General features: G+C 62.0%; 82 protein-coding genes, 1 pseudogene and 2 riboswitches. Of the genes and pseudogenes, 39 read left to right on the top strand and 44 right to left on the bottom strand.

The window, feature by feature from the left end; translation table 11 throughout:
• The 7 genes from B7Y49_RS03180 to B7Y49_RS03150 form a co-directional block, all read right to left on the bottom strand.
• The coding region (locus tag B7Y49_RS03180; RefSeq protein ID WP_374126119.1) for a helix-turn-helix domain-containing protein at positions 1-282 on the bottom strand (282 nt) is incomplete at its 3' end.
• Between the two features lie 267 nt (positions 283-549).
• On the bottom strand, positions 550-993 hold the full coding sequence (locus B7Y49_RS03175) for an ABA4-like family protein (protein ID WP_374126118.1): 444 nt from the start codon (positions 991-993) through the stop codon (positions 550-552).
• 1 nt (position 994) lies between these two features.
• On the bottom strand, positions 995-2566 hold the full coding sequence (gcvPB, locus tag B7Y49_RS03170) for a glycine dehydrogenase subunit 2 (protein ID WP_374126117.1): 1572 nt from the start codon (positions 2564-2566) through the stop codon (positions 995-997).
• Positions 2563-3921 carry a glycine dehydrogenase gene (gene gcvPA / locus B7Y49_RS03165; RefSeq protein WP_374126116.1) on the bottom strand — a complete coding sequence of 453 codons (1359 nt, stop codon included), beginning with the start codon at positions 3919-3921 and terminating at the stop codon, positions 2563-2565. Before gcvPA ends, gcvPB begins: the two co-directional genes overlap by 4 nt.
• A gap of 115 nt (positions 3922-4036) precedes the next feature.
• On the bottom strand, positions 4037-4408 hold the full coding sequence (gcvH, locus tag B7Y49_RS03160; protein ID WP_374126115.1) for a glycine cleavage system H protein: 372 nt from the start codon (positions 4406-4408) through the stop codon (positions 4037-4039).
• Positions 4409-4420: 12 nt separating this feature from the next.
• Positions 4421-5566 carry a glycine cleavage system aminomethyltransferase GcvT gene (gene gcvT / locus B7Y49_RS03155; protein WP_374126114.1) on the bottom strand — a complete coding sequence of 382 codons (1146 nt, stop codon included), beginning with the start codon at positions 5564-5566 and terminating at the stop codon, positions 4421-4423.
• A gap of 62 nt (positions 5567-5628) precedes the next feature.
• Positions 5629-5743, bottom strand: a riboswitch (glycine riboswitch).
• A riboswitch (glycine riboswitch) is annotated at positions 5744-5849 on the bottom strand.
• 67 nt (positions 5850-5916) lie between these two features.
• Positions 5917-6555 carry a hypothetical protein gene (locus B7Y49_RS03150; protein ID WP_374126113.1) on the bottom strand — a complete coding sequence of 213 codons (639 nt, stop codon included), beginning with the start codon at positions 6553-6555 and terminating at the stop codon, positions 5917-5919.
• Between the two features lie 120 nt (positions 6556-6675).
• On the opposite strand from B7Y49_RS03150, the gene ispH reads away from it, so the two are divergent.
• From ispH to rnhA, 3 genes are read left to right on the top strand one after another with little or no spacing between them, the layout of a single operon-like run.
• Positions 6676-7632, top strand: coding sequence for a 4-hydroxy-3-methylbut-2-enyl diphosphate reductase (gene ispH, locus B7Y49_RS03145; protein ID WP_374126112.1), 957 nt, complete (start codon positions 6676-6678; stop codon positions 7630-7632).
• 18 nt (positions 7633-7650) lie between these two features.
• Positions 7651-8610, top strand: coding sequence for a homoserine kinase (thrB, locus tag B7Y49_RS03140; protein ID WP_374126111.1), 960 nt, complete (start codon positions 7651-7653; stop codon positions 8608-8610).
• A complete protein-coding gene (gene rnhA, locus B7Y49_RS03135; RefSeq protein ID WP_374126110.1) occupies positions 8607-9074 on the top strand; it encodes a ribonuclease HI in 468 nt (155 codons plus the stop codon). Before thrB ends, rnhA begins: the two co-directional genes overlap by 4 nt.
• 167 nt (positions 9075-9241) lie before the next feature.
• On the opposite strand, the gene B7Y49_RS03130 is transcribed toward rnhA, so the two are convergent.
• Genes B7Y49_RS03130 through B7Y49_RS03120 form a run of 3 tightly spaced genes read right to left on the bottom strand, consistent with a single transcriptional unit; the run spans position 9242 to position 11542 of the window.
• Complete coding sequence (locus B7Y49_RS03130; RefSeq protein WP_374126109.1) at positions 9242-9421, bottom strand: YegP family protein; 180 nt, start codon at positions 9419-9421, stop codon at positions 9242-9244.
• A gap of 43 nt (positions 9422-9464) precedes the next feature.
• Positions 9465-10586 carry an FAD-binding oxidoreductase gene (locus B7Y49_RS03125; RefSeq protein WP_374126108.1) on the bottom strand — a complete coding sequence of 374 codons (1122 nt, stop codon included), beginning with the start codon at positions 10584-10586 and terminating at the stop codon, positions 9465-9467.
• 11 nt (positions 10587-10597) lie between these two features.
• Positions 10598-11542, bottom strand: a complete 945-nt coding sequence (locus B7Y49_RS03120) for an alpha/beta fold hydrolase (protein ID WP_374126107.1) — start codon at positions 11540-11542, stop codon at positions 10598-10600.
• Positions 11543-11590: 48 nt separating this feature from the next.
• Here B7Y49_RS03120 and B7Y49_RS03115 point away from each other — a divergent pair, with 48 nt between their 5' ends.
• The 8 genes and pseudogenes from B7Y49_RS03115 to B7Y49_RS03080 all read left to right on the top strand — a co-directional run bounded on the left by B7Y49_RS03115 (position 11591) and on the right by B7Y49_RS03080 (position 19836).
• On the top strand, positions 11591-12064 hold the full coding sequence (locus B7Y49_RS03115) for a prepilin peptidase (protein ID WP_374126106.1): 474 nt from the start codon (positions 11591-11593) through the stop codon (positions 12062-12064).
• A gap of 50 nt (positions 12065-12114) precedes the next feature.
• Positions 12115-13137, top strand: a complete 1023-nt coding sequence (gene cpaB, locus B7Y49_RS03110; RefSeq protein ID WP_374126105.1) for a Flp pilus assembly protein CpaB — start codon at positions 12115-12117, stop codon at positions 13135-13137.
• Between the two features lies 1 nt (position 13138).
• Entirely contained in the window at positions 13139-14740 is a 1602-nt protein-coding gene (locus tag B7Y49_RS03105; protein WP_374126104.1) for a type II and III secretion system protein family protein, read from the top strand.
• A 26-nt stretch (positions 14741-14766) separates the two neighbouring features.
• On the top strand, positions 14767-15462 hold the full coding sequence (locus tag B7Y49_RS03100; RefSeq protein WP_374126103.1) for a CpaD family pilus assembly protein: 696 nt from the start codon (positions 14767-14769) through the stop codon (positions 15460-15462).
• Positions 15462-16767: pseudogene (locus B7Y49_RS03095) on the top strand (CpaE family protein). Before B7Y49_RS03100 ends, B7Y49_RS03095 begins: the two are co-directional and overlap by 1 nt.
• 51 nt (positions 16768-16818) lie before the next feature.
• Complete coding sequence (locus tag B7Y49_RS03090; protein ID WP_374126102.1) at positions 16819-17793, top strand: type II secretion system F family protein; 975 nt, start codon at positions 16819-16821, stop codon at positions 17791-17793.
• Between the two features lie 15 nt (positions 17794-17808).
• Complete coding sequence (locus tag B7Y49_RS03085) at positions 17809-18816, top strand: type II secretion system F family protein (RefSeq protein WP_374126101.1); 1008 nt, start codon at positions 17809-17811, stop codon at positions 18814-18816.
• 81 nt (positions 18817-18897) lie between these two features.
• On the top strand, positions 18898-19836 hold the full coding sequence (locus tag B7Y49_RS03080; protein ID WP_374126100.1) for a hypothetical protein: 939 nt from the start codon (positions 18898-18900) through the stop codon (positions 19834-19836).
• Positions 19837-19840: 4 nt separating this feature from the next.
• Here the strand turns inward: B7Y49_RS03080 and B7Y49_RS03075 are convergent, their stop codons facing one another.
• The 6 genes from B7Y49_RS03075 to B7Y49_RS03050 form a co-directional block, all read right to left on the bottom strand.
• Complete coding sequence (locus tag B7Y49_RS03075) at positions 19841-20365, bottom strand: DUF1254 domain-containing protein (protein ID WP_374126099.1); 525 nt, start codon at positions 20363-20365, stop codon at positions 19841-19843.
• Complete coding sequence (locus B7Y49_RS03070; RefSeq protein ID WP_374126098.1) at positions 20362-20937, bottom strand: DUF1214 domain-containing protein; 576 nt, start codon at positions 20935-20937, stop codon at positions 20362-20364. The genes B7Y49_RS03075 and B7Y49_RS03070 overlap by 4 nt, the downstream gene beginning before the upstream one ends.
• A gap of 173 nt (positions 20938-21110) precedes the next feature.
• On the bottom strand, positions 21111-23777 hold the full coding sequence (ppdK, locus tag B7Y49_RS03065; protein ID WP_374126097.1) for a pyruvate, phosphate dikinase: 2667 nt from the start codon (positions 23775-23777) through the stop codon (positions 21111-21113).
• 79 nt (positions 23778-23856) lie between these two features.
• On the bottom strand, positions 23857-26277 hold the full coding sequence (glyS, locus tag B7Y49_RS03060) for a glycine--tRNA ligase subunit beta (protein ID WP_374126096.1): 2421 nt from the start codon (positions 26275-26277) through the stop codon (positions 23857-23859).
• Complete coding sequence (locus B7Y49_RS03055; RefSeq protein WP_374126095.1) at positions 26274-26636, bottom strand: endonuclease domain-containing protein; 363 nt, start codon at positions 26634-26636, stop codon at positions 26274-26276. Before B7Y49_RS03055 ends, glyS begins: the two co-directional genes overlap by 4 nt.
• 113 nt (positions 26637-26749) lie before the next feature.
• Positions 26750-27619 (bottom strand): glycine--tRNA ligase subunit alpha, encoded by an 870-nt coding sequence (locus B7Y49_RS03050; RefSeq protein ID WP_374126094.1) that lies wholly within the window; start codon positions 27617-27619, stop codon positions 26750-26752.
• Positions 27620-27744: 125 nt separating this feature from the next.
• Between B7Y49_RS03050 and B7Y49_RS03045 the strand changes: the two genes are divergently transcribed.
• The 9 genes from B7Y49_RS03045 to B7Y49_RS03005 all read left to right on the top strand — a co-directional run bounded on the left by B7Y49_RS03045 (position 27745) and on the right by B7Y49_RS03005 (position 34187).
• A complete protein-coding gene (locus tag B7Y49_RS03045; RefSeq protein ID WP_374126093.1) occupies positions 27745-28851 on the top strand; it encodes a TraB/GumN family protein in 1107 nt (368 codons plus the stop codon).
• A gap of 162 nt (positions 28852-29013) precedes the next feature.
• The gene (locus B7Y49_RS03040) at positions 29014-29226 is read left to right on the top strand and encodes a helix-turn-helix transcriptional regulator (protein WP_374126122.1); all 213 of its coding nucleotides are present in this window, start codon (positions 29014-29016) and stop codon (positions 29224-29226) included.
• Between the two features lies 1 nt (position 29227).
• Positions 29228-29668 carry a hypothetical protein gene (locus B7Y49_RS03035; protein ID WP_374126092.1) on the top strand — a complete coding sequence of 147 codons (441 nt, stop codon included), beginning with the start codon at positions 29228-29230 and terminating at the stop codon, positions 29666-29668.
• Positions 29669-29672: 4 nt separating this feature from the next.
• Complete coding sequence (locus B7Y49_RS03030) at positions 29673-30110, top strand: hypothetical protein (protein ID WP_374126091.1); 438 nt, start codon at positions 29673-29675, stop codon at positions 30108-30110.
• Between the two features lie 37 nt (positions 30111-30147).
• The gene (locus B7Y49_RS03025; RefSeq protein WP_374126090.1) at positions 30148-31065 is read left to right on the top strand and encodes a TraB/GumN family protein; all 918 of its coding nucleotides are present in this window, start codon (positions 30148-30150) and stop codon (positions 31063-31065) included.
• Between the two features lie 34 nt (positions 31066-31099).
• Positions 31100-31957 carry a TraB/GumN family protein gene (locus B7Y49_RS03020; protein WP_374126089.1) on the top strand — a complete coding sequence of 286 codons (858 nt, stop codon included), beginning with the start codon at positions 31100-31102 and terminating at the stop codon, positions 31955-31957.
• A 132-nt stretch (positions 31958-32089) separates the two neighbouring features.
• Entirely contained in the window at positions 32090-32701 is a 612-nt protein-coding gene (locus tag B7Y49_RS03015; protein WP_374126088.1) for a 50S ribosomal protein L25/general stress protein Ctc, read from the top strand.
• 302 nt (positions 32702-33003) lie between these two features.
• Positions 33004-33573 (top strand): aminoacyl-tRNA hydrolase, encoded by a 570-nt coding sequence (gene pth / locus B7Y49_RS03010; RefSeq protein WP_374126087.1) that lies wholly within the window; start codon positions 33004-33006, stop codon positions 33571-33573.
• On the top strand, positions 33570-34187 hold the full coding sequence (locus B7Y49_RS03005; RefSeq protein WP_374126086.1) for a TIGR02466 family protein: 618 nt from the start codon (positions 33570-33572) through the stop codon (positions 34185-34187). The genes pth and B7Y49_RS03005 overlap by 4 nt, the downstream gene beginning before the upstream one ends.
• Positions 34188-34193: 6 nt before the next feature.
• Here the strand turns inward: B7Y49_RS03005 and B7Y49_RS03000 are convergent, their stop codons facing one another.
• The gene (locus B7Y49_RS03000) at positions 34194-34817 is read right to left on the bottom strand and encodes a Crp/Fnr family transcriptional regulator (RefSeq protein WP_374126085.1); all 624 of its coding nucleotides are present in this window, start codon (positions 34815-34817) and stop codon (positions 34194-34196) included.
• Here B7Y49_RS03000 and B7Y49_RS02995 point away from each other — a divergent pair.
• The 4 genes from B7Y49_RS02995 (at position 34782) to B7Y49_RS02980 (ending at position 38727) form a co-directional block, all read left to right on the top strand.
• Entirely contained in the window at positions 34782-35426 is a 645-nt protein-coding gene (locus B7Y49_RS02995) for a hypothetical protein (protein ID WP_374126084.1), read from the top strand. The genes B7Y49_RS03000 and B7Y49_RS02995 overlap by 36 nt on opposite strands.
• 410 nt (positions 35427-35836) lie before the next feature.
• Positions 35837-36937, top strand: coding sequence for a redox-regulated ATPase YchF (gene ychF / locus B7Y49_RS02990; RefSeq protein ID WP_374126083.1), 1101 nt, complete (start codon positions 35837-35839; stop codon positions 36935-36937).
• A gap of 48 nt (positions 36938-36985) precedes the next feature.
• Entirely contained in the window at positions 36986-38239 is a 1254-nt protein-coding gene (locus B7Y49_RS02985) for an ectonucleotide pyrophosphatase/phosphodiesterase (RefSeq protein ID WP_374126082.1), read from the top strand.
• Between the two features lie 38 nt (positions 38240-38277).
• Positions 38278-38727 carry a MaoC family dehydratase gene (locus B7Y49_RS02980; protein ID WP_374126081.1) on the top strand — a complete coding sequence of 150 codons (450 nt, stop codon included), beginning with the start codon at positions 38278-38280 and terminating at the stop codon, positions 38725-38727.
• A gap of 130 nt (positions 38728-38857) precedes the next feature.
• On the opposite strand, the gene B7Y49_RS02975 is transcribed toward B7Y49_RS02980, so the two are convergent.
• From B7Y49_RS02975 to petA, 4 genes are read right to left on the bottom strand one after another with little or no spacing between them, the layout of a single operon-like run.
• The gene (locus B7Y49_RS02975; RefSeq protein ID WP_374126121.1) at positions 38858-39400 is read right to left on the bottom strand and encodes a purine phosphoribosyltransferase family protein; all 543 of its coding nucleotides are present in this window, start codon (positions 39398-39400) and stop codon (positions 38858-38860) included.
• Positions 39401-39402: 2 nt separating this feature from the next.
• Entirely contained in the window at positions 39403-40218 is an 816-nt protein-coding gene (locus B7Y49_RS02970) for a cytochrome c1 (protein WP_374126080.1), read from the bottom strand.
• Positions 40219-40233: 15 nt separating this feature from the next.
• Complete coding sequence (locus B7Y49_RS02965; RefSeq protein WP_374126079.1) at positions 40234-41529, bottom strand: cytochrome bc complex cytochrome b subunit; 1296 nt, start codon at positions 41527-41529, stop codon at positions 40234-40236.
• A 10-nt stretch (positions 41530-41539) separates the two neighbouring features.
• Positions 41540-42118, bottom strand: coding sequence for a ubiquinol-cytochrome c reductase iron-sulfur subunit (gene petA, locus B7Y49_RS02960; protein WP_374126078.1), 579 nt, complete (start codon positions 42116-42118; stop codon positions 41540-41542).
• Between the two features lie 169 nt (positions 42119-42287).
• Between petA and B7Y49_RS02955 the strand changes: the two genes are divergently transcribed.
• From B7Y49_RS02955 to B7Y49_RS02945, 3 genes are read left to right on the top strand one after another with little or no spacing between them, the layout of a single operon-like run.
• On the top strand, positions 42288-42785 hold the full coding sequence (locus B7Y49_RS02955) for a tRNA (cytidine(34)-2'-O)-methyltransferase (protein ID WP_374126077.1): 498 nt from the start codon (positions 42288-42290) through the stop codon (positions 42783-42785).
• 42 nt (positions 42786-42827) lie between these two features.
• Positions 42828-43670, top strand: coding sequence for an oxygen-dependent coproporphyrinogen-III oxidase (hemF, locus tag B7Y49_RS02950; protein WP_374126076.1), 843 nt, complete (start codon positions 42828-42830; stop codon positions 43668-43670).
• Positions 43671-43685: 15 nt separating this feature from the next.
• Positions 43686-44276, top strand: coding sequence for a GNAT family N-acetyltransferase (locus tag B7Y49_RS02945; RefSeq protein ID WP_374126075.1), 591 nt, complete (start codon positions 43686-43688; stop codon positions 44274-44276).
• Here the strand turns inward: B7Y49_RS02945 and B7Y49_RS02940 are convergent.
• Positions 44249-44998, bottom strand: a complete 750-nt coding sequence (locus tag B7Y49_RS02940; RefSeq protein WP_374126074.1) for a hypothetical protein — start codon at positions 44996-44998, stop codon at positions 44249-44251. The two genes, B7Y49_RS02945 and B7Y49_RS02940, sit on opposite strands and share 28 nt — an antisense overlap.
• Positions 44995-45831 carry a hypothetical protein gene (locus tag B7Y49_RS02935; RefSeq protein WP_374126073.1) on the bottom strand — a complete coding sequence of 279 codons (837 nt, stop codon included), beginning with the start codon at positions 45829-45831 and terminating at the stop codon, positions 44995-44997. Before B7Y49_RS02935 ends, B7Y49_RS02940 begins: the two co-directional genes overlap by 4 nt.
• 193 nt (positions 45832-46024) lie before the next feature.
• Between B7Y49_RS02935 and lipB the strand changes: the two genes are divergently transcribed.
• The 3 genes from lipB (at position 46025) to B7Y49_RS02920 (ending at position 47989) form a co-directional block, all read left to right on the top strand.
• Complete coding sequence (lipB, locus tag B7Y49_RS02930) at positions 46025-46681, top strand: lipoyl(octanoyl) transferase LipB (protein ID WP_374126072.1); 657 nt, start codon at positions 46025-46027, stop codon at positions 46679-46681.
• Positions 46682-46805: 124 nt separating this feature from the next.
• Entirely contained in the window at positions 46806-47024 is a 219-nt protein-coding gene (locus B7Y49_RS02925; protein ID WP_374126071.1) for a hypothetical protein, read from the top strand.
• 308 nt (positions 47025-47332) lie between these two features.
• Complete coding sequence (locus B7Y49_RS02920; RefSeq protein WP_374126070.1) at positions 47333-47989, top strand: hypothetical protein; 657 nt, start codon at positions 47333-47335, stop codon at positions 47987-47989.
• A 22-nt stretch (positions 47990-48011) separates the two neighbouring features.
• Here B7Y49_RS02920 and queE read toward each other — a convergent pair whose 3' ends face one another.
• From queE to B7Y49_RS02875, 9 genes are all read right to left on the bottom strand, one after another.
• A complete protein-coding gene (gene queE, locus B7Y49_RS02915; protein ID WP_374126069.1) occupies positions 48012-48644 on the bottom strand; it encodes a 7-carboxy-7-deazaguanine synthase in 633 nt (210 codons plus the stop codon).
• Entirely contained in the window at positions 48641-49330 is a 690-nt protein-coding gene (gene queC / locus B7Y49_RS02910) for a 7-cyano-7-deazaguanine synthase (RefSeq protein ID WP_374126068.1), read from the bottom strand. Before queC ends, queE begins: the two co-directional genes overlap by 4 nt.
• Positions 49331-49488: 158 nt before the next feature.
• Positions 49489-49926 carry a DUF3617 domain-containing protein gene (locus B7Y49_RS02905; RefSeq protein ID WP_374126067.1) on the bottom strand — a complete coding sequence of 146 codons (438 nt, stop codon included), beginning with the start codon at positions 49924-49926 and terminating at the stop codon, positions 49489-49491.
• A gap of 95 nt (positions 49927-50021) precedes the next feature.
• Entirely contained in the window at positions 50022-50933 is a 912-nt protein-coding gene (locus tag B7Y49_RS02900; protein ID WP_374126066.1) for an Hsp33 family molecular chaperone HslO, read from the bottom strand.
• 115 nt (positions 50934-51048) lie between these two features.
• Complete coding sequence (argF, locus tag B7Y49_RS02895; protein WP_374126065.1) at positions 51049-51969, bottom strand: ornithine carbamoyltransferase; 921 nt, start codon at positions 51967-51969, stop codon at positions 51049-51051.
• On the bottom strand, positions 51966-53162 hold the full coding sequence (locus tag B7Y49_RS02890) for an aspartate aminotransferase family protein (protein WP_374126064.1): 1197 nt from the start codon (positions 53160-53162) through the stop codon (positions 51966-51968). The genes argF and B7Y49_RS02890 overlap by 4 nt, the downstream gene beginning before the upstream one ends.
• Before the next feature lie 55 nt (positions 53163-53217).
• On the bottom strand, positions 53218-56307 hold the full coding sequence (locus B7Y49_RS02885) for an efflux RND transporter permease subunit (protein ID WP_374126063.1): 3090 nt from the start codon (positions 56305-56307) through the stop codon (positions 53218-53220).
• A complete protein-coding gene (locus B7Y49_RS02880; protein WP_374126062.1) occupies positions 56304-57359 on the bottom strand; it encodes an efflux RND transporter periplasmic adaptor subunit in 1056 nt (351 codons plus the stop codon). The genes B7Y49_RS02885 and B7Y49_RS02880 overlap by 4 nt, the downstream gene beginning before the upstream one ends.
• Positions 57360-57444: 85 nt before the next feature.
• On the bottom strand, positions 57445-58296 hold the full coding sequence (locus tag B7Y49_RS02875; RefSeq protein ID WP_374126061.1) for an ABC transporter permease: 852 nt from the start codon (positions 58294-58296) through the stop codon (positions 57445-57447).
• A 63-nt stretch (positions 58297-58359) separates the two neighbouring features.
• Here B7Y49_RS02875 and B7Y49_RS02870 point away from each other — a divergent pair, with 63 nt between their 5' ends.
• The gene (locus B7Y49_RS02870; RefSeq protein WP_374126060.1) at positions 58360-59052 is read left to right on the top strand and encodes a GcrA family cell cycle regulator; all 693 of its coding nucleotides are present in this window, start codon (positions 58360-58362) and stop codon (positions 59050-59052) included.
• 146 nt (positions 59053-59198) lie between these two features.
• On the opposite strand, the gene B7Y49_RS02865 is transcribed toward B7Y49_RS02870, so the two are convergent.
• Positions 59199-60032: an outer membrane protein gene (locus B7Y49_RS02865; protein ID WP_374126059.1), complete on the bottom strand. Its 834-nt coding sequence runs from the start codon at positions 60030-60032 to the stop codon at positions 59199-59201.
• A gap of 161 nt (positions 60033-60193) precedes the next feature.
• Here B7Y49_RS02865 and parE point away from each other — a divergent pair, with 161 nt between their 5' ends.
• The 6 genes from parE (at position 60194) to B7Y49_RS02835 (ending at position 68976) form a co-directional block, all read left to right on the top strand.
• Positions 60194-62176 carry a DNA topoisomerase IV subunit B gene (parE, locus tag B7Y49_RS02860; RefSeq protein ID WP_374126058.1) on the top strand — a complete coding sequence of 661 codons (1983 nt, stop codon included), beginning with the start codon at positions 60194-60196 and terminating at the stop codon, positions 62174-62176.
• Positions 62177-62245: 69 nt separating this feature from the next.
• Positions 62246-63595, top strand: a complete 1350-nt coding sequence (locus tag B7Y49_RS02855) for a serine hydrolase (protein ID WP_374126057.1) — start codon at positions 62246-62248, stop codon at positions 63593-63595.
• Positions 63596-63731: 136 nt separating this feature from the next.
• Positions 63732-64958: a hypothetical protein gene (locus B7Y49_RS02850; protein WP_374126056.1), complete on the top strand. Its 1227-nt coding sequence runs from the start codon at positions 63732-63734 to the stop codon at positions 64956-64958.
• Between the two features lie 165 nt (positions 64959-65123).
• Complete coding sequence (locus B7Y49_RS02845; protein WP_374126055.1) at positions 65124-66395, top strand: hypothetical protein; 1272 nt, start codon at positions 65124-65126, stop codon at positions 66393-66395.
• A 50-nt stretch (positions 66396-66445) separates the two neighbouring features.
• Complete coding sequence (locus B7Y49_RS02840) at positions 66446-67702, top strand: hypothetical protein (RefSeq protein ID WP_374126054.1); 1257 nt, start codon at positions 66446-66448, stop codon at positions 67700-67702.
• 50 nt (positions 67703-67752) lie between these two features.
• The gene (locus B7Y49_RS02835; RefSeq protein WP_374126053.1) at positions 67753-68976 is read left to right on the top strand and encodes a hypothetical protein; all 1224 of its coding nucleotides are present in this window, start codon (positions 67753-67755) and stop codon (positions 68974-68976) included.
• 5 nt (positions 68977-68981) lie between these two features.
• Here B7Y49_RS02835 and B7Y49_RS02830 read toward each other — a convergent pair whose 3' ends face one another.
• Genes B7Y49_RS02830 through B7Y49_RS02810 form a run of 5 tightly spaced genes read right to left on the bottom strand, consistent with a single transcriptional unit; the run spans position 68982 to position 72463 of the window.
• Positions 68982-69446, bottom strand: coding sequence for a YkgB family protein (locus B7Y49_RS02830; RefSeq protein ID WP_374126052.1), 465 nt, complete (start codon positions 69444-69446; stop codon positions 68982-68984).
• 58 nt (positions 69447-69504) lie between these two features.
• On the bottom strand, positions 69505-70044 hold the full coding sequence (locus B7Y49_RS02825) for a GNAT family N-acetyltransferase (protein WP_374126051.1): 540 nt from the start codon (positions 70042-70044) through the stop codon (positions 69505-69507).
• Positions 70041-70832: a LysR family transcriptional regulator gene (locus B7Y49_RS02820; protein WP_374126050.1), complete on the bottom strand. Its 792-nt coding sequence runs from the start codon at positions 70830-70832 to the stop codon at positions 70041-70043. Before B7Y49_RS02820 ends, B7Y49_RS02825 begins: the two co-directional genes overlap by 4 nt.
• Positions 70829-71227 carry a Co(2+)/Mg(2+) efflux protein ApaG gene (gene apaG, locus B7Y49_RS02815; RefSeq protein WP_374126120.1) on the bottom strand — a complete coding sequence of 133 codons (399 nt, stop codon included), beginning with the start codon at positions 71225-71227 and terminating at the stop codon, positions 70829-70831. Before apaG ends, B7Y49_RS02820 begins: the two co-directional genes overlap by 4 nt.
• A gap of 27 nt (positions 71228-71254) precedes the next feature.
• A complete protein-coding gene (locus B7Y49_RS02810; protein WP_374126049.1) occupies positions 71255-72463 on the bottom strand; it encodes a PLP-dependent aspartate aminotransferase family protein in 1209 nt (402 codons plus the stop codon).
• 96 nt (positions 72464-72559) lie between these two features.
• Between B7Y49_RS02810 and B7Y49_RS02805 the strand changes: the two genes are divergently transcribed.
• Positions 72560-73813 carry a phospholipid carrier-dependent glycosyltransferase gene (locus B7Y49_RS02805; RefSeq protein ID WP_374126048.1) on the top strand — a complete coding sequence of 418 codons (1254 nt, stop codon included), beginning with the start codon at positions 72560-72562 and terminating at the stop codon, positions 73811-73813.
• On the opposite strand, the gene B7Y49_RS02800 is transcribed toward B7Y49_RS02805, so the two are convergent.
• The 5 genes from B7Y49_RS02800 to uvrC all read right to left on the bottom strand — a co-directional run bounded on the left by B7Y49_RS02800 (position 73810) and on the right by uvrC (position 79598).
• Positions 73810-74916 (bottom strand): glycosyltransferase family 2 protein, encoded by a 1107-nt coding sequence (locus B7Y49_RS02800; protein WP_374126047.1) that lies wholly within the window; start codon positions 74914-74916, stop codon positions 73810-73812. The two genes, B7Y49_RS02805 and B7Y49_RS02800, sit on opposite strands and share 4 nt — an antisense overlap.
• A 51-nt stretch (positions 74917-74967) precedes the next feature.
• A complete protein-coding gene (gene recO / locus B7Y49_RS02795) occupies positions 74968-75699 on the bottom strand; it encodes a DNA repair protein RecO (RefSeq protein WP_374126046.1) in 732 nt (243 codons plus the stop codon).
• A gap of 36 nt (positions 75700-75735) precedes the next feature.
• Positions 75736-76647: a GNAT family N-acetyltransferase gene (locus B7Y49_RS02790; protein ID WP_374126045.1), complete on the bottom strand. Its 912-nt coding sequence runs from the start codon at positions 76645-76647 to the stop codon at positions 75736-75738.
• Positions 76644-77600, bottom strand: a complete 957-nt coding sequence (locus tag B7Y49_RS02785) for a polysaccharide deacetylase (RefSeq protein WP_374126044.1) — start codon at positions 77598-77600, stop codon at positions 76644-76646. Before B7Y49_RS02785 ends, B7Y49_RS02790 begins: the two co-directional genes overlap by 4 nt.
• Positions 77601-77675: 75 nt before the next feature.
• Positions 77676-79598: an excinuclease ABC subunit UvrC gene (uvrC, locus tag B7Y49_RS02780; RefSeq protein ID WP_374126043.1), complete on the bottom strand. Its 1923-nt coding sequence runs from the start codon at positions 79596-79598 to the stop codon at positions 77676-77678.
• Positions 79599-79666: 68 nt separating this feature from the next.
• Here uvrC and B7Y49_RS02775 point away from each other — a divergent pair, with 68 nt between their 5' ends.
• Positions 79667-80386 carry an SDR family oxidoreductase gene (locus tag B7Y49_RS02775; RefSeq protein ID WP_374126042.1) on the top strand — a complete coding sequence of 240 codons (720 nt, stop codon included), beginning with the start codon at positions 79667-79669 and terminating at the stop codon, positions 80384-80386.
• Between the two features lie 34 nt (positions 80387-80420).
• On the opposite strand, the gene lepA is transcribed toward B7Y49_RS02775, so the two are convergent.
• Entirely contained in the window at positions 80421-82241 is a 1821-nt protein-coding gene (gene lepA, locus B7Y49_RS02770; protein ID WP_374126041.1) for a translation elongation factor 4, read from the bottom strand.
• Between the last annotated feature and the right edge of the window lie 457 nt (positions 82242-82698).

Genomic DNA, 82698 nt, shown 5'->3' with positions numbered 1-82698 from the left:
GCCGCCGATGCCAAGGATCAGCCAGTCCATCGACAGATTAAGTTGATTGCAAATCGCCATTGCATGCGAAATGCTCATACTCTTTCCAGAAATCCACCGGGTAACAGCGCTTTGATCAACGGCTATCAGATCGGCGAGCAGATATTGTTTGGGAATACCTCGCGCTTTCATCGCGATCAGCAAACGTTTGCCGATGTCGTGCATATCTTGCGCTCCGCACACTAAAATCATCGCAATCGCCGACATTGGTGATGACCACGTCGCGATCGGCGGTCTTTTCATCATAGTTTCGATGCGTTGGCGCGCTTCCTCCAATCGATTTTGGAGCAATCACATCGCGGTCATTCCCGCATCGTCGGCGGTTACCGTAATCATTGGCGAAATCGTCCGATGATGGACCAAACATCGCCGGTGATTCGGTGGCGCATCATCAACACAAGTCAGCAGCGACGGCGGATGCGGCACCCGGGCGCACCATATCGCCGCAATAAAACTCATATCCAATTTGGATGAGGAAACCGCCCCCGGCAGAACCAGCGGAGGAGGCGATCAGACGACTCGGCGGGGAAACAACAGTCGTGATACGGCCAGATACAGAAATAACCCCGCAGGCCCGGCCAGAAACGTCAGTGCCAGGATTGGCGCCTGCAACACCCGGCCCATCCCGCGCCGATCGGCATCCTCGGCGATCCACAGTCCGGTGAACAGATCGAGCGCCAGATAATGCGTCCAGCCGGTCACCACGCCGCCATCGGTGGCGAAGATCGCGCGGATGCCGGCGATGGTCGTGAAGTCAGGCGCCGGGCCGCCGCTGTCGCCAAACCCGACGGTCAAAGCCGTGGTGATCAGCACGACATAGAACAGGCTAAGCCCACCCGCCCCCGCAATCCGCAATTGATCAATCCCTCCCCGCCAGCGCGGCGCGAGGATCAACACCAGCCACAGGACGAGTGCGGCTGTGTTGACGATCTGGAACAGGACGGGCCAGTTCATGCTATTCCGCCGCCTCTGCCAATGGCGCGTCCTTCCACACCAGCACCGGTTTGCGCGCCGCTAGCGTTTCGTCGAGCCGCGCGCGGGGGGCGAAGTGCGGGGCGGATTTCAGCGCCGGGTCGCCCGCCTTGGCGCGCCCTGCCACGTGGCGCAGCGCGCCGATGAACTGGTCCATCGCCGCCTTGCTCTCGGTCTCGGTCGGCTCGACGAGCATCGCGCCGTGGACGACGAGCGGGAAATAGACCGTCATCGGGTGGAACCCTTCGTCGATCAGCCCCTTGGCGATATCGAGCGTGGTGAAGCCTTCGGCCATCCCGTTATCGCTGAACAATGCTTCGTGCATACACGGGCCGCTATGCGCGAACGGCGCATCGAGCACATCCTCCAGGCTGCGCAGCACATAATTGGCGTTGAGCACCGCATCTTCGGCGACTTGCCGCAGGCCATCCGCGCCGTGGCTCATGATGTAGCTGAGCGCGCGCGTAAACATGCCCATCTGGCCATGAAACGCCACCATCCGCCCAAAGGTGTGGGGATGGTCGTCGCCGGCCGTTTCTTCCTCGATCAGGGCGATATGCCCATCGGCGTAGCGTGCCGTGAAGGGCAGCGGCCCGAACGGGCTCAGCGCCTCGGAGAGCACGACCGGACCAGAGCCCGGCCCGCCGCCGCCATGCGGGGTCGAGAAGGTCTTGTGCAGATTGATGTGCATCGCATCGACGCCGAGATCACCCGGCCGCACCCGGCCAACAATCGCGTTGAAGTTTGCGCCATCGCAATAAACGTACCCGCCGACCGCATGAACCGCGTCCGAAATTTCCTTCAGGTCGCGTTCGAACAGCCCGCAGGTATTGGGGTTGGTGATCATTACCCCGGCCACATCCGGCCCAAGGCGTGCTTTGAGCGCAGCCGTATCGACACGGCCTTCGGGCGTCGCGGGGATATCCTCGACCGAATAGCCCGCGAACGCGGCCGTCGCCGGGTTCGTGCCATGCGCTGATTCGGGCACGAGGATGACGTTGCGGTGCCCCTCTCCCCGTGCTTCGAGTGCCGCCTTGATGCACAGGATGCCGCACAATTCGCCATGCGCGCCCGCCTTGGGGCTCATTGCGACGCCGTGCATGCCGGTGAGCTTGATCAGCCACACCGCGAGCTCGTTAATGACGCCCAGCGCGCCCTGCACCGTATCGACTGGCTGAAGCGGGTGGATGTCGGCGAATCCGGGCAGCCGCGCCATTTTCTCGTTTAGGCGCGGGTTGTGCTTCATCGTGCAGCTACCGAGCGGGAAAAAGCCGAGGTCGATCCCGTAATTCTGGCGGCTGAGGCGGGTATAGTGGCGGACGGTTTCAGGCTCGGAAAGGCCGGGCAACCCGATCGTCCGTTCGCGCGCCAATCCGCCGAGGCGGCTAGTAGCTGGAGCCATATCGGCAATGTCGACCCCCGTCGTCTCGCTGTCACCAATCTCAAAGATCAGCGCTTCTTCGAGCATCAGCCCCCGGTTGCCCGTAAAAGTTGCGGGGCCATCGGTCTTGCTGCTGCCCAATTCCGGACGCCAGCCGCTTGCGTTGATTGTCATGCCAGCACCTCTTCGAGCGCAGTTGCGAGGGTTTCGATATCTTCGAGCGTCGTCGTTTCGGTCACTGCAACGACTAGGCCGTGGTCGAGTTCGACAACGCCGGGATAAAGCCGCCCGAGCGAGACCCCTGCGAGGATCTGGCGATCGGCCAGTTGCCGCACGATCGGGCGCGCGGTTTTCGGTAACACCAGCGTGAATTCGTTGAAGAAGCTGTCATTGACGAGGCTGACCCCCGGCACCTGCGCCAACCGATCCGCTGCCGTCACCGCCAGCGCGTGGTTGACGCTCGCCAGCTTGCGCAGGCCAGCCTCGCCCAGCAGCGTCATGTGGATCGAGAACGCCAGCGCGCACAGGCCGGAGTTGGTGCAGATGTTGCTCGTCGCCTTTTCGCGGCGGATATGCTGTTCGCGCGTGCTGAGCGTCAGCACAAAACCACGCTTGCCGGTCGCATCCACCGTCTCGCCACACAGCCGCCCGGGCATCTGGCGGAGATATTTCTCCTTGCAGCCGAACAGCCCGACATAGGGGCCGCCGAATTGCAGGCCGACGCCGATCGACTGGCCTTCGCCGACGACGATATCGGCATCCATTTCGCCGGGCGACTTGATCGCGCCGAGCGCTACCGGCTCGGTGACGACCGCGATGAGCAGCGCCTTATTGGCGTGGCACGCATCGGCGAGCGGCTGCAAATCGGCGATCCGACCGAGAATGTCGGGATATTGCACGACCACGCAGGACGTATCGCTGTCGATCGCGGCGATCAGCGCGTCGATATCGGTTTCGGCGGTGAGGGTCGGCAGCGAGGTTTCGAGCAAATCGCCGGTATATTTCGCCATCGTCTTGGCGACCGACACATAATGCGGGTGGAGCCCCGACGAGAGGATCGCCTTGCCGCGCTTGGTGATCCGGCGCGCCATGCCGATCGCCTCCCAGCACGCGGTCGAGCCGTCATACATCGATGCGTTCGCCACATCGGTGCCGAGCAGCCGCGCAACCTGCGACTGGAACTCGAACAGCATCTGCAGCGTGCCCTGCGCGATTTCCGGCTGATAGGGTGTGTAGGCCGTCAGGAACTCGCCGCGCTGGATCAGATGATCAACGCTCGCCGGCACATGATGCTTGTACGCGCCGCAGCCGAGGAAGAACGGCACGTCGCCCGCGACGGTGTTTTTCCGCGCCAGCGCCCGCATGTGCCGCTCCACCGCCATTTCGCTGGCATGCATCGGCAGATCATGGATCGGCCCATCGAGGCGTGCGGCTTCGGGCACATCGACGAAGAGATCATCGATCGATGCGGCACCGATGGTGGCGAGCATCGCCGTCCGGTCAGCGGGGGTAAGCGGCAGGTAACGCATGATAATGTTCCTGAAAATCGTCACCCCAGCGAAAGCTGGGGCCTTCATGGGGCCGGCGGCACACGCGCCCCGCAAAGATGCCAGCCTCCGCTGGCATGACGCGTTTTGGTGCGGGTTAAAGCTTGCTCACGAACGCTTCATAGGCGACTTCGTCCATCATGCCTTCGACCTCGCTCGGGTCGGACAAGGTCAGCTTGAAGAACCAGCCATCGCCTTCAGGGTCTTCGTTGACCAGGCCGGGCGTGTCATCGAGCGCGCTGTTGCCCTCGATCACCGTGCCTGAGACGGGCGAGTAAACGTCCGACGCGGCCTTCACCGATTCGACTACGGCGGCTTCGTCGCCCTTGGTCACGTCCTTGCCCTCTTCGGGCACATCAACGAACACGATGTCGCCAAGCTGTTCCTGCGCATAGTTGGTGATGCCGACCGTGCCGATATCGCCGTCAAGCTCAACCCATTCATGATCTTCGGTGAAATAGCGGCTCATGCGGTGCCTCCTTTAGCGAACGTAACGATGAGGAATGAACGGCATCGCAGTGACGATGCCGGTATGGATTTTGCCGCGCTGGGCAATACGGACGTGGGTACCGGGTGCGGCCATGTCGGCGGGCACATAGGCCATTGCAATCGGCGCACCGACGCTCGGCGCGAACCCGCCAGAGGTGATCCTGCCGACCGGCGCATCGTCATCGCCAATCACTTCCGCCCCTTCGCGCACGGGCTGTTTGCCCTCAACGAGCAGCCCAACCCGCTTCGTCGCTGGACCGCTGGCGCGCTCCGCAAGGATGCGCTCGGCACCCGGAAATCCGCCCTCCTCGCGCCGCCGCTTCGACAGCGCAAAGCCAAGATCGGCCATGATCGGGGTCGTCTCAGGATCAAGATCATGCCCATAGAGCGGCAACCCCGCCTCCAGCCGCAGCGAATCGCGCGCACCTAGCCCGATCGACTTCACCTCAGGCTGCGCACACAGCGCCTCCGCCAGCGCCTCGACCGCGTCGGCGGGCACCGAAATCTCGAATCCATCCTCGCCGGTATAGCCCGACCGGCTGATCCAGAGCGGCGTGCCGTTCCAGTCGAACGCCGCCGCGGTCATGAACACCAGCGCCTCCACCCCTGGCACGATCCGCGCCAAAGCATTGACCGCCTTAGGCCCCTGCAGCGCGAGCAATGCCTGTTCGTCTAGGTGGTTCAGCCGCACGTCATCGGGCAGATGCTCGACAAAATGGGCGATGTCATCCGCCTTCACTGCGCCGTTGACGACCATGTAATATGCAGCGTCGAACGCTGACCCATCGGGCAGCCGCGTCACCATCAGATCGTCGAGAATGCCACCATTGTCGGCGAGCAGCAGCGAATAACGCATCTTCCCCGCCGCCAGTGCCTTGATATCGCCCGGCAACAACGCTTCAAGCGCGGCGGCGACATCCGCCCTTTCGCCATCGGCGCTGAACAGCAGCTGCCCCATATGGCTCACATCAAACAGGCCGGCATTTTCGCGGGTCCACAGATGTTCGGCCATGATGCCATCATATTGGATTGGCATGTAATATTCGGCGAATTCGACCATGCGCGCGCCACGCGCGCGGTGCCAAGCGTCAAGCGGCAGGTTCTCGATCGTATCGATGAACTCGATCTGGTCGCTCATCACAGGCCTTCCGCAGCATGGGGTTACGGCCTGCCGCGCACGGGAACTCCCGCGATCGACCCGCCGCCCCCTCTGTCACGGAACCTGAGAGCTTTCGCCGCCTGCGTTGTGCCAGGCCGGCTTACCCCTTCGGTGGGCACCGCGAACGCCGCGCTGCCGCTTTCCAGAGTGTCGTTTCAGGTCAGCGCGGTCCCGATTGCCTGAGAGATTCCGGGGCGGTTGCTCCTTCGGCGGTTCCGGCCAACCTTTGGGGTTACCCGAAACGCTCTCCCGCGCTTACCCATGCCGGTTGCCCGGCATCGACCGCTAATCTGTGCCGCGCCGCAGCAACCGAGTCAATCGCGCGCGGCCTAGCGCGTCGCGTTAAATTTCAGCTGCGCGTCGGTGAGCTGGAAGCCGACCAGCGCTTCGAAGCTGGCGCGCTGCACCGCCTGGCGGATTTCGGGGCGTGAGAGCGGATCAACCGCCGCATCTTCGGCGCCCGCCTTGCGAATCCGGGTGAGTGATTTGCGAATTTCGGGCGACAGGGTGGCCGCCGACCGCAGCACATTGGCGGTCGCCTGGCCACTGACCGATCCGCGCGCTTGACCGTCATCGAAATGGACCGAGACCCGGCCGATTCGCTTGGCGACCACGGCCGTGCCGCCCTGCACGACAGTGATGAAATAGGGTAAAGTCACGTCGCGCGCGCCTTGCGTGCTGGTGCGGCGCGCGCGGATGTCAAAAGTCACCACCGTCTGCACATTCTCGCCCACATCGCTGCAGGTGGAACGAACATTCGTCATCAGCGCGCTCACGTCGAGCGCAGATTGCTCCTGGCTCGATGCCGGGTTGAACAGCGTGACGTCTCCCGTTGCAGCAGGCACCGCGACAGCGGGGCAAGCGGTGCGGATGGCGGTGATGCCGCCCAGCGTAACTTCGCCGGTCTTGGCGCATCCCGCTGTCAACAGGATCGGGGCGACGAGGATAGCGATTTTCCGGGCTGTCACAGGCGTACGCACCTTTTGAACGAGAAGGGGGCCGCCGCCATTACCGCGCGCCGACCCCTGAACAGCCTATAGCATAGGAACCGGCTTTCGCCCGCGCAAGCAATCGCGTAGACATAGTCTATGGCTACTGCACTCAAACCTCGCCTCGACCTTCTCATCGCCGCCCCACGTGGCTTTTGCGCAGGGGTCGATCGGGCGATCCACATCGTCGAACTCGCAATCGAGAAATATGGCGCGCCGGTCTATGTCCGCCATGAAATTGTGCACAACAAATATGTTGTCGACACATTGCGCGAAAAGGGCGCGATCTTCGTCGAGGAGCTCGATGAGGTGCCGGACGGCGTTCCGGTCGTCTTTTCCGCGCACGGCGTGCCCAAATCAGTGCCTGCCGAGGCTGAAGATCGCGGCCTTGCCTATCTCGATGCGACCTGCCCGCTCGTTTCCAAGGTGCACCGGCAGGCCGAACGGCTCGTTGATGCCGGCCGCCACATCATCTTTGTCGGCCATGCCGGCCATCCTGAGGTGATCGGCACCTTCGGCCAAGTGCCACCTGGCGCGATGACGCTGATCGAAACGGTGGAAGATGCGATCGCCTTCGAACCCGTCGATCCCAACAATCTCTCGTTCCTGACGCAGACGACGCTATCGGTTGACGATACAGCCGATATCGTCGCCAAGTTGATCGAGCGTTTTCCGGGCATCAAGGCGCCGCGTGGCGAGGATATTTGCTACGCCACGTCGAATCGGCAGGCTGCAGTCAAGGCAATTGCCGCGCAGTGCGATGCAATGCTGGTGATCGGTGCGACCAATTCGTCCAACTCGCTCCGGCTGGTCGAAGTCGCCGAACGGCATGGCATTCCCGCCAAGCTGATCCCGCGCGCTGAGGATCTCGATTTCGCGTGGCTCGAAGGCGTTAAGACACTCGGCATTTCGGCGGGCGCCTCGGCACCTGAAGTGCTGGTGCGCGAACTCGTGGCCCGGCTCGCCGAGGTATATGAGATCACCGAGCGTGAGGAGGAAACCACGCGCGAAACGATCTCTTTCAAACTGCCCCGCGGCCTCGAAGTCCCCGCCTGAGTCGAAAGAACTGATCTCGTGGCGGTTTACACCCATGTGTCCGCCGAGGCGCTGGCCGATTTCCTGTGCCGCTATGACGTAGGCGAACTGGTGTCCGCCAAGGGCATTGCGGAGGGTGTGGAAAACACCAACTATCTGGTCGATACGACCGGCGGGCGCTTCATCCTGACGCTATACGAAAAGCGCGTGGCAGCGGAAGATTTGCCGTTCTTCATGGCGCTGCTCGATCACCTCGATGCCAAGGGGCTGCCCGTGCCGCCGGCAATCAAGGATCGGAATGGCGAAGAGATTCAGGAACTGGAAGGCCGTGCCGCGTGCCTGATCAAATTCCTGCCCGGCGTATCGCTATCACATCCGCGTCCAGCACAGGCGCTGTCCGCCGGTCGGGCGCTCGCCGCGATGCATGACGCAGTGGCGGATTTTGCACCCACCCGCCCTAATTCGATGGGCGTTGAGACCTGGCAGCCTTTGCTCGAGCGTTGCGGCCCGAACCTTAATGAGATCTCCCCCCGGCTGTACGATGATCTTTCCTTTGCCACGGACAAGATCGTTGGCCGATGGCAGGGCGATGCGTTCGATCATGTCGCCATCCATGCCGATCTGTTTCCAGACAATGTGCTGATGCGCGGCGATGCCGTGACAGGACTGATCGATTTCTACTTTTCGTGCACCGACGTTCGCGTTTTCGATCTGGCCATCACCCACAGTGCCTGGTCGTTCGATGCGAGCGGCGCACAGTTCGATGCTGCGATCGGGCAGGCGCTCGTGAAGGGCTATGAAGAACGCTTCCCGCTCTCCCCGGCTGAAAACGCCGCCTTTGCCACACTTGCCAGCGGCGCCTGTATCCGCTTTGCGCTGTCTCGCGCCTGGGACTGGCTCAATACACCTGCCGATGCCCTCGTCACCCGCAAGGATCCGATCGCCTATATGCGCCGTCTGAACCATTATGATCCGACCCTGGCGAGCCGCGTCGCATGACCGAGTTGCCGCAAGTCGAGATTTTCACTGATGGCGCATGCAAGGGCAATCCTGGTCCCGGCGGCTGGGGGGCGTTGCTGCGGATGGGCGGTGTTGAGAAGGAAGTTTCTGGCGGCGAGCCGATGACGACCAACAACCGGATGGAAATGATGGCGGTGATCGAGGCGCTTGGGGCGCTCAAACGGCCTTGCCGGGTCACACTCTCAACCGACAGCCGCTATGTGATGGATGGCCTGACCAAATGGATTCACGGCTGGCAGAAAAATGGCTGGCGAACCGCTGACAAGAAGCCGGTCAAAAACGCCGATCTATGGCAAGCGCTGCTCGCGGCGGCCAAGCCGCACCGGATCGATTGGCAATGGGTGAAGGGCCATGCCGGCCACCCCGAAAACGAACGTGCCGATGCATTGGCGAGCGCCGCTGCCATGGCGGCGGGGCGGAAGCGGGCGAGCGTCGAAGCCTGAGCTTACCGCTACTCGGGCTAAGCCAATGGCTTAAGGTTTATTGATCCCAACCCCCGTTCGGGCTGAGCGAAGTCGAAGCCCAAGCGTTGCGCTTGCCTTTCGACTTCGCTCAAGGCGAACGGAGTTGTAGTGATATCAACCAGGCGCCATCCCGCTCTTGAAACCGATCAGTCCAAGTGTTCCTCTGTCGGCGCCTCGACACCATTTTTCTTGATCGATTCGATCGCGTTCACCGCCGCGGCCTTGCTCGAATAGCCCTCGGTCCAGAACATCACTTCGCTGTTATATTTGAACTTCGCGACGAACTCGCCGGCCTTGTTCTTCTCGATCACGAATTTGTGGGCCATGATGCACCTCCCGCTTGAGTGAGATCACAGCCTAACGCGGCGGCTATCGTTGCGCCAGCGCTACAAAGCGATCGGGCGCATAGGGTGCAGGGTCGATCGCAGCGACGGCGTCGGGCATCGGTTGCCCCAGGAGCAGCGCCGCCCCGAGCATCGCGGCGGCAGGCGCGGTCTGGATGCCGATGCCGCCCTGCCCCGCAAACCAGAAAAAGCCGTCAACCACTGGATCAAAACCATAAACCGGTAGCCGATCAGGCGCGAAGCTGCGCAAGCCCGCCCATTTGCGCTCCACCGCCGCGACTTTCCAGTCGGTGACAGTCTCGAACCGGTCAATCGCGATGGCGACATCGATTTCTTCCGGCGCGGCATCGCCCGCTTCGACGGGAGTCTCGTCATGCGGGCACAACCACAGCCGGTTGGGGCCTTCCGGCCTGAAATAATAGCTGCCGGCGATATCGATGACGAGCGGGAGGTGGTCCGGCACATCGTCGGTCGTCACGCGCACCTGCGCGATGGTGCGGCGCATCGGCTGGATGCCGAGCGGCTTGGCGCCCGCCATCGCTGCCAGGCCATCGGCCCATGCCCCGGCAGCGTTGACGATAATCGGGGCGGATGTGTGCCAGTCGCCTGCTTGGACGTGCCATACACCGTCAATGCGCTCGACCCGATCGATCCGTCGCCCGGTCTCGAGCATGCCGCCCGCCCGCCGGAACGCAGCGAGCACGCTGCCGTGCAGCCCGGCCACGTCGATATCGGCGCCCGTCGATTCGAGCATCCCGCCAACGAGGATGGGCCGGGCGCGCGGCACCCATTGGCGGATGCCGTCATGATCGAGCCGGGCCAGCCCCACCCCCGTGCCGGCAAATTCGCTCGCCAGCTTGTCGAGCAGCGGCAAACCGTTAATCTCCGCGACCTCAAGCGAGGCGCGCGGTTTCAGGAAGCCGCCGGCCTCAAGGACCGGATAAGACGCGCGCGTCAGCGGTTGCACCAGCGGGCCGCCTAATGTCTCATGCCAGAACGCCGCCGACCGGCCGGTCGAATGATAGCCCGGCATGTCCTCCGCCTCTATCAGCACGACGCGGGCATGGGGTGCGAGTTCGGCGGCCAGGCTTGCCCCGGCGATGCCTGCACCAATAACGAGAATATCGGCGGCGATGTCAGCCGTCATGGTGCGACCGATCAGGCCCGCTGTGCGCGAGAAGCGAGGAAGATGTCGATCTCGCCAATCGCACGGTTGCGAACACTGTCCGTCTCGCGCAGCACCTCATGCGCGGATTCCTTGCCGAACCGCAGCACCCGGCAATCGGGCAACTTTGCCGCAACACCAACCGCCGCTTTGGCATCAACCAGCTGGTCTGCCATCGGCACCAGCATCAGGGTCGGGACGCGCATCGCCTTCAGCGCAGGCGACTGACGCAATTCGCGGGTGGAGACAAAGGCCTCGATCACCCATTTCCAGCTCGGGGGGCCAGTGACGATATCGGGATGCGTTTCCTGCCAAAAAATTTCATCGGCATAGCGTTCCGGATCATGCGTCAGCAGCGCCTGGCGCGTTTCGAGCCCACCGGGCTTTTCGTTCGCCTTCCACGCCGCCCGCGCCGAATTGCCGAGCCCGCCAATCATTTTCGCCACGCGTTCGCCGAGCCCCGCGCCAAGCGCATTGCGCAAGCCCAGCATCGGCGCGACGAGCACCAGCGCATCGGGATCGGCCACCCGCTCAACCGCGGCGCGCAACACCAGATGCCCGCCCATCGAATGCCCCATCAGCACACGCGGGCCCATTGCGTGCGCAACCCATTCGGCATAGAATTCGGCGAAGTCATTCACATAAATAGCAAAATTCGAAATATGACCGACATTCGGATCGGGCGTCAACCGCCCCGATCCGCCCTGCCCGCGCCAATCGAGCCAGGTCACGCCCCAGCCCTGGCTATGCCAATGCGCGAACAGCTCAAGATATTTTTCGAAAATGTCACCGCGCCCGCCGCAGAACAAGATACTGCCACGTGGCTCGGTTTCAGCTGGCCAGTCGAACCGGCGCAGCGGCCAGCCGTCGCTCGCTATCCAGCGGGTGATCCGGGCCGCTGCTGGAATTGCCCGGCGATATAAAAGAGATGAAGTCATTGCCGCTGGTTACTTTTTAGAAAGCCGTTCCGTCTAGGAACGAGATTGATGAACTGGGGCTATCTCATCGCCGTGATGCCGGTGCTGCTGGCACTTCTCCTTGTTTCGGCAGGGATAGAGGATGCACGCCTGCGCACAATCGCCAATTGGAAAAATGCGCTGATCGCCTTGATGGCAATACCGTGGTGGTGGGTCAACGGCATGACGATCTGGCCCGATATCGCGATTCAGATCGGCGTGGCGCTCGCCATTTTCGCCTTTTTTTGCGGCGCGTTCGCGCTCGGCCAGATGGGTGGCGGCGATGTGAAACTGATCGGCGCGCTCGCGCTCTGGTTCCCGGTGGAGCCAATGATCTGGCTGCTGATCGTCATGTCGCTGGTAGGCGGCGGCGTCACGCTGGTGATGATGATCGACAGGTGGCGACGACAGGACCAGTCCCCGGTCGAGATTCCGTACGGCGTGGCGATTGCCATCGCCGGACTTTTGGCGGTGCGCGAACCACTTTTTAACCAATTTACTTGAATGCTTAACGGCGGATCAACTGATCCGCGTCCGAAAAGGCCAGAGGCGTCATGGATAGTAGGAAGATCATTCTGTTGGTTGCTGCGCTCTTTGTGGCGGGGCTTACCGCTTTCATGGCGCGATCGCTGATTGCCGGCTCCAGCGCGCCGGTCGCGGCAGCAGCAGTGCAGCCCGTACAACCGGTGGATGGTCCCGAAGTACTCGTGGCAACGCGCGCACTGCCCATCGGCACGATCCTCGACGCGACCGCGCTGAAGTTTCAGCCTTGGCCAAAAGAACTCGTCGACAACGCCTATTTCTTGAAAAAGGAAACCGATCTGCGGTCGCTGCAGGGCACTGTTGTCCGCAACGCCATCACCGCTGGTCAGCCCGTCACGCAGGGTGCGCTGGTAAAGCCCGGCGATCGCGGCTTCCTGGCAGCGGCGCTCGGGCCGGGCATGCGGGCCGTGACGGTGCCGGTGCAGGCGAATGCCGCCGTGGCCGGCTTCGTATTTCCCGGTGACCGGATCGATCTGATGCTGACGCAGACGGTATCGGGTGGCGGCGATGGCCCACCGCTCAAGGTATCGGAAACCGTGCTGCGCAACCTGCGCGTTCTGGCGACCGATCAGCGCACCGACAACACGGTGGGCGAAGATGGCAAGACCGTTGTTCGCACCTTTTCCAGCATCACCGTTGAAGCAACACCCAAGCTGGCCGAACAGTTGGCGGTAGCGCAGACGCTCGGGTCGCTGTCGCTCGCGCTGCGGTCGATCGCCGATAACTCCGCCGAGCTTGAAGAAGCGATCGCGTCGGGCGCGGTGTCGGTGCCCGATGGCAACGATCCCAAAGCCGAAAAGGCGATGATCATGAAAGTTGCCGCCCGTCCAACGGCCGGTGGCTCCACTTTTGCCACCGGTGCCGATGTATCGCGGTTTCAGCGCAGCACGGTGCCCGGCAAACCCGCAGGACAGGTCGATGGCGCCAATGGTGCGCCGGGTGCTTTCCCCGGCGGCGCTGCCCCCAAGGGGCCAACGGTCCGCATCGCACGCGGCAACAACGTGACCGAAGTTCCGGTCGGGGGGAAGAATTAGGATGCGTAGCCCTGCAAAGTCGATCGGCTGGCCGCTCGCGGTCGCCCTCGCCGCCACTGCGGTAGGCAACACCGCGCCCACCGGCGCGCAAACCGTTGCCGCCTCGCCGACCTCGCTGGTCGAAGTCGCGATCGGTCGTGGCCGTCTGGTCACGCTCGCGCGGCCGATGAGCGATTTGTTCGTCGCCGACGATAAAATCGCCGACGTCCAGGTCCGCTCGCCTACCCAACTGTACATTTTCGGCAAGCAATCAGGCACGACCACGCTCTATGCGACCGCGAAGAACGGCAGCGTCGTCTATTCGACGTCGATCCGCGTTGGCACCAACATCGATTCGGTCAGCCAAATGCTCACGCTCGCGATGCCCGATGCGCAGATTGTTGCCACGCCAATGAACGGTCTGGTGCTGCTGACCGGCACCGTCGCACAGCCCGACGATATCGCCGAAGCGCAGCGGCTGGTGGAGGCCTATGTCGGTGATTCGACCAAGGTACTTGTCCGCCTGAAAACGGCCACCCCGCTGCAGGTGAACCTGCAGGTGAAATTTGCCGAGGTCAGCCGCAGCTTCATCAAGAATATCGGCGTCAACCTGACCAACCGGGATAACAGCGGCAACAACTTCCTGTTCGGTATCGCCCAGGGTCGCGCGGGCACGATCACCAGCATTCCCGAGGTTGCAGCTGGCACGCCGGTAACACGCGATGCCAATGGATTGCTCCCCGGTTCCACCTTGTTCCAGTTCCCAACCAGCCCGACGATCGGCACCGCGCTTGGCGTGGCGGGCCGTTATTTCGGCACCGATCTGCTCGCCTCGCTCGATTTGGGGGAGCGCAAGGGCCTGGTCTCGACGCTTGCCAACCCCAATCTGACTGCACTGTCAGGTGAAACCGGGACGTTTCTGGCGGGCGGGGAAATTCCGATTCCGATCAGCCAGGGGCTCGGCGCAGTCTCGGTCGAATACAAACAGTACGGGATCAGCCTGGTTTACACCCCAACCGTGCTGTCGGACGGCCGCATCTCGCTGCGTGTCCGCCCGGAAGTATCGCAGTTGACATCGGCTGGCGCGGTCACGATCGGCGGCACCACCATCCCCGCGCTCACCACGCGCCGGGCAGAGACGACGGTAGAACTCGGTTCCGGCCAGAGCTTCATGATCGCCGGGCTGCTGCAGAACAACCACAACAATTCGATCACGCAGGCCCCTGGCCTGGGCGACGTGCCGGTGCTTGGCGCGCTATTCCGGTCGAACGGCTTTCAGCGCGACGAAACCGAGCTGGTCATCGTCATCACGCCGTATCTTGTGAAGCCCGTTAATGCGAACGAGATCGTCCTTCCAACCGATGGGTACAAGGCGCCGTCGGATCTCGACCGGGTGTTCCTCGGCACGCTTTCGCGCGGCGCGGACAATGCCGATCGGCCCAAGCCAAGCGTCGCGCCTTCGTCCAGCCAGCCGGCCATCGGCGCGGTCAGCCCGTTGCCGCTGGGGCCTGCGCAGGCCCCCGCCCCAATGCAATCGGGTCGCGATGAGGTGAAGGCCGTCGTTCCCGCCCCGCGCAAGGGCAAAGCGAGCAGCAGCGCCACACCAGGGTTCAGCTTCAAATGATCGCGCATCGCCGCAGGGAGAGTGTCATGCTCAAGCGCCTAACGATTATCGCCATCGCCGCACCGGCCCTGCTTCTGGCAGGCTGTGCGGGGTCGACGGCGGAAAATCGCGGACTCGAATCGGTCCATCAGCCGGTCGTCAGCCGTACCGATTACATCTTTGACATGAACACCGATAATGGTCGGCCCTCGGCGGGTGAGGTTCAGCGGCTCGCGGGCTGGCTGGCGTCGCTGCGGCTCGGTTACGGCGACCGCGTTGCGCTTGATGATCCCACCGGTGCCAACAGCGCGGCGCGGGCAGATGTTGGCGCGACGATTGCGCGTTATGGCCTGTTCCTGGGCGATGCGGTGCCCGTTTCGGCAACCCAACCCAACCCGGGCACGGTCCGCGTGATTGTCAGCCGCACCACGGCATCGGTGCCGAGCTGCCCCAACAATCGCGATACCGGCAACGGCAATTTCAACGCCCATACCTCGTCCAACCATGGCTGTGCGGTCAATTCTAACCTGGCGGCGATGATCGCCCAGCCCGAAGATCTTGTGCGCGGGCAAACCGGATCGGCAACGTCTGATCCGGCAACGGGCACGCGCGCCATTCAGCAACTCCGTAAGGGCACCGGATCGGGTGGCACCGGCGCGACCAGCGGCGCCGCCGGCGCAAGCGGCGGTGCCAGCGGTAGCAGCGGCTCCAGCGGTGGTTCGTCGGGTGGGGGGGACAGCTAATGAACGCACCATTTAATCCCGGCCGTTCGGGCACGCGTGAACCCTTTGTCGCGTTCGTCTGCGATGAAACCACAGCGGAATCGCTCCGCCCGATTGCCGTCGAGCTCGGCTGGGCACCCGAAAAGGTCAACAAAGGCGGCCTGCGCAATGCCGTGCAGACATTGTCGGTATCGGCCAGCCCGCACATCCTGTTTGTCGATCTTTCGGAAAGCGGTGATCCGCTGAACGACATCAACGCGCTTGCCGAAGTCTGCGAACCCGGCACGGTCGTGATCGCGGCCGGGCAGGTCAACGACGTGCGGTTGTACCGCGATCTCGTCGCCAGCGGCATCCAGGATTATCTGCTGAAACCGCTAAACCCCGATATGCTCCGCGATGCCTTTGCAACCGCACAGGCATTGTTGAACGCACCCAAGGTCACCGACGCCTCGCTGGAACGCCCGCACTGCTCGGCAGCGGTAATCGGCACGCGTGGTGGCGTCGGTGCATCATCGATCGCGACATCGCTTGCCTGGTGGATCAGCGAAAAGGAAAGCCGCACGACCGCGCTGCTCGATCTCGACGTCCATTTCGGCACCGGCGCGCTCGCGCTCGATCTGGAACCTGGTCGCGGGCTGACCGATGCGATCGAAAACCCCAGCCGTATCGATGGGCTGTTCATCGAACGCGCCATGGTGCGCGCCAGCGAAAAGCTCGCCATTCTGTCCGCCGAAGCGCCAATCAGCGCACCGATCATGAGCGACGGTTCTGCCTTCTACCAGTTGCAGGAAGAAATGCGGGCGGCGTTCGAATGCACGATCACCGAATCTGCCGCGCGCGATGCTGGTCAATCACCCGCACCTGATCAGCGATGTACAGCTGGCGGTAGTGGTGACCGAACTAACCCTCGCGGCGGCGCGCGATTCGATCCGTATCCTGTCGTGGCTGAAATCGAACGCGCCACAGACTCAGGTGTTCGTTGTCGCCAACAAGGTGCACCAGAACGGCCAGCTAGAGATCAGCCGCAAAGACTTCGAGGGATCGATTGAGCGCAAGATCGATTTCGTCATCGGGTTCGATCAGAAAACAGCCGCACAAGCCGCCAAACTGGGCAAGGCGCTGGTCGAAGTTGGCAAGTCATCAAAGGCGATCTCCCCGATTGCCGATCTGGGGAAGCGCCTGCTGATCGCCGCCGATGGATCGGCGGATGATGTGTCGGCCAAGGGCGGCAAAAGTGCCAAGCCACAATCCGCCGGCAGCTCGCTGATGGGCAAATTCGGTAATTTGAAGGGTCTGATTCCGAAACGCGCCGCCAAGGCGAGCTGAACGAAATACCCCGCGCAAGGCATTTAGCGGGGTTTGATAAAGGCACGGTGAATGGATTTGATGCCCCTCATGATGATGTGCCTCGGCGCGCTGGTCGTGCTGGGGCTCATTGCGTTCGCTTTTTCCGGGCCATCGCCTGATCGCGCCAAGGTCCGCCGCCTGCGCTCGCTCACCAACCGGCACAATGGATCGTCGGGGGCGGTTGCCGAGGCGCATCTGCGCCGAATCACGCAAAGCCGTAACAGCCGCATGGATGCAGCCGCGATGCGCCTGCTGCCAAATCCCGCTCTGCTGAAAAAGCGGCTTTCGATGACGGGCAAGCCATGGACGCTCGGCCAGTATGTCAGTGCGACGCTGGGCATTTTTGTCGTCATGTCCGCACTGCTGATCTTTCAGGGTTTGCCGATCCTGCTGGCAATGATGGTGGGGATCATCATTGGTGCCGGGCTGCCGCATATGGTGGTCGGGTTCTTCATCAAGCGCCGCATCGCCCAGTTCACCGCCAAATTCCCGGACGCGATCGAATTGCTCGTTCGCGGCCTGCGGTCTGGCTTGCCGATTGGTGAGACGATGGGCGTAGTCGGGGCGGAGATTGATGGCCCCGTCGGCGTCGAATTCCGATCGATCACCGACAAAATGAAAATCGGCCGAACGATGGATGTGGCACTGCAGGAAACCGCCGACCGGCTCGGCACGCCCGAATTCCAGTTCTTCGTCATCACCATCGCCATCCAGCGCGAGACCGGCGGCAACCTGGCCGAAACCCTTGCCAACCTGGCGACAGTGCTGCGCATGCGCGGCCAGATGAAGCTGAAAATCAAGGCGATGTCATCTGAATCCAAGGCTTCCGCCTACATCGTCGGATCACTGCCGTTCATCGTGTTCGGCATGATCTGGATGATCAACGGGTCATACATGCAGGGCTTTTTCATCGACCAGCGGCTGATGGTCGCGGGCGGTGGCGGCCTGCTGTGGATGGGGATCGGCGTGTTCATCATGAGCAAAATGGTCAACTTCGAAATTTAGCGACGGGAAAACAGCGTGCAATTCCAGGGTGCCAGTGCCGGTCCGACGATCCTCGGCGTCGATGTCATCAGCGTCGCGACGCTGCTGGCTGGGGTGTGCGCGTTCATGGTGCTCGTCGCGATCTATGCCGTCACCACGGTAAACGACCCGATGGCGAAACGCGTCAAGGCACTGAACGATCGCCGCGAACAGCTAAAGGCCGGGATTACCGCGTCGACCGCCAAACGCCGCGCCAAGCTCGTCAAACAAAACCTGACGACCGACCGGATCAGGGATTTCCTGCAATCGCTGAAGGTGCTGCAAGACAGCCAGGTCAAGACCGCACAGGTCAAGCTGATGCAAGCCGGTATCCGATCAAAGGAATATGCCGTCGCGGTCATCTTTGCGCGGATGGTGATGCCGGTCGTGATTGGCGGCATGATGCTGTACCTGGTCTATGGCACTGATATGTTTTCAGATTGGTCACCGCTCAAGGCTTACGGCCTGGTCGCGGTGAGCTTTCTGCTGTCGTACAAGGCCCCCGATCTGTATCTCGACAACAAGATCAGCAAGCGTTCTGACGGTATCCGCAAGGGCCTTCCCGATGCGCTCGATCTGCTGGTGATCTGTGCCGAAGCCGGATTGACCGTGGATGCCGCCTTCCAGCGGGTGGCGCGCGAACTGGGCCGTGCCTATCCCGAACTTGGCGATGAATTCACCCTGACCGCGATCGAGCTTGGCTTCCTGTCCGAACGGCGCCAGGCCTTCGAAAATCTGGCGATGCGCGTGAAGCTTGATGCGGTGAAGGGCGTTGTGACCACGATGATCCAGACCGAGAAATACGGGACCCCGCTGGCATCGGCATTGCGCGTGCTTTCAGCCGAGTTCCGCAACGAACGCATGATGCGCGCCGAGGAAAAGGCAGCGCGCTTGCCCGCGATCATGACGATCCCGCTGATCCTGTTCATCCTGCCGACGCTGTTCGTGGTCATCCTCGGCCCGGCGGCCTGTTCGATCTCTGACGCTTTCTCCGGTGGCATTTAATCGGGGTAATCAGCGAACACCGGGGCGAACGCTGGCGCTTGATTGAACCCGTGGCACACGGCACACTGGCGTCCGACAAAAATGTCGTGGGGCCAAGCCATGTTACCGCAATCGCCACTTGAATATGCCGTGTGGGGCGGCCTGATCCTGATCGGGTGGCTGTTCGGCTATTTCAGCTCGACTTTTGAGGGCAAATGGCGTCGTCGCTTCCATGATGAGCGGCGTTTTTATGCCCAGTATCGCGACGAAACCGATCGGCTCAACATCGAGAAGACGCGCCGCATTACCGAACTAGAAGCCCAGAAAAGTGCGCTATCGCAAGAAGTTGTGCGGCTACGTAGTGATGTTGCGGCATTGGCATCGCCCTCCCCGCTGCCGCCAGTCGCACCCGTCGCGCAAACCGCTGCGCCCGAGCCTGTCGCCGAGACACCGGCACCAGCCTTACCAGATGCCACCTCCGAAACCGCGGCCGAACCGGTGATCGAACCTGTGTCAGCCGCCGAATCGCCTGCCGTCGAGCCGCATGTCGCCGAGCCGGCCTCTGCCGCAATCGCGGCCGCTGCAGCCACACCCGTGGCCGCTGCCGCGCTGACTCATCCCAATATTCTGCCCCATATTGAGACAGATGTTGATCCTGCTGCGAAACAGGCCCCCATCGCCGCCACCGACGATGGATCAGTTGTCGTGGCAAACGCTGATGACGTCCATCCGACCGCCGAGGAAGCGCCGATCGAAACGGCTGATGCCCATGCGGAAGAGATCCACATCCCGCTTGATGCCGAACTGACCGGGCTGACGCGGATCCGCGGAATCGACGATACGCTGGCCGCAGGGCTCGCCTCGCTCGGCGTTCGCCAGGTCGAAGATATCGAGCGGCTGAGCGCCGAGGATGAAAAGGCGATCGAGATCCAGCTCAACCTGCCGCCCGGCCAGATCGCCAACCAGCAATGGCGGCTGCAGGCAGCGCTGATCGGATCAGGCGAAGACGGGCTGATCGAGCCGCAACTGGTGCACGCTTAAGGCGTTAATTCGCCACCCTACAGCGCGATTGCCGCCGCGCCCGGTCAATCGCACCAATCGGTGCATTGCGATCGATGAGCACGCGGACCAGCGCAACGCCGCGCGTTCCCGCTGGCATGACGGGGTAATAGCCTTTCGGTGCCACCTGCCCCTTGCGGATCAACGCGATGTGAAGTGGCTCGCCCGCTGCCTGCACGTTGTTGCGGACAAAAGCGGTGTTGGTGAGCGTATCGAACACCGATAGCGACCAGTAAGGCGCGTCGATCGGCAGCACATCGATCAACACCGGGCCAACGCCGACATCATAAGGGCAGCTCGAATAGAGCAAATCGGGGCTTGGCCGCACGATGGCGCGCGACTTGGCGGTGACGACCGGCGCGTGCGTCATCCGGTTGATTCCGCCCGCACTCGCCACTCGCCGGACCGCCAAGGCCATCAGCGCGCGCGGCATCGCCGCGATTGTCCCATGCCAGGCGAGCAGGCCGCAGAAGATGCCGAACAGCAACGGAGCAAGCCAATGGCGGATCATGCGCAGCGCTCCCGTTTGATCTGCGGCAGTTGCGCGCGGGTGAAATCGCCCTTGCCGCGGTCAGCGGGCAGATAGGCGCGCATTGTCAACTCGAAAGGCGCGGGGTTACCCGTGGGCAGCCACCTGCCCGGTTGTTTTGTCGGCGCGATCGTCACCGCCCAGCGGGCGGCTTCGGCCGGGCTGAGGCTGGCGCTGCCGACCGAATAGATCTCCGCCGGGTTGGGCACGAGATAGCCCGCGCGGTCATACAGCGTGACGCTCCACCATTTCGCGGGCAGTGCGCCGCCCGTCAGTGTGTAGGTGCAGTTGCCCGTCAGCGGCTGGCCGGCATCATCGGTCGCGGCGGTGTAGTACCGCACCTCGCTCGCCGGGAGCGCGAGCAGTCCGCGCAGCGCGACGACCGCCCGGGTATAACCGCTCGCCGCCTCGCTACCGAAATCGCGCCCGGTATACCACGGTCCGATCGCGTTCTGCGCACCGAGCGATCCGGCGCGCACGGTCCAGATCGCCGCCCCGCTGCCGATCAACACCCCCGCAACGCCGCCAATGAGTAGGCGCGCCCAGTTCTTCATTCCGCTAACCCCGATCCCTCAAATTGCCGTTGATCTACCGCTAGCCATCCCACATCCGTTCGCCCTGAGCGAAGTCGAAGGGCACGCGTTGCGCCTGGGCTTCGACTTCGCTCAGCCCGAACGGGTGTGAGCAAGATCAATCCAACTGTTCTACCATGAACAAGAATCGCCGATTACGCGCGATTTTTCAACGCCGCCTGTGCCGCGGCGAGTCTTGCAATGGGAACGCGGTAGGGCGACGCGGAGACGTAATCGAGGCCCGTCGTCTCGCAAAACGCGATACTGGCCGGGTCGCCGCCATGTTCGCCGCAAATGCCGAGCTTGATGTCGGGCCGGGTGCGGCGGCCGCGCTCAACCGCGATCTGGATCAGTTCGCCCACCCCTTCGATGTCGAGGCTGACGAAAGGATCGGTCGCGTAAATGCCCTTGTCGACATAAGTCGTCAGGAAGCGACCAGCATCGTCGCGGCTCACGCCAAGCGCGGTCTGGGTCAAATCATTGGTACCGAACGAGAAGAACTCGCCGACCTCCGCGATCTGCGCGGCCATCAGCGCGGCGCGGGGCAGCTCGATCATTGTGCCGACCAGATAGTCGAGCACGCGCCCCTTCTCGGCGAACACCGCCTTGGCCTGGGCATCGACCACGGCCTTCATCAGCTCGAGTTCCTTGCGGGTGGCGACCAGCGGGATCATCACTTCGGGGATCGGCGCCGCGCCGGACTTCTCTGCGACATCACACGCCGCCTCGAAAATCGCGCGGGCCTGCATTTCGTAGATTTCAGGGTAAGTGACGCCCAACCGGCACCCGCGATGGCCGAGCATTGGGTTGAATTCATGCAGCTCCCCCGCGCGGCGGCGCAGCGCCTCGACGCCGATGCCGGTCGCTTCCGCCACATCGGCAAATTCGCTTTCTTCATGCGGCAGGAATTCGTGCAAGGGGGGATCGAGCAGCCGGATCGTCACCGGCAGCCCCGCCATCACCTCAAAAATCTGGGTGAAGTCAGCGCGCTGTTCGGGGAGCAGTTTCTCCAGCGCCGCGCGACGGCCTGCTTCGCTATCGGCCAGGATCATCTGCCGAACCGAGGTAATCCGCTTGGCATCGAAGAACATATGTTCGGTGCGGCACAGCCCCACCCCTTCCGCGCCAAAATCACGCGCGGTGCGGCAATCGAGCGGGGTTTCGGCATTGGCGCGCACCTTCAGGCGGCGGACCTTGTCGGCCCAGCCCATCAGCACCCCGAAATCGCCGGCGAGTTCGGGCTGCACGGTTGGCACTTCGCCGAGCATCACCTCGCCGGTGGTGCCATCGATCGTGATGATCTCGCCCTCGCGCACTTCGCGGCCCGCCACGCGCATCATCCGCGCCTTGGCGTCGATCGAGACGGTGCCCGCACCCGAGACGCAGGGACGCCCCATGCCACGCGCAACGACGGCGGCGTGGCTGGTCATCCCGCCCCGCGCCGTCAAAATGCCGCGCGCTGCGTGCATGCCGTGAATGTCTTCGGGCGAAGTTTCAGTGCGCACCAGGATCACCGGTTCGCCGAGCTCGGCGCGGTTCTGGGCAGTTTCGCTATCGAACACCGCTGCACCGCACGCCGCGCCCGGGCTGGCGGGCAGCCCGCGCGTCAGCACGTCGCGCACCGCGGTGGGATCAAGCGTCGGGTGCAGCAACTGATCAAGCGCCGACGGATCGACACGGGCGACCGCTTCCTCCTCGGTGATCAGGCCTTCATTCGCCATGTCGACCGCGATCTTGAGCGCCGCCGATGCGGTGCGCTTGCCCGACCGGGTCTGGAGCATCCAGAGCTTGCCGCGTTCGACGGTGAATTCGATGTCCTGCATGTCGCGGTAATGCACCTCGAGCAGGTCGAACACCTTGGCGAGCTCGGCATAGGTTTCCGGCATCGCCTCTTCCATGCTGAGCGGCTTGGCGCCCGCCAGTTCGCGGGCCGTGCGCGTCAGATATTGCGGGGTGCGAATGCCGGCGACGACATCCTCGCCCTGCGCATTGATCAGGAACTCGCCATAATAAGCGCGGTCGCCCTTGGCGGGATCGCGGGTGAACGCCACACCCGTCGCGGAGGTTTCGCCCATATTGCCGAACACCATCGCCTGCACGTTGACGGCGGTGCCCCAGTCGCCGGGGATCGCATTCAGGCGACGATAGACCTTGGCGCGATCGGACTGCCACGAACCGAACACCGCGCCGACGGCACCCCAAAGCTGATCGTGGACATCCTGCGGAAAGGGTTTGCCCCATAGCCGCGCGACGATTGCCTTGTATTCCGCCACCAGCGCGCGCCAGTCATCGGCGGACATCTCGGTATCGAGGAAATAGCCATTATCTTCCTTGGCAACCTCAAGCGCTTCCTCGAACGCGCCATGTTCCAGCTCGAGCACCACATCCGAATACATCTGGATGAAGCGGCGATAGCTGTCCCACGCAAAGCGCGGATCTTCGCTCACCGTGGCGAGGCCCTCGACCGTGGCGTCGTTCAGCCCCAGATTGAGCACGGTATCCATCATGCCGGGCATCGAGACGCGCGCGCCCGAGCGGACCGAGACGAGCAGCGGATTGGCGGGATCGCCGAATTTCTTGCCCGTCACGCCCTCGATATGCGCAAGGCCGGTTGCGACTTCAGCGCGCAGGCTGTCCGGAAAGGATTGCCCTTCATCCAGGTAACGCGTGCACATTTCGGTGCTGATCGTGAAGCCCGGCGGCACCGGCAGCCCGATCGAGGCCATGCCATCAAGGTTCGCGCCCTTGCCGCCCAGCAATTCCTTGCTGAGGCCCGCGCCATCCGAAACCCCGCCGCCGAAGCGGTACACATACTTGCTCATTGCTCATTCCCGTCAGCCGCCAGACCCGGCGGAATTGGTTCAAAAGTGATAAAAGTTATTACCTATATGGAAAAAACGCTTACCCCTCGATCTTCGAAAAATCGGCGACTCCGTACACGGCATTGCGCACTTTTTCCAACAATGCCAGCCGCGCTGCCCGCTTGGCAGGATCGGGATCATTGACGATCACGCTTTCGAAAAAGGCATCGATGGGCGCGCGGAGGGATGCGAGCGCAGCCATCGCGGCTTCGAAATCCTCGGCGGCAACGGCGGCGGCAGCGGCGGGTTCGGCGATGTCGAGTGCCGCGATGAGCGCGGCTTCGGCGGCTTCGGGGGTGTAGGGCAAAACGCCAGCCCCAACCACGCCGTCACCCCGGCCCCCGAGCCGGGGTCCCGCTTCTACTTCGGTCGCCGACAAGCGGGACCCCGGATCAAGTCCGGGGTGACGATCGCTTTTATCGGAGGTTTCGAACCCCTCCTTCTTCAGAATATTCGCCGCACGCTTATACCCGGCGAGCAGGTTCGCGCCGTCGGGTGTGCCGATAAACGCCTGCAACGCGCGGACGCGCGCGAGCAGCCGGACGAGATCATCCTCCCCACCAAGCGCGAACACCGCATCGATCAGGTCGTGACGGACACCAGCTTCGCGCTGCTGGACTTTGAGGCGGTCGGCGAAGAAATCGAGAAGAACGGCGAACGATACAGCCTTGCTCACAATCGTGATCGAGGGCTCACGTTTCACTTGAACGTAAGTGTTTTTCTCTAGAGCAATTTTTGTAACGCCATCAAAAACATAATGGTAATGGTAGAAGTTTTTGAGACCCGGGTGTTCTCTTGGTCCCTTATGCCAGTCGGCTTCAGGATCTTGAAGCAACATCTGAGAGTCGGGACGATTGTCCATCTGCAATGTCAACTCGTCGAACAAGATATCGAACGCTTCCATAAGCGACATCCGGATTTGACACGCGATCATTAGAAGAGCCGCACCGAGCGCGCCTCTCCTCAAGGCAAATGGATCTCTGGATCCAGTCGGCTTCAGATCAATGGCAAAAAAGCAAAGCAGCGTATCCAGCTTATCCGCCAAACTCACCGCCACCGTCACCGGATCGGTAGGCACGTCATCGCCCTGCCCGACCGGCTTGTAGTGATCGCGGATCGCGGCGGCGACGCGGGGGTCTTCGCCTTGCGCGGCGGCGTAATAGCCGCCCATCAGCCCCTGCAGCTCGGGGAATTCGCCGACCATGCCGGTGACGAGATCGGCCTTGCAGAGAAGCGCGGCGCGTTCGGCGAGGTCTGCCAAGTGCTCCTGCGAAGGCAGGAGCCCAGGGCCTCCGGCCACCTCGCCATCCTGGGCTCCTGCCTTCGCAGGAGCACGGCTACTGACAATCCCCTCCTCGACCAGCCACCTCGCCAGTTTGGCGACGCGCGCGACCTTGTCGGCCACCGTGCCCAACTTCTCGTGGAACACGATCCGGTCGAGCTTCTTGGCCTGTTCGTCGAGCGGCACTTTCAGATCGGTGTCGTAGAAGAACTTCGCATCACTCAGCCGCGCGGCAAGGACCTTGCGGTTGCCGTCGATGATTTTCGCGCCGCCGTCCGCCGCATCGATGTTCGCGGTGCAGATGAAGGCGTTGGCGAGCTTCCCGTCCGCATCCGCGCAGACGAAATATTTCTGGTTCACCCGCGCCGTCAGCTGGATCACTTCGGGGGGCACGCTGAGAAACGCCTCGTCGAACCGGCCGAGCAGCGGCACCGGCCATTCGGTGAGCCCGGCATTTTCCGCGAGCAGCCCCGCATCCTCGATCAAGGTCAGCCCCGCCTTGCGGGCGGCCATCTTCGCGCCGACCGCGATGATGTTCGCGCGCTCGTCCTGATCGACGATGACGTGCGCGTCGCGGAGTTGCTCTGCATAGGTCGCCGCGCTCTCGATGCTGATCGCGCCGGTCGAATGGAAACGGTGGCCCATCGTGGTACGGCCGCTGGCGATGCCGGCGATCTCGCACGGCACGATGTCAGTGCCGAGCAGCGCGACGATGCCCTGCAGCGGGCGCACCCATTTCAGGCTTTCGGTCGACAGCGACGCATCGCCCCAGCGCATCGATTTGGGCCAGGGGAAAGCGCGGATGATGCGCGGGATTGCTTCGGCGAGCACATCGGCGGTCGCGCGGCCGGGCTTGTCGATGACCGCAAACAGCACCCCGTCGCGCTCGACGAGCTGATCGCGGGCGAGCCCTGTCTTGCGGAGAAACCCCTCGAGCGCCTGCGGGGGGGCACTCGATTTCGGGCCCTTGATCTCCTCCGACACCGCCGCCGTCTCCAGCGGCACATCGCGCGCAATCAGCGCGAGCCGGCGCGGGGTGGCATAGGTCGTTATCGCGGGTGCGGGCAGCCCGGCGGCAGCAAGTTCGGCGAGGAACAGCTTAGCGAGGTCATCCCGCGCCTTCGCCTGCATCCGCGCCGGGATTTCCTCCGAACGCAGCTCCAGCAGAAAGTCGGTCACTCTTCGATCCTCCCCGCTAGCGGGGAGGGGGACCGCCAGCCTTCTTCAGGCTGGTGGTGGAGGGGGCTCGCCGCAAACGCAACAATCGCTTGAGCCGCATCGTCAGCATTTTTCAGAACGTCAGCCGCCCCGATCCGCAAAACGCGGTAACCCGCCGCTTCCAACCATGTCGTCCGTTCGATGTCACGCTCCGGTCGATCGCCCATATCGTGCGCGATACCGTCCACTTCGATCACCAGCTTGGCAGCAGCGCAATAAAAGTCTGCGCGATATGGTCCGATCGGGTGCTGCTTGCGGAAGGCGACACCTTGCGGAGACCCTTTGAGCCTCTGCCATAACAATACCTCAGGCAAGCTCATTTCCCGGCGTGCGCGGCGGGCTTCGTATACTTCTGGGCGGCGTAGCGTTTGCGGCCTGCCCCCTCCGGTGCTGCGCACCACCTCCCCGTCCCGGGGAGGATTTTCGGTTGCGGTCACGCCGCCCACCCGTTTTTGTCCATCCACGCCTGGCACGCGCCTTTTGCGAGATCGCGGACGCGGCCCATATACGCCTGGCGTTCGGCGACTGAGATCACCCCGCGTGCCTGCAGCAGGTTGAAAACGTGGCTCGCCTTGATCGCCTGCTCATAGGCGGGGATCGGGAGTTTGGCTGCGAGCGAATTTTCGCATTCGGCAGTGTGCATCTTGAACTGTTCGACCAGGCTGTCGGTGTTCGCGACTTCGAAATTCCAGGTCGACATCTCGACCTCGTTCTTCAGGAACACGTCGCCGTACGTAACGCCTGCGTCGTTGAACGCGAGATCATAGACGCTGTCGACATTCTGGATGTACATCGCCAGCCGTTCGAGGCCGTAGGTCAGCTCGCCCGCTACAGGCTTGCAATCGAACCCGCCCATTTGCTGGAAATAGGTGAACTGGGTCACCTCCATGCCGTCGCACCACACTTCCCAGCCGAGCCCCCACGCGCCGAGCGTCGGGCTTTCCCAGTCATCCTCGACGAAGCGGATATCGTGGCTGAGCATGTCGATGCCGATCGCCGCCAAACTGCCAAGATAGAGTTCCTGCAAATTGGGCGGGCTGGGCTTCAGGATCACCTGATACTGGTAATAATGCTGCAGCCGGTTGGGGTTCTCGCCATAGCGGCCATCGGTCGGGCGGCGGCAGGGCTGGACGAAGGCGGCGTTCCACGGATCGGGGCCGAGCGCGCGCAAGGTGGTGGCGGTGTGGAAGGTGCCCGCGCCCATCTCCATGTCATAGGGCTGCAGGATCAGGCAGCCATGATCGCTCCAGTAATCATGGAGCGTCAGGATCATTCGCTGGAAGCTTAGGGGCTGAGCGGCCAAGGGGGTAATCTTTCGCACCTGCAATGTGCGCGCACCTTTGGCGTGGGCGTCAAGGCGGGTCAATGGCTCCGCATGCGGCCAAACCGTTGACGGCGATGGGCAGCTGAGCGCAAACTGTTAACCTTATGATCCCGTTGCGGGCTGCCTTTCTGCCGCATCAGCGTGCTTTCCTGCGGCGGCCGCTCGCCACGCTGGCGGCGATGGTGCTGGCAGCAGCGATCGGACCGGTCGATGCAGGTTTGGCGCGGCAACGGCCCCGGCTGGCGTACCACACCCCCCGCGATGACGATGCCGTATCACGGTCTGGCGCGCCACAGTTGCGCTATCCCGGCCCGGATCGCGACGATGGGCTATCCCTTGCGCGCAAGGCCATTCCCCCCGTGGAGGGCACCGTGCGCCTCGCGCAACTGTCGCAGAATTATCGCCCTCGCCCAGCAATCTGGCGGATTGGCGACCGGGATACCGCGATCTACCTGATTGGCACCATCCACACATTACCGCCCGGCTTTGCTTGGCGCACCGCAGCACTGGACCGGATCGTCGCGAGATCACGGTTGCTGATCCTTGAATCGATCGAGGATAGCGCCAGCAAAGCAGCCACCGACGCATCGTTCGTCGAGGATCCGATGCTGCCGCCGCTCACCGCGCGGGTGGATGCTGGGCACCGCGCAAAGCTTGCCGCCTTTGTCGCGTCGCTGCCCCCCGCCACCGCCCGGTTGATGGACCAGATGCCAAGCTGGATTGCATCGGTCGCGATTGCACTGGTGAACGAAGTGCGCAGCGGTGAACTGCCCGGTCCCGGCGCGGACGATTGGCTGGAGGAACAATTTCGGACGGCGAACAAGCCGATCGTTGCGATTGAGGATAACCGCCAGGTGCTCGCCGCCGTCAATGCCGTGCCAGAGGGGGATCAGCAGCGGATGCTCCACGCCGCAATCGATGCCCCCGTCCGCAGCCGCGCCGATATGCGCGCGGCGATCCATGCTTGGGCAAAGGGCGATGTTGGCCCTGATTCGGCCCTATCGGTCGATCTGGTCGCGACGACTGGCTCTGCGGCAATGGCCGCACCGCTGCTCACCGATCGGAACAGCGCATGGACGCGCGCCCTGATCCGCCAGCTTAAAACGCCGGGCACAATGCTGTTTGCGGCCGGGGCTGGCCATTTCATCGGCACAGGGTCCGTTATCGAACAGCTCGAAACACGCGGCGTACGAGTATCGCGGGTGCAGTGACAGTGCCGATGGGCGCTCCCTTTGGTAAGGGTTGAGTTACCATTTGTCAGTGACGCTTGACATTTTGGCGAATCGGCGGCAATTAGTCAGTGTACCTTGACATTGGGTCAGGGAACAATGACTAGGGTTCTCGTGGAGTTCACGCGGATGTGGACGGGGTTGATGAAGAACAGATTGAAGGTCCTTCGCGCGGAACGTGACTGGAGCCAGGCCGAGCTCGGCGGGCGGCTGGGCGTCTCGCGGCAGGCCGTCAATGCGATCGAAACGGGGAAATATGATCCCTCGCTCCCGCTCGCCTTCCGCATCGGCCGGTTGTTCGACATGAGCATCGAGGAGATTTTCGATGATGGCGAGAATGACGGGGCGGTCGCTTGAAATGAGAAAGGCGATCGGCCCGGGCGAACGCATCACGCAGGCGCGGCGACGCAACAAGCTGCTGTACCTGATCAGTTCGCTGGTATTTGGTGCGGTGCTTGGCGCCAGTTTTGGGGTGCTCGATCAACGTCCGGGCAATCGCGGCTTCTTCAGCTTCACGACGATGACACTCGATCCGGGTATTGCGCTCGCGATGGCGGTCTTGCTGGCATTCGGGCTGATCTTTGTGCCACTCTATATGTTTCGCAAGGTCGATGAACTGGCAGTGCAGCATAACCTTCGCGCGATGTGTGCGGGCTGGTTTGCGATGATGGGAGGATATCCCATCTGGCAGGCACTGGCAGCGGGCGGCTGGGCCGGACAGCCGACTGCACTGGGCATCTTCCTGCTCGGTTATGGCGTGACGATCGTTACCTATCTTGTTGCGAAGTGGCGGACCTAGTCCAGTGGATCGGAAACCCGACGGAATGAAGGAAACGCGTAGCGGCGATGATTGGCAAGCCCGGGCTGGTGCAATGGTACGCCGCCAGCGATCGGCATGGATCGGCACCATCGTCACGATGCTGATCGGCTCTATCCTGTTCGGCTTTGCGACCGAACTGGCGGACAACGCCTTCCGATCGGCGCTGATGATTGTGGGGCTCGCGCTGATTGCTGGCGGTTTGCTGTGGGGTACCGTCATCTACATGCAGGTGATCGACGAACAGGAGCGCGATGCGAACTTGTGGGCCACCTATGTCGGGTTGACCGTCTATCTGGTGTTGTTCGTCGCCCGCTTCCTGGGCGATGCGGCAGGAACCTCGCTGCCGCTATCGCACGACGGCATTTTTTTGACGACGATTGCGACAACTCTCGCGATCTTCACCTGGAAGCGTTTTTTCTAGTTTTCAACGACATTTCAGTATGATGAAAGGACTTGAGATGATCAAGAAGATGAAGTTGCGCCTGCTGGCGACGATGGCACCGCTGAGCCTGATGATCGGCGCACCGGCACTCGCGCAGACGGCAGCCCCGGCCCCTGCCGCCGCAACGGTTGATGCCGATCCGGCCCTGTGGGTGGTGAAGGATGCCGACACGACGATCTATCTGTTCGGTACGGTCCACGTGTTGAAGCCAGGCCTGAGCTGGTTTGATGAAGCGGTGAAAACGGCATTCGACAAGAGCGACGAGCTGGTGCTTGAGGTGATCCAGCCCGAACCTGCGGAAATCCAGAAGATCCTCGGATCGGTGATCATCGATACCGATGGCCCCCCGCTGTCGCAAAAGCTGCCCGAAGTCGAGCGCCCTGCACTCGCCAAGGCGCTGACCGACAACGGCCTGCCTGCAGCACAGTTCGAAGTGATCAAACCCTGGTTCGTGGCGCTCACCCTGTCGCTCGCCCCGCTGCCCAAGCTTGGCTATGATCCAAACAGCGGTGCCGAAACGATCCTGACCACAGCGGCAAAATCCGCCAGCAAGCCGATCGGTGCGCTGGAAACATTTAACGGCCAGCTCGCGGTGTTCGATACGCTGCCTGAAAACGTGCAGGTCGCCTATCTGCAGCAGACGGTGAAGGACCTGAGCAAGGTCGGCGAGACACTCGACAAGATGGTCGCGCAATGGGCCAAGGGTGACCCGGAAGCCCTTGCCATCACGATGAACGAAGGGCTCGACGCGCCGGAACTGCGCAATGCCCTGTTGACCAAGCGCAATATTGCCTGGGCCGAATGGATCGACAATCGCATGAAAAAGCCGGGCACCGTGTTCATGGCGGTTGGTGCGGGCCATCTGTCGGGCAAGGACAGTGTTCAGGTGCAGCTCGGCACCCGCAAGCTGACGGCGACGCGGATCAAGTATTGATCGCCCGACACTCCACGGCTTCGGGCGGGACGGATTGCGGCTGATCACGCCCCTTTTGATCGCCGCGGTGATCGCCCTGCCCGGTTGCAGCCGGTCGCGCCCTGCCCAGGCGCGGCCGGCTCTTTTCGTGGTGCGCGATGCCGACACGACCATCTGGGTGCTGGGGACGATCCATGCGCTGCCCCCCAATGTGGCATGGGAAACGCCCGCCATCACCCGGGCGATCGACAGTGCGGACATACTCGTCACCGAAATTCCCCGCTCCGCACCCGGGGAGGTAGGCGCGATGTTCATCGGACTCGCCCGCCGCGACGGCCTGCCGCCGATCGCGTCGCGGGTGGACGCCGATGTTCGACCGGCGCTGTACCGGGCGATCGATGCAGCCGACGAATCGGCCTGGACGCTCGACAAGCTGGAGACCTGGGCAGCGGCGCTGGTGATCGAAAACGGGCGCGCGCGCGCCGCCGGGGCGAGCCCCGCTGACGGCGTCGAAGCGGTGCTGGCCAAGCGCTTTGCGGGCCGCCCACAGCGCGCATTCGAAACCCCCGGCAGCCAGCTCGCGCTGTTCGATCATCTGGGCGAACCCGACCAGCGTCGCCTGCTCACCTTGGCGGCAACGGATAGCGGCGGCTATCGCCGCGCGCTGGCGGCATGGTCGACCGGCGATCTGGCGACGATCGCGCGCAGCAACGATCAATTGTTCGTGGGCGCCCCCGCCATGAAGGCAACGCTGCTCGACGGGCGCAACACGCGCTGGAGCCGCTGGATCACCGCGCGGATGCGCCGACCCGGCAAGCTGCTGGTTGCGGTCGGCACGGGGCATTTGGCGGGGCCAACATCGGTGGTTGCGATGCTGCGCGCGCGCGGCGTGGCGGTCCAGCGCGTTCAATAGCCGCTCCCCGTGCGTTGCCTGCGCATAACTTGCGCTTTGCCCCCCCTTCGGCTATGCGCCGCCGCTTCCGGTCAGGGTCATCCCTGGAGGCTTGGCCGGAATTTTTGACACCAAGCACACTCGGAGACTGACATGAGCGAACAATTGACGCTCGCAGCCGAGACGCGTGAACAGGTTGGCAAGGGAGCCTCCCGTTCACTCCGTCGCGAAGGCCGCGTACCCGCCGTGATTTACGGCAACAAGCAAGACCCTGTCTCGATTCACCTCGAGGAAAAGGCGCTGATGCGCGCTTTGATGACCGGGCACTTTATGAATTCCACCGTCATTCTGGACGTTGCCGGCACAGCCGCGTTGACGCTGCCCAAGGATGTCGCGTTCGATCCCGTCAGCGACCGCCCGGTCCATGTCGATTTCCTGCGCATCGGCGAGCATTCGACCGTGACCGTTCAGGTGCCCGTCCGCTTCACCGATGAAGAGACCTCGCCCGGCATCAAGCGCGGCGGTGTGCTCAACATCGTTCGCCACGAGCTCGAGCTGGTGTGCGACGCGTCGGAAATTCCGGACGATGTCGAAATCTCGCTCGCCGGGTTCGATGTGGGCGACTCGATTCATATTTCGGCCGTTACCCTGCCCAAGGGCAGCAAAGTGACGATCGAGGACCGCGACTTCACGATCGCAACGATCGTTGCGCCGTCAGCGCTCAAGTCGAGCGAAGGCGAAGCTGCCGAAGCCGCTGGCGAATAAGCCCTCGGCCCACCGACCACCAAAAGTCGTCATGCTGAACTTGTTTCAGCATCCACCGCGCGCCACATCCTGCCGGGTATTGCGGCGCGGTGGACCCTGAACCAAGTTCAGGGTGACGATAAGGTGGGCGCGTGCAAATCTCCTACCCTCACGCTAGTGTTCTTGTAAGCGGTCTTACCCACCGCCGTTCACCCTGAGCGAAGTCGAAGGGCATGAGCAGCGCGTGGGCTTCGACTTCGCTCAGCCCCAACGGGGTGAGGTAATTCAAGGCAACTCAATCCTGCCCTTGGGGAGAAAGAGCAATGCAACTCTGGGCAGGGCTGGGCAATCCGGGCGCGCAATATGCGCTCCACCGGCACAATGCCGGTTTCATGGCGCTCGACGCCATTGCCGATTTTCATGATTTCGAAGCGCCCAAGAAGCGTTTCCTGGGCTGGGCGATCGAGGCTCGGCTCGGCAGCGAAAAGCTGCTGCTGCTCAAGCCCGCCACCTTCATGAACGATAGCGGCCAGTCGATCGGTGAGGCGATGCGGTTCTACAAGCTGGAGCCGCAGGACGTCACTGTTTTCTATGACGAACTCGATCTCGATCCGTTTCGCGTCAAGGTGAAGCGTGGCGGCGGTACTGCCGGGCATAACGGCATCCGCTCCACCGTCGCGCATATCGGCGAGGATTTCCGCCGGGTGCGGCTCGGCATCGGCCATCCCGGGCACAAGGACAAGGTGACCGGCCATGTGCTGGGCAATTTCGCCAAGGCGGAGATGGATGATCTCGCCGAGATGCTCGGCGCGGTCGCGGCCGAAGCGAAATGGCTCGCCGAGGGCGATGACGTGCGCTTCATGAACGACGTCGCGCTGCGACAGCAACCATGAGCGTCCGCTCGCTCTTCGCCACGCGGCTGTACGAAGGCACGCTTAAAGACGCGGCGCTGGTCGACGATCTCGCCCGGTCGTGCCTGATGCTCGCCGAAGAAGACCGCGCGGGGCGTGCGTGGAGCAAGGCCAAGGGCTATCGCGGCTATACCAGCTATGCCTCGCTGAACGACCTGCCGAGGCGCGATCCGGTGATCGGCGATCTGGTGAAATTGCTCGACAAGCATGTCGCCGCATTTGCGGATGACTGCGCGTTCGATCTGGCAGGGCGCAAGCTGAAGCTCGACAGCCTGTGGGTGAACGTCATGAAGCCAGGCGCGACGCATTCGGGCCACATCCACCCGCATTCAGTGGTGTCCGGCACGGTCTATGTCGCGGTGCCACCCGGCGCGGGCGCGATCAGATTCGAAGATCCGCGACTGGCAATGATGATGGCCGCCCCCACCCGCCACGACGACGCACCCGAGGATTTGCGGACGTTTGTGTATGTCGAGCCGGTGCCAGGGACGGTGCTGTTATGGGAAAGCTGGCTGCGGCATGAGGTGATGCCGCATGAGGGCGCCAGCAAATCCGGGGGCGAACGGATCAGCGTGAGCTTCAATTATCGGTGGTAGATCGGTTCACGGGCAGAGAAATACGACGTTCTTGCTTCGGCTGATCGAACCGTCCTGCTCAAGATTGGCCAGTGCGCGGTACAAAACTTCTCGGCGAAGGCCGAGTTCGTCGGCTATCTCGCTCCAGGTGCCTGTAAGCTCGACGTATGGAGGACTGCCGACCGCCTGCCTCGTCAGCCACTCAACAATCCTTGCTGTCGCGGAACGGATGTCGCGCAGTTCCAAACGGGCTCGCACGTCGCGAACCTGTCGTGAGAAGAACATCGCCAACTCCATCGCCGATGCAGCGTCGGCCAGGAAGTGGCGTCGCAACTGGGCGACCGGCAGTGCCAAAACGACGCTGCCGATCACCGCCACCGCATCACAGTGGTAATAGTCCGATGACAAGGCCGCTTCCGCGAAGCTCTCTTTCGCGCGCGCCGTGAATAGCGTGACCACCGCTCCATCAGCAAGGTGACGGTTCAGCAATATCCGGCCGCGCTCGACAATGAAAACGCTATGGACACAATCGCCTTCGTGAAAGGCGTGCTCCCCTGCGGCGAGCGTTATCCGGGTCGGTGGCTTTGCAGAAACCCCGAGTGTCTGAAGCAGAAAGTGATCGGTTATATCGTTGTGCATGATTTCAATCATACGGGTAGCTCGAATGTCGCGCTAGTGATCCATCAGGTCACAAAAGGAAATCCGATGAGCTTGGTCAAGCATCTGCTCGCTATCCCCATGGCACTCGCAGCAACCGGCGCAGCCACGGTAGAGCGGTCATGCGCTCAGCGCGTGCAGCCGACTGATCACGCCAGTCACGACCATCGGGCACACAAAGCGGAAATGCAGCGCGCCAGCCCGGAGCGACAGGCGGAGATCGCGAGGAGAAGCGGGCCAGTAATGGGCTTTGATCTCGATCGAACACTCCACACCTTTGCCCCAAAACGCGATGGCGGTGTGCTGACGGTCACGTCGCGAGACGGCGATGCCCGCCAAGTTGAAAGCGTTCGCGGCCATCTCGAATATCAGGCAAAAGCGTTCAGCGGTGGCGACTGGGCCAACCCTGTTCAGATACACGGCGCTGACATGCCCGGCTTGGCGGAATTGATGGCGGCCCGTGGAAAGTTGACCGTCACCTATCGGCCGATTGCCCGGGGTGGAAAGATTACATTCGTTACGGCCAACACGAAGATAAACGCCGCACTGCATCAATGGTTTGAAGCGCAGAATAGCGATCATGGTAAACATGCGGGGCATTGATCGATCCACATTCCCCGCCCAAACTTTCCTACATCGCTGCCATCGGGTATGTTGAACATCGTTCTTTGAAATCGTCGATCATCCGTGAAGCTGCATGCCGTGGGCCACACCCGCAACGAAGTGCGCGAGACCCGCAACTTCCGCAACTTCACCTCCGGGAGCAACGCTATCCCCGTCCCCCGTCACCCCGGACTCGTTCCGGGGTCCACGGCGCCGCAATCACTGTTTTCGTGGGAGGATAGGTGGACCCCGGAACAAGGCTCTCCTGAGCTTGTCGAAGGGTCCGGGGTGACGACGGGGGTAAGGAGAGCCAAGCTCGCCCCTCACCCCCCACTGGCATTTCTCCCGCCGACAGCCTATCGGGCCATCCACTGATTGCCGAAACCGGCCACCACCACCAAGGATCGTTCATGGGATTTCGTTGCGGTATCGTCGGGCTGCCTAATGTCGGCAAGTCCACCCTGTTCAATGCGCTGACCGAGACCGCGGCGGCGCAGGCGGCGAATTATCCTTTTTGCACGATCGAGCCGAATGTCGGCAATGTCGCCGTCCCCGATCCGCGGCTGAAGCAGCTCGCCGATATCGCGCATTCGGCCAAGATCATCGAGACGCAGCTGGGCTTTGTCGACATAGCCGGGCTGGTACGCGGCGCATCGAAGGGCGAGGGCTTGGGCAACCAGTTCCTTGGCAATATCCGAGAGGTTGACGCGATCGTCCATGTGCTCCGCTGTTTCGAGGACGGCGATGTCACGCATGTCGAGGGCAAGGTCGATCCGATTGCGGACGCTGAAACGGTCGAGACCGAGCTGATGCTGTCAGACCTCGAATCGCTCGAAAAGCGCGTTCCCGCTGCCCAGAAAAAGGCAATGCAGGGCGACAAGGAAGCCAAGATCGCCGCCTCGGTGCTTGGCCAGGCGCTCGACCTGCTGCGCGAGGGCAAGCCCGCCCGGCTGACTGAGCCGAAGGATGAAGATGAGGCGCGGGTGTTCGCCCAGGCGCAACTGCTGACGTCGAAGCCGGTGCTGTACGTGTGCAATGTCGATGAGGGCGATGCGGCGCACGGCAATGCGCAGTCGGCCCGCGTCTTCGAAAAGGCCAAGGCCGAAGGGGCAGAGGCCGTCGTCGTCTCCGCTGCAATCGAAGCCGAGATCGCAACGATGGACCCCGCCGAGCGCGGCGAGTTCCTCGCCGAGCTGGGCCTCGAGGAAACCGGCCTCGCTCGCGTCATCACTGCCGGGTACAAGCTGCTCAAGCTCCAAACCTTCTTCACCGTCGGCCCAAAGGAAACCCGCGCCTGGACCGTCCATGTCGGTGCCAAGGCCCCGCAGGCGGCGGGCGAAATCCACACCGATTTCGAAAAAGGCTTCATCCGCGCCGAGACCATCGCCTTTGCCGATTACGTCGCGCTGAAAGGCGAAAGCGGCGCGCGCGATGCGGGCAAGCTGCGCTCCGAAGGCAAGGACTATGTGGTGCAAGACGGCGACGTGTTGCTGTTCCGGTTTAATGTCTGATCGACATCCTGTCACATGAATGACTCAACGACGCGGCATAGGGCTTCCATGCGCTGGACTTCCCGATTTGCCGCCACGGCGCTTGCCGCGCTGCTTCAGGCGTGCGTGACGCCGCCGGTCGATGCGCCCCGCCCAACCGTGGCGGCCGCGCCAGTCGAGGTGCGGGCGCCCGTTACGATCCTGATCTCCATAGACGGATTCAAGCCCGATTATCTGACGCGCGGGGTGACGCCGAACCTGAATGCGCTGGCCGCCGCCGGGATCAGCGCGTCGATGCGCCCGTCCTTCCCGAGCGTTACTTTCCCCAATCACTGGACGGTGGTGACAGGCCTGCGCCCCGACCGCCATGGCATCGTCGGTAATCGGATGGAGGATGCCGCGCATCCCGGCATGACCTTCACGATGCAGAGCGAGGAACCGTTCTGGTGGACCCAGGCCGATCCGATCTGGATCACCGCCGAGCGCGCAGGCATCCGCACCGCGACGATGTTCTGGCCGGGCGCAAACATCAGTTTTAACGGGCTGCGGCCAAGCGATTGGCAGCAATATGGCCATGACGTGAGCAATCGCCAGCGGGTCGATGCAATAATCGACTGGCTGCGGCGCCCCGCTGCGACTCGCCCGCAGTTCCTGACGCTGTATTTTGATACCGTCGACAGCGCTGGGCACAGCAACGGCCCCGACAGCCCGAAAACGACCGAAGTCGTCGCCGATGTCGATAGCGCGATCGGGCGGTTGCGGAGCGAGCTCTCCGCTCTTGGCCAGCCGGTCAATCTAGTGGTCACCGCCGATCACGGCATGGCAGCGACCAGTCCCGACCGGGTGATCCGGCTCGATCAGTTGGTGGACCCCGCCAGCTTCCGGATGGTGACGGGCGGCACCTATGCCGGGCTGGAGCCAAACCCCGGCAAAGAGGCATTACTTACCGCCGCCCTTGCCAAGCCGCACCCCCACATGCGGTGCTGGCCCAAGGCACAGATCCCCGCAGCGCTCCATTATGGCAAGCATCCGCGCGTGCCGAGCATCATCTGCCTGGCCGAAACGGGCTGGCTGATCCTCGACAAGGCCCCACCGCCTGACCGACCAATGCGGGCCGGTGGTGCGCATGGATATGACCCCGCAGCCCCCGATATGGCGGCGCTGTTCATCGCCAGCGGACCGGCGATCCGGGCTCAGGGCAATCTGCCGAGTTTCGACAATGTTAATGTGGCTCCATTGCTCCGCAATATTCTCGGGCTGCCCGCGGGCGAGCAGCTCGACGGCGATGATCGACCGTTTCGTGCGGCGCTGATCAAGCGATAGCGCTTGCCAATCGCGCAGCTGCGCTGGAAACTGCGGGCATGATCTATTTCGAAGATATCCAACCCGGCACCAAAGCCGCCTTTGGCCATTATGCCGTCACCCGCGACGAGGTGATCGATTTCGCCCGCAAATATGATCCGCAAGCCTTTCATCTCTCCGACGAAGCGGCAGCGCAGACGCATTTCGGGCGGCTTTCGGCGAGTGGCTGGCACACCTGCGCGATGATGATGGCGATGCTGGTCGAGAATATGAAGACCACCGAGCAGGCCGGACTTGGGTCGCCGGGACAGGATGAACTGCGCTGGTTAAAGCCCGTCTATCCGGGTGACACGCTGAGGATTGAGACCGAAATCCTCGACAAGCGGGCATCCAACAGTCGCCCCGAAATGGGGAGTTATCGCAGCAAGATAACTGTGTTGAACCAGCACGACGAGGCCGTGATGACGACGATCGCGATCGGGCTGATCAGGACCCGACCGAGCGACTGAAGGGTTGATGTCGTCATATGCAATCTGATGACTTTACCCTAACCCGCTTGTCCCGAGCCAAGTCGAGGGACGTACCACAAGCGCTGCGCAGGGTGTCTCGACTTCGCTCGACACGAGCGGGTCGAAAAGATCAGTGGCCGCCGAATGCCACCAAGGCGTGGACGTCGATGCCGTCGCCGCGCAAGGCATCGGCGCCACCGAGATCGGGCAGATCAACCACAAACTGCGCCTGGGTCACCGTTGCGCCGGCCTTTTTGAGCAAGCGGATCGCCGCGCGGGCGGTTCCACCGGTGGCGATGAGATCATCGACGAGCAACACGCGCTGGCCGGGGACGAGGGCGTCTTCATGCATCGCAATCCGGTCAGTACCGTACTCAAGCGCATAATCCTCAGCGATCGTCGCGCCCGGTAGTTTGCCGTCCTTGCGTATCAATAGCACGCCCGCGTCGAGCGGTACCGCCATTGCAGCGGCGAACAGGAACCCGCGTGCTTCGATGCCGGCCACCAGATCAACCGGGCCGTCCGTGGCTGCGACCATCCGTTCCACGGTCATTGCCAGCCCCTTGGGGTCGAGCAACAGGGTCGTGATGTCGCGAAACATGATCCCCGGCTTCGGAAAGTCGGGGATCGTGCGGATCAGCGCCGCCAAGTCGTCATTGGCGGCAGCCACGATGCTCAATGCTTCACATTCCGCCAGACAGTACGATATGAGCCATAAGCGAGGATCGTACCGATCAGGAGGAAGCCGAGAACCGCAAGACCGGTCGAATGGCGCTGCTCAAGCTCTGGCTCGGCGGCCCAGACGAGAAATGCCGACACGTCCTTCGACATCTGATCGAGTGAATTCTTGGTACCATCGGTGTAGGTCACCGCGCCGTCAGCCAGCGGCGCCGGCATGGCGATGTTGAGGTTCGGGAAATACGGGTTGTAGTAAAGACCATCCGGCGTCTTCGCATCGGGGAAATGCTTCAGCAGCGCCTCGGGCTGCTCGCTATACCCCGTCAGCAGCGAGTAGATATACGCCGCGCCGCCATGTCGTGCCTTGGTGATCAGTGAGAGATCAGGCGGCACGCCCTGGCCAGGATAATAAACCGTTGGAAACTTATCGGCGGGCACATTGTCGCGCTCGCTGCGATCGCCCGTTTTGGGATCCTGCACCTGCTGCTTCGTGCTCCAGTCCGCGGCGAATTTCTTCACCTGCGCTTCGCTGTAGCCCAACTTCATCAGATCCCGGAAAGCGACCCGGCCGAGTGAGTGGCAAGCCGAGCAGACTTCCTTGTAGACCTGCAGGCCACGCTGGAGCTGGGCGCGATCAAACTTGCCCATCGGACCATCGCTGGCGAAAGCAACTTCCTTGTGCGGCCGATAGAATTCTTCGGTCACGGTTGGCTTGGCCGGATCCGTAACCAGGCTGTTGACGCTGCCGAACAGCCCCAGCAGCAAAACGCCGACAAAGCCCAGGCCAACGATGAAGGAGATGATGCGAACCATTGGTTTGGATGCCCTTTATTCGGCCGGAACCGCGGCGCCGAAGCTGCCGCCTGACGACTTGGCGCTCTTGCCCAGCACCGATTCAGTGATCGAATTCGGCAGTGGACGCGGACGCTCTGTTGCCGAAATGATCGGCAGGATGATCAGGAAGTGCGCGAAGTAATAGACCGCCGCGACCTGACCGATCACGATGTTCACGCCGGTCGCCTCTGCGCCACCGATATAGCCGAGGACGAGCACGTCGATCAGCAGGAGCAACAGGAAGAAGCGATAGGTCGGGCGATAATTGGCCGAGCGCACTGGCGACGAGTCCAACCATGGGAGGAAGAACAGCAGCAGGATCGAGCCGAACATCGCGAGCACGCCCCACAGCTTGGCAGGCAGGATCAGATCGACGGTGAACGCCTTCAGGATCGCGTAGAAGGGCAGGAAATACCATTCAGGCACGATGTGCGCCGGCGTCGAAAGCGGGTTGGCCGGAACGTAGTTATCCGGGTGACCAAGCGCGTTTGGCATGAAAAAAATCAATGCGGCGAAGATCGTGAGGAACACGCCCAGCCCGAAGCCGTCCTTCGCCGTGTAATAGGGATGGAACGGCACGGTATCCTGCTCGCCCTTCACATCGACGCCGGTCGGGTTGTTCGAGCCTGGAATGTGCAGTGCCCAAACGTGCAGGATGATAACGCCGAGCGTCACAAACGGCAGCAGATAGTGCAGCGAGAAGAACCGGTTGAGCGTGGCATTATCGGGGGTGAACCCTCCGAGCAGCCAGATGCGGATCGATTCACCAACTACTGGAATCGCCGAGAAGAAGCCGGTGATTACCTGCGCACCCCAGAAGCTCATCTGGCCCCAAGGCAGCACATAGCCCATGAAAGCGGTCGCCATCATGAGCAGGAAGATGACCACGCCAAGCAACCAGATCATCTCACGCGGTGCCTTGTACGAGCCGTAATAAAGGCCGCGACCGATGTGGATATAGACAACAGCGAGGAACATCGATGCGCCATTGGCGTGGGCGTACCGAAGCATCCAACCGGAATTCACGTCACGCATAATATGTTCAACTGAATCGAACGCAATCGCGCCATTGGCAGCGTAATGCATTGCCAGGACGATGCCCGTAACGATCTGGAGCACCAGCGCGACGCCGGCGAGAACGCCGAAGTTCCAGAAATAGTTGAGATTGCGCGGCACTGGATAGCCCGCGCCAACCGCATCATACACGAAACGAGGGAGCGGCAGCCGACTGTCGATCCACTTGGTGAAATCCGACTTCGGCTCGTAATGCTTTGCCCAGGGGAAGCTCATAATGCTGACCTCAACCGACCGTTACAGTGGTATCTGACGTAAACTTGTACTCCGGCACCGCCAGATTTTTCGGTGCCGGGCCTTTGCGGATGCGCGCCGCCGTATCGTAGGACGATCCGTGGCACGGGCAGAAATAGCCGCCATACTCACCCTTCACTTCGCCCTCGCCGGCACCCAGCGGCACGCAGCCGAGATGGGTGCACACGCCGAGCGTGATGAGCCAGTTCTTGTGGCCTTCCTTCGTGCGCTGCGCCAGCGTTTCGGGATCGCGCAGGCTCGCCGCCGGCACCGCATCTGCCGCAGCGATTTCCGCCGGGGTCAGGTTGCGAACGAACAGCGGCTGCTTGCGAAATGATGCCTTTATGGCCTGGCCTGGCAGAATCTGTGACAGATCGATATCAGTCGATGACTGGGCCAGCACGTCAGCCGACGGGTTCATCTGGTTGATCAGTGGCACCAATGTCGCCACCACGCCTACGCCGCCGAACGAAAGTGCGGCAATGCTCAAAAAGTCGCGACGGCGCGGTTCGCCATCATGCGCTGAACCAGGCGTTTCACCCGTTGGAATCGCGTCGCTCACCGTTGCCATTCGTTTGCCCTTGCGGTTCGAACCTATGCCCATACGGCTATTTTTGATGCCGTTTTTCAAACGATACAAAGTACCATCGAATCGCGGCCTGATAGCTATAGGCTTGGCTAATGCCAACAGCATTTTATCCAACTTGAGGGGATACGGCTATAAGGCCTAAGGCGGATGTATGACGGTGCCCGATGCTCCTGCCCCACACCCGTGCCACCCCCCATCGTTACGGCTGGCGCTGTATGAACCCGAAATTGCTGGAAATGTCGGCACGGTCCTGCGGCTGGCGGCGTGTCTTGATGTGCCTGTCGACCTGATCGAGCCGATGGGATTTCCGTTTTCGGACCGCGCGCTGGCACGATCAGGCATGGATTATCTGCGGCATGTAACGATGGCGCGCCACGCGGACTGGGCCAGTTTCAAGGCGCAGGTGCCCGGGCGTATCGTGCTGCTGACGACGAAGGCAGCGACGCGGCTCGACCAGGCGCAGTTCCTGCACGGCGATACGCTGCTGTGCGGATCGGAATCGAGCGGGGTTCCCGAGCATGTTCATGCCGCCGTCGACCTTCGCATCACAATTCCGCTTGTGCCCGGGCGTCGATCGTTGAATGTCGCGCTCGCTGCAGCCATCGCGCTTTCCGAGGCGCTGCGGCAAACGGATCAATGGCCGGCATAACAGGCCAGCAATGAACAGTTCAGCAATAGGGGGACGGCCCGAATGAAGCCACTCGACGACGAACAGACCCGCGCGCGCACCTGGTTCGAATCGCTGCGCGATCAAATTTGCGCCGAGTTCGTGGCGATCGAGCGCGAAGCGGGATCGGACGCCGATTTCGATTATGTCAGCTGGGATCGGACCGACCCGTCCGGCGAGCCCGGCGGCGGCGGGGTGCGCGGCGTGATGAAAGGCAAGGTTTTCGAGAAGGTCGGCGTCAACGTATCTACCGTGGGCGGCACGTTCGAGGGGGAATTCGCGAAGTCGATCCACGGCGCTGCGGAGGATCCGGGGTTCTTCGCGACCGGCATCAGCCTGGTGGCGCATATGGCCAACCCGCATGTGCCCGCGGTGCACATGAACACCCGTTTTCTTGTCACCACCAAGCGCTGGTTCGGCGGCGGGGCCGATCTCAATCCGCCCATTCCCTATGACGAGGACACCGCCGATTTTCACGCCACGCTGAAGGCGCACTGCGACCCGCATGGCGCCGATTATTATGATCGCTTCAAGAAATGGGCGGATGACTATTTCTACATCCCGCACCGCCAGGTTCACCGCGGCGTCGGCGGCATTTTCGCCGATCATATCGAGGGTGATTTCGATGCGAACTTCGAATTCATCAAGGATATCGGCCGCGCTTTCCTCGACAGCTATCCCCGGATCGTGCGGCGGCGAATGCACTCGCCCTTCACCGACGCCGATATTGCCCAGATGCTCACCTGGCGCGGGCGTTATGCCGAGTTCAATCTCGTCTATGATCGCGGTACATTGTTCGGGCTGAAAACCGGCGGCAATATCGACGCGATTCTGATGAGCCTGCCGCCGCTTGCGACCTGGGCCTAAGCAAGGCGCGCGTCGATGGTGGCGCTCTCGGTTCCAATCGGTGAGTGCGCCGGTGTCGTCACCCGCCTGGAGATGACGGCGCGACCGCGCCCCGCCCCGCTGCCCAGTGCGCCGTTCCGACTGGTGCGCTGGGCCAGTCCCGATCCGGACCGCTATCGCACGCTGTTTCGGCGGGTGGGCGAGCCATGGCTGTGGTATTCGCGGCTGGTGATCGACGAAGCCGCGCTATCCGCGATCATCACCGATCCGGCGGTGGAAGTGTTTGCGGTGGTCGATCGCGCCGGCATCGAGGTCGGCATGGTCGAGCTCGATTTTCGGACTGAGCGTGCCTGCGAGATCGCGTATTTCGCGCTGGTGCCCGAACTGACCGGGCAAAAGCTTGGCCGATGGTTGATGGCGCAAACGCTCGTGCGCGCTTGGCAACTCGGCATCGATCAGGTGTGGCTGCACACCTGTACGCTCGATCATCCATCGGCACTCAACTTCTACCGCGCGTGCGGCTTTGTCGCCGTTGCCCGCCGGATCGAAACTTTTCCCGATCCCCGCCTGTTAGGCTTGATCGATCGATCCGCTGCCCCTCACGTCCCGCTTCTTGATGCAAGCTGACGGTAGACGGCAATTCGCACCAGGATCGTCGCCAGCGTAACCGCAGCGGCACAAGCAGCGGCTGCCGAATCCACAATCGCGATCATCACGGGATTGGCTGCCTCAGCAATGCGCAACGTTTCGTCGATGCGCTGGAAAGGTGCCGGCAAAATCTGTCCTGCAACCAGCCCGATACCGGTCAGCCCGGCCAGCACAAGCCCGTTGCCCCGTGTCAAAGCGATGCTGCGCATGATCGCTGCGGTCGCGGCAATCGGTCGCTCGACGATCAATGTCGGCCCGATCAGCATGGTGCGTCCCAGAATGTAGATACCCGGCAAAATGAGAACGAACAGCCCAAGCGATGCAGGGACGAGGATCAACAGCGCTGCCAATATGTAGCGCGGCAACAACTTCAGCGCGCGCGCCATTGCCGCCCGCAGATCGGCGCAGCCCGGATCGAGCAAGAAAACGCTGATCGCCAACGCGCCATAAAGCGAAGCGACAGCAGCAGCCGCGAACATCGAGGTGTTATCGACGATCCACGCCGCCAGCTTGGTCGCCCCGGCCTGTATCTCGGGCTCGGTCGCCCCGGAATCGGGCCAGGGCGGCGCGACCGGCACGAGCAACAGCAACGCAAGCGTCGGCAGGAAGATAAACATCCCCGCCACCGTCATCAGCACCTCCTGGTGCCGGCGGAACATGCTCCAGGCATCGGTAAAGATGCCTGGCAGGTTAATGGTCATGAGTGGCCGGAGGCTTCCTGCGCGCGGTTGCGTGCGGCAAGGTACAGCTTGGCAACAAATGCCGACTGCAGCACAGCAAATGCCGTGCCTACCGCGCCAACCGCAACCGAGGTGAGGACGCTGGCAACGCTTCCCGGCTCAGCGCCGCCTGCGATCACCCCGAGTACCCCGCCAAACGCTGCCTTTGCCGCCAGCGCCGCAACGCCACTGACGATCACATAAAGCAGCAACACCCCAACGATCTTGAGCGCCAGCCCTCGGGTGAGCATCCATGATCCATTGACCGCGCCCATCCCCAGGCTTGGATCCAGCAGCGCCGGATAGGCCAGCGTCAGCCGCGCACTGATCCAGATCGATAACACCACCCAAACGAGCATATAGCCCAGCATCGACCAGACGATGCCCGCAGGAAGCTGCGATATCGCCGCGCTGATCGCTGCCTGATCATTTGTGGCAAACCCCGACATATCGAGACCGCCACTGACCATGATGACACCCAGCGGGATCAGCAGCAGCAGCAACACAAGCAGCAGCAAGATGGTGATCAGTACCGCCGCGAAGAGCTTCGACGCTGCGGCGCCAACGGCTCCGCCCGCCGTTCGACCGGCATCGAGTGCAAGCGCCATGATGGCGAGTTGGCCAAAGATCGACACGATCGCAAACACCAACCCAGCCGCGCTGATCGCTGTTTGCATGCCGGGATTAGCAGCGGCGAGCGGGGCAATCGCATCGTTGATGGAGGCAGGGACGAAGATCGTGGCGAGCGCAATCGGCGTCACCGCACCAATATTGTCCCCCAGGAACTCGGTCGCCCGATCCCAAACCGTTCCCATGTTGACTGAATTCAAGGCAGCATACTCCCGGTGTCAGGCAAGGCGTTTGGCTGTTACCCCTTCGCCTTGGCTCGATATCACCTTATCGTAACCGATTGCTCGGTCCCTTGCCAATGATTGCTCGACACGTTCTTATCATCATCATCGAACTGCCGATCTTGCGCCGCCTGCCCGCCTGCCGCAGGAAGCGAGCATGATCGACGATGTGGAATGGCGGATCGAGCCCGGGCTTATCGACTATGCAATCGCTGCCGGGATAATGGCCGACCGCGCCGCAGCCATTGCGGCCGGGGACGCCCGCGAACTCGTCTGGCTGCTGGAGCATCCGCCAATCTACACCGCCGGTACCAGCGCCGATCCTGCCGAACTGATCGATGCGCGCTTTCCGGTCCACACCACGGGCCGTGGCGGCCGCTATACCTATCACGGGCCCGGCCAGCGGATCGGTTATGTGATGCTCGATCTCAACCAACGCGGCCGCGACGTCCGCTGCTTTGTCCATGCGATCGAACAATGGGTCGTCGCGACGCTGGGGCGACTGGGCATTGCCGCCTTTACGGCACCTGGTCGTGTCGGCATCTGGACATTGGATGGTGCCGCTGAAGCCAAAATAGGTGCGATCGGCGTGCGGGTGAAACGTTGGGTGACGTTGCATGGCTTTGCCGTTAACGTAATGCCAGACCTAGCGAATTTCGGCGGAATCGTGCCGTGCGGCTTGCCCGATTACGGGGTAACGAGCATAAAAAAGCTTGGCGTGACCGCAGATTTCGCGGCACTGGACGCTGCGCTGGCGCTTGAATTTCCCCATTTCCTGAAAAGACTTTCTTTACCGCAGGAAAACGAGGCTTGAGGGTCGAACCATATCAGACTAATGTCCACTACGGTTTGGGTATTAACGGCGCAACGCCAGCCAAATCCACTAATTTAGGGAGCTTCAAATGCGTGCACTCATTTCCAAAGTCGTTGCCGGTTCGATGATCGCCGGCGCGGCGCTGATGATTTCGGCTTGCTCGCCGAAGACCGAAACGACCACCGACAACGCCATGGTCAGCGAAATGACCGCCAACGAAGGCGATGCGATGGCAACCGACAACATGACCGCAACCGACGGCGCGATGATGTCGAACGATGCGATGATGTCGAACGACGCCATGATGTCGAACGACGCGATGATGTCGAACGAAGCCAAGTAATTTGGCGATTGCCACGGCCCTTGAGTGGCCTGGCACATAAAGGGCCGCCCGGTCAGCCGGGCGGCCCTTTTTATGTGTAACGGCCCTGTTTTGACCGTGTGTTGACCGTGATGCCGCTGTCCTCATAATGAAGCGCTGGGCTGTTAACCGGGCCTTCGCTTGCCAGCCGTAGAGCGAAGAGAGCGCAGCGAATCGGCCGGTTATCCGATCGACGGGTTGTTACGCACAAATTGAGTTTGCAAAATGATTTGGGGCCGCTGCGGAAAGCCATTAGGGGCAGCGCAGGGGGTATCAGGCGAGGAAGATTGATGATGTGGCGTTTGGCGGTATTGCTCGCAATGACCCTGGGGATGACGGCGGCAAGCCCAGCCGCAGCTCAGTTTTTCATTAAGAGCCCCGATTATAGCGGCGAACCAGTGCGCGGTGACGAACCCGGCATGTTCGTCGAACTGCCCGGCGCTACCGAGGCTGAACTGCGCGCCAGCATGGTCTGGTCGTTGCGCGCCGCGCTGAACGTTTCGGCGCTTGGCTGTGATTTTGAACCGATGCTGATGACTATTCCCAATTATAATGCTGTGTTGCTCGATCATAAGGCCGAACTTGCGAAATCGTTCGACACGCTGGGCAAATATTTTGCGCGCAAGAACAAGACTGCCAAGGCAGCAACCGGCGCCTTCGACAAATATCAGACCCGAATCTATTCCGGATTTACCACGGTCTATGCGCAGTATAATTTCTGTCAGACCGCCGCAAATGTTGGCCGTGATGCGATTTTCACGCCGCGTGGCGAATTGGGTACCTTGGCGGCAAACCGGCTGCGCGAATTGCGCAACAGCCTGGTGGCCCGCGGCGAACAAGCATTTGGCGCGCGCATCTATCTGCGCACGATCCCCATATTGCGCATGGACCCGGAGTGCTGGAAAAAGGATCGCTTCGATTTTAAGAAGTGCCCGCAAGCCTATTGACCAAGGGGGCCTTGTTGGCTCGCTAGCGTAACCCGAGCAGCTTGTGCGTTTGCAGCGATAGCCGCCAGCGCGGTCGGGCGAGAACGGTCTGAATCGCGATCGCCTGATTTTGTGCAGCCGCAGGGCTATCGAGCGGTTGCAGCAGAAAGTGATCGAACGCCCATTGCTCGATTGAATCGATGTCCGAGCCGGGCTGCGGCCAGACAAGTTTCAGTTCATCGCCTGATTGCTGGACGACTTCACTGCCCGCTTTGGGGCTGACACAGACCCAGTCGATGCCGCGATGCACCGGCAATGTGCCGTTGGTCTCGATGGCGATGCGGAACCCGGCCCCGTGCAGCGCATCAACTAAAGCATCGTCGACCTGAAGCATCGGCTCGCCGCCGGTCAACACCACAAACCGGTCGGTCGAAGGCCCATTCCAATGCCCTACCACCGCCGCGGCGAGCATGGTCGCATCAGCAAAACGCGCACCCCCTGCCCCGTCGACGCCGACAAAATCAGTATCGCAGAACCGGCATACCGCGGTCGCGCGGTCCTCCTCGCGGCCTGACCACAGGTTGCACCCGGCAAAGCGCACAAAAACCGCCCGGCGCCCGGCATTCACGCCTTCACCCTGCAACGTCAGGAACATTTCCTTGACGGCATAGCTCATGGCCGTGCGGCGTACGCAGTCGGGTCTGCGATCCCCGCTTCGTCAAACCCGCGCTGGCGCAATCGACAGCTATCGCACAGCCCGCAATGCAACGTCTCAGGCGTGGGATCATAACAGGACCAGCTCAAGCCGGCGTCAATGCCAAGCCGTGCCGCCTCACGCACGATATCTGCCTTGGTCATATGTTGTAGCGGGGCGTGGATGGAAAAGCCGCGTCCCTCCACACCGTCGCGCGTTGCAAGTGCTGCCATTGCTTCGAAACTGGCGATAAATTCGGGGCGGCAATCGGGATAGCCCGAATAATCGAGCGCGTTCACCCCGATGAACAGATCATGGGCACCCGCCGCCTCCGCCCAACCGAGCGCAAGGCTGAGGAAAATCGTGTTGCGGGCAGGTACATAGGTAACCGGAATGCCGGGGCGCACCCCCTGTTTTGGCACATCGATATCCGCCGTCAGCGCCGAGCCGCCAAAGGCCGACAGATCGAGCGGCAGCACGATATGCCGCTCTGCCCCCAATGCCCGCGAAATCTGCCCTGCGGCGGCCAGTTCAACACGGTGGCGCTGATTGTAATCCACCGACAGTGCCAGCAACCCAAACCCGGCTTCACGCGCGCGCGCAGCCGAAACCATTGAATCGAGGCCGCCCGACAGCAGCACCACGGCCATTTTCTGCGTGTTCGTCATGATCGGCGGGTCGCTAGTCGCAATGCACCATGGCTGCAAGCGATCATCACCAAAAGAAGGGCCGCCTGGTTAAGGCGGCCCAGTGGGGCTTCAAACCCTCAGGGAGAAAGCGTGCCATCAGCACCTAATCGGTATAACAGCCAAATCTATACCCCAGCTTAACGCCCGGCTTTCAGCGATGCAGCGGCACAATCCCCCATGCGCTTGGCCTCGAATGCCATGTCGAACGGCGCGCCCCCCGCGATACCCTGAGTTTCGAGGTGAAAACTGTTTCGCGTCTCGATGCGGATCATCGTCCGCCCATGCCCAGCGCCGGGGCAGCTATAGCTGATTGTCGCGGTTCGCGGCTGATCGCTCAGCAGCGTTCGCGCACACGTCAGGCCCGCATGCTCGATTTGAATCAAGCGATCAGGATTGGCAACGCAGATCAGCCGGGGCGGTGCGGCCGATCCGGCTTCGCGCAACTGCCATTGGCCAGGCTCGATCTGACCAATGGCCCCCGCAACTGGCAACGCAGCCGGGCTGTTCGCGACGGCCGCGCCTGTACAAAGGGCAATGCCCGCCGCCAGCGAGCGCATCCAGTAACCTTTCCGCATCTGTTCTGTCCCTCGCCACCTGCGATCGCAAAACGATTCGCCCTTGGTGCCCCCAGCAAACATCTGCGGGGAACAGGGCCAGGATGCAACAACAACTAAGGGGTCGTTATCCCCACTTGTAGGGGAAACTTGGTTGAACAGAACGCGCAATCGACGGTGATAACGCCATTTTCATCGGCCATATCGCGTTGTTCCTCGATCGGAAATTTTCCGATAACTTGCGCGATATAATCAACCGAACAACGACAGCCCTTCGATAGCAATACATCGGGCAGGATGCGGACTTCGCTCTCTTCGTTGAACAGTCGCCAAATCAACGTTTCGAGCGGCAGCGTGGCATCGGTAAGCTCATCGACCGCCATTGTGCCGCCCAGCACCGCAACATGCTCCCATTCCGGATGATCGAGCCGGGTGTGAATGCGATCGCGGCCAACCTCGCCTTCGGGCAAATGTTGCAGGAACAGGCCGCCGGCGCGGTGCTTGCCATTGGCGCCTTTGGTAAAGCCGATTTTGACCAACGTCGGAATCTGTTCCGACTGGACGAAATAGCTCTCTACTGCGGCGGCCAGCGTGTCCCCGTCGAGCGGCACAATGCCCTGATAGCGCTCACCGGTTCCTGCATGATCGAAGGTCATCGTCAGATAGCCAGCACCGAACAGCGCGAACAGGCTCGGTAGTTCGGGCTGATCCGCCAGCTTGTCAGCATCGAAATCGATATAGCCGCGCAGCTCGCCGCCGCGGAAATCGCATACCAGCAACCGGATAACGCCGTTTTCGGTCTGCGTTTGCATCGTCAGTTGGCCGCCGACATCCTTCAAGGTCGATCCCACCAGCGCCGTCAGCGTCAGCGCTTCGGCCAACAGTGCCTCAATGGCGGGCGGATAGGCATGTGCCTCCAGGATCGTATCGAGCACCGGACCAAGGCGAACGATGCGCCCACGCGCGTGGCGATCGGGAATGGTGAAGCCAAGCGCGCGATCGGTGTCGATATCCTGGTCGGTATTCATCAAAAACTCCGTCACCCCAGCGTTAGCTGGGGTCTCGTGCGGCATTGGCGCGCTTGGTGGGATGAGATGCCAGCCTGCGCTGGCATGACGAAGATGGGAAATGATCGTCGCAAGATCAACCGATCTGCCCGAAGCACCAGCGCAGGATCGATTTCTGCGCGTGCAGCCGGTTTTCGGCCTCTGCCCAGATCAGCGATTGCGGGCCGTCGATCACGTCTGCCGTCACTTCCTCGCCGCGATGTGCCGGCAGGCAGTGCAGGAACACCGCATCGGGCCGCGCGGATGCCATCAGCGCGGGCGTCACCTGATAGGGCATCATCGCATCGAGCTTGGTGTCGGCATGCGCCTGCCCCATCGAAATCCATGTGTCGGTGACGATCACGTCGGCCCCCTCGACCGCTTCGTGCGGCGAGGCGACGCAGCGCGCGCGCCCCTTGCCGAGCGCCAGATCCTCGTCGCTCGGCTGGAACCCTTGCGGGCACGCGGCGACGACATCGAAATGCATCAGTCCGGCGGCCTCGGCGATTGACGCGAGCACATTATTGCCATCGCCCAACCACGCAACCTTCAGCCCCGGCAGCGCACGCCCGCTATCGATGATCGTCAGCAGATCGGCTATGATCTGGCAGGGGTGCGATGCATCGGTGAGCCCGTTGATAACCGGCATGCTGGCGTACTGCGCCATCTCGACCACCTTGGCATGATCATCCGTGCGGATCATGATCGCATCGACATAGCCAGACAGGACGCGGGCGGTATCGGCGATGCTCTCCCCCCGGCCAAGCTGCATTGATCCGGCGTCCATGACGATGCTGGTGCCGCCCAGCTGGCGGATCGCCATGTCGAACGACACCCGGGTGCGGGTGGAGTTCTTCTCGAAGATCATCGCCAGGACGCGCCCGGCAAGCGGTGCATCGGCATCCACCTTGCCCTTTGGCCACCCCGCCCGCGCATTTTTGCGATCGAGCGCGTCGGCCAGCATCGCGGCGATCGCGTCGGCCCCGGCGTCCGAGAGATTGAGGAAGTGGCGGGTCACGCCGCCACGGCCGGGGCATAGGCCCGCGCGGCATCGCTCATCTTCTGGACGAACTCGTCGATGTGATGCTGCTCGATGATCAGCGGCGGCAGGATGCGGACGACATTTTCGCCCGCTGCGACTGTCAAAAGCCCGTGATGATCGCGCAGATAGCCAACGAAATCGCGCGCAACGGCGCTGTCCTTCAGTTTCAGCCCGGCCATCAGCCCGCGCCCGCGAACGCTGTCAAAAATATGGTCGTGATTGGGGATCATCTGCTCAAGCGCCTGACGGAGTCGTTCGCCCATCGCGGTAACATGATCGAGGAAACCGGGTTCGAGCATCACGTCGAGGATCGCCTCGCCCGCCGCCATGCCGAGCGGATTGCCGCCATAGGTTGAGCCATGGGTGCCGAACACCATGCCCTTGGCGGCTTCCTCGGTCGCAAGACAGGCGCCGAGCGGGAAACCGCCGCCAATGCCCTTGGCCGATGCCAGGATATCAGGGGTGATGCCGTAATGCTCATAGGCCCACATCTTGCCGGTGCGACCGTATCCGCACTGCACCTCGTCAAGCACCAGCAGCAGGCCGTGCTCGTCGCACGCCTTGCGCAGGCCCTGGATGAACGCCTCGGTGCCGGCTGACACGCCGCCTTCGCCCTGGATCGTCTCGACCAGGAAACCCGCCGTCTCGTCATCGATCAATGCAAGCGCCGCTTCCAGATCGTTGAAGGGCGCATAGCCGAAGCCGGGCAGCAATGGCTCGAACCCGTCGCGCATCTTGGCCTGATTGGTGGCACTGATCGTGCCCATCGTGCGGCCATGAAAGGCGTTGTTGAAAGTGATCAGCTTGTGCCGCTGCGGGTTGCCATTGGCGTAGTGGTAACGGCGCGCAGTCTTGATCGCGCACTCGACCGCCTCAGCGCCGGAATTGGTGAAAAACACGGTATCGGCAAAGCTGTTATCGACCAGCCGCTGCGCGAACCTCTCCCCCTGCGGCGATCCGTAGAGGTTGGAGACGTGCATCAGCGTTGCTGCCTGATCGGCAATCGCCTTGACCAGCTTGGGATGGCCATGGCCGAGCGCGTTGACGGCGATACCGCTGGCAAAATCGAGATAGCGCTCACCGTGCTCTCCGATCAGGTAGCAACCTTCACCGCGCACCGGACGCACATCGCACCGCGGGTAAACGGGCATGAGCGGGGTAATCGGCATGGCAAGGCTCCCTAACGCAAAAAGGCGACCCAAGCCGGCCGCCTGAAGCGGACTTTTACGGTCTGTCCGGGTGGAGCGCAACATCTGTGGCATCACGGGCATCGACCGCGCGTTTCTCATCGCCGCGCACCGCCAGCAGGTACATCACGGGGGTGATGATCCGGCTGAGGAAGGTCGAGCTGATCAGCCCACCGATGATCACCCACGCCAGCGGCGAATAGAGCGCCGATCCGCCGAGCGCGAGCGGCAGCAGCCCGCCGATCGCAGTCACCGAGGTGAGCAGCACCGGGAGGAAGCGGATCTCGCCCGCTCTCTCGATCGCTTCACGCAGGCCCATCCCGCGTTCGCGCAGCTGCGTCGTGAAATCGACGAGCAGGATCGAGTTCTTGATCTCGATGCCGATCAGCGCGACGAAGCCGATGATCGCCAGAAACGACAGTGAATTGCCTGTTACCAACAGCGCGATCAGCCCGCCGAACGTGCCGAGCGGGACCACGCCCGCGACCACCGCGGTTTCCTTGAATCGGCCGAACTCGAGCACGAGCACGCCGATAATCCCGAAGGTCGCGAGCAGGATGATCGGCCCCAGCCCGGAGAAGTTACGCGCCGCCGCCTCGGCTTCGCCGCCCAGGCTGATGCTGTAGCCCTTGGGCAGATCAATGTTCTTGAGTTGTTTTTGCACCACCGTGGTCAGCTTCGACGTCAGCTCGCCGGGTTGATTATAGGCGGTGATCGTTACCGTGCGTTGCAGCTTGAAGCGGGTGATCTGGGGGGCAACGCTTTTGAGCGTAGGCGTAGCGATCTCGAGCAACGGAATGCTGCCCCCAGCGGTGGTCGGCACATAGACCTGACCGAGTGCCGACACCGGCTGGTTGCCCGGCAGGGGCAAACGGACGGTGACGGGCCAGGTATCGCCCTCCTCATCACGGAGGCGGCTTGCCTGTTCGCCGCTGATCGCGAGGCGCACGGCGCGGCGCGCTTCGCCCGGCGCGACCCCCAGCAGCCCGGCCTTGGCCTCATCCAGCCCCAGATCGATATCGACCCGGTCATACGCGACCGGGCTGTCGATATCGCGCAGCCCTGGCACCTTTTCCATTTCGGCGATCACGCGGTCCGACAACTTCTTCAGCACATCGAGCTCAGGCCCGCGCACGCGCACCGCAATCGGCGCTTCGACCGGCGGGCCATTTTCGAAATTGACGACGGTCACGCGGGCATCAGGAAAAGCCGCCAGCCGCTCCCGCAAGCGCCGCAACATGCCCGGGCTGACGCGCGGATCCCATTCCTTCATCGTGACGAAGATGTCGCCGTAACGGGCGCGCTCTTCACGCGGGAAAATGTTGTAGAAAATCTGCGGATTGCCGCGCCCGGCATTGTCCATCCGGTTCACCACCGCGCCTTCTTTCGCGATGATCGCGGAGACGTCACGCACGGCCTTGTCGGTCTGGGCGATGCTGCTGCCTTCCGGTGTTTCCACGCGCGCCAGAAAATAGGGCGTCTCCGCCGACGGAAACAGGCTGAAGCCGAGCACCGGCACCAGCCCGAACGCGCCGATGCACAGGATCAGCGCGCTCCAGAACCAGATCCGGGGCCGATCGAGCGCGGTATGGAGGATCGGCGAATAAAAAGTATGAATGCCGCCCATGATGGTGCGGAGCAGCGCGTTGCCCTCTGCGCCGTGCGGTTTGAGCATCCGGCTCGCGATGAACGGGATGATCGTCAGCGAAACTACCAGCGAACTCGCCACGGTAAGGATTACCGCCATCGGCAACCCGCGCACGAAGTCGCCGGCGCCTTCAGGCAGGAACGTCAGCGGCAGAAAGGCGAACAAAAGCACGCCGGTTGCGCCCATCACCGCCGCACCAATTTCCCGTGTGCCATTGACGGCGGCGGTGATCGGTGGATCGCCGTCACGAATATGGCGCTCGATATTCTCGGTCACCACGATCGAATCGTCGACCAGCAACCCCAGCGAAATGATAAAGCCCGAGATGCTGATCTGGTTGAGCGAATAGCCAAACAAATAGAGCAGCAGCACGCCCATCGCGAGGCTCAAGGGGATCGAGACCATCACGATCAGCGAGGGTCGGAAGCCGAGCGGGAAGATAGTGATCAGCACCAGCCCCAGCGCAATCGCGAAATCCCGCGCGAGCTGCGCGAGTTTGACCGCGATGTCGCGGCTCTGATCGAACGCGACTTCGAGCTTGATGTCAGGCGGCAAATCGGTGCGGTAAGCGGCAACGGCACTGACCAGCGCATCGCGCAAGGTGCCGGCGTCAACCTCATCCTTTTGGCGCACCGTCACGAACAGCGCACGCTTGCCGTTGAACCGGGCGATGTGCAGCTGCTCGGCCTCTGCCCAGCCGACCGTCGCGACATCGCCGACGCGCACCAGGCGGCCATCGCCTGCGCGCACCGTCACGTTGCGCACTGCGTCGACGCTGCGATAGGCGCCGCCCGCATCGATGTTGAACCGCCGTCCCGATCCGCTGACCGCGCCTGCGGGGAGATCGATCCCGCCCTGGGTGATCGCATTCGCCACCGCTGATGCCGGCAGCCGCGCCTCAGCAAGGCGACCAGCGTCGATCGCGACGCGGACTTCGGGCCGGGCGAGCGCATCGATTGTCGTCGATCGCACACCGGGCACCACGTTCAACCGATCGCGCAGATCATCGGCATATTTGGCCATGCGCAGCCAATTGGCGTTATCGCTGACGAGCGCGAGTTGAAGGACTCCTGCCTCGGTCGTGCGGGGGCGGCGAAAGGCGATGCGCTGAATGCCCTGTGGCAACTGATCGCGCACCGCATTTACTTCGCGGACCACCCGATCGAGCGACTGTTCGGCATCGGTGCCATGTTCGAAATCGACCGTGATCACCGCCGCGCCATCGGTGCTGGTCGAGCGGATCTCGCGGACGTGATCGAGGCCCTGGAGCACGTCCTCAAGCGGCTTGGCGATCGTCTCCTCGACATCGGCGGCATCGGCACCGGGCAGGATCACCGTCACCACCGTCGCCGAAATCGGGAAATGCGGATCGACCGAGCGGGGGATCGACAGAAACGCCGATGCGCCAAGAGTCGCCAGCAGCAGGAATACCAGCAGCGTCACCTGCCAGCGATGGACGGCAAAGGCGGTGAGGTTCATCGCGCTACGCCGATCGGCGCGATCACCTGACCATCTTTCAGCCGGTCGACCCGCGATGTCGCGATCAGCTCGCCTCGGCTCAATCCGCCGGTCACTTCGATGCCACCATCGGTTGCATCGGCGATCGTTATCCGGCGCAACCGAATACGGCGGTTCGCGCGGTCAACGACATAGACGAAACCCTCGCCCGCACGAGCCGCGAAGATCGCCGTTGCCGGCACCGTCAGCGCCGTAACGGTTTTCGTGGAAGCCGTGATGAGCGCCTCCCCGATCTGGCCTGAGCGGAGCCGCGCATCGGCCGGCAGCGCAATCTCGACGGTAAAGGTGCCGGTTGCCCGGTCACCACGCCCGGCAATTTCGATGACTCGCCCGGTGATGGGCTGGTTGCCAAGCGCCGCGAGCGTCACTTGAGCAGGTACCCCCTCGACCAGCCGCGCAGCATCGCGATCCGACAGGGGCACGCGCAGCACATAGCCGCTGGCAGCCTCGCCGATAACGAGCACCGGGGTACCCGCCGCCACGACCTGGCCCGGCTCGGCAAGCCGCGCGAGCACGATGCCGCCGCCTGGCGATACGATCGTCGCATTGGTGGCCTGGAACCGTGCAGCGCTCACGCTCGCATCGGCTGCCTGCAGCGAAGCCTGGGCATTTTCGAGCCGTGGCCGGGTGATCCAGCCCTGCGCCATCAGATTGGAACTGCGACGGAATTCGGCGGCGGCCCGCTCGCGTTCGGCGCGCGCTCTTGCAAGGTCCGCAGCGACCGTCGTTGTGTCGAGCGCGGCGAGCACTTGGCCGGGGCGAACGCTGTCACCTTCGTTGACGTTCAGTCGCGCGATCCGACCGGCGCTGGTAAAGCCAAGCGATGCTTCGCGCCGGAGCGAGACGGTACCGACACCGCGAATCGTGGCGGCCTGTTGTTCAGCGCCGACGCTGGCGATCCGAACGGCGGGGGGCACAGCGGCAGGTTCTTGTTTGGGTTCGGCCTTGGTGCAGCCCGCGAGCAGGGAAAACCCCGCCAACACCCCCATCATGCCACCCCAACGCATCGCCATCTCCCCAGTTGTTCCGGAAGCATAGCGACATAAGTATCGATTTGAAACCTAGTTTTTCTTGGGCGCGATCAAGGCGGAAAACGGCTCAATTCTTCAGTTTCCATCCCGAACGGAGCAGCCGGTAGCAGATGAACCCCATCACGATATCGATCACCAATATCACGATTCCGCCCATCAAAACGTTGGAGTCGGCGTTCAGCAGGAAGCCATAGCGGAACCCGGAGATGATGTAGAAGAAGGGGTTGAAATAGCTGAACGCCTGAAACGCCGGCGCCAGCTTGTCGATCGAGTAGAAGGTGCCCGACAGTAACGTCAGTGGCGCGATCAGGAAGTTCTGGACGGCGGCGGCGTGATCGAACTTTTCCGCCCACATCGACGTCAATATACCGACAAATGCGAGGAATACCGACCCGAGCAGACCAAACCACAGAATCGCAAAAGGGTGTTGCGGGAACAGGCGAACGCCGGGCCAGAACTGCATCGCCAGGAAAACCGCCCCACCAACGCAGAACGCCCGCGTTACCGCACCGCCCACCATTGCCGCGAGCAATTCGCCCGTCGACAGCGGCGGCATCAGATAATCGACGATCGTCCCCTGTATCTTGCCGACCAGCAGCGAAAAGCTCGAATTGGCGAAACTGTTCTGCAACATGCCCATTACGATCAGCCCGGGGGCAAGGAAATCAGCAAAGGGCACATCGACGCCGCCGACATTGACGGGGCGTTTGCCGCCCGTCGCGACGGTGAAAATCACCAGAAACAGCAAGGTCGTGATAGCCGGCGCCCAAACCGTTTGCAGCTGCACCTTGAAGAAGCGCCGCACCTCCTTGATATAGAGCGTTCTCAGACCGCCCCAATTGACGTTCCGAATCGTCGGAACGCCGGGGGCGTTCGCAATCGCCGACGGCATTTCGCCGGAAGGGGGCTGGGTGCTCATGGCATTGGCGCGTAATCGCTGCCGCTGCTGCTCGCAACCCGCCAACTGAACGAAGGACTATGAATGAGCTGGACCGACGAGCGGATCGATACGCTGAAAACTATGTGGGAAAAGGGGCTGACCGCGAGCCAGATCGCTGAATCGCTCGGCGGGGTCAGTCGCAACGCCGTGATCGGCAAGGCGCACCGGCTGGGTCTTCAGGCCCGCCCGTCACCGGTGAAGGCCAATGATCCCGAGACAAAAGCGGCGGTCGTCGCAGCAAAACCGGTAGCGCCAAACCCTGAGGTGATGGCAACGCCCAAAGCGCCCCCGGCACCACGCCCCGCGCCTGTTGCCGCAGCCCCTGTCGAAGAAGTCGTTGAGATCGATCCGGTAATTGATGTTGATGCGGACGTGCACGTCGTTGAAAAGGCCCCGGCTGTCATCATGCGCTCGGTTGGCCCCGGCGGCTTTCTGCGCCAGGCACCGGGTGAACAGCAGGCACCGATTACGCCGGCCCCGCCCCGTCGCCTCGTCCCTGCCCGGCCGTCGGCCGATATGGCAGGTAAGACGACGCTGCTCGATCTGAACGACCGCATATGCAAATGGCCGCTTGGCCATCCCGGTGAGCCCGATTTCCATTTTTGCGGTGAAAAGGTGAACCCAGGTTTCCCTTATTGCATCGCCCATTGCGGCCATGCCTATCAGGCGCAACTGCCCCGTCGCGATCGCCGTCCGCCGCCGCCATTGCCTTTTGGCGGCCCGCGGGTTCGCTGAACCAACACCGAAGTTGATCTGCAAATAGAGCGGGGCGCGTTCATCACGCGCCCCGTTTTTTCATGTCATCACAACGAAAAGGGCGCCGGTGACGAGATGTCACCGACGCCCTTTTTCACGACATCAAGGCGTTAGCCTTGATGGGATCAGAAGCGATACGCCACCGTCGCGCGCAGCGAGCTGTAACGGAACTTTTCGTACGAACGACGGAAGTCCGTGCCGCCGGCGCCGCCGAGCGTGAACGGGCTGGTTGCAGGACCACCCGAGACGCGGACGCGATAATCATCGTCCTGCAGGCGCGTGAAAAGATATTCCAGGCCGATCGAAACATTCTTCGACACCTTCTGCTCAACGCCACCGCCGGCCGAGAAGCCATAGGCGTTGCTGTCGCCGTTGCTGGCAAAGCCGTTGACGGTGTTGGAGGTGCGGAAATAGTTGTTCACGCGCGCATAAGCACCGCCGCCGGTTGCGTAAAACAGCGTGTTGTTCATGGCATAACCACCACGGACGCGCAGGCCAGCGGTGAAATTGATCTCGCGGTTCATCGTATACTGGGCGGGCGTGATGCTGAACGCGGCGACCGAGTCACGGATCTGGCTATCACCAAATTCACCGACGACGCCGATGACGACATGGCCATACTGACGGTCATAACCGATGCGACCCGAATAGCTGACCGAGTCACGATCGTTGCGGCAACCCAGCGGCGTCTGGGTCGCAGCGCGTGCCTGGCCATTGCAGAAACCGGTCGAGAAAGCGTTGACGCCAGTGGTGGTGGTCAGCGTGTCACCGAAGCGACCATCCAGGTTGCGATCGAACGAAATCGATTCACCAACATCGTTCGGCTGAATATCGAAGCCAAGCGTCGCACCGACATACAGGCCGTTGAACGGTGCGTCGTCAGACTGCGCAGCGGCAGGCGCTGCAAAAGCAAGGGCAGCAAGGCCGGTCGAAAGGGCGAGAAGGGTATTAAGGCGCATAATGGGGGCTCCATGCGTTAGGATGACGTGGCTAATGACGAATAAAGCAGCATTTGTATGCATCAGCCGTAACAAATCTGCCCGACTGTTGCAAACAGGTCACACTGTAAATCGGCTCTGGATCGCTTCCACCTGATCGTCTCCGGCGGTATAGCCACGCGATGTCCGATGATCTGTTCGCCAATGCGCCAAAAAATTCCACTGATTACAACGCCTCCTCGATTGAAGTGCTGGAAGGGCTCGAGCCAGTCCGTCGCCGTCCCGGCATGTATGTCGGCGGCACCGATGAGCGAGCGCTTCACCACCTCGCCGCCGAGGTGCTCGACAATGCCATGGACGAAGCGGTCGCGGGGCATGCGACGCGAATCGAAATCAGTCTGGAGCCGGGCAATCGGCTGACGATTATCGACAATGGCCGCGGCATCCCCGTCGACCCACACCCCAAATTTCCGGACAAAAGCGCGCTTGAGGTGATCCTCTCCACGCTCCATTCAGGCGGCAAGTTCGATGGCAAGGCCTATGCAACCAGCGGCGGCCTGCACGGTGTGGGCGTCAGTGTCGTCAACGCGCTGTCGTCGGATACCGTTGTTGAGGTCGCGCGCAATAAGGAACTCTATCGCCAGCGCTTTTCGCGTGGGATCACGATGGGGCCGCTCGAGCATGTCGGATCGGCACCCAATCGGCGCGGCACTTCCGTCAGCTTTGTTCCCGACGAGCAGATTTTTGGCCCCGAACTGCATTTCAAGCCTGCGCGGCTGCACAAGCTGGCACGATCCAAGGCCTATCTGTTTGCGGGCGTAGAAATTCGTTGGAAATGCGCCGCCGAATTGATCACTGATGAGACCCCGGTCGAGGCGGTGTTCCAGTTTCCCGGCGGGCTGGCTGATCACTTGCGCGAACAAATCGCCACCCGTGAATGCGCGACCGCCGATTTCTTCGCGGGCACCCAGAATTTTCCGGGCGAACAGCAAGGCCGCGTCGAATGGGCAGTATCTTGGCCGTTATGGAGCGACGGCAGCTATAGCTGGTATTGCAACACCATCCCCACGCCCGATGGCGGCACGCATGAGGCCGGGTTACGCGCCGCGCTCGTCAAGGGCATTCGCGGATATGGTGAACTGGTCGGCCAGAAAAAGGCCAAGGAGATCACCGCCGAGGATATCATGACCGGCAGCGAGCTGATGCTGAGCGTGTTCATCCGCGAACCGCAATTCCAGAGCCAGACCAAGGACCGCCTCACCTCACCAGATGCCGCGATCCTGGTGGAAAAGGCGGTGCGCGACCATTTCGACCATTTCCTGAGCAATAATACCGAACGCGGCAAGGCGCTGCTTTCCTATGTGATCGAGCGCATGGAAGAACGGCTCGCCCGCAAGGCCGAGCGCGAGGTGAAGCGCAAGACAGCAACGTCGGCCCGAAAGCTCAGACTCCCTGGCAAGTTGACTGACTGCTCATCCGACGATCCCAAAGGCACCGAAATCTTCATCGTTGAGGGCGACAGCGCGGGCGGCTCGGCCAAGCAGGCGCGTGATCGAAAGACCCAGGCGATCCTGCCGATCCGTGGCAAGATATTGAACGTCGCATCCGCCACCGCTGCCAAAATCGGCGCGAATTCGGAGATCGCCGATCTGATCCAGGCGCTAGGCTGCGGCACTCGCAAGGACTGCGTGCCCGATAATCTGCGCTACGAACGCATCGTCATCATGACCGACGCCGATGTCGACGGCGCGCATATCGCGACCCTGCTGATGACGTTCTTTTTTCAGGAGATGCCGGAACTGGTTCGCCGCGGGCATTTGTATCTCGCTCAGCCGCCGCTCTACCGGCTGACGGTGGGTGCCAAGTCACTCTATGCGATGGACGATGCGCACCGCGCCGAAATCGAGGCCGGGCCGTTCAAGGGCAAGAATGTCGATGTTTCGCGCTTCAAGGGCCTCGGCGAGATGAACCCGATGCAGCTGCGCGAAACGACCATGGACCCTAAAACCCGCCAGATGATCCGCATCACCCTGCCCCAGGAGTATGAGGAGCGCGCAGGCGTGAAGGATCTGGTCGACCGGCTGATGGGCAACAACCCCGCCCACCGTTTTGCTTTCATCCAGGAAAACGCAGCTCGGGTCGATGAAGACGCGATCGACGCGTGATCATGATCGCGCACGTTGAACGCCCGGGCGATCGGTATAGGGTGTGATCAACACCGGGGAGGGTTTTTCATGCGTTACATGATGACTTTGATGGCGGCGATTGCCTTTTCATCGCAGGCCATAGCCCAAACATCCGCACCCCCACCGCCCTCGCCTACCGCACCCTCCCCAACCCCGATCGAAGCAGCTCCAGAACTGCGCACGCGCGTCGATGGGCTTACTGATATTCTATCGGGCAAAGGTGATTATGACGCCTATTTCGCCGCCGCTTTTCGTGCGCAGATTCCCAAGGCGACCTTTGATCAAGTCAATGCCCAATTGCTGGCCGCAAACGGGCCTTTGATCGGTATCGAGGGGTTCGAGGCACGGACGGCATGGTCAGGCCTGGTGACGATGCAGTATCGCGATGTGATTGCGACAATCGGCATCACCGTCGATCAAGCCGCACCGCACCAAGTGATCGGCCTTCGCATCCTTGGCAGCACCGTGCGTGAAAGCACGCTCGATGCGGTCGTGACGACCATCAAGAGCCTGCCCGGTCAGACGGGGTTCGTACTTGCCAAACTGGGCGACAAGGCACCGCAGCCGGTTTTCCAGCATAATGGCGATACCCCGTTGGCGATTGGTTCTGCGTTCAAGCTGGTCATCCTGTCCGAACTGATCCGCGCCACCAATGCAGGCGAGCGCAAATGGGATGATGTGATCACGCTCGACGGCAAGGAGCTGCCCGGCGGCGGGTATACCCAAAAACCGGCGGGCACGACGGTGACGCTGCGTGAGCTTGCGACGCAAATGATCTCCATTAGCGACAACAGCGCGACGGACATTCTGCTCACGGCACTCGGTCGCAAAAAGGTCGAGGCGATGATGCCGGTCATCGGGATTAAGAATCCCGCACGCAACCGCCCTTTTCTGGGCACGGCTGAATTTTTCAAGCTGAAGGGCGTCGGCAAAGGCGCGCTCGCCGCACGATATCTGTCGCTGAACGAGGCAGGACGGCGCGCCATGCTCGATAGCGAAATCGCTGCAACGCCATTTTCCGCCATGGACCCGGCCCTGTTCAAGGACGGAAAGCCAATCCTGATCGATCGACTCGAATGGTTCGAAAGCGCAAATGATCTGGTCCGCGTGATGGATTGGGTGCGCCGAAACACCGAAGGCCCCAAGGGGGCCGATGCTCGCACCATCCTGTCAAAGAACAGCGGTATTCCGCCGATGGTTGCGTCGAAATGGCAATTTGTCGGCTACAAAGGCGGCTCCGAACCCGGCGTGATGACGATGGCGCTACTCCTCCAGGCCAGAAATGGTGAGTGGTATGCCGTGGTGGGAAGCTGGAACGATCCGGCTCAGGACGTTGGGCAGGGCCGGTTCGCCGGGTTGATCAGCAAGGCCGCCGAACTGGCCTTGCCAGCGCCATAAAGCTGAAACGGCATCGCCGCACAGCGCGTTCAGCGCCTGTTCGGGCAACACTTCGATACGCGATCGGCAGGGGCGACACCTTTCGCCCACCTGCAATCAGTGATATTTATTTGTGCTAATTCTGAAAGGTAGTTGAATGCTGCAGATCGCCCTTGCCCTGTTGGCGATGTCGCCCGCCCCGCCAGCCGAAGGGCAGGACGCCGCACGGACCAAGGCGACTACTGAAGCCGAAAACGCCGCCCCAATCGTTGTTTTTGGCGAGAGCTTGGCTGATTCCGCACGGCGGTTGCAGGACTGCATCGTCAACAAATGTCCGCCTGACAAGGATATTGCCGCCACGCTCCGCCATGCCGAGAACCAGTTCGTTGCCGGCGATTACCAGAGCGCGCGGCGCACCCTGCTGCAATCGCGTGGGCGCAATCAGCGGTTCAGCAAAACCTTCCCGGTCGAAGTGGCCAATTTGCTGCGGGCAAATTCGCGCATTGCTGCGCATTTGGGGGAAGGGGAAGCCTATCGCATCGGTGCGCTTGATGCGCTGAGCGCGCTGAAGGCGGGCCTGCCGGATGATCACCCTCGCGTGCTTGGCGCGCGGATCGAAGTTGCCGATATGCTGGCCCGGTTCGGGCGGATTGAGGGCGCCGAGCAGGAATATCGCGCCGTCGCACGGCGCGGCAAGGAACTCGGCCTGCCAACGATCGAGGGATATGGGCTGCTGCGTATAGCAGCGATGTATGCCACGTTGGCGGAGACCGATCGCGGTACCTATCGCCTGGCCGCGAAGCGCGCGCTGGAGGCATTGATCAACAACAATGATCCAAAACTCGCCATTTTCGTCAATGCCGGTCGGGTGATCAAGGCGCGGCTGGATTTCAAGAATGGCGATCCCCGCGCCGTCGATACGCTGATCGCGAGCTACCAGGCGCAGTCGCCCGACAAGACACCAACCCTGCTTTATGCCCCACCAATCGAACGTTTTTCGAGCGGCCGGGGTGGTGTCGATACGTCGTTCGGCACCAATTCAGCGCTTAGCAAGCTCGCGGTCCAGAATTTCGAGGGCCAATGGGTCGATATCGGTTTCTGGGTATCGCCCGAAGGCAAGGTAACCGACGCTGGCATCTTGCGGGCCAGCGAGAAATTCAATGGCCGATGGACGCCGCCCATCATCGCCGCGATCAACGGTCGCCGCTATGCGCCGATCGCGCTTGAACAGGGCGATCCGGGCGTCTTCCGCATCGAACGTTACACCTATACCTCGCGGTGGACGACCAACACCGGATCGCGCATCCGCGTGCGCGAACCCGAAGCCCAGATCGAGATGCTTGATCTGTCACCGGATGCCGCGAAGCCGGGCAAGGGGCGTTGAACGGGCGCACGCCGAACCAGACGACGCAATAGAGCACCGATTTGCATCTTTTCGGTCCTTGTCACTGGGTATCAATTCGACACATACTCGAAATCTAATAGACACTTAGCGTCGATAGTAACTAGGATTGAGGCGAAAACGCGGTCACAGCGAGGAGATGGTTCGATGTTGAAGTCTGCACTGCTGCTGATCATGGCATCGCCCTTCCTGAGCAGCGCGCCACCTGTGCAACTCAACACCGATAGCGCCAAGGAACCGCCGATCATCGTTTATGGCGAGAGTCTGAAAGACTCCGATCGCGATCTGCAAGCATGCATCCGGAGCAAATGCCCGACCGACAAGGACATTGCCGCCACACTGCGCCATGCTGAGAACCTGTTCATTGCCGGAGATTATGTCAAAGCCCGGCGCACCCTGCTGGCGTCACGCCGGCGCAATCAGCGGTTCAGCAGGGAATATCCGATCCAGGTCGCCAATTTGCTGCGCGCCAATGCCCGGGTGGCTGAGCATCTGGGCGAGGGCGAAGCTGCACGGCTTGGAACGCTGGATGTTCTCAGCGCCCTGAAATCAGGCTTGCCTGATGATCATCCCCGGGTGCTGGGCGCGCGGGTGGAACTCGCAGATTCGCTCGCCCGCAACGGCCGCATCGAGGCGGCTGACATGGAATATCGTGCTGTTGCCCGGCGCGGCAAGGAGCTCGGCCTTGCGACGATCGAAGGCTATGGACTGTTGCGGTTGGCAGCGATGTATACGGCACTCGCCGAAGGCGATCCCGGCACATACCGGCTCGCGGCAAAGCGCGCCGTCGAAACGCTTATCACCAATGGCAATCCCGGCCTGACGGTGTTCGCCAATGCTGGCCGTGTGATCAAGGCGCGAAGCGATTTCCGGAGTGGCGACCGCAATGCCGTCGACGCATTGATCTCCAGCTTCCAGCTACAGTCCGCACAAGCGACACCGACATTGTTGTTTACCCCCAATATCGCAACCAACCCCAGCGTTCGCGATGGGGTTAATCTGGGGGTAAGCGGGGTCGAAAATCCCCTATTCGGCACCAACAGTGCCGTTCAGCAATTGGCCGTCAATAACTTTGATGATCAGTGGGTCGATATCGGCTTTTGGGTAGGCGCGGACGGCAAGGTCCACGATGCCGCCATCATGCGCGAAAGCGAGCGGTTGTCGAAGCACTGGATCAGCCCCGTTCTGGCTTCGATAAATGGGCGCCGATACGCGCCCATCTCGCTGCAGGAAAATGACCCCGGTATCTTCCGGATCGAACGCTATACTTACACGTCGCAGTGGACCACGCGAACAGGATCGAACATTCGCGTGCGCGGCAACCAACCAAGGATCGAGATGCTCGATCTCTCTCCTGTTGCGGGCAAGCCCGCTACCGAAAACGGACCAGTCCCCGCCCGCGAACAACGACCTGCCTGAAGAGAAAAGGTTACGCTGCCCCGCCCTAAAGACGACAAGGAGATGGTGAAATGCTGAAGTCTGCAATTCTGCTCATCATGGCGTCCCCTCTCCTTAGCAGCGCGCTGCCAGGGCAGACTAACACCGATGGCGGCAAGGAAGCTCCGATCATCGTTTATGGCGAAAGCCTTGCCGACTCAGCTCGGCGGTTGAACGGCTGCATCGAGCGCCAATGCGCTCCTGACCAGGACATCGCCGCGACGCTACGCCACGCAGAAAATCAGTTCGTGGCCGGCGATTATCTCAATGCGCGCCGCACACTCCTCGCATCCCGCTCGCGCAACAAAAAGTTCAGCAAGACCTACCCTGTCGAAGTTGCGAATCTCCTGCGCGCCAATTCGCGCGTTGCCGCCCATCTTGGCGAAGGCGAGGCACAGTTCTTGGGCGCGGTTGATACTGTAAGCGCGCTGAAGGCCGGGCTGCCAGACGATCATCCCCGCGTTCTCGGCGCGCGCGTTGAACTAGGCGATGCCTATGCCCGGTTCAACAGATTTACCGCAGCCGAAAGCACCTATCGTGACGTCGCCCGCCGCGCGCGGGAACTGGGGCTGTCCAAGATCGAAGGACATGCGCTGCTTCGTATTGCCGCCATGTATACCTTGCTCGCTGAGGAGGACCCTGCTTCCTATCGCTACTCGGCCAAGCGCGCACTCGATACGTTGGTCAGCAGTGACAACCCGAATTTAGCGCTGTTTGCAGATGCCGCCCGCGTGCTGAAGGCCCGTATCGCCTTTCGCAATGGAGACAGCAGCGTTGTTGACGCGCTGATCGCCCGGTATCAAGCGCAGGCACCTGAATTAACGCCAACATTGCTCTATGCGCCCCGTCTCGACAGCTTCCAAAGCGCCAGAACGAATAACCTGAACATCGATTTTGGATTCAGCTCGGCCCTTGGTCGGCTGGCAACGCGGAATTTCGACGATCAATGGATTGATGTCGGGTTCTGGGTTGCGCCGGATGGGCGCGTAACCGACGCGGCCATTCTGCGTCAGAGCGGGAGATATTCGAACAGAAACCCTTGGGCAGCGCCGATTCTGGCATCGATCGAAGGGCGCCGTTATGCGCGGATCGCCCTCGACCCAAGCGATCCTGGCATCTTCAGGATCGAACGCTACACCTTTACTTCCCGCTGGACGGGCATCACCGGAACACGCATTCGCCAACGCAGCGTTCAGCCACAAATCGAGTTTCTCGATCTGTCACCCATCTCAGGCAAGACTGTCACCGAAAACGGACCAGTCCCCGCCCGCGAACAACGACCTGCCTGAAAAGAAGAGGTTACGCTGCCCCGCCCCAAAGACGACAAGGAGATGGTGAAATGTTGAAGGCTGCAATTCTGCTCATCATGGCGTCCCCTCTCCTTAGCAGCGCGCTGTCAGGGCAGACGAACGCCGATGGCGCCAAGGAAGCTCCGATCATCGTTTATGGCGAAAGCCTTGCCGACTCAGCTCGGCGGTTGAACGACTGCATCGAGCGCCAATGCGCCCCTGACCAGGACATTGCCGCCACGCTGCGCCATGCAGAAAACCAGTTCGTGGCCGGCGATTATCTCAATGCCCGGCGCACGCTGCTCGCGTCCCGCTCGCGCAACAAGCAGTTCAGCAAGACCTACCCTGTCGAAGTCGCCAATCTGCTCCGCGCCAATTCGCGCGTGGCGGCACATCTTGGCGAAGGCGAGGCCCAGTTCATGGGTGCACTCGATACGGTAAGCGCGCTGAAGGCCGGCCTGCCAGATGATCATCCCCGCGTGCTCGGCGCGCGCGTTGAATTGGGCGACACCTATGCCCGCTTCGGCAGGATAAGCGAGGCTGAGAAGCAGTATCGGGCCGTGGCACGTCGTGCAAATGAGCTAGGTCTGCCCAAGGTCGAGGGCCATGCTCTGTTACGGATCGCCGCGATGTACACCTTCCTCGCCGAATCGGATCCCGCGACGTATCGATACAGTGCAAAACGGGCGCTGGATGGGCTTGCGAACAATGCCGATCCCGACCTGATTGCTTTCGCCGGCGCAGCACGCGTTCTCAAAGCCCGCCTTGCGTTTCGAAGCGGTGACAGCAGCGTCGTTGATGCGCTGATTGCAAGCTATCAGGCGCAGGCACCGAACCTGACACCAACCCTGCTGTACGCGCCCAAAATCGATCTTGCCGGAAGTCCCCGGACCACCAATCTGAACATCGACAATGGGTTCAGTTCGGCACTCGGTCGACTTCCAGTTCACAATGTCGATGATCAATGGGTCGATGTGGGTTTTTGGGTAGCCCCGGACGGCAAAGTAACCGATGCGGCGGTTATGCGCGAAAGCAAGAAGTACTCGGACAGCAACCCCTGGGTGAAGCCGATTCTCGCATCGATTGAGGGTCGGCGCTACGCACCAATCGCCCTGGACCCGAGCGACCCGGGTGTGTTCCGGGTAGAACGCTACACCTACACGTCGCGCTACACCGATATCACCGGATCGCGCATTCGCCAGCGTAGCATTGAACCGCGAATCGAGTTCCTTGATCTGTCGCCATTGCCGGTCGCCGCTAAGACTGGGAGCTGATCGCCCTAGCCGCGCGTAAGGCCAGCCTTGCGCGCGGAAGCGACTGCAATCGCGAAACAGGCGGCGAACAATCCGGCATCCTTCAGCAGAAACTGCGCGATGCCGCCGATGAACGGCGCGCCATAGCCGGGCTCCCAGATCGGCGCGCCGAGCAGGAAGCTGAGCGTGATCAGGAAGGTACACATGCCCATCAGACCGCCGAGCAGGCTGGCGCGGGCCGACCATGCGCCGATTGCAAGTGCTGCGCCGGTCGCGAGTTCGATCGAACCGATAACGTTGCTGGCACCCTGCACCCCCCAGATGGGGTACATCCACGCAAAGAGCGGATACTGGCTCGCAATCTTCGCAACGCCTTCTGCTTCATAGGTCGCAAACTTCGCGATCCCGAAGAAAAAGAAGATCAGAACGAGCGCCCAGCGCAGCATGGCGGTGGCGGTGGCATCACTGGGAACGGGTAAACGGTTGGTCATGAAAAGGCCCCTTTGGCACGAATGGATTGCACCCCATTCGTTCTAGGAAGCGGATCAGTTACACCCGGCTCGACCATTCGTCGCGCAGCAGCCCCCAGATCAGGCTGTCGCGCACGCCAATATGCGTTTCCCACTCGCCGCGCAGACGCCCCTCCAACGTAAAGCCAAGCCGTGTCAGCAAGCCATTCGAGGCGCTATTATCCGGATCGGTATCAGCAAAGATGCGGCGATGGCCTTCGACCGTGAACAGATAATCGATCAGCGCTGTGACGGCCTCTCGCGCCAGCCCGGTGCCCCAATAAGCGGGGGCAAGCGAATAGCCGATCTCGATCACCCTCCCCTGGCGCTCTTCGTGCGCTGCGGCAGTCCCGATCGCGCGATCATCGCCGTGCCGCGTGATTGCCCAGGATCGCCAGTCGCGGGCCAGATCATTTCGCGCCAGCTGTTCGCGGGTCTGCTCGACGCTCTCGTGGGCAGCGTGCGTCCACCACATCATGGCAGTCGGATCACCGTATACGGAAAACAGCGCCTCGGCATCGTCGACTACCAAAGGTCGCAACCGCACGCGTTCGCTGTCAATGATCGGTGTTTCGTTCACCGGGTAAGTGCTTCGACCAGCGCCTTTACTTTTTTCTGGCGCCATTGCGGTAGCGGCGCGACCAGCCAATAGCCCTTGGCATAGGGCTTGGGATCGCCAATCACGATCACCCGGCCAGCTTCAATATCGCGCGCGGCAAGCAGTTCGGGCACGGTCGCCCGCCCGAGCCCCTGCGCGGCAGCATCGATGGCGAGGCCGGCATCGCCGACCCGCACCAGCGAGACTTCGGGATCATTCAGGCAGCCTGGCCAGGATATGCGGGTATCAGCGCCGCCACCGGGGCGCTCGATCGTGACCATACCGTCGGATTCAAGCGCTTCGCCCTCATGCTCGCCCGGCCCCTCGCCCCAGCGGATCGCCAGATCAAGATTGGCTTCGGTGAAGTCGATCAATTCATCGGCGTTTACGAGCACGAACCGTAATTCGGGATCAGCACGGGCAATTTCGGCGAGGCGTGGCAACAGCCATTTTTCGGAGAAATCGCGCGGGGCGGCGATGGTTAGCGATTTGGAGGTTTGCCCCGCCTGCATCGCGCGAACGGCTTCCTCGAATTGCAGGAAACCGTGTCGTAGCGCAGCCAGCCCGGCCTCGCCTTCTGGCGTCAGTTCGAGGCCCTTGGTCGTGCGACGGAACAGCACCGTTCCCAACGTGTCCTCAAGCGCCCGAATTTGCTGACCGACTGCCGCCGGAGTCACCGCCAATTCGTCGGCGGCGCGTGTGAAGCTCAGGTGGCGCGCGGCGGCGTCGAGCACGCGCAGACCGTTCAGGGGCAGGTGCGTGCGCTTCATCCCGCCACCGCCGGTGCAATCAGCGCGAATTTGGGGATGTCGACATCGAACCCCGCACCGTCGGTGTCGATCATGTGATAACTGCCCTGCATCGACCCTGCAGGCGTCGGCAGCGGACAGCCCGAGACGTAATCAAAACTGCCCCCCGGTGCGATCAGCGGTTGTTCGCCCACAACGCCTTCGCCCTCGACGGCATGGCGGTGGCCACGCCCGTCGGTGATGATCCAGTGTCGCGTCAGCAACTGTACCGCGACCGCGCCAATATTCTCCAGCCGGATATGATAGGCCCAGAACCAGCGCCCCCGCGCGGGATCGGACTGTTCGGGCAGATAACTGACCGAAACGCGCACGATCACGTCGCGCGTTTCGGCGACATGCGGGAACAGCGCCTTCATCATGGCGCGCGGCTCATTGGCGTCCGCTCATAGACCGACCACCGTCAGCGCCTGATCGAGATCGTCGATCACGTCGGCGGGGTCCTCAAGCCCGACATTCAGCCGCAGCAGGTTCTCGGTCACGCCCATTTCGAGCCGCTTTTCCTCCGCAACGCCCGAATGCGTCGTAGAGGCAGGGTGAGTCATCAACGATCGCGAATCGCCAATATTGTTCGAGATATCGATCAGCGCCAGCGCATCGAGCAGGCCATGCGCCTGCTTGCGGCCGTCAGCGACTTCGAACGCAAAGATCGACCCGCATGCCTCCATCTGGCTCATGGCAAGATTGTGCTGGGGGTGGCTTGGCAAGCCTGGGTGCAGGATGCGGGGCACCCGCCCCTCCAGGAAACGCCCAACCTTCAACGCATTCTCGCTTTGACGCCTGATCCGCAGATCGAGTGTTTCAAGCCCCTTCAACACCACCCACGCGTTGAACGCGCTCAGCGTCGGCCCGGTGTTGCGGGTAAAGGGCAACAAAGTGTTGGTGATCCAATCTTCGGTGCCGCACACCGCGCCGGCAAGCACGCGCCCCTGCCCGTCCATCATCTTGGTAGCCGAATGGGCGACGACATCAGCGCCATATTCCAGCGGGCGCTGGAGCGCCGGGGTCGCAAAGGCGTTGTCGACCACCGACGTAATGCCGTTATCGCGCGCAATGCCGCAAACCGCCTTCAGATCGACGACGTCCATCGTCGGATTGGCGGGGGTTTCGAAGAAAAACACCTTGGTGTTCGGGCGTCGCGCATCATCGAACGCCTGCGGATCGCGCGCATCGACCACGGTCGTCTCGATCCCGAACTTGGGCAGCAATGTATCGACCAGCCAGCGGCAGGAGCCGAATGCCGCTCGCCCGGCGACGACATGATCGCCGCTTTGCAGCTGGCACAGCAATGCGGCAGTCATCGCGGCCATGCCGGTCGCCATCGTACGACACGCCTCTGCCCCTTCCATCAGCGCGATGCGCTGTTCGAGCATTTCGACGGTGGGGTTCTGCAACCGCGAATACGTCATGCCCTGCTGCTCGCCGGCAAAGCGCGCGGCTGCATCGGCAGCACAATCATAGGCATAGCCCGATGTCAGGAACAGCGCTTCCGAGGTTTCACCCCATTCGGAACGCGCCGTACCGCCGCGCACCGCCTGGGTGGCGGGTCGCCAATGTTGCGTGATTTCGCGGTCTTGTCCGGTGCGACGTTTCATGAACGCTGCTTTGCCGGTTCGGGGGCTAACCCGTCAATGGGGCGATGGAGAGCGACGTGCTTGAACCATCAGCGCGATGATGGAAGGGACGATGGCATGAAGCCCGATTCGCACACCCCCCGGCCCTGGCATCAAGCCCCGTTTGTCGCGATGGCGATCGGCCTTGCCGCGCAAATCCTGTTTCTGATCAACCTGGCCCGCCCGACCAAACCGGTATTCGACGAGACGCATTATGTGCCCGCCGCCAATTACCTGCTGACCTTGGGCGGGCCGCTGAACATCGAACACCCGCTGCTGGGCAAGGAAATCATCGCGCTCGGCATCCTGCTGTTCGGTGACAATAGCTTCGGATGGCGATTCTTCTCGACGATCGCGGCGACAGCGGTGGTGGTGGGGGTGTTCGCAATCGCGTGGTTGCTTATCGGCCGAGTCCGGCCCGCAGCGTTTGCCGCGCTGTTCGCGATCCTGAACTTCACGGTGTTCATCCAGGCGCGGATCGCGATGCTCGACGGATACATGGCGGCCTTCACCGTTACTGGCATCGCCACGCTGATCTGGGCGATGCACGCGCCGCCTGAACGCATCCTGCGGCGTCTCGCGCTGTCAGGCATGCTGTTTGGCTTAGCGGTTGGCGCGAAATGGGCGGCGATCCCATTCGTCGCCTTTGCCGTGCTGGCCATCATGTTCGTCCCCGCCGACGATGCCCCTCCGCTCCACCGGCGGCGCGTGACGGCGGTGCTGCTGTTCGGCGGGGTCAGTCTGATCGCCTATTTCGTTACCTTTGCCCCAGCATTCTTCTATGCGCGTGACCCGCTGACGATTGGCACATTGCTGCCGTTTCAAGCCATTATGTATGCCCAGCAGACACAACCGCTGCCCCCGCATACCTATCAATCGAACTGGTGGACCTGGCCGCTCGACATTCGCCCGATCTGGTATCTCTATGAACCGGTCGATGGGGCCGTGCGAGGCATTTTGCTGGTCGGCAATCCGGCCATCATGTGGGGCGGGCTGGTGGCGGTGGCGGCGTGCATTTATGCAGCGGTTCGCGATCGGGCGCGAGTTGCAGGCATGATCGCGGGACTGTGGATCGGCGCCTATCTGCCGTGGATCATCATCCCCAAAAAGGTCGGCTTCTTCTATTATTACTATTTGCCGAGCATCTTTCTGTGCCTCGCGCTGGCCGCGGCGTTCGACCATTTCGGCAAGGGGCGACTGCGCGACGCCGACATGTGGTTTGCAGGGCTCGCGGCGACCTTATTCGCCTATTTCTATCCGATCCTGTCCGCCGCGGCGCTGCCCAGCGACCAGGCGTTCCTGAACTGGATGTGGTTCTTTAGCTGGCGTTAGTACCGCCCCCAGGTAAAGCGCGAGGACAGTGCGTAATTCCATACCGCCCCCACGAGCACGCCGACCATCGCCGACGCCGCCCAGGTGCCCGTCCGCGCATCATAGAGAAACGCGGCAACGCCGATATTGGCGACCAGCCCGACCGAGCACACCACGCAAAAAGATACCCAGCCGTCAAGCAGCGGCCGAAACCCGCGGAGCCGACGATCGCGATAGGTAAGCGCATTGTTGAGGAAGAAGTTGAGCGTCATCGCACAAGTCGCCGCCGCCATCTGGCCGATCAGGAAGGTCGCGCCGATCGCCAGCACTACCGCCAGCACCCCCATATGCGCTGCCAACCCGACCAAGCCGATGGCGCAGAACATGGCAAACCGCACCGGCACGTAGCGGCCAAACATCCGATCATACAGCGCTATCAGATATTCCATCGCGACAACGTAATCGAGCTTGCTCTCCCCCGCCGTGCGGACCCGGAAGGTGTAGGGCAGCTCGACGAAACGCAATGGGCGCGGGCTGCCGGTCATGATGTCGAGCAGGATCTTGAAGCCGATCGCCGCGAGATTGGGCGCGATCGCGCGAACCATATCGGTGCGGATCATAAAGAATCCGCTCATCGGATCGGTGAGATCAGCCTTCAGCACTTGCCGCGACAAGCGCGTCGCAAAGGCTGATTTGGCGACCCGGTCCTTGTCCCAATCGCCCGTTCCGCCATCGCCGACAAAGCGTGATCCGATCGCGACGTCGAGGCCCGGATCGGCCTGCAACGCATCGAGCATCTTTGGCAGCAAGGTCTCGTCATGCTGCAGATCGCCATCGATCACGGCGACCAGAGGCGCGGCAGTGGCGCACATCCCTTCGATACAGGCCGACGAAAGCCCCCGCCTACCGATCCGCTGAATCACGCGGACACGGCGGTCGGTACGTGCAATTTCGCGCGCGGCATTGGCGGTGCCGTCGGGGCTGTCGTCGTCGACGAAGATCGCTTCCCACGCCCGCCCCGCCAGCGCGGTATCGAGCTTAGCGACCAGCAGCGGCACATTTGCCGCCTCGTTGAACGTCGGGATGACGATAGCGAGTTCGAGCAATGCGGCCTTCGCAGTCAACGATCGTCCCCCGGCTTCATCAGCCACTTCGCCTTGCCGAGCCGATGCCGATCACGCAACCGCTCTCTTCAGCCGATCGATCAGCCGTTCGCGCGACGCGAGCGCATCTGCCCGGCGATCGACCAGCACGTCACGTTCCAAGAAATGCCCGGTGATCCGCAGGCCAGCGAGCACATCATCCCAATCCGCGGCGCCACCGTGCACCAGAAAACCCGGCAACCGAAGCAAGCGGGCGGCATGATCGCCGGCTGCCTGAGCACTCACCGCCCCGCCGCTGCGGGGGCTGACCCAGGCGAGGTCCTCCTCCGCGCCAGTCACAACGCAGCGCTCCAGATCAAGCCCAAAGCCGAGTTCGGCCAGCAACAGCAATTCATAGCGCACCAGCGCACCCGCCCAGCCTCGCGCCGCGGGGGCGGCCTCGATGGCGTCGAACAGCGCCGTCAATGCATCATGCAGGTGCGCAAAGGGCTGCCCCTCGGGCAGTGCCGCCGATGTCAGCACCGTCGCCCAATCGAGCGCGGCAGCGGGCAGGGGCTCGGCGAACAGCGGCGCGCGGCTGTGGATCAGCTCCACCGTCAGCCCGCTCAACTGCTCTTCAGTCCGCGCGCGCCATTCGCCCAGTACCAGATTGGACGGTTGCAAAATCGGCTTGATCCGCCGCGATCGCCCGCCGCGCACATAGCCCGGCTGCACCCCATAATCGCGGGTAAGCGCGCGGACCACCGCGCCGTGTTCGCCATGCGATCGGATCGACAGGATCAGGGCCTCGGCACGGATATGCATCGCGCGGCTATACGCCGAACCACGCCGCGCGCGAAACTAGCGCCGAATGCGCTTGGCGACCTTCTGAAGCCCCAGCTTCTGGGTCGCGCGCTTGCCCAGCGCCATGCTGCGATCGAACCCGCCGAGCGCCACCGTCGTCAGCCGATTGACCAGCGACGCCCGCAGCAACAGCATATCGATGCACGCGACCCCGCCGGTGGCGAACTGGCGCTTGTGCTGGCCATCGCCCTCCGTGAAGTCGAACCGGGTAAAGCGCCCTTCGGCGAACAGGTCACCCAGCGCCGCCATCTGCAGCACCGCACCCGGTGAAAGATCATTGAACGCCGGATCATGCCCGACATGGTCGTACCGCACGACTCCGCCCTGCACCGGGCAATAGAGATAGGCAGCCGGCTCGCCAGCGACATAGAGCAGCCAGGCACGCACTGAATCGGCAGCTGCACCGCTGTACATCTGGCGCAGGAACGCATCGTCATCGGGCAGGCCACTGCCGAGCAGCCGTTCCTGATAAGTGCGAAGCGAAATCCGCCGGGCGATATCGTGGAACGCCGTCATCTCATCAGGTGTCCGAAAGCGTCGGATATCGAGCGTCCCGCCTGAAACGTCGGCGACCTTGCGGGTCTTTCGCTTGATCGTCGAGCGTGTGTTGCCCGAAAGGCTCGCCTGATAGGCATCGAAGCCGATCGTCAGATCGATATAATGCCGGGTGTAGTGCTGGCGGACGAATGCGATCATGCCGCCGCCCGCAAAGGCCATCGCGTCACGCCGATCGGCGGGGAGCGAGGTGATCGCATAGCCATGCGCGGTTCGATCAAGCGTCGGCAGGACGGGCAAGCGCCCCTCCATCGCCTCATCCAACGACAAGGGCACACGGACCAGCTGGCGCTGCACGGCCATGAGGGTACGGGCGCCGACTTGAAACCGCAAGGGCAGCGGCATCGCCGTCATGCCACGCGCTCCGCGACGAGATTGGACCAAAGTTGTTCGGCCTGCCGCCAGCGTCGACGCGTCATACTTGCACCAATCGGGCGATCATCGCGACCGAGACGAAGCAAAGGGCGGTCCGCAAAATGGGCGGTTGGCAATGCATCCCGTCGCTCGGCAAGCATTGTGCAGAGTGCCTCGAACCGGCTGACATGGACGGCATTGGGCGCGGTGCCATTGCGGTTGGCAAGTTCGAAACCGTGATTGACGATCGTCAGTGCTGCATGATCGTTATCGATGGCATGGTCGAGCGCGGCGCGCATTTCGGCAGCCGACAGCGCACAAATTTGAAAATGGCGCATCCGGCCCGGCGCATCTTCGATCAACGATACCGGCACTTCGACAATCCCCTGATGTTCGATCGGCGCGATCTGGCCTTCCGCCAGGGTGATCGCGCTCGGCCATGGGTGCGCTGCACCATTATGGCTGCTGTCGTATTGAAATGCCAGATCGGTGAGCGCGGCGAGCGTATCGTCGTTCGCACCGTAATTCCCGCCGCGAAACGCGATCGGCGTTGGCGCGCCAGCCGCGACCAGCAGATCGCGCGCGCCACCAAGCAAATCACGCTGCGCATCGAGTGTCAGTTCGTTGATGTTCGAAGGGCCACGGCCATGGCCCTTATCCCCCGCCTTTGCGCCGATCCAGTTCGGGTGAAGATGCAATTGCACTTCCTGCCCTGCAGTCAGGATCGCCTCGATCAACCGTTTGAACGGATCAAGGCCATAGACCAGCGCAGGCATCGGATCGACGAAATAGGTCGCTTTCAAGCCGTAGCGTTGCAACAGGCCGACCTGATATGAAACGCCGACCCCGCCCGGCTCGAACGAGCGGACGAACAGCGTCTCCACGTCATGACCGGCGACATGGTGTCGCCACATGATTTCAGTGTCGACAGTGAGGAAAACGGGCGTCGGCATGGGCTAGGTCTAGCCCAACACGATGAAGAAACTCCGAATCAGCGCTGTAACGTTTTGTTGCTGAAATCCGCCACATCACCGCGCATGGAAGAAATCATAAATGCCCTGCGCCATAGCGACCGACACCCCGGGGGCCTTTTGCAGATCCTCCAAACTGGCATTGCGGACGGCGCGGGCGGTGCCGAAGTGCATAAGCAACGCTTTCTTGCGCGCCGGGCCGATGCCAGGCACTTCGTCAAGCGGGCTCGCGCCGATCGCTTTGGCGCGCTTCGCCCGGTGGGCGCCGATCGCAAAGCGGTGCACCTCGTCACGCAACCGCTGGAGATAGAACAGCACCGGCGCATTGACCGGTAGCTGGAATTCGCGTCCGTCGAGCAAATGGAAAACCTCACGCCCGTCGCGACCGTGGTGTGGCCCCTTGGCGATGCCCACTAGGCACACATCCTCGATCCCCAGCCCTTCCAGCACTTCCTTTGCCGCATTCAATTGCCCGCGACCGCCATCGATCAGGACGAGATCGGGCCAGTCGCCACGATCGCGATCAGGATCTTCATCCTGCGCGCGCTGAAAGCGGCGGGTGAACACCTCGCGCATCATCGCGAAATCATCGCCCGGCGCGGTATCGGGGTTCTTGATGTTGAACTTGCGATACTGGCCCTTGCGGAACCCCTCCGGCCCCGCGACGACCATTGCGCCGAGCGCATTGGTGCCCTGGATATGGCTGTTGTCGTAAATCTCGATCCGGTCAGGGGGCTCGCCCAGATCGAACAACTCGGCGACTTCACGCAGCAATTTGGCCTGGGTGGTGCTTTCGGCGAGCCGCCGATCAAGCGCTTCCTCGGCATTGCGCTTGGCCTGATCGAGCAGCCGCCGCCGCACCCCGCGCTGCGGCGTTGATAGCGCAACCCGGTGCCCCGCCGCAGCCCCCAGCGCCTCGCCCAGCAATTCGCCTTCATTCAAATCGCGATCGATCAGAATCGTACGCGGCGGCGGCACTTCCTCGTAAAACTGGCTCAGAAAGCTGCTTAGCACCTCATCTTCGGGCACGTCATTGGTATGCGCGGGGAAAAAGCTGCGATGCCCCCAATTCTGCCCACCGCGAATGAAAAAGGCCTGGATGCCGATCACGCCGTCTCGATTGGCCATCGCAAAGATATCGGCATCCCCTACCCCATCGGCGTTGATCGCCTGCGATCCCTGAATGAAGGTCAGCGCGCGCAGCCGATCGCGCAGGATCGCCGCGAGCTCGAAGTCCATCGCCTCGGCGGCCGCTTCCATCTGCTTGCCAAGCTTCACCTGCACTTCGGTGGATTTGCCCGCCAGAAACGACTTCGCGTCCGCGACCAGATCGGCATAGGCATCAGCATCGATCCGCCCGACGCATGGCGCCGAGCAGCGCTTGATCTGATAAAGCAGGCACGGCCGATCGCGATTGCGGAAGAAACTGTCAGTACAACTGCGGAGCAGGAACAGCTTTTGCAATGCGTTGAGCGTGGTGTTGACGGAGCCAGCACTCGCGAACGGTCCGTAATAATTGCCCTTGGCCCGCCGCGCGCCACGATGCTTCTGGATACGCGGAAATTCATGGTCGGCCCGCAGCAGGATGAAGGGGAAGCTTTTGTCGTCGCGCAGCAGCACGTTGTAGGCCGGGCGATAGCGTTTGATCAGCTGTGCCTCGAGCAGCAGCGCCTCCGCCTCATTATTGGTCGTGACGATCGTCATGCTGCGGGTCTGCGCGACCATGCGTTGAAGGCGGCGCGAGAGGCGGTCGACCTGGGTGTAGTTCGTCACCCGGCTCTTCAGCGCGCGCGCCTTACCGACATACAGCGTGTCGCCCCGCGCATCATTCATCCGGTACACGCCGGGGCGAGCGGGTAGCGTTGCCAATACGTTACGGATGGCTGCCACGCCGGCCTCCAGATCGGGCGCATCGGCCCCGCGTACGGCATAAGCGGCCTTGTCTTCGTTGAAGCGATCGGGTTGGTGGGGCGTACGCATCCGCCTCAGTTAAGGCGGCGCACCGGACGCAACAACGGCTTTAATGATCAACTTGGGGGATCGGCCACATGGACCTGCACGGAAAGACCGCCTTGGTGACAGGGGGCACCGACGGGATCGGCCTGGCCCTGGCGCGGGCATTGCGGGTGAAGGGTGCGCACGTGATCATTTGCGGTCGTGATCCAGCCCGGCTGGCCGCGGCACATGCCGAAGGGCTCGAAGCCATCGACGCCGACCTGACGACCGATGCCGGGCGCGACAAGATCGTCGACGTGGTTCGGCAATGGCCGATCGACATTCTGGTCAACAATGCCGGTATGGGCACGCTGTACGATGTGACCAAGGGGATTGACCTTGATCGGGTCGATCAATGCATCGCGCTCAACCTCACGACGCCAATTCACCTGATTACGCGCCTGATGGACGGGCTCCGGGCGCGATCGCAGGCAATGATCGTCAACGTCACATCGGGGTTGGCCATTGCCCCCAGCAAGGGCGCCCCGGTTTATTGCGCAACTAAGGCAGGGCTACGCAGCTTCACCCAGGCGCTACGCGCGCAACTCGCAGGCAGCAACGTCCATGTCATGGAAGTGCTGCCGCCTGTGGTCGAAACACGAATGACGGCAGGCCAATCGCACAAGAAAATGCCGGTAGAGGAATGCGCGCGACAGATTGTCGCCGCCATGGAAACCGATCGGCATGAAGCCAATGTCGGGATGACCAAGCTGCTGAGCGTGGTCCACAACATCTCCCCGGCGATCGCCCGCCGGGTAATGTTGCGGTTTTAGCGCCGAACCCGGGCCGACCGAAGGCGAACCAGCTCTAGCCCTCATCCCCCATCCGCAGCGCGGCGATGAAAGCTTCCTGCGGGATGCTGACCGAGCCATACTCGCGCATCCGCTTCTTGCCCTCTTTTTGCTTGTCGAGCAGCTTGCGCTTGCGGCTGGCGTCGCCGCCATAGCATTTGGCGGTCACGTCCTTGCGCAAAGCCGCGATCGTCTCGCGGGCGATCACCTTGCCGCCGATTGCTGCCTGGATCGGAATTTTGAACAGGTGACGAGGGATCAAATCCTTCAGCCGCTCGCACATGCCCCGGCCGCGGCTTTCGGCGGTGCCACGGTGGACGATCATGCTCAGCGCATCGACGGCTTCCGAATTGACCATGATGCTCATCTTGACGAGATCACCCTCGCGATAGCCGATCTGGTGATAGTCGAAGCTCGCATAGCCGCGGCTAATGCTCTTCAGACGGTCGTAGAAATCGAACACGACCTCGTTGAGCGGCAATTCGTAAGTCACCTGCGCGCGGCCGCCGACATAAGTCAGGTTCTTCTGGATGCCGCGCCGGTCCTGGCAGAGCTTCAGGATCGAGCCGAGATACTCGTCAGGGCAATAAATGACCGCTTCGATCCACGGCTCCGAAATGCTCTCGATCTTGGTCGGATCGGGCATGTCGGCGGGGTTGTGCAGCTCGATCTCGCCGCCGCCATAGGTGAGGTTGATCTTGTAAACCACCGATGGCGCGGTGGTGATGAGATCGAGGTCATATTCGCGCGTGAGGCGCTCCTGGATGATTTCCAGGTGGAGCAGCCCTAGGAACCCGCAGCGAAAGCCGAAGCCGAGCGCGGCGCTCGATTCCATCTCGAAACTGAAGCTGGCATCGTTCAGCCGAAGCTTGGAGATGCTCTCGCGCAATTTGTCGAAGTCGTTGGCATCGACCGGAAACAGCCCGCAGAACACCACCGGCTGGACAAGCTTGAAGCCAGGCAGCGGTTCAAGCGCGGGGCGCTTGGCATCGGTGATCGTGTCACCGACCGCGGTCTGCGCGACTTCCTTGATCTGCGCGGTGATGAACCCGATCTCGCCGACACCAAGTTCGGTCAGCTGCTCGATCTTGGGGCGGAAACAGCCGACCCGGTCGATCAGATGCTGGGTGCCCGTGGCCATAAACTTGATCAGCTGGCCCTTTTTCAGCGTACCGGCCATCACGCGAACGAGGATGACGACGCCCAGATACGGGTCATACCAGCTGTCGACGAGCATCGCCTTCAACGGCGCATCGGCATCGCCTTTGGGCGGCGGAATGCGCGTCACTATTGCCTCGAGCACGTCGGCGATGCCGATGCCCGACTTGGCGCTGGTCAGCACCGCGTTCGATGCATCAAGGCCGATAACTTCCTCGATTTCCGCGCGCACTTTCTCGGGCTCGGCCGCGGGTAGATCGATCTTGTTGATAACGGGCACGATCTCATGATCATGCTCGATCGACTGGTACACATTGGCAAGCGTCTGCGCTTCCACGCCCTGTGCCGCGTCGACAACAAGTAGCGCGCCCTCACACGCGGCAAGGCTGCGGCTAACCTCATAGGCGAAATCGACATGGCCTGGCGTGTCCATCAGGTTAAGCGCATATTCCAGCCCGTCCTTGGCGACATATTTTAGCCGGACGGTCTGCGCCTTGATGGTGATGCCGCGCTCTTTCTCAATATCCATATTATCGAGCACCTGCTCGGACATTTCGCGCGCGGAAAGCCCGCCGGTCTGCTGGATCAGCCGGTCTGCGAGCGTCGACTTGCCGTGGTCGATATGAGCGATGATGGAAAAATTGCGGATGCGGTCGAGCGGAGTCGTCACGGGTGCCATTCTGTTGTATGTTGGAATGAGCCGTCCGTATCACTTAAATATGCGGAAGCCAAAGGCGCTGGCCGGTTAATCGGCGAACCGGCCATGATGCGCCTTCGGCTACACCCGCAGCAAAAGGGGGATCTGCTGTGGCAAAGTTTATTCTGCAATCTGTAATCGCTATTGCCGTTGGCATGCAGGCATTTTCGAGCCTGGATGCCCAAATGACCTCCAGTTCAGCCGAGGCGCAATGTCGCAGGACGCTCGAAACCCAGAATCGACTTTGCGCTAGCAAGCCTTCTTCGGGCTGGAATTCGCAACAGAGCTGTATCGATCGGAATCAGAATTTCTTCGAGCGGTGCATGCGCAATGCCAATGTCACTGACGTGCTCCCCTGAAACTCCGCCAGTCTGAGCTAGAGTCCTTCATGAAGGAGGACGACGATGAAGCGCAGCAGATTTACCGAGGAGCAGATCAT

This window comes from Sphingomonas sp. 28-62-11 (assembly GCF_002278865.1).
In the GTDB taxonomy this organism is placed as follows: Bacteria; Pseudomonadota; Alphaproteobacteria; order Sphingomonadales; family Sphingomonadaceae; genus Sphingomonas.
This window is presented reverse-complemented; position numbering and strand designations above follow the sequence as displayed.

Coding starts and splice junctions, on each gene's coding strand:
- B7Y49_RS03130 (WP_374126109.1), bottom strand. CDS start 9,421: ATGGCCCACAAATTCGTGATCGAGAAGAACAAGGCCGGCGAGTTCGTC.
- B7Y49_RS02925 (WP_374126071.1), top strand. CDS start 46,806: ATGATCGCCGGCGCGGCGCTGATGATTTCGGCTTGCTCGCCGAAGACC.
- B7Y49_RS02935 (WP_374126073.1), bottom strand. CDS start 45,831: ATGGGAACGGTTTGGGATCGGGCGACCGAGTTCCTGGGGGACAATATT.
- B7Y49_RS03070 (WP_374126098.1), bottom strand. CDS start 20,937: ATGAAGAACTGGGCGCGCCTACTCATTGGCGGCGTTGCGGGGGTGTTG.
- B7Y49_RS02775 (WP_374126042.1), top strand. CDS start 79,667: ATGGACCTGCACGGAAAGACCGCCTTGGTGACAGGGGGCACCGACGGG.
- B7Y49_RS02875 (WP_374126061.1), bottom strand. CDS start 58,296: ATGAGCACCCAGCCCCCTTCCGGCGAAATGCCGTCGGCGATTGCGAAC.
- gcvT (WP_374126114.1), bottom strand. CDS start 5,566: ATGAGCGACCAGATCGAGTTCATCGATACGATCGAGAACCTGCCGCTT.
- B7Y49_RS03125 (WP_374126108.1), bottom strand. CDS start 10,586: ATGACGGCTGACATCGCCGCCGATATTCTCGTTATTGGTGCAGGCATC.
- ychF (WP_374126083.1), top strand. CDS start 35,837: ATGGGATTTCGTTGCGGTATCGTCGGGCTGCCTAATGTCGGCAAGTCC.
- apaG (WP_374126120.1), bottom strand. CDS start 71,227: ATGAAGGCGCTGTTCCCGCATGTCGCCGAAACGCGCGACGTGATCGTG.
- recO (WP_374126046.1), bottom strand. CDS start 75,699: ATGCATATCCGTGCCGAGGCCCTGATCCTGTCGATCCGATCGCATGGC.
- B7Y49_RS02870 (WP_374126060.1), top strand. CDS start 58,360: ATGAGCTGGACCGACGAGCGGATCGATACGCTGAAAACTATGTGGGAA.
- cpaB (WP_374126105.1), top strand. CDS start 12,115: ATGGATAGTAGGAAGATCATTCTGTTGGTTGCTGCGCTCTTTGTGGCG.
- B7Y49_RS02830 (WP_374126052.1), bottom strand. CDS start 69,446: ATGACCAACCGTTTACCCGTTCCCAGTGATGCCACCGCCACCGCCATG.
- B7Y49_RS03120 (WP_374126107.1), bottom strand. CDS start 11,542: ATGACTTCATCTCTTTTATATCGCCGGGCAATTCCAGCAGCGGCCCGG.
- lepA (WP_374126041.1), bottom strand. CDS start 82,241: ATGGCACCCGTGACGACTCCGCTCGACCGCATCCGCAATTTTTCCATC.
- B7Y49_RS03005 (WP_374126086.1), top strand. CDS start 33,570: ATGAGCGTCCGCTCGCTCTTCGCCACGCGGCTGTACGAAGGCACGCTT.
- lipB (WP_374126072.1), top strand. CDS start 46,025: ATGATCGACGATGTGGAATGGCGGATCGAGCCCGGGCTTATCGACTAT.
- B7Y49_RS03045 (WP_374126093.1), top strand. CDS start 27,745: ATGATCCCGTTGCGGGCTGCCTTTCTGCCGCATCAGCGTGCTTTCCTG.
- B7Y49_RS03175 (WP_374126118.1), bottom strand. CDS start 993: ATGAACTGGCCCGTCCTGTTCCAGATCGTCAACACAGCCGCACTCGTC.
- B7Y49_RS02865 (WP_374126059.1), bottom strand. CDS start 60,032: ATGCGCCTTAATACCCTTCTCGCCCTTTCGACCGGCCTTGCTGCCCTT.
- B7Y49_RS02980 (WP_374126081.1), top strand. CDS start 38,278: ATGATCTATTTCGAAGATATCCAACCCGGCACCAAAGCCGCCTTTGGC.
- B7Y49_RS02905 (WP_374126067.1), bottom strand. CDS start 49,926: ATGCGGAAAGGTTACTGGATGCGCTCGCTGGCGGCGGGCATTGCCCTT.
- B7Y49_RS03035 (WP_374126092.1), top strand. CDS start 29,228: ATGAGAAAGGCGATCGGCCCGGGCGAACGCATCACGCAGGCGCGGCGA.
- B7Y49_RS03055 (WP_374126095.1), bottom strand. CDS start 26,636: ATGAGCTTGCCTGAGGTATTGTTATGGCAGAGGCTCAAAGGGTCTCCG.
- B7Y49_RS03075 (WP_374126099.1), bottom strand. CDS start 20,365: ATGATCCGCCATTGGCTTGCTCCGTTGCTGTTCGGCATCTTCTGCGGC.
- B7Y49_RS02790 (WP_374126045.1), bottom strand. CDS start 76,647: ATGACGGCGATGCCGCTGCCCTTGCGGTTTCAAGTCGGCGCCCGTACC.
- B7Y49_RS02850 (WP_374126056.1), top strand. CDS start 63,732: ATGCTGCAGATCGCCCTTGCCCTGTTGGCGATGTCGCCCGCCCCGCCA.
- B7Y49_RS02835 (WP_374126053.1), top strand. CDS start 67,753: ATGTTGAAGGCTGCAATTCTGCTCATCATGGCGTCCCCTCTCCTTAGC.
- B7Y49_RS02965 (WP_374126079.1), bottom strand. CDS start 41,529: ATGAGCTTCCCCTGGGCAAAGCATTACGAGCCGAAGTCGGATTTCACC.
- gcvPA (WP_374126116.1), bottom strand. CDS start 3,921: ATGCGTTACCTGCCGCTTACCCCCGCTGACCGGACGGCGATGCTCGCC.
- queC (WP_374126068.1), bottom strand. CDS start 49,330: ATGACGAACACGCAGAAAATGGCCGTGGTGCTGCTGTCGGGCGGCCTC.
- B7Y49_RS03100 (WP_374126103.1), top strand. CDS start 14,767: ATGCTCAAGCGCCTAACGATTATCGCCATCGCCGCACCGGCCCTGCTT.
- rnhA (WP_374126110.1), top strand. CDS start 8,607: ATGACCGAGTTGCCGCAAGTCGAGATTTTCACTGATGGCGCATGCAAG.
- B7Y49_RS02880 (WP_374126062.1), bottom strand. CDS start 57,359: ATGGCGATGCGTTGGGGTGGCATGATGGGGGTGTTGGCGGGGTTTTCC.
- ispH (WP_374126112.1), top strand. CDS start 6,676: ATGGCTACTGCACTCAAACCTCGCCTCGACCTTCTCATCGCCGCCCCA.
- petA (WP_374126078.1), bottom strand. CDS start 42,118: ATGGCAACGGTGAGCGACGCGATTCCAACGGGTGAAACGCCTGGTTCA.
- gcvH (WP_374126115.1), bottom strand. CDS start 4,408: ATGAGCCGCTATTTCACCGAAGATCATGAATGGGTTGAGCTTGACGGC.
- B7Y49_RS02845 (WP_374126055.1), top strand. CDS start 65,124: ATGTTGAAGTCTGCACTGCTGCTGATCATGGCATCGCCCTTCCTGAGC.
- B7Y49_RS03080 (WP_374126100.1), top strand. CDS start 18,898: ATGTCGTGGGGCCAAGCCATGTTACCGCAATCGCCACTTGAATATGCC.
- B7Y49_RS02885 (WP_374126063.1), bottom strand. CDS start 56,307: ATGAACCTCACCGCCTTTGCCGTCCATCGCTGGCAGGTGACGCTGCTG.
- pth (WP_374126087.1), top strand. CDS start 33,004: ATGCAACTCTGGGCAGGGCTGGGCAATCCGGGCGCGCAATATGCGCTC.
- hemF (WP_374126076.1), top strand. CDS start 42,828: ATGAAGCCACTCGACGACGAACAGACCCGCGCGCGCACCTGGTTCGAA.
- B7Y49_RS02940 (WP_374126074.1), bottom strand. CDS start 44,998: ATGACCATTAACCTGCCAGGCATCTTTACCGATGCCTGGAGCATGTTC.
- B7Y49_RS02840 (WP_374126054.1), top strand. CDS start 66,446: ATGCTGAAGTCTGCAATTCTGCTCATCATGGCGTCCCCTCTCCTTAGC.
- B7Y49_RS02985 (WP_374126082.1), top strand. CDS start 36,986: ATGCGCTGGACTTCCCGATTTGCCGCCACGGCGCTTGCCGCGCTGCTT.
- B7Y49_RS03115 (WP_374126106.1), top strand. CDS start 11,591: ATGAACTGGGGCTATCTCATCGCCGTGATGCCGGTGCTGCTGGCACTT.
- B7Y49_RS02855 (WP_374126057.1), top strand. CDS start 62,246: ATGCGTTACATGATGACTTTGATGGCGGCGATTGCCTTTTCATCGCAG.
- ppdK (WP_374126097.1), bottom strand. CDS start 23,777: ATGAGCAAGTATGTGTACCGCTTCGGCGGCGGGGTTTCGGATGGCGCG.
- B7Y49_RS03105 (WP_374126104.1), top strand. CDS start 13,139: ATGCGTAGCCCTGCAAAGTCGATCGGCTGGCCGCTCGCGGTCGCCCTC.
- uvrC (WP_374126043.1), bottom strand. CDS start 79,598: ATGCGTACGCCCCACCAACCCGATCGCTTCAACGAAGACAAGGCCGCT.
- B7Y49_RS02820 (WP_374126050.1), bottom strand. CDS start 70,832: ATGAAGCGCACGCACCTGCCCCTGAACGGTCTGCGCGTGCTCGACGCC.
- gcvPB (WP_374126117.1), bottom strand. CDS start 2,566: ATGACAATCAACGCAAGCGGCTGGCGTCCGGAATTGGGCAGCAGCAAG.
- B7Y49_RS03000 (WP_374126085.1), bottom strand. CDS start 34,817: ATGATTGAAATCATGCACAACGATATAACCGATCACTTTCTGCTTCAG.
- parE (WP_374126058.1), top strand. CDS start 60,194: ATGTCCGATGATCTGTTCGCCAATGCGCCAAAAAATTCCACTGATTAC.
- B7Y49_RS03040 (WP_374126122.1), top strand. CDS start 29,014: ATGAAGAACAGATTGAAGGTCCTTCGCGCGGAACGTGACTGGAGCCAG.
- B7Y49_RS02805 (WP_374126048.1), top strand. CDS start 72,560: ATGAAGCCCGATTCGCACACCCCCCGGCCCTGGCATCAAGCCCCGTTT.
- B7Y49_RS02945 (WP_374126075.1), top strand. CDS start 43,686: ATGGTGGCGCTCTCGGTTCCAATCGGTGAGTGCGCCGGTGTCGTCACC.
- B7Y49_RS02890 (WP_374126064.1), bottom strand. CDS start 53,162: ATGCCGATTACCCCGCTCATGCCCGTTTACCCGCGGTGCGATGTGCGT.
- B7Y49_RS02900 (WP_374126066.1), bottom strand. CDS start 50,933: ATGAATACCGACCAGGATATCGACACCGATCGCGCGCTTGGCTTCACC.
- B7Y49_RS02920 (WP_374126070.1), top strand. CDS start 47,333: ATGATGTGGCGTTTGGCGGTATTGCTCGCAATGACCCTGGGGATGACG.
- B7Y49_RS02970 (WP_374126080.1), bottom strand. CDS start 40,218: ATGGTTCGCATCATCTCCTTCATCGTTGGCCTGGGCTTTGTCGGCGTT.
- B7Y49_RS03025 (WP_374126090.1), top strand. CDS start 30,148: ATGATCAAGAAGATGAAGTTGCGCCTGCTGGCGACGATGGCACCGCTG.
- B7Y49_RS02785 (WP_374126044.1), bottom strand. CDS start 77,600: ATGCCGACGCCCGTTTTCCTCACTGTCGACACTGAAATCATGTGGCGA.
- B7Y49_RS03015 (WP_374126088.1), top strand. CDS start 32,090: ATGAGCGAACAATTGACGCTCGCAGCCGAGACGCGTGAACAGGTTGGC.
- B7Y49_RS02810 (WP_374126049.1), bottom strand. CDS start 72,463: ATGAAACGTCGCACCGGACAAGACCGCGAAATCACGCAACATTGGCGA.
- queE (WP_374126069.1), bottom strand. CDS start 48,644: ATGAGCTATGCCGTCAAGGAAATGTTCCTGACGTTGCAGGGTGAAGGC.
- B7Y49_RS02955 (WP_374126077.1), top strand. CDS start 42,288: ATGACGGTGCCCGATGCTCCTGCCCCACACCCGTGCCACCCCCCATCG.
- B7Y49_RS03090 (WP_374126102.1), top strand. CDS start 16,819: ATGGATTTGATGCCCCTCATGATGATGTGCCTCGGCGCGCTGGTCGTG.